Genomic DNA, 108175 nt, shown 5'->3' on the forward strand with positions numbered 1-108175 from the left:
ACGGTACGCCGAGTCGGACAAGGGCTGGGCGGACCGGTCGACGGACCGGTGGCCGGTGCCGTACTGGTACGTCGACACCGGGTTCGCCGCGTTGCTGATGATGCTGACCGCCGTGGACGAGGGGCTCGGTTCGTGCTTCTTCGGCATCCCGCCGCAGCGGTTGGCGTCCTACCGGGAGGCGTTCGGCGTGCCTGAGGCGTACCACCCGATCGGGGCGCTCACGATCGGTTACCGTGCCCCCGACCACCGGTCACCGTCACTGCGTCGAGGGCGTCGTCCGGTCGACGAGGTCGTCCGCCGGGGCCGGTGGAGCTGACCGAAACCAGAGGTTCGTCCGGTGCAGAACCGGACGACCGGTGGCGAAACTGGCAACAAGGAGCAGAACGTGGGGTGCGTGCTGCGGCTACGCTGGCACGGTCACGGGCGCCGCGGGTCGCGGCGTCCCGCCGCGACCCGGCCCGGCTCGGCGTCGTGGTTCGGCCCGACCAGGGGGAGGAGCGTGCCGTCGTGATCTTCAGAGCGGTCCGGGACGGGTGTCCCTACCCGCAACACAATCTGACCCTCAAGCAGTGGGCGGAGATCCCGCCCCGGCCGCTGCGGCTGGATCAGCTCATCACCACCAAGCGGGAGCTGGCGTTGGACAAGCTGCTCGCCGAGGACTCCACCTTCTACGGTGACCTGTTCCCGCACGTGGTGCAGTGGAACGGCGGCCTCTACCTGGAGGACGGCCTGCACCGCGCGCTGCGCGCCGCCCTGCAACAGCGCAACCAGATCCACGCCCGGGTGTTCGTGCTCGCCGAAGCGATCGAGTGACCCGACACCTCCTACTGAACCGTCGTTAGGGGGTGCGCGTGGACCTGCTCGACCTGGATTCGTCGCTGAACGAGGAGGAGCGGCAGATCCGCGCCGTCGTGCGCCGGGTGGTCGACGAGCGGGTACGCCCGCACGTCGCCGGCTGGTACGAGGCCGGTGAGGTGCCCGCCCGGGAACTGGCCCGTGAGTTCGGCGCCCTCGGTCTGCTCGGCATGCACCTGACCGGGTACGGCTGCGCCGGCTCGACGGCCGTCGCGTACGGGTTGGCCTGCCTGGAGTTGGAGGCCGGCGACTCCGGCGTCCGGTCCCTGGTCTCGGTGCAGGGTTCGCTGGCCATGTACGCCATCTGGCGCTACGGCAGCGAGGAGCAGAAGCAGCGCTGGCTGCCGGCGATGGCGACCGGCGAGGCGATCGGCTGTTTCGGGCTGACCGAGCCGGACCACGGCTCGGATCCGGGGTCGATGGCCACCCGGGCTCGCCGCGACGGCGACGACTGGATCCTCCACGGCACCAAGATGTGGATCACCAATGCTCCGATCGCCGACGTCGCGGTGATCTGGGCGCGCACCGACGACGGCGTGCGCGGTTTCGCCGTACCCATGGACACGCCGGGGGTGACGGCGCGCGAGATCGGCCGGAAGATGTCCCTGCGCGCCTCGGTGACCGGGGAGGTCGCGCTCGACGACGTCCGGCTGCCGGCGGACGCCCGGCTGCCCGAGGCGGTCGGGCTCAAGGCGCCGCTGAGCTGTCTGACCGAGGCCCGGCACGGCATCGTCTGGGGTGCGCTGGGCGCGGCCCGGGACTGCCTGGAGACCGCCCTGACGTACGCGACGACCCGCACCCAGTTCGGTCGCCCGCTGGCCGGCTTCCAGCTCACCCAGGCCAAGCTCGCCGACATGGCGGTCGAGTGGCACAAGGGCTACCTGCTGGCGCTGCACCTCGGCCGACTCGCCGACGCGGGCCGGTTGCGCCCCGAGCAGGTCAGCGTCGGCAAGCTCAACAACGTCCGCGAGGCGCTGACGATCGCCCGGCAGTGCCGCACGATCCTCGGCGCCAACGGCGTCTCCGGCGACTACCCCGTGATGCGGCACGCCAACAACCTGGAGAGCGTCCTGACGTACGAGGGCACCTCCGAGATCCATCAGTTGGTGATCGGGCAGCGGCTCACCGGCGTCTCCGCGTTCACCTGATTTTTCACGCCTCTGACCTGCGGAGATGCACGTTCGGGCGACTCGGCGAGCGGCTGTCGTACCGGGGGCTTACCGTCATCAACAGACAATGCGTCTGACGAGGACGGTGAGGGCGATGGCACGCGACAGCGACATCAACGAGCCCACCAGCACGTTTGCCGACTACCAGGCCGGCGAGGAGAGCACGGACCGGCCGGACGCCCCGCCGGTGCCACCGGGTGGCGGCGGTGGTGGTGCGGCGAGGGCCCTGCTCTGGGTGCTCGGCGCTGCGGCGATGGGGGTGGTGGTGCTGCTCGGCGTGCAGACCACCGGCATCCTGCCGGAGTTCCGCAACCCGTTCAGCAAGGAGCAGACCGACCGCACCCAGCCCGCGCTGCTGGAGTCGATGCAGGACCTCAGCCGCTACGTGGCCGCCGAGGGCAACTTCCAGGTCGTGGTCGACCTGGAGAACGACCGGCGCAACGTGCCGGACTGGCTGCTCAACCAGCGCACGCTGTTCGTCGGGTCCGGCAGCGTCGAGGCGTACGTGGACTTCGGTGCCCTCGGCGAAGGCGCGGTCGTGCAGTCCGGCGACGGCAAGTCCGTCGAGGTCAAGCTGCCCGCACCGCAGCTCGCCGAGACCAACCTCGACCTCGACAAGAGTTACGTCTTCGCGGAGGAGCGAGGGCTGCTCAACCGGGTGGGCGACCTGATCGGCGGCGACCCGAACCGGCAGCAGCAGGTCTACCGGCTCGCCGAGGACCGGATCACCGCCGCCGCCCGGGACAGCGGCCTGATCGCCCGCGCCGAGGAGAACACCCGCAAGATGCTGACCGGCCTGCTCGGGTCGCTCGGCTTCGAGCAGGTCACCATCACGTACACCGCTCCCTGACACCCGCACCTGCCCCGCCCCGCCGGCTGTCGTTCGACCTGCTGGCGGGGCGGTCGGTCGTGCACCCCGGCGGGGGCCGAGATTCGCGTCGCCTCTCCGGTGACCGGGGTGGCCTCGCGTGCGGAGGACGGACCGGTCAGCGGCCCGCGACGAGGTAGCGGTCCTCGTTGGGCATGATGATCCAGAGTGCCAGGTAGATGACGACCTGAGTGCCGGGCAGCAGCAGCGACAGCAGGAACAGCAGCCGGATGAGCCCGGCCGAGGTGCCGAAGCGCTGGGCCAGGCCGGCGCAGACTCCGGCGAACATGCGCCCCTGTCGGGGCCGGACCAGTTTGCGACTCATGGTGGTACTTCCCCTCTGCGGCGATCCGCCGCTCCATGTCGTCAACGCTAGGAGCGGATGGCCCCTGCGCCCTCGCCCGCGAGAACGAACCGCACCGCGCGTACCCGTAGGTACTTACCCGTGTCCTCACCGAGACACCCATCCCCGAGCAACCCCGACCCCACGCGTCGATCGAGGAGTCGTGGCTGGGGCTCGCCGATCATGGACCGTGGTGGGAGCCGCCGCCGTGGTGAGGACCCGCCGATCATGGAGTCGTGGTAGGCGCAAAAGGTTCATACTCGGCCGAAACCTCGACCACAAGTCCATGATCGCGCGGCCGGAGGCGGGTGGAGGCGGCCGGAGGTGGGTGGGCGGGGGTGGGCGGGGGTGCGGGGTAGGGTCGGTGGGCTGGGTGTCCTCACCGGGGCGTACGGCAGGCCGCGTCCGGATCGGGGGCGGCCGACCTCTTTCGGCGGGCCGCTGACCGGTGATCCCGGGGCAGGGCGAGGAAGTGCAGTCATGATCAGTGTGTTCGACCTCTTCAGCGTGGGCATCGGGCCGTCCAGCTCGCACACGGTGGGACCGATGCGGGCGGCGCGTACGTTCGTCGCGGGGCTCAAGGCCGACGGGTTGCTCACGGACGTGGTCCGGGTGCGCGCGGAGCTGTTCGGATCGCTCGGTGCCACGGGGCACGGGCACGGCAGTGATCGGGCGGTGCTGCTCGGGCTGGCCGGCGCGGCACCGGAGTCGGTCGACACCGACGGTGTGGACGCGCGGGTGGCCCGGATCCGGGAACAGGGTCGGCTGGCGCTGCTCGACACGCACGAGATCGACTTCGAGCCGGACCGGGATCTCACGTTGCACCGGCGGCGGTCGTTGCCGTACCACCCGAACGGCATGGTCTTCGCGGCCTTCGACGACGGTGGTGCCGAGATCCGGACGCGGACCTACTACTCGGTCGGCGGCGGGTTCGTGGTGGACGAGGCGGCGGCCGGGGCGGATCGGATCAAGCCCGACGTCACGCCGGTGCGGTATCCCTTCCTGACCGGCGCGCAACTGCTCGACGTGACCGCCACGACGGGCCTGTCGATCAGCGGGGTGATGCTCGCCAACGAGGTGTCCTGGCGGTCCGAGGCGGACGTACGGGCCGGGCTGCTGGACATCTGGCGGGTGATGCGCGAGTGCGTGGAGCGCGGCTGTTCCCGGGACGGCACGCTGCCGGGCGGATTGCAGGTGCGCCGCCGCGCGGCCGAGCTGCGCCGCAGCCTGGAGGCCGACACGGTGGTCCCGGACGGGGATCCGCTACACGTGATGGACTGGGTGACGCTGTTCGCCCTGGCGGTCAACGAGGAGAACGCGGCCGGTGGCCGGGTGGTGACCGCGCCGACCAACGGCGCGGCGGGGATCATCCCGGCGGTGTTGCACTACTACACGCGGTTCGTGCCGGGGGCCACCGACGAGGGGGTGCTGCGGTTCCTGCTGGCGGCCGGGGCGATCGGGGTGCTGTTCAAGGAGAACGCGTCGATCTCCGGGGCCGAGGTGGGCTGCCAGGGCGAGGTCGGCTCGGCGTGCTCGATGGCCGCCGCTGGGCTGGCCGAGGCGCTGGGCGGCACGCCGGCCCAGGTGGAGAACGCCGCGGAGATCGGCATGGAGCACAACCTCGGGTTGACCTGTGACCCGGTCGGGGGCCTGGTGCAGATACCGTGCATCGAGCGCAATGCGGTGGCTAGCATCAAGGCGATCACCGCCGCCCGGCTCGCGTTGCGCGGCGACGGGGTGCACGCCGTGTCGCTCGACAAGGTCATCAAGACCATGCGCGAGACCGGTGCCGACATGAAGGTCAAGTACAAGGAGACGGCGCGCGGCGGCCTCGCGGTCAACGTGATCGAGTGCTGAGCGGAGGACGTTCACCGGCTGCTAACCTGTCGTCCGTTCAGCAGGCGGGAGACGGCGGTGACCTCTGGCGTGGGGGCGTTGTGGTCGCACCGCAATTCGCTGCGCATCCTGGTCCGACGTGATCTCGCGGTCAAGTACCAGCAGTCCGTGCTGGGGTACCTCTGGTCGTTGATCGAGCCGCTGGGCATGGGGGCGATCTACTGGTTCGTCTTCGGCGTCCTGTACTCCCGGGACACCAACCGGCACCTCGGCGAGGCCGCCGGGTCGTACCCGCTGTTCCTGATCACCGGGATCTTCGCCTGGATGTGGACCAGTTCGGCGTTGAGCGAGGCGACCAACGCGCTGACCGGCCAGTCCCGGTTGATCACCACGATGAACGTACCCCGGCAGGTCTTCCCGATCGGCCGGGTCACCGGGCGCTTCGCCGAGTACGCCGCCGGCCTGCCGATCCTGGCGGCCATCGCGATCTGGTACGCCGCCGACGGCCGGATCGACCCGGGTTGGTCGCTGCTCGCCCTGCCGCTGGCGGTGCTGGTGCAGGCCACTCTGCTGGTCGGGTTGGCGCTGCTGCTGTCGGCGGCGAACGTGCTGATGCGCGACGTGGAGCGGTTCATGCGTCTGGTCATCCGGGTGTTGTTCTACGCCACGCCGATCATCTATCCACTGAGCCTGGTCCGGGACTCCGGCCTGCCCGGGTGGCTCAAGCTGGGCTACGAACTCAACCCGCTGGTCGGGATCTTCCAGCTCCACCACGCGGTCTGGTATCCGGACGAGTTCCCGGACGCCCGGATGCTCGCCACCACCGTCGGCATCAGCCTGCTGGTCCTGGTGGTCGGCTGGTGGACGTTCCGTCGGCTCGAACCCGCCGTGCTCAAGGAACTCTGATGACCGACGCGATCATCGAGGCGGAGGGGATCGGCATCCGGTTCGTCCGCAACCGCCGTCGGCAGTTGCGGCTGCGTGAGCTGTTCATCCACCGGGGTACGCGCGGCGCCTCCGACGGCCGGTTCTGGCCGCTGCGGGACGTCTCCTTCTCGGTCGCGCCGGGCGAGACGCTCGGCGTGATCGGCCGTAACGGCACCGGCAAGAGCACCCTGTTGCGTCTGATCGCCGGGGTGCTGATCCCGGACGAGGGGCGGATCCGGGTCCGGGGCGACGTCGCGCCGCTGCTGGAACTCTCCGCCGGCTTCTCCAACGACCTGACCGGGCGGGAGAACCTGTACCTGGTGGGCGGGTTGCACGGGTTGTCGTCGGGATACCTGAAGCGGCACTTCGACGACATCGTCTCGTTCGCCGGTGAGCAGGTGGAACGGGCCATCGACACCTCGGTACGGCACTACTCGTCCGGGATGAAGGTCCGGCTCGGGTTCGCGATCATCTCTCACCTGCCGCACCCCATCCTGCTGATGGACGAGGTGACGGCGGTGGGTGACGCCGAGTTCCGCAAGAAGTGCTACACGACCATCGATCGTCTGCTCGGGGAGGGGCGCACTCTGGTGCTGGTCTCACACAACGAAAAGGACCTGACCCGGTTCTGCCGTCGAGGACTCTTCCTCGACGGCGGCCGGTTGAGCGTCGACGGCACCATCGCCGAGGCGCTGGCCGCGTACCACGACGCGGTTCCCCGGTGACGCTCGCGATCGTGCTCGCCGCCGGGTCGCCGGCCGCGAGCCTGCCCACGGGTGCGGTGCCGGGCGGCTCCACGGCGGACCGGCTGGCCGAGCAGTGGCGGCGGGCCGGGGTGGCCGACGTGCGGTTCGCCGCGACCCTGGACGAGGTCGCGGACCTGGCCGCGACGGCGGGCGGCCCGGTGGTGCTCAGCGGTGCGGACCTGGTGGCGCACACCGCCGTGCTGCGGCATCTGGTGACCAGCCCGGTCGGTCCGACCGTGGCGTTGGTGCTCACCGACCCGCCCGGCGGTGGCCGGACCGTGGTGCGCGAGGAGCGCGGACAGGTGGTCGACGCCGGTCCGGTCGAGCGGCTCGACGGTGAGGCCACCGGCGTCTTCGGAGGTGCGGTGCGGGTCGGTCGGGACGACGTACCGGCGCTCGTGGCCGCCGCCCGCGCGGCCGGCACCGACGCGCAGGCCCCGGGCCCGGCGGTGGACCGGGTCTTGGCGGGCCTCGCCGGGCAGGGGACGCTGGTCTTCGCCCACCGGGTACGCCTGCTGGTGGCGCACCGGGTCGACGACGCGAGCGGGCTGGCCGCCGCCGAGGCGGCGGTGGCCGCCGTCGACGAGGACCGGGCCGAGTTGCGGCTCTCGGTGAAGGAGAAGGACGACTTCTTCACCACGTACTTCGTCAGCACCTGGTCGCCGCAGGTCACCAAGGTCTGCGCCCGGTTGGGGCTGAGCCCGACGGCGGTCACCATGATCTCGGTGGCCTTCGCGGTCGCCGCCGCCGCGTTGTTCGCCGCCGGTGGCCGACCGGCGCTGGTCGGCGGTGCGGTCCTGCTCTATCTCGGCTTCGTGCTCGACTGTGTGGACGGTCAGCTCGCCCGCTACACGCGCAACTTCAGCGCCTGGGGCGGCTGGCTGGACACGATGGCCGACCGGGCCAAGGAGTACCTGGTCTACGCGGGTCTCGGGTGGGGTGCCACGGCGGCCGGGTTCCGGTACGGATGGGCGTTGGCCATCGCCGCGATGACCCTCCAGACGGTGCGGCACATGACCGACGCCTGGTACGGCGTGTTGCACGACGAGGCGGCCCGTCGACCGAAGGCGGCGGGCAGCGGCGGCGGTGGCATCGGTGACCGGCTGAACGCCGCCTCGAACCGGGTGCAGGCCGACTCGGGGTCGCTGTCGTACTGGCTCAAGCGCACGGTGGTCTTCCCGATCGGGGAACGGTGGGCGCTGATCGCGCTGGCCGCCGCGCTGTTCGACCAGCGGATCGCCCTGTTCGCGGTGCTGACCTGGGGGGTGTTGGCGTTCGGGTACACCGGCGCGCTGCGTACCCTGCGGGCCCGCTGGATGTGGGTGCCGGTGCTGGACACGGTCGACGCGACCCTGCACCGCGACGACGGTCCGCTGGCCACCCGACTGCCGGTGCTGCGGCGGCCGGGGCCGCTGGTCCTCGCGGTGGTCGCGGCGCTGGCCGCGGCAGGGTTGGTGTTGGTGACGCTGCTGGGCGGCGTGGGTGACGGCGGCGATCCGGCTGCCTGGCTCCGCTGGGCGGCGGTGCCGGTGGTGCTGCTGGTGCTGCTGGCCGCTGCGGCGGGGACCGGGGCGGCGCACAACGGGCCGCTGGACTGGCTGGTGCCGGCCGCGCTGCGGGCCGCCGAGTTCCTCTTCGCCGTCGCGGTCGGGGTGATCGGCGGCGCGCCCGCGTGGCTGATCTTCGGGTACGTCTTCGTGCTCACCCTGCACCACTACGACCTGGTCGCCCGGCTGGAGAAGCGGCAACCCGCGCCGCCGCTGCACTCGGCCACGCTGGGCTGGGAGGGGCGGTCGGTACTGCTGGCGCTGACGGCGATCGCCGGAATCGTGAGTATTGGTCTGGCTACACTCGGTATCTACCTTCTGGTGCTGTTCGTGGCAAGTGTGGTGCTGGCCTGGTTCGTCCGGCCGAGCCGTCCCACCCGGGCACCGGCGGGTACGCGACAAGGCGCGACGCTCTGACGGGAGGCCGGGACGATGACGCTGATCAGCTTCGTCGTCCCGGCCTTCCGGGTGCAGGGCTACCTGCGGGAGTGCCTGGACTCGATCCTCGGTCAGCCGATCGCCGACATCGAGGTGATCGGGATCGACGACTGCTCGCCGGACGCGGTCGGGGAGATCCTCGACGAGTACGCCGCCCGCGACGACCGGGTCCGGGCGGTCCGGCTGGACCAGAACGTCGGGCTCGGCCCGGCCCGCAACGTCGGGCTGGACCTGGCCGTCGGAGAGTACGTCTGGTTCGTCGACGGTGACGACTGGCTCGCGCCCGGTTGCCTGGTCGAGGTGGCCGCCCGCCTGCGCGAGACCCGCCCCGACGTGCTGCTGGTCGACCACGTCCGCACGTACTGGGACGACCGGGTCAGCGCCAGCGCGATGGCGGAGGTCTTCCCGGAGCCACCGGGGTCGGAGACGTTCCGGCTGGCCGAGCGACCGGAGACGCTGGAACTGCTGCACACCGCCTGGAACCGGCTGCTGCGTCGGCGGTTCCTCGTCGACGCCGGGCTGCGTTTCGCCCCCGGCTGGTACGAGGACGTGTCGTTCAGCTATCCGGCGCTGCTGGCTGCGGACCGGATCGGCGTGCTCGACGTGGTCTGCGTCAACTACCGGCAGCGGCGGGCCGGGGCGATCACGAAGACCCAGGGTGAGCGGCACTTCGAGGTGTTCCGCCAGTGGCGACGCGTGTTCCGGGACCTGGACCGGCTCGGCGCCGAGGAACTCCGACCGGCGGTCTTCGCCCGGATGATGTGGCACTACCTGACCGTGCTCGGCACCGACGAGCGGATCCCGGCGGACCTGCGGCCGACCTTCTTCGCCCGGATCACCATCGACCACGCCCGCTTCCGTCCGCCCGGCGGCCATCGGATCCCGGACGGGATCGAAGGGCTCAAGCACCGGCTGGTCGCGGCCGGTCGGTGGCGGACGTTCAGCGCACTACGGGCGACCGGCCACGCGGGGGAGGCGGCCCGCCGGATCGCCCGCCGGGCCCGACGACGGGTGGGCCCACCGGCCCGTCGGGGCGTACGCCTGGCCCGTGACGTCGTGCTGCGCGAGTACCAGTGGGTCGAGCGCCGCCGCCCGGTGGACGAGAACCTGGCCGTGTACGCGGCGTACTGGTATCGCGGGTACGCCTGCAACCCGGCCGCCGTGTACGAGGCGGCGCGGCGGTTGGCGCCGCACGTACGGGGCGTCTGGATCGTCCGGCGGGACCGGGTGCACACGCTGCCCGACGGGGTCGAGTACGTGGTCGCCGGTACGCCCGCGTACCACCGGGTGCTGGCCCGTGCCCGGTGGCTGATCAACAACGTCAACTTCCCGGACTCGGTCCGCAAGCGCCCGGGCACTGTGCACGTGCAGACCCACCACGGCACCCCGGTCAAGGTGATGGGGCTGGACCAGCAGCGGTATCCGCTGGGCGCGACCGGCATGGACTTCGCCGGGCTGCTGCGTCGGGTGGACCGGTGGGACTTCTCGGTCAGCGCGAACAGCTTCTCCACGCAGATGTGGGAGCGGGCCTATCCGGCCGCGTACACGACCCTGGAGGTGGGTTATCCCCGCAACGACCGGTTGGTGACCGCGAGCGCCGAGGAGGTCCTGCGGCTGCGCGCGGAGTTGGGCGTCGGCCTCGGCGAGCGGGTGGTCCTGTACGCCCCGACGCACCGGGAACACCTGCCCGGCTACCGCCCACCGTTCGATCCGGAGCGGTTCCTCGATGCGCTCGGCCCGTCCGGCCTGCTGCTGATGCGCAGTCACTACTTCCACGACCGGGAGCGCCGGACGTCGGGCCCGAGCAGCCGGACCCGGGTCCTCGACGTCAGCGACCACCCCCGGGTCGAGGACCTCTATCTCGCAGCGGACGTGCTGGTCACCGACTACTCGTCCGCGATGTTCGACTACGCCGTCCTGGACCGGCCGATCGTCGTCTACGCGCCGGACTGGGACGCGTACCGGCTGACCCGGGGGGTCTACCTCGACGTCACCGCCGAGGCGCCCGGCGCGGTGGCGCGTACCTTCCCCGAACTGCTCGACGTGTTCCGGTCCGGCGCGCTGGAGACGCCGGAGGCCGACCTGGCGCGGGCGGCGTTCCGGGAACGCTTCTGCGCGCTGGAGGACGGGCACGCGGCCGAGCGGGTGGCGCGGCGGGTCTTCCTGGGCGAGACGGCCGCCTGAGTCCCTCTTTCCGGGCAATCGCCGTCATTCGATGGACCGTAATAGGTCTGTCACGATTCGAACATCGCACGTTTACCCGATGTGCTCGCCGCATGATCCTGGCCACAGTCATTTCGGGTTCGCCGACGAGCTGGGGGAGGAGACGGTGACAACCGTCGCGCTCAAGGATGTGACAAAGGTCTTCCGGGACGGCACCGTCGCTGTCGACACCATCAATCTCGACGTCAACGACGGCGAGTTCATGGTGCTGCTCGGGCCGTCCGGCTGTGGGAAGTCCACGGTGTTGCGGATGATCGCCGGGCTGGAGGAACCGTCCTCGGGTGCGGTGCTGCTCGACGGCGAGCTGGCGAACGACCTACCGCCCCGGGAACGGCGGATCGCGATGGTCTTCCAGGACTTCGCCCTCTATCCGCACATGAGCGTCAACGACAACATCGCCTTCCCGCTCAAGCTGGCCGGCGTCGAAGCGACCCCGCGTGGCGAGCGGGTCGGCGACGTGGCCAGCGCCCTCGGCATCGGCGACGTGCTGGCCCGACGTCCCGGCCAGCTCTCCGGCGGGCAGCGACAGCGCGTCGCGATGGGTCGGGCGATCGTCCGTCGCCCCGGTCTGTTCCTGATGGACGAACCGCTGTCCAACCTGGACAGTGGGCTGCGCGCGGAACTGCGCGCCGAGATCTCCGGCCTGACCCGGGAACTGGGCGTCACCACCGTCTACGTCACCCACGACCAGGCCGAGGCGCTGACCATGGCGGACCGGGTCGCCATCATGCGCAAGGGCGTCCTCCAGGACGTCGGCACCCCCACCAAGGTGTACGGCCGCCCGGCCACCCTCTACGTCGCCGCGTTCCTCGGCAGCCCCCGGATGAACCTGCTGGAGGCGTCGGTCTACGTCCACCTCGACCGGTACGTCACCCTGACCCTCGGCGAGCAGGCGCTCTATCTGCCCTGGAACGACATCCGCAGTCGGGCCGTGGCGCACTACCACGGTGAGCGGATCGTGGTCGGCATGCGCGCGGAGGCGCTCACCCCGGTCGCTCCGGACACCTCCGGAGACGTCCTCCAGGGCCGGATCCGCTATCTCGAACACCACGGTCACGAGTCCCTGGCCTTCCTCGACATCGGGGCCTCCGCGATCGTGGTCGACGAGGTCGGCGGTCCGATCGACGGTGACGCCCCGCTCGGTCAGCGTGGCCTGCGCCGGTTCGGCCAGATGATGCAGCGGTTCACCGGTCGGGTCGCCGTCGAGCAGGGCGGGCACGCGCCGACCGGCGGCACCAACACCAGCGTCCTGAACGATCCGGGCCGTCACCACCGCCGCCCGGCCGAGCTGGCCGTCCGACTGGCGCCGTACCCGGCGGTCTCCGCCGGTCATCGGCTCAGCGTCAAGGTCCGGATGGACGCCCTGCACTTCTTCGACGACCGGGGCGACCGCATCGACGTCGGCTGGCGCTGATGCGAGGAACCCGCCGCGCCGTCTGGCGCTGATGCAAGGAAGGGCACCTTATTAGCGCCTGCGGTATAGCACGGGTCCCCTGCTAACGCGCGCCTCCAGGAGCGGCTCGCGGATGATCGGGAGGCGATCCTCAAGGAGAGCCTGATGCCGTCAGACCGAGGGGTACGCCCGCGCGCTCTACGAGGGCGCGAGTCAGCTCGTCGGCGACCAGGTCGAGGCACCGCTGGCCGCCCGGCTCGCCCGGCAGAAGGTGCTCGCCCGGCCCAATCCGCCGCTGCTGGTGGCGGTGCTCGACCACACGGTGCTGGAGCGCCCGGTCGGCGGGCCGAAGGTGATGCGGGAGCAGTTGCTGCACCTGATGGAGGTGGGGCGTCGGATCAAGGTGCACCTGCACATCGTGCCGAAGGGGGTGGGCGCGTATCCGGGGCTGAACGGTGCCTTCGTGATCGCCACCCCGCCGGAGGGCGACGACATCGCCTACCTCGACAACCAGATGCGCGGCACCACCGTGGAACGCACTGTGGACGTAAACTCGCTTCGGCAGAACTGGGAGGCTGTTCGGGCCGAGGCGTTGCCCCACGGGGCCACCCTAAAGATGATCTCGGAGGCGGCGGAAGCATGGACCTGACCGGTGCGATCTGGCGCAAGAGCACCCGCAGCAGTGGCAACCAGGGCGACTGCGTGGAGGTGGCCGACAACCTGGCGCAGGTCGTCGGCGTGCGCGACAGCAAGGACCGGCAGGGGCCGGTGCTCACCTTCACGCCCGAGACCTGGCGAGCCTTCGTGCAGTCCATCAAGAGCCGCTGACCCCGCCCCGTCGCGCGGCCTTGCCGGTCAAGTTACCTGCCGGTAGCGTGCGGGCATGACCATCGACTCGCGTCAGGTGGCGGCTGCCATGCTCCAGGCGGTGCCCTTCGCCCGTACGCTCGGCTTCGAATTCGTCGAGGTGGCACCGGAGGCGCAAGGCTCGGTCCGGGCCGTGGTGCGCTTGCCCGACTCGCCGGCCACCCACAACCACGTCGGCGGTCCGCACGCCGGGGCCGTGTTCACGCTCGGCGAGACCGCCTCCGGCGCGGTGGTGATGGCCGCGTTCGGGCACCTGCTCGACCGGGCCACGCCGCTGGCGGTGCGCGCCGAGATCGCGTACCGCAAGCTCGCACTGGGCCCGGTGCTGGCGACGGCGCGGCTCGGTCGCCCGCCGGCCGAGGTGATCGCGGAGCTGGAGGCCGGTGAGCGGCCGGAGTTCCCGGTACGCGTGGAGATCGCCACCGCCGACGGCAGGCCGACCTCGGAGATGACCGTCATCTGGACGCTGCGCCCGAACTGACGAGGCCCGTGCCGGCCCACGTGGGAAAAGCGCAGCCGCCCGCCGTCGCCCTCCGGCGTGATGTCGAAGCGACTGCGCGCCGCGCCCAGGTCGGTCGAAGTGCGTTTGCGGGCTGGTGACCGTGGATAGATTGGTACGGTGCTCGGCCTGCCTGATCATGTGACCGCTTGTCTCTTCGACCTGGACGGTGTGCTGACGCAGACCGCCCGGCTGCACAACGCCGCCTGGACCGAGACCTTCGACGACTTCCTGCGGCGGCACGCGGCCACCACCGGTGAGCCCTTCCGGCCGTTCGATCCCGGTCCGGACTACCACCGCTACGTCGACGGGCGGCCCCGCCTGGACGGCGTCCGCACCTTCCTCGCCTCACGGGGCATCACGCTGCCGGAGGGTACGCCGGAGGACCCGCCGGGCGCGCAGACCGTGTACGGCCTGGGAAACCGCAAGAACACGCTGGTGCTGGAACGGATGCGCACCGCCGGAGTGGACGTCTACCCCGGCTCGGTGGCGTACCTCAGGGCGGTGCGGGACGCGGGGCTGCGTCGGGCGGTGGTCACCGCCAGCGCCAACGGCCGGGACGTACTGGCCGTCGCCGGGCTGGAGCCGTTGCTGGAAGCCCGGGTGGACGGGCTGACCGCACGGGCCGAAGGGCTGCGCGGCAAGCCTGCGCCGGACACCTTCCTCGCCGGGGCGAAGCTGCTCGGCGTCGAACCCGCGCACGCGGTGGTGTTCGAGGACGCGCTGGCCGGTGTCGCCGCCGGGAGGGCCGGCGGGTTCGGGTACGTGGTGGGGGTGGACCGGGCCGGTCAGGCCGACGAGTTGCGGAAGCACGGCGCAGACGTGGTGGTCGCCGACCTCGCCGACCTGCTCGCCGGACGGCACGAATGATCCGGGAGCGCGCGTACCCGGTCGAGCCGTGGCACGTGCGGGAGACCCGGCTCGACATGGACGTGCTCGCCCAGTCCGAGTCGGTGTTCGCCCTCTCCAACGGGCACGTCGGGCTACGCGGCAACCTGGACGAGGGTGAGCCGCACGGGTTGCCCGGCACGTACCTGAACTCGTTCTACGAGTTGCGCCCGCTGCCGTACGCGGAGGCGGGTTTCGGTTTTCCGGAGTCCGGTCAGACGATCGTCAACGTCACCAACGGCAAGCTGATCCGGCTGTTGGTCGACGACGAGCCGCTCGACGTGCGGTACGGCGAGGTGCTCGCCCACGAGCGGGTGCTCGACCTGCGGGCCGGGACGCTGCACCGCTCGCTGCACTGGCGCTCGCCCGCCGGACGCGAGGTGCGGGTGAACACGACCCGGCTGGTCTCGTTCCGGCAGCGTTCGGTCGCCGCCATCCGCTACGAGGTGGAAGTGGCCGACGGCAAGCCGTTGCGGCTGATCGTCCAGTCGGAACTGGTGGCCAACGAGACGCTGCCGCCGCAGAGCCGCGACCCCCGGGTGGCCGCGGTGCTGGAGTCGCCGCTGGAGGCCGAGGAGGAGTTGACCACCGAGGACGGTGGACTGCTGATCCACCGGACCAAGGTGTCCGGCCTGCGGGTCGCCGCCGCGATGGAGCACGAGGTCGACTCGCCCGCACGGACCACGGTGGAGTCCGAGGGGTACGAGGACTGGGTGCGGACCACCGTCGGTTGCGTGCTGGAGCCGGGCCAGACGCTCCGCGTGGTGAAGTACCTGACCTACGGCTGGTCCAGCCGCCGGTCGTTGCCCGCCCTGCGGGACCAGGTCGGTGCCGCGCTCGCCGCCGCGCGACTGGACGGCTGGGATGGTCTGGTCCGGGAGCAGCGGGAATACCTGGACGAGTTCTGGGACGCCGCCGACGTGGAGGTCGAGGGCGATCCGGAGGTGCAGCAGGCGGTCCGGTTCGGGCTGTTCCACGTGCTCCAGGCCGGTGCCCGCGCGGAACGGCGGCCGATCAGCGCCAAGGGGCTCACCGGTCCCGGGTACGACGGGCACGCGTTCTGGGACACCGAGATGTTCGTGCTGCCGGTGCTCACGTACACCCATCCGGCAGCGGTGCGGGACGCGCTGTACTGGCGGTTCTCCACACTGGAGCAGGCACACGAGCGGGCCCGGACGCTCAACCTCCAGGGTGCGGCCTTCCCCTGGCGCACCATCGGCGGGTCGGAGTCGTCCGGCTACTGGCCGGCGGGCACCGCCGCGTTCCACGTCGCCGCCGGTATCGCCGACGCGCTGCGGCGGTACGTGCTGGTCAGCGGCGACCGGCAACTGGAGCGGGAGATCGGGCTGACCCTGCTGGTGGAGACCGCCCGGCTGTGGCGTTCGCTCGGGCACCACGACCGCAACGGCCAGTTCCACATCGACGGGGTGACCGGCCCGGACGAGTACACCGCGGTGAAGAACGACAACATCTACACGAACCTGATGGCCCAGCGGAACCTACAGACCGCCGCCGAGGTGGCGATGCGCTACCGCGACGACGCGTTCCATCTCGGCGTCACCGACGAGGAGGCCGCCGCCTGGCGCGACGCCGCGTCGGCCATGCACATCCCGTACGACGACGAGATCGACGTGCACCAGCAGGTGGAGGGCTTCACCCGGCTCCAGGAGTGGGACTTCGTCGACACCCCGTCGGACAAGTACCCGCTGCTGCTGCACTACCCGTACTTCGACCTGTACCGCAAGCAGGTGGTCAAGCAGGCCGACCTGGTGCTGGCGATGCACTGGCGCGGGGACGCGTTCACGCCCGAGGAGAAGTTGCGCAACTTCCTCTACTACGAGCGGCGTACCGTCCGGGACTCCTCGCTCTCCGCCTGCACCCAGGCGGTGCTGGCGGCCGACGTCGGCTATCCCGAGCTGGCGCACAGCTATCTGCGTGAGGCCGCGCTGATGGACCTGCACGACCTGAACGAGAACACCCGCGACGGGGTGCACATGGCCTCGCTCGCCGGGGCGTGGATCGCACTCGTGGCCGGCTTCGGGGGCCTGCGGGACCATGACGGAGTGCCGTCGTTCGCGCCACGCCTGTCCAGCGGGTTGAGCCGGTTGTCGTTCTCGCTCCAGTGGTGCGGCATGCGGCTCCGCGTCGACGTGCATCCGCACGAGACGACGTACTCGCTGCACCACGCCGCGCACGACGCGGTGATGGAGGTCCGCCACTACGGCAAGTCGATCCGCGTCACCTGCGACGAGGCGGTCACCGTACCGATCCCGCCGGCTGCCGAGGACCTGCCGACGCCTGAGCAGGCCCCGGGTCGGGCACCGCTGCTCCGGCTCCCGGAGCCGCCCACCTGAGTCGCGTCGCGGCGGCCCGCCGATCCGTCGACGCGGTCAGCTCGACAGGGGCCGTCGACCTGCTCGACCCGTCGACCTGCTCGATCAGCGGTCCGCCGGTCTGCTCGACCGGCGGACCGTCGGTCGACGCCGCTCAGATCGGCTCGCCCTGGGACGGGCGGCCGGTGGCGTCGTGCGGCGTCCTCGCCCGGGGATCGTCGGCGTCACGTGCCTGGGCCGCCTCGTCCGCCCAGTCCCGTCCGCGTCGGGTGTCCTGTTCGCGCCGCTCGCGATCGGCGGCCTTCTGCACGGGCTCACGGTGATGCGGCATGACGGTCCTCGCGATCTGCTCGCCGACGCCACAGGCGTCGGTCCGTCTGCGGTCTCCCGTCGGCTACCCGCCGTCCCGAGCCACAAACGCGCGTGCGGTGCGCCGACCGGGGTATGCGAGGGGCCGGGAGGCGAGATGGACGTACGCGGTGGCGAGGTGACGATCCCGGCGGGTGCGGTGGACCTGACAGGCGACCTGCTGGTGCCGACCGGGGCGACCGGCGCGGTGTTGTTCGCGCACGGCAGCGGCAGTTCCCGGCACAGTCCCCGCAACGTCTCGGTGGCCCACCGGCTCACCTCGGACGGGCTCGGCACCGTGCTGGTCGACCTGCTCACCTCCGACGAGGACGAGGTGGACGCGGTCACCGCCGAGCTGCGCTTCGACATAGGACTGTTGGCCGACCGGCTGGCCGCGACCCTGGACTGGCTGGTCGCCGAGCGGCCCTTCGGCGCGGTGCCGATCGGCCTCTTCGGCGCCAGCACGGGTGCCGCCGCCGCCCTGATCGCGGCGACGCGGCGGCCCGACGTGGTCCGTGCCGTGGTGTCCCGAGGCGGTCGGCCCGATCTGGCCGGAGCCGCCCTGGGCGAGGTGCACGCCGCCACCCTGCTGCTCGTCGGCGGCCGGGACGAGCAGGTGATCACGCTCAACGAGCAGGCCCGGGACCGGATGACCGCGCCGACCGAGCTGCGGGTGGTGCCCGGTGCGACGCACCTCTTCGCCGAACCCGGGACGCTGGAACAGGTGGCCGACGCGGCGGCCGGCTGGTTCCGCGACCACCTGAATCCTCGGGTCTACGCGCGAAGCTGAGGTCAGACCTTGCGGACCGTCCGGCGGGCCCGGGACCGAGCCGTGCGCCCCCGGATGATCCTCGACCACCGTTGCTTCGCCGCAGCGGTCTGGCGCTGCTGTTGCACGCTGTCGACGACCCGCCAGACGACGGCGGCGATCGGGACCGCGACGAAGGCACCGGCGATGCCGGCGATGAGCGTGCCGGCGGTGACCGCGAGCAGGATCACCACCGGGTGCAACCGGACCTGCCGCTTCATGATCAGTGGTTCGAGCAGGTTGCCCTCGATCTGTTGCACGGCGATCACCGCGGCCAGGGTGAGCAGTGCGGTGGTGGGGCCGTTGGCGGCCAGCGCCACCAGCACCGCGACCGCACCGGCCACGGTGGCGCCGATGATCGGCACGAAGCCGCCGAAGAACGTGATCAGGGCCAGCGGGAAGGCCAACGGCACCCCGAGCAGCACCAGCGCCAGACCGATACCGATGGCGTCGATCGCCGCGATCAGCATCGTGCCCCGACTGTACGAGCCGAGCGTGCGCCAGCCGACGCGGCCCGCCTCGGCGGCGATCTCCCGGTTGGGTCCACCCGCCCGGCGCAGCGTCCAGTGCCACATCGACCGGCCGTCCTTGAGCAGGAAGAAGAGCAGCACCAGGGCGAGCAGGATGGAGCCGAAGACCTCGGCCACCGTCTGCGCGCTGGCGACCGGGTCGACCTCCTGCTGGCTGAGCGCCTGGCGGAGCTGGTCGACGAGGCCGTCGAGCTGCTCGTCGGTGACCGGCAGGGTGGAGGTGACGAAGTCGCGGCTGCGTTCCAGGCCCTCCCGCAGTTCGTCGCCCAGCTCGCTGAACTGGCCGGCGGTCATGTTCCAGACCAGCACGCCCACGCCGAACAGGACGCCGAGCAGGAGCAGGACGGTGAGCAGGGCGGCCAGCGCGGCGGGCAGTCGCAGGCGGCGCAACGCGAGTTGGAGCGGATCGAGCAGCGCGGCCAGGAAGAAGGTGGCGGCCAGCGCGATGGCCAGCGGCGTGACGAGCATGGTGATCCGGGCCAGCAGGTAGAGGCCGGCGGCGATGACCACCAGGCAGGCGCTCCAGACCACCGCCGTACGCACCAGCCAGGGCAGGGCCGCCCAGGTCTGTCTCGGCCCGGCACTGCGCCGCGTCGACTCCTCGGGCCTGAGCCCGTCACCCCGTGCGACCACGTCGGCCTCCTCTTCCCGGCGAGGTCGGTACCCGGACGGTGCCCGTCCGACACCGGTCCACGCTAGGTTCCCGCTCGACGCGCCGGAGGAGGTTCGCGCTATCTGCCTGTCACGGCAGAACCGGTCGGTACGCGGGTGCCGCCCGCCCACCGACCACGATGGGCATCTCGCGGGTCTGCTCGACGCCGCCGAGCGCGGTCAACGGCAGCACCGACTCGCGCTCATCGACCTGCGGCAGCAGTGCGGAGAGGGCCTCGTCGCGCAGGCTGCGTGCCGCTGCGGCGGCCAGCTCGGCGGCTCGCCAGCGCTCCTGCGCCTGCTCGTGGGCCGCCTGCTGGCGCGCGAAGAGGTGGTCGCGTACCGCCCGGCGCAGCGCCAGCTCCTGCTCGACCGGGTGCAGTCGCGGGTCCCAGCCCCGGTGGGCGAAGACGTCGCTGAGCTGTTCCACCGACAGCTCCCGCCGCCAGTACGCCTCCATGGCCGCCCGGTGCAGCCAGCGCTCCCGGTCGGCGTACTCGGCGGGGGTGCGCGGGGTCTGCGGCAGCGGCATCCCGGTCGCCGCGGTGAGCCGGCGGACGTCCGCCTCCGCCTTCTCGTACGTCTGCCACGCTCGTTCGGCCTCGTCCTGCGCGGTGAGCCACTCCTCGCGGCGGCGACGGGCCGTCGCGTCGGCCCGGTCGGCGGCGACGGCCACCTCCTCCGCCCAGCGATCCTGGTCCCGCTGTTCCTCGGTGTGCTCGGTGCGACTCGGCAGCGCCGCCTCGCGGATCCGGGCGCCCGCGTCGAACCGCAGGAGGTGGCGGGGGCGCAGCAGCAGGGCGGCGATGGCGAGGATCACCACGCCGAGCAGGCTCAGCCAGATCACGGCGGCCAGGGGGACGTCGGGCAGGACGTGGGAGAGAGCGGTTCGCATCATCAACACCTCTCGCGGTCGGATGAGGGTCGTCGACTGGGGGAAGGTCTGTGGTCGCCGAGGCGGCGACAGGACGGTGCGCGGGTCCGCGAGTGCCCGGGGCGGTCGGCGCCGGTGCGTCGGCCGGGTCCGGCGTTCGGGCCGGGTCGGCGGACGGTCGCGTGGGCCGGTGGGGCGTCCTGAGGCGGGCCGTCGGTCAGGCGGCCGGTGGGCCGCGCCGGGTCGGCTCGCCGTGGCCGACGGCGGGGCGTGGCGCGGCGAGCCGGTGGACCGTGGTGGTGGCGGCCGAGCCGGCCCCGGCGGAGGGCGCGGGCCGGGTCGGCGGCGCGGTCGGGGCCGTGTGCTGCGTCGGTGACGTCGACAGCGTGCCGGAGGCCCGCACCTGCTCGGTGACCGGTGCGACGGTGCCCGGCCAGGTCGGCAGGTCGGCGGTGACGGACCAGGCGTGATGACCGGCGACGGCGTGGGCCGTCTGGTCGCCGGCCGGGCGCAGCGGCAGGTCGGCGGCGGCGGTGCCGAGGCCGACCGCCAGCACGAGGGCGGCCAGCGCGAGTCGGGTCAGCTCCCGCAACGTGCGCAGCGTCGCCGGCCACAGGGGACGGGCGAGCGCGACGGACGACACGAGTCCAACCTATCGTCCCCGTGCCCAGAACGCATGGGCCCGAGCGGAATCCGGTCGGTGAACCACGCCACGTAGTCCACTGTGGATGGCAGGTCGGGTCAGTCGGTGAACAGGGCCAGCAGGTCGCCGACCTGGCGGTCGGCCTCGGCCGGGTGGCGGAACCGGCCGGCCGGGTTGAGGGTGTACTCGTTGCGGCGACCCACCCGGGTGCGGTGCAGATAGCCGCCCGCCTCCAGGTCGGCGACGATGGCCTGGGCGGCGCGTTCGGTGACGCCCACCTCGCTGGCGACGTCGCGCAGCCGGGCGGTCGGGTTGCGGGCGATGGCGAGCAGCACGTGTGCGTGGTTTGTCAAGAAAGTCCAGTTACGGGTGCTTTCTCGCTCGTCTGAGGTCGCCATGCCCGCCATCGTATGGCCTGCCCCCGTCACGCTCCGGGGCTGCGCTCGCGCCCGTACGCTGCGATTGGCAAGCGTTCTGGAATACATGAAATGCAGATCACGCATAGCTTGACGTGCCTTGCGCTGCGTGTGACGGTTGGTGGCGGTCCGTGGCCAGCGCCGGCCGGGATGACCAGGCATTCCACCGAGAGACGAGGTGACGCCGGATGAGTCGACCCGGAACGATCGGGGCCCAGCCCGGTCCCGAACGCGAGTACCTGACCGCAGACCTTCCCGGCTCGCGGGAGCGGGCCCTCGCCGAGTTGATCGCCGGTAACCGCCGGTTCGTCACCGACACGCTGCGGCACCCCAACCAGAACGCCAGCCACCGGGCCGCGGTCGCCGCCGAGCAGCACCCCTTCGCGGTGATCGTGGGCTGCTCCGACTCCCGGCTCGCTGCGGAGATCATCTTCGACCGTGGGCTGGGTGATCTCTTCGTGGTCCGGACCGCCGGACACACCATCGGCCCCGAGGTGCTGGGCAGCGTCGAGTACGCGGTGAGCGTGCTGCGTACGCCGCTGGTGGTGGTGCTCGGGCACGACTCGTGCGGTGCCGTCCAGGCGGCCCGGGCTGCGGCGGCCACCGGCACCGCGCCGTCGGGGCACCTGCGTGCCGTGGTGGACGCGGTGGTGCCCAGCCTGCGCCGGGCCGAGCAGGCGGGGATCGACGACCTGGACGCGATCGTCGACATCCACATCGCGCAGACCGTCGAGGCGATGCTGGAGTCGTCCGAGGCGCTGGCCGCCGAGGTGGCCGCGGGCGGGTGCGCGGTGGTGGGCATGTCGTACCGGCTGGCCGCCGGTGAGGTGCGGACCGTCGCGGCGGAGCCCGCCGAGATGGCGGGTGTGGTCACGCCCGTGGGCTGACCCGCCGGGCCACGCACCGACACGTACGACGAGGGCCGCTCCGCCGGACGGCGGAGCGGCCCTCGCGGGTCACCGGGACGCTGCTCAGAGCAGCGACACGTGCACGTGGTCCGTGTGGTTGGACGGGCCGCTGTAGGACCGCCACCGGTTCTCGGTCGGGAACCAGATCTGCCGGTTCCAGATCACGTAGTAGATGCCGAGCCGGTCGGCGTTGCGGACCAGGAAGGCCGCCAGGTTGTTGCCGTAGATCCGGGTGTCGTTGTTGTGCCAGGGGCTGAACCCGCTGTTCTGCAACGACCAGTCACACGCCCGGCCCTTGGGGTGCTCGAACTTGTCACCGGGCCGCCAGCAGCCGACGAAGCGGTTGAAGCCGGCGCGCTTGACCTCCTTGTACATGTGCAGCGTGCGCGGCGTGATGCAGCCCGACGTGGTTGGGTCGTTCTGGCTGCACGACTCCGGCTTCCAGCTCCCGTCCGAGGCACGGTTCGGCGCCACCCGGGCGACCGGCGAGGTCGCGGCCACCAGGCCGCCGGTCAGGCTCTCGCCACCGACCAGGCGGAGCGACTTCTCCGCCTCGGTCTTCTTGCGCGCCATGTCGTTGGTCAGCTTCTGCTGTTCGCGCACCTCGGCGTCGGACGCGAGCTTGGCCCGGTCGGCGCGCTCCCGGACCGTGTTGACCTCGCCCAACTTCTTGTCGTTGAACAGGTTCAACTCGTCGAGGGCGGAGGCCCGGTCCATGAACGAGTCCGGAGCGTTGCTCTGCAACAACATCGCTATCGCGCCCACCCGGCCGGTCCGGTACGACTGCGTCGCGATCTCGGCGACCTGTGGCCTGAGCGCTTCCAGGTCGGCCTCTGCGCGGCGCAGTTCGAGGTCGAGCTTGAGCTGTCGCTTCTTGGACTTGTCCAGTTGGTTCTTGGCCTTGGAGAAGTCGCGGTTCGCCGACTCGATCAGGTCGTTGAGCATCGGCGGGTCGTCGTCGTGCTCGGCCGGAGCGGGTGGGTTCGGCGCGGCCATGGCCGGCAGGGGGCCGGCGAACACGGCGAACGCGGCGAACACGGCCACCACGGGTGTCATCCAGCGGCGTAGGGGTGCCGTCACTTCTTTCCCTTCCATCGACCGCCGACCGGGTTAGCTGACGGGTTCGGAACGGAAGTGGCCCCTACCGCTGACGCGGATTCACCCCACCTACCTGGGTCCCCGGCTCGCCTCGCGGCGATTGGGCGGTGGCACCGCAGGCGCCGGTGCGCGCCTTCGGCGGTGACCGGCAGTGAGGTTACCCGACGGTCGATGTCGGTCTCTACGCCCCGAACCCGGCCAGATGCGTCATTTCGTAATCGCGATGAGTGACCAACGACACGGGCACGAACCGTGTCGGCAGGGGCGGTCACGCTGCGGGGTGTCACCATGTGGTGTCCGTGCTCCTGTCCGGGTCGGGCCACCGCGATCCGGTGGCGGGGGGTGTGTCACGCACACGCGCGGTGCTCAGCGCGTGCAGGGCCTCGGTCCGGTCGATGCCGGGCCGGGGAGTCGGGGGAGTGGGACCGTCGCCGTCCGGCCCGTCGTCGGGGCCGCCGGGTTCCGGCGTGTCCCGCCGCCCGGCGGTGACCACCAGCGCGGCCAGTGCGGTCGTCAGCGGTACGGCGGCGACCAGCCCCAGCGTGGCCACCACGCTGCGGACGATCTCCTGGGTGAGGAACTCGCTGGTGATGATCTGGCCGAGCGCGCGGCTGTCGGCGGTGAGCAGGAGCAGCAGCGGCAGCGACGCGCCCGCGTACGCCAGCACGATGGTGTTCACCACCGAGGCGATGTGGGCCCGGCCGACCCGGGTCGCCGACCGGTACAGCTCCCGGCGGGTGAAACCCGGATTGGCGTGCCGCAGCTCGGTCACCGCGGCGGCCTGGGTCACCGTGACGTCGTCGAGCACGCCGAGCGAGCCGATGATGATGCCGGCGAGCAGCAGGCCGTGCAGGTCGACGTCGCCCCGGAACATGGACAGCGTGGTGGCGTCCTCGCTGCCGAAGCCGGTCAGGTGGGTGGCCCGGGTGGCAGCCAGCCCGAGCAGGCCGGTGAGCACCAGGCTGCCGAGGGTGCCGAGGACGGCCACCGAGGTCTGTGCCGAGATGCCGTGCGTCAGGTACAGCACCACGAACATGATCAGTGCCGCGCCGACGATGGCCACCACCAGCGGCGGCTGACCGGCGCTGATGCCGGGCAGCACGAAGGTGATCAGGATGGCGAAACTGGCCGCCAGGCCGCCCAGCGCGGCCAGGCCGCGTAGCCGTCCGAAGGCCACGATGGCGGCGGCGAACAGCACCGCGAGCCAGATCAGCGGCTTGCCCCGCTGGTGCTCGGCGATGTTGTAGGAGCTGATCGAGGGGTCCTCGGGATCGATCAGGGAGACCAGGATGATCGCGTCGCCGACGCTGACCGAGGGCGCTCCCGGCCCGTCCGGCAGCGGCGTCTGCACGTCCTGACCTTCGTCCGGGCCGCTGTCGACCCGGACGGTCACCGTGCCGCACTGCCGCCCGGCCGTGGTCGGGGTGCCCTCGGGCACGACCGGGTTCGGTGGGCAGGGCTCGTTCACCACCCGGGTGACCGTGCCGTGATAGCGGGGCAGGTCGTCGGCGGCCTCGGGTCGGGGTGGGTCCGAGGGCCAGAGCACGAGCGCGGCGACCAGGGTGACGAGGAAGAGGGGGACCACCGTCACGATGAGGATCCGCCGCACCCGGGGTGGGGTGGGCGGAGCGGAACGGGTGTGGTCGGCGCCCATTCATTGTCTCCCAACGATTCCAAGGCGAACTACGTACCGGCGGTCGAGATGGTTCAGCGACGCCGACAGGCCGCCGCGGCGGGCATCCGGAATGGCCCGAGCGTGGCAGGATGGCTGCGTACCGTGCGGGCGGGTCCGGCTGGCCATCGTGGCGAATGGTAGCCAGATCGGCATCGGAACGCAGGTCGCGAGCGTGTGTCGCAAGCCGGGTGCCGGGGAGACGACACCCGGCCGGGCGTACGGGTGGGGCGGGTCAGCCGCGCTTCATCAGGCGACCGACGGCGGCCATCATCTCGGAGGCCATCTCGTCGGCGCGGCCCTCGGCGGCGCCCTCGTGCATGCAGTGCCGGGCGTGCCCGTCGAGCAGGCCGAGCGCGACCTTGTCCAGCGCGGCCTGGATCGCGGAGATCTGGGTGAGCACGTCGATGCAGTAGCGGTCCTCGTCGACCATCTTCTCCACGCCGCGTACCTGACCCTCGACACGACGCAGCCGGGCGAGCAGTTGGTCCTTGCTGGCGGTGTAGCCACGGATCGGCGCGGGTGTGCTCATGAACACGAGGATAACGTACCCCCTGGGGGTATGGTACGGTCACCGTCGTGGATACCCCCCGAGGGTATTTGACGGGGTGCCCGGCCCGCTGGACGGGCCCGGAGAGGAGAGTTGCCATGGTCACCACGACGTACCAGGTGCAGGGCATGACCTGCGGCCACTGCGTCAGCGCGGTCAGCGCCGAGGTCGGCGCGCTCCCCGGTGTCGCCGACGTCCGGGTCGACCTGGCCAGCGGCCAGGTCACCGTCACCAGCGAGCAGCCCCTGGACCCGGCCGCCGTCCGGGCCGCCGTCGACGAGGCCGGCTACGAGTTGGTCGCCGCCTGAGGCGACCGGAGACCGAGGTGACCCGATGAACACGGCGACGAAGGTGAGCGGCTTCGCGCTCGGCCTCGCGGCGGTGTTCGCCGCCGCGTACGGGGTGGGTCAGGTGACCGGCCCGACGGACCCGATCGCCGTGCCCGGCCACGTGGGCGCGGCCGGTCACGGCGACGGGCCGGACCAGGGCGGACACGACGAGGACGCCGGACACGACGCGGGCGCGGCCCGGCACCTGCCCGGCGGGCTGCTCGTCTCCGAGCGCGGCCACACCCTCGTGCCGGTCGACGCCCCGGCCGGGGAGTTCGCCTTCCGGATCACCGGGCCGGACAACCGGCCGGTGACCGGGTACGACGTGGTGCACGACAAGCCGATGCACCTGATCGTCGCCCGGCGTGACCTCTCCGGCTTCCGCCACGTGCACCCCGAGCTGACGCCGGACGGCACCTGGCGGGTCGCCACGCCGCTGACCGGGCCCGGGGTGTGGCGGGCGTTCGCCGACTTCACCCCGACCGGCGGCGAGCCGCTGACGCTCGGTGTCGACGTGACCGTCCCCGGCGCGCTGACCGAGCAGCCGTTGCCCGCCCCGGCCCGCACCGCCACGGTCGACGGCTACACGGTGACCCTGGACGGCACGCCGCAGCCGGGCCACCCGTCCACGCTGACGCTGACCGTCGCGCGCGACGGCGTACCCGTCACCGACCTGGAGCCGTACCTCGGGGCGTACGGGCACCTGGTCGCGCTGCGGCAGGGCGACCTGGCGTACCTGCACGTGCACCCGGAGGGGGTGCCGGGCGACGGGCACACCCCACCCGGGCCACGGGTGAGCTTCGCCACCGAGTTCCCGTCCGCCGGTGCCTACCGGCTCTATCTCGACTTCCGCCACGGCGGGGTGGTACGCACCGCCGAGTTCACCGTGCACGTCGGCGATCCGGTGCACGTCCCGGTCGGCCCCACCGCCGCACCGCACGACGGGCACGGTACGCCCGGACACGGGCACGACTGAGGGACCAGCCATGACCACGAGTCGACCCCTGCCCACCGCAGCGAACCTGATCGAGTTGTCCATCGGCGGCATGACCTGCGCGTCCTGCGCCGCCCGCATCGAGAAGAAGCTGAATCGCCTGGACGGCGTGCAGGCCAGCGTCAACTACGCCACCGAGAAGGCCACCGTCTCCTACGCCGACCCGGTCACCCCGCACGAGTTGATCGCCACGGTCGAGAAGACCGGCTACACGGCGGCGGTGCCGCCGCCCCGACAGGATCCGCCGCCGGCCGCCGAGCCGGTGGACGAGCTGCGGGTACTGCGTACCCGGCTCTGGGTGTCGGTGGTGTTGACCGTGCCGGTGATCGCGTTGGCCATGGTGCCGGCCTGGCAGTTCACCTACTGGCAGTGGCTGTCGCTGACGCTGGCCGCCCCGGTGGTGGTCTACGGCGGTCTGCCGTTCCACCGGGCCGCCCTGGTAAACCTGCGGCACGGCGCGGCGACCATGGACACGCTGGTCTCGGTGGGCACGCTCGCCGCGTTCGGCTGGTCGGTCTGGGCGCTGTTCCTGGGGACCGCCGGCACGCCCGGCATGACCCACCCGTTCAGCTTCGCGATCAGCCGGACCGACGGCACCGGCCACATCTATCTGGAGGCGGCGGCCGGAGTCACCGCGTTCATCCTCGCCGGTCGGTACTTCGAGGCTCGCGCGAAGCGCACCGCGGGCGCGGCGCTGCGGGCGTTGCTGGAGCTGGGCGCCAAGGACGTCGCCGTGCTGCGCGACGGGATGGAGATCCGGATCCCGGTCGACGAACTCGCGGTGGGGGACCGGTTCGTGGTGCGGCCCGGCGAGAAGATCGCCACCGACGGCACGGTGCACGAGGGCACCTCGGCGGTCGACGCCAGCATGGTCACCGGCGAGTCGGTACCGGTCGAGGTGGGGGTCGGCGACACCGTGGTCGGCGGCTGCGTCAACGCCGGTGGCCGCCTGGTGGTCACCGCCACCCGGGTCGGTGCCGACACCCAACTCGCCCAGATGGCCCGGCTGGTCGAGCAGGCACAGACCGGCAAGGCCGCCGCGCAGCGGCTCGCCGACCGCATCTCCGGGATCTTCGTCCCGATCGTGATCGCCCTGGCCGTCGGCACGCTGGGCTGGTGGCTGGGGTCCGGTGCCGGACCGACGGCGGCCTTCACCGCCGCCGTGGCGGTGCTGATCATCGCCTGCCCGTGCGCCCTGGGCCTGGCCACGCCGACCGCGCTGCTGGTCGGCACCGGGCGGGGCGCGCAGTTCGGCGTACTGATCAAGGGACCGGAGGCGCTGGAGTCCACCCGGCGGGTGGAGACCGTGGTGCTGGACAAGACCGGCACCGTCACCACCGGCCGGATGACCCTGCTCGACGTCCACCCGGGCGAGGGTGAGCAGCGGGCCGAGGTGCTGCGGCTGGCCGCCGCGCTGGAGTCCGGCTCCGAGCACCCGATCGCCCGGGCGATCGTGGCCGGCGCCGCCGAGTCGGGCGAACTGCCTCCGGTCACCGGGTTCGCCAACGCCGAGGGACTGGGCGTGACCGGCACGGTGGACGGCCGTGCGGTGCTGCTCGGCCGCTCCCGACTGCTGCGCGAGCGGGGGATGGACGTACCCGAGGACCTGGTGCGGGCGGCGACCGAGGCGGAGGCGGCCGGACGTACCGCCGTGCTGGTCGGCTGGGCGGGACGGGCGCGCGGCATGCTCGCGGTGGCCGACCAGGTCAAGCCCACCAGCCGGGAGGCGGTCCGTCGGCTCCGCGCCCTCGGCCTGACCCCGGTGCTGCTCACCGGCGACAACACCACCGTCGCGCGGGCGGTCGCCGCCGAGGTCGGCATCGACGAGGTGATCGCCGAGGTGCTGCCGACCGAGAAGGTCGAGGTGGTCGCGCGGTTGCAGGCCGACGGCCGGGCGGTGGCGATGGTCGGCGACGGGGTCAACGACGCCGCCGCGCTCGCCCAGGCCGACCTGGGGTTGGCCATGGGCAGCGGTACGGACGTGGCGATCGAGGCCTCCGACCTGACCCTGGTCCGTGACGACCTGCTGGCGGCGGTGGACGCCATCCGGCTCGCCCGCGGCACCCTCGGCACGATCAAGGGGAACCTGTTCTGGGCGTTCGCCTACAACGTGGCGGCCCTGCCGCTGGCCGCCGCCGGGCTGCTGAACCCGATGATCGCCGGTGCGGCGATGGCCTTCTCCTCGGTCTTCGTGGTGGCCAACAGTCTGCGGCTACGCCGCTTCCGACCGATTTCTTCGAACCGGGATGGTTCCGGTGCGGTTCGGCTGGGTACCTGACCCGTGTAGCAAGAGCTGAGCCGATACCCCGGGAGGCTGACATGGGCTTCGAGGACAAGTTCAACAACACCACCGAGAACACCACCGGCAAGGTGAAGGAAGGCGTCGGCCGGGCCACGGACAACGAGCAGTTGGAGGCCGAGGGCCGCGGCGACCAGATGCGCGCCAACATCAAGCAGGCGGGCGAGAAGATCAAGGACGCCTTCCGGAGCTGACCGGACCGCGCCACACGACACCGCCGGGCCGTATGTCGGCCCGGCGGTGTCGTGCGCGTCGATGATTTTCCGGATGTCGCCGGGAACCAACCCGGGCACCCGAGCGACCAATTCGGCGATGACTGCCGTGACCGACGAGATCAGCGGGTACGCGTTCGCCGCGGGGCGGGGCGACCAGGCCGCCGCCGCCGCGTTCGTGTGCGCCACGCAGCACGACGTACGGCGGTTCCTGGCGCACCTACCCGGGGTGCGGGAGGTCGACGACCTGGTCCAGGAGACGTACCTGCGGGCCTGGCGGGCGTTGCCCTCCTTCGCCGGCCGCTCCAGTGCCCGGACCTGGCTGCTCTCCATCGCCCGACGGGTCGCCGTCGACCAGGTGCGGGCGGCCGTGTCCCGGCCCCGCACCGCCAACCTCGCCGACTGGCAGTCCGCCGCCGAGGCGACCTCGGCCGGCGTCGAGGCCGCCGTGGACGAGCAGGTGGTGCTGCGCGGCCTGCTGGACGGGCTCGTGCACGAGCGGCGGGAGGCGTTCGTCGCCACCCAACTGCTGGGGCTCTCCTACGCCGAGGCGGCCCAGGTGTGTGACGTACCGGTCGGCACGATCCGGTCCCGGGTGGCCCGCGCCCGTGAGGACCTCGTCGCGGCGATGGACACCGCGACCCCGCTGCGACGTCGGGGCCGGGACGGCACCGCCGGCTGACGCGGTGCCGTACCGGCCCCCGCAGGGGCCGCGCCGTCAGGCAGCGCGGCGGTGGTCGCGGCCGTGCCGGGCCTGGGCCGAGTGCGGCGGGAGCAGCCGCAGCGGGGCGGGCTCGTCGACCTCGTCGAGGCGCAGCCGCCAGCGGGAGCGCTCGGGCCGCTGCCGGTCGGTCGGATCACCGGGGCGGCGCATACTGCGGGCCAGCAACACGGTGATCAGATAGCCGACCACCAGGAATCCGTGGCTGACCAGCCGTTCCACGGCGACCTGCGAGGCGACCAGATCGTTGACCGAGAGCAGGACCAGGGTGGCCACGAAGGCGCTGAGCATCGGCAGCAGCCCCGACGGTGCGGTCCGGCGCAACGCGACGAAGAGGAAACCGGCCCCGACCGCCACGTTCCAGGCGGCGGACTCGTGCCACAGGTGCTGGCCGGTGGCGTGCACGTGCTCAGCCACCTCGGCCCGGCCGACCTGCGCCAGCCCCAGCACCAGTTGCACGGCGCCCAGCAGGCCCAGTGACACGCGCAGCCCGGTGATCGTCCGAGCGCGTCCGGCCAGCGACGTGAACAGGGCACCGCGTGCCGTGACGGCGGCGAGCCGGACGCGCCAACCCGGACGCGGCGGCGGTGCGGCGGCCAGGATCGTCGCGGTCAGGTCCGGCAGCGCGGACACCACCTGGGTACGCGCCCGCCGGGTCACCGTCGCCGCCGTGTCCAGCCACGTCTGGCAGCCGGCGCACCTGCTCAGGTGCAGATCCACCCTGCGCTGCTCGTCTGCCGTCGCCTCGCCGTCCAACTGCGCCGAGAGAATCTCCCGCCACTGTTCACACCCCATGTATCCGTAGTCGCTCCCGGGCCCGGCATGGTTCCCGCCGGAACCGAAAGAGCCGAGGTCAGGACTTCGCCGGGGGGTGCGTATGTAAGGAGGGGTCCCCTGCTAACGCCTCGTGCATAGCAGGGGACCCCTCCTTACATACGGAACATCCGGATCAGGAGCCGCCCCGGGCGGCCCAGGCGTGCAGGGCGTCCCGGTCACCGGCCTCGTCGAGGTTGATCGCCGCCTCGATCAGAGCCAGGTGGGTGAACGCCTGCGGATAGTTGCCCAGCGCGGTCCCGTCGGCGTCGAGCTGTTCGGCGTACAGACCGAGCGGGCCCGCATAGCTGAGGAGCTGGTCGAACGCCTTGCGGGCCTCGTCCCGTCGACCGGCCAGCACCAGCGCCGAGACCAGCTCGAACGAGCAGAGCAGGAACGCGCCCTCCTCGCCGGGCAGCCCGTCGTCGGCCCGGTAGCGGCGCACCAGGGCGGGGCCGATCTCCAACTCCTGCCGGATCCGGTCGATGGTGGACTGCATCCGGGGGTCGTCGCCGGGCAGGAAACCGACCAGCGGGATGCGCAGCAGGGAGGCGTCCAGCTCGGTGGAGCCGTACGCCATCACGAAGCTGCCGACCTCCGGGTCGTACCCGCGTTCGAGCACCTCGGCGTGGACCGCGTCGCGAGCCGTACGCCAGTGTTCGACGTCCGCCGCCTCGTCGTCGAGCAGCTCGGCCAGCCGGATGCCCCGGTCCAGGCAGACCCAGGTCATCACCTTCGCGTTGACGTAGTGCTGGCGCGGCCCCCGGATCTCCCAGATGCCGTGGTCCGGCTCGTGCCACCGGTCGGCCATCACCTCGACGTGCTTGCGCAGCAACGCCCACTGCTCCCGGGTCAGCTCGCCGGTCAGCTCGTGGTACACCAGCGCAGCGTCCAGGATGTGCCCGTACGTATCGAACTGCACCTGCTCGACGGCCTCGTTGCCGACCCGGACCGGCCGGGAGCCGGCGTACCCCTCCAGATGCTCCAGCTCGCGTTCCTCGTCGATGTGGCCGTGGATGCCGATCAGCGGGGTGAGCAGGTCGCCGGTGCAGACGGAGATCAGGAAGTGCAGGTAGCGCCGACCCTCCTCGGCGTGCCCGAGGCGGAACAACGCGAGCAGCAGCAACGCCGAGTCCCGGTGCCAGGCGTACCGGTAGTCCCAGTTGCGGACCCCGCCGATGTGCTCGGGCAGGCTGGTGGTCGGCGCGGCGATCAACGCGCCGGTCTCGTCGAACGCGAGCCCGCGCAGCACCAGCGCGCTGTGCCGGACCTGGTCCGCGCCGAAGCCCGCGTAGTCGCTGCGGGTGGACCAGTCCTGCCAGGTCCGGCAGGTACGCGCCAGCAGCTCGTCGGCGTCGACGTCCCAGGTGGCGTCCTCGTCGTAGCCGACCAGCACGGCCGTCTGCTGACCGGCGGAGAGTTCCGCCTCGATCCGCAGCACCCCGCCGCCGCTCTCGGTGGGCAGGTCGGTGTGCACCCAGAGCGGGGTGTCGGCGGCCCGCCAGCGCCCGTCGACCTGTTCCCAGGTGGTGTCCCGGGCGCCGTGGTCGGGTCGGGGCCGGATCCGCAGGGCCAGCCGGACCGTGCCCTCCTCCACCGTCACCCGGCGTACCAGCACCTTGTCGGCGCGCAGCGGTTGGGCGGCGTCCCCCGGCGCCACCGCGAGGAAGTCCTTGACGACCGCGACCCCGTCGGGCGTCGACCACCGGCTCTCCAGCACCAGCGTGTCGGGCAGATACCGCCGGGTCGGGGTGTCGCAGCCGGCCACGGTGAGGTCGAGCGCGCCGCCGACCTCACGATCCAGCAGGCGGGCGAAGACGGCGTCACCGGCGAAGTGCGGCACGCAGAACCACTCGACCGCGCCGTCGGCGGCGACCAGCGCGGCGGTGTGGGTGTCGGAGAGGAAGGCGTACGAGTCGATCGGGGGATAGGTCATCGGCAGCTCCGCAGGACGTGGTTGTCGAATGGTCGGAAAAGACCGGTCCGGTGCCATGAATACCCAGCTCGCGGCGGGGGTAAGCGCCCGTCTTCGCCACCGAGAAGAGGACGTGATGCCCCGTTCGTTCGTGAACTGGTCCGGCAGCCTCTCCTTCACCCCCGGCGACGACGCCGAGCCGGCCGACGAGGACGAGGTCCGCGACCTGGTGCTGCGGGCCCGTGAGTCCGGCACCCACCTGCGGCCGGTCGGCTCGGGGCACTCGTCGAGCCCGCTGGTCCGCACCGACGGGACGCTGGTCAGCCTGGACCGGCTCGCCGGGGTCGTGCACCAGGACGGTGACCAGTTCACGGTCTGGGGCGGCACGCGGCTCAAGGCGCTCGGCGAGAGCCTCTACGACGCCGGCCTGGCGATGGAGAACCTCGGCGACGTCGACTACCAGTCGATCGCGGGTGCCACCGCCACCGGTACCCACGGCACCGGCGTCCGGTTCGGCAACCTCTCCACCCAGGTCGCCGGGGTGCGGCTGGTGACCGGCACCGGGGAGATCCTGGACATCTCGCCGACCAGCAACGCCGACCTGCTGCCCGCCGCGCGGCTCTCGCTCGGTGCCCTGGGCGTGGTCACCAGGATCACCATCGACGCGCAGCCCCGCTACGAACTGCGCCGACGGGCCTGGTGCGCGCCGGTCGACTGGACCCTGGACCACCTGGCCGAGTTACAGCACACCAACCGCAACATGGACTTCTACTGGTATCCGCGCAGCGACCTGACCCAGGTACGCACCATGAACCGCGCCGACGACCTGCCCGAGGGGCAGATGTGGGTGGCCCGCCAGGCGCTGGAGTCGACCCCGTGGACCGAACCCCGCGAGCTGGAGATCGGCCCGACCCACCGGACCATCCCCCAGGACCGGGACCTGCGCTTCGAGGAGATCGAGTACATGCTGCCGGCCGAGGCGTTCGCGGCCTGCTTCGCCGAGGTCCGCAAGCGGATCCTGGGCCGGCACCGGCGCGTCGTGGGCTGGCGGGTGCTGGTCCGCACCATCGCCGCCGACGACATCTGGCTCAGCAACGCGTACGACCGACCCACCACCACCATCGCCTGCCTCCAGAACACCTCGCTGCCGTACGAGGAGTACTTCCGCGACATGGAGGCGATCTTCCGGCAGTACGGCGGTCGACCGCACTGGGGCAAGAAGCACTGGCTGACCGCGCGGGAACTGCGTCCGATCTTCCCGCACTGGGACGACTTCCGGCAGGCGCGGCGTCGACTCGACCCGGACGGGGTGTTCCTCACCCCCGATCTGGCCCGACTGCTGGAGGAGACGTGATGGGACAGCTCGGCGGGCGCGTCTGGGTGGTGCCGGGCGGACACATCCCGCTCGACAGCAACGGACCGGAGCCGGAGTTCACCAGCTACGACAAGATCTGTGTGCTCAACACCGGCGACGCCGAGGCCCGGCTCACGCTCACCTTCTACTACGAGGACGCCGAGCCGGTCGGCCCGTACCGCTTCGTGGTGGCCGCCCGGCGGATCCGGCACGTACGCGTCAACGACCTGATCGATCCGGAGGCCGTGCGCCTGGACCGCCCGTACGGCTGCGTGGTGCACGCCTCGGAGCCGGTGGTGGTGCAGTTCCTGCGGCAGGACTCCCGGCTCCCGGGCACCGTCACGCTCACCGGCACCATGGCTCATCCGGCCGGGTAGGCCGGCGGTGAAAGGAAGGGTCCCCTGCTATACGCCAGGCGATAGCAGGGGACCCTTCCTTTCACCGCGGGTAGGGTGCGGGCCGTGACCGTGCTGCGTTCCGTGCTGCTGTTCGTGCTCGCCGCCGTCGCCGAGATCGGCGGGGCCTGGTTGGTGTGGCAGGGCTGGCGGGAGCATCGCGGACTCTGGTTCGTCGCCGCCGGAGTACTCGCCCTCGGGGCGTACGGCTTCGTCGCCACGTTCCAACCGGACCCGAACTTCGGGCGCATCCTGGCCGCGTACGGCGGGGTCTTCGTCGCCGGTTCACTGGCCTGGGGCATGATCTTCGATGGGTTCCGGCCGGATCGCTGGGACGTCACCGGCGCGGCGATCTGCCTGCTCGGCGTGGCCGTGATCATGTACGCGCCACGCGGCGCCTGACGGGTAGGAGACCTCGATGCGCCTGATCTTCGCCAGCCTGGCCTCGATCGGTCACGCCTATCCGATGATCCCGCTGGCCGTCGCCGCCCGCGAGGCCGGGCACGAGGTGCACTTCGCCGCCGGGGAGGCGGTACACGGCCCGCTGGCCGCGAACGGGCTGCGGCCGTTCCGCCCCGCCGACACGTTCTACGAGATGTACGCCGAGGACCTGGCGCCGGACCTGGAGCGGCTGGCACCGGACCTGGTGGTGCACGGCTGGGGCGTACCCGGGGCGGCCATCGCCGCCGCGCGGGCCGGCGTTCCCGGGCTCTGGCACGGCTTCGGCCGGATGTTTCCGCCGCACATCGGCCTGGAGTCGCCGACCGCGATCGCCGACGCACCCGGACGGCCGCACCTGGACATCTGCCCACCGTCGTTGCAGGACGCGACGTTCGCCGCGACGGCCGAGCGGATCGCGCTGCGGCCGGTGCCGTTCTCGGCGCCGGGGCCGACGCCGACCTGGGAGGACGACAGGTCGCTGCCGCTGGTCTATCTGACCTTCGGGACCGCCTTCGGTAACGCTGACCTGGTGACCACCGCCGTGGCCGGACTGGCCCGGCTGGGGACCCGGGTGGTGGTGGCCGCCGGACGGGTGCCGGTGGAGGAGATCGGCGTCGTACCAGCCGGCGTGGTGGTGTCGGCGTGGGTGCCGCAGGCGGAGGTGCTGCCCCGGGTGGACCTGGTGGTGCACCACGGCGGCAGCGGCACCACGCTCGGCGCACTCGCCGCCGGCGTGCCGCAACTGATCCTCCCGCAGGGCGCCGACCAGTTCGCCAACGCCGAGGCCGTGACCGCTGCCGGGGCGGGGCTGCGGTTGCGGCCCGACGAGGTGACCGCCGAGGCGGTCGCCGAGCAGGCCGCGCGCCTGCTGCCGCACGACACGGCGTATCGGGACGCGGCCACCGCGCTGGCGCGGGAGATCGCCGCGATGCCGGGGCCGGACGAGGTGGCGGGTCGGCTGTCGGAGTACGCCGGCTCCTGACGCGGTCGGGCCGCGCCGATCTCGGCCGTACGCCGGGTCGTCGTGGTCACGGCTGGGTCGGTACGCCGACAGGGGCTGGACCGGCGACACCTCCGCAGTGACCATAGGTAGCGGTCCGAACGCCTTCAGCGACGAAGCTGGTGGCCCTCGTCCGGTGCGTCTGACACCGGGCGTCGCGCCGTCCACCCGCCCCAGGAGGTACGCCCATGGCTGTCACCCCGACCCGACGTCGGGTCCGCGCCCCGCGCTCGGAGCCGACGGTCACCGAGTCGGTGCTGCCCGAGCTGCGGACCATGTGGTGGGAGACCGGGATGCGGGCCCGGACGGAGGCCGGTCTGTTCGCCGTCTTCGCCGAACTCCCCAAGCTGGTCTGGGCGGCGCTGCGGATCAGTTGGCGGGCCGATCGGCTGCGTACCTCGGTGGTGGCCGTGGCGACGGTCGGCGGGGGAGTGATGTCGGCGTTCGGGCTGCTGGCGACGCAGCGGGTGCTGGTCGAGTTGTTCGCCGGCGGGCCGACCGGGGACAAGGTGGTGGCGGCGCTGCCGGCGCTCGCGGTGCTGGCGGCGGCGACTGCGGTGCGGTCCGGCATGGCGATCGCCACCGGGTACGCGGTGAACGGCCTGACGCCCCGGGTCAGCCGGGAGGTGGAGCGGGGCCTGTTCGAGGTGACCACGGCGGTGCGGTTGGAGGCGTTCGACGCCGACGCGTTCGCCGACGACATGGAACGCGCGTCCCGGGGCACCGAGTCGGCGGTCAGCCTGGTGCCGGCCTCGATGAACCTGCTCGCGGGGCTGGTCGGGGTGGCGGCGGTGGCGGTGGCCGTGGTGGTGATCCACCCGTTGTTGCTGCTGGCGTTGCTGGTCGCCACGGTGCCGAACACCTGGGCGTCGCTGCGCGCCGGCCACCTGCACTACCGGACCTACATCGCCGGGTCGGTGCGGCGACGGCGGATGTGGTTGTTGCACCGGCTGATGGCCGAGCGGGACTCGGCACCGGAACTGCGCTCGTACGGGCTGCGCCGGTTCCTGCTCGACCAGCACGACCGGGTGATGGCGGTGGAGACCGACATCCAGCTCGCGTTGGCCCGTCAGGTCACCACGACCACCACGGTGGGCTCGGTGATCGGCGGTGTCGCCACCGGCCTGGTCTACGTCCTGCTCGGCCTGCTGCTCATCGACGGGCAGATCCCGCTCGCCGCCGCGGCGACCTGCGTGATCGCGGTGCAGGCGGCCCAGCGTTCGCTCTCGGTGATCACCTACCAGATCGACCGGGTCTACACCGAGGGGCAGCACTTCCGCGACTACACCGGCTTCATGACCCGGGCGGCCGGATACCTGCCGGAGCCGGTGGACGCCGTGCCGCCGGAGCGGTTGCGGGAGTTGACCGTCGACGGGGTGAGCCTGCGCTATCCGGACCGGGACGACCTGGCCGTCGACCGCGTGACGCTGACCGTCCAGGCGGGGCAGACCGTGGCGTTCGTCGGCGAGAACGGTTCCGGCAAGAGCACGCTCGCCGCGCTGATCGCCTCCCTGCGCAACCCCACCGAGGGGATGATCCGGTGGAACGGGCGGGTCCTGACCGAGTGGGACCGCGACGGCCTGCGCGATCGCATCGCCGTGGTCACGCAGGAGTACCACAAGTGGCCGTTCACCGCCGCCACGAACATCGCCATCGGTGACATCGAGGGCGAGGTGCGGCAGGACCGGATCGAGGCGGCGGCGGCCCGCGCGGTGGCCGACGAGATGATCCGCGAGTTGCCGTACGGATACGAGACGCTGCTCGACCGGACCTTCGCCAACGGGCAGGATCTCTCCGGCGGCCAGTGGCAGCGGATCACCGCCGCCCGGGGGTTTCTCCGCGACGCGGAACTGCTGGTGATGGACGAGCCCTCCTCGGCGCTCGATCCGAGGGCGGAGGATGCGCTGTTCCAGGCGATCCGCGACCGGCAGGGGCGGGCGACCACGATCCTCATCACGCACCGGCTGGCCAACGTCCGGCACGCCGACCGGATCTTCGTGCTGCACCACGGTCGCCTGGTCGAGTCCGGTACCCACGACGAACTGATGGCCGCCGCCGGTCGCTACGCCGAGCTGTTCACCCTCCAGGCCGCCGGGTACGCCCCGGCCGATCGGGTGCCCGGCCCGCGCCAGCACGGTACGTCGACTCCGAACGACGCCGGTGCCTGACCCTCGGATGTCTGGTTTAGCCATCTTTGCACCTTTAGGCACCGTAGGGTCCCTGTGAGGTTGGCGAGGTGGATGAGTCCGGAGGGGTGCATGTCGTTCGCGCGCTGGGGTCGCCCCACCGCCGCCACGGCGATGGCGGTCGTACTGACCGTGGGGCTGCTGGTCGCCCTGCCCGGCGCGGCGACGGCGGACGGCACCGTCCTGTTCGACCAGCCCTTCCGCAACAACACGGCGAACGGCGTCGGCGCGGTGGCGGTGCCGGGGGTGCCCTCGGGCACCAGCAGCAACAGCGCCTGCCTCAGCGCGTCCGGCAACAGCACCACCGGTCCGCTGCTGAGCTGCCCGACCAGCACCGACCCGCCGGGCAGCGGCAAGCTCCGGCTGACACCGGCCTCGTTGACCCGCCAGGGCGGCGTGTTCGGCGCGGTGAGCGTGCCCACGTCGCAGGGGCTGCACGTCACCTTCAACTCCTACCAGTACGGCGGCACCAGCCCGGGAGCCGACGGACTGGCCTTCGTGCTCGCCGCCGTGGACCCGGCCGACCCGCGCTCGCCGTCGATCATCGGCCAGCCGGGCGGGTCCTTGGGCTACTCGGCCGCCTTCAACGGCGGCTCGGTCGGCCTCTCCAACGGCTACCTGGGCATCGGCTTCGACGTCTACGGCAACTACAGCAACAGCGTCTACCAGGGCACCGGTTGCACCAACCCGCCGTACATCTCCACCACCGGCGGTCGGGTGCCGGGCCAGGTGGTGATCCGTGGGCCGGGCCGCAACGGCGTCGGCTACTGCGCGATCAACAGCACCGCCACCAGCACCTCCTCGTCGGCCATCGCGCTGCGGGCGAGCACCCGCACGGCCTCGGTGGTGCCGGTCGAGGTGGTCGCCAACACCACCGGGTCGGCGTACACCACCAGCACCGGGATCACCGTGCCGGCCGGGCAGTACGCGGTCCGGTTCACCCCGGTCGGCGGTACGGCCCGGACGCTGTCCGGCGCGCTACCGATGGTGTCGTCGAGCCTGTACCCGTCGCCGAACTGGCTGAACGCCAACGGCATCCCCCGGCAGCTCGCCTTCGGGTGGGTCGGCTCCACCGGCTCGGTCACCGACTTCCACGAGATCGACAACGCCCGGGCGGTCAGCTTCAACCAGGTGCCCGACCTGACCGTTACGCAGACCAGTTCGGTCGGGGCCAACCCGCAGCCCGGTGACCCGGTGACATACACGATCACGCCGCAGGTGCAGAGCGGCACCAGCGAACCGGCACCCGTCCTGGTCACCCAGACCACGCCGACCGGCGTGGTGCCGCGCGGCGCCTACGGCACCGGATGGTCCTGTGCCACACCCTCCGGGCAGAGCGTCACCTGCACGAACTCCAACGTGCCGTTCCCCGGCGGCAGTAATCTCCCGCCGATCACCGTGGTCGCCACCGTGACCGGGACCGCCGTGACACCGGCGCTGATCCAGACCGGCACGGTGGCCACCGCGTCGTCGATCGACGCGAGCCCCGGCTACACCTCGACCACCACCGCGGTCACCCCGCTGACCGCGCCGACCGGCCTGACCGTCAGCCCGGCGATCAGCCCCATCGCGGGCGGCGTCGCGGTCACCGTACGCGGCAGCAACCTCGCCGGTGCCACCGCGATCACCATCGGCACCGCCGACGAGCAGCGCACCGGTGCCTCGGTGGTGCTGCTGCCCTGCACCTCCGGCCCGGCCGCCGGCTGCTTCACCACCAACAGCGACGGCAGCCTGGCCATCTCCTCGCTGCCCGCCCGCAGCAGCGCCGCACCGGTGACCATCTCCGTGGCCACCCGAGGGGTCGCTGGCGCGGTCACCTTCGTCTACGCCTCCGCGCCGGCCACCCCGGCCACCCCCACGGCGGTCGCCGGCATCAGCAGCGCCACCGTGTCGTGGACCGTCCCGGCCGACAACGGCAGCCCGATCACCGGGTACGTGCTCACCCCGACCCGGGACGGCGTGACACAGCCGACGATCACCTTCGACGCCTCCACCACCACCCGTACGCTGACCGGGCTGACCACCTCGGCCCAGTACACCTTCCGGGTCGCGGCGATCAACGCCTACGGCACCGGTACGGCCAGCGCACCCTCGGCGCCGGTGGTGCCGTACACGCTGCCCGGCGTGCCCACCATCACCTCGGTCGCCGCCGGCACCAACGCCGCCGCGATCACCTGGACCGCGCCGGCCAACGGCGGTGCGGAGATCACCGGCTACCGGCTGACCCCGTACGTCGGCGGGGTGGCCCAGACACCGATCACCCTGCCGGCGTCGCCGACCTCCCGGACGGTGACCGGGCTGACCGCCGGCACCACGTACACCTTCCGGGTCGCGGCGATCAACGCCGCCGGCACCGGCCCCGACTCGGCGCAGTCGGCAGCGGTGACGGTCAACGCCTCGCCGACCCTGACCTTTCCGGCCCCGCCGAGCGGCAAGGTGTCCGAGCCGTACTCACAGCAGTTGACCGTGAACGGCGGGACCGCGCCGTTCACCTGGTCGCTGAGCAGCGGCTCGCTGCCGCCCGGACTGACCCTCGCCCCCGCCACCGGGCTGCTCTCCGGTACGCCGACCCAGGCGGGCACGTTCTCGTTCACGGTCCGGGTGACCGACTCGTACGACCAGTCCGCCACCCGGCCGGTGAGCCTGGTCATCGTCGCGCTGGCCGGGCTGCGGATCAGCGTGCCGTCTGCCGCGTCGATCGGTCGGGGCGTACCCGGCGCGTCGCTCGCGAACCGGCTCGGCCTGGTCACGGTCGTCGACGACCGGGGATCGAGCGCCGGCTCCTGGACCGCGACGGTGTCGGTCACGGCCTTCACCACCGGATCCGGCACACCCGGTGAGACCATCCCGCGCTCCGCCGTCCGGTACGCGTCGGGCACGGCGGTGAGCACCACCGGCTCCGGCGTCTTCCTGCCGCAGCCCGGTGCGGTGCTGGACGTGCCGCGTACCGCCGCGGCCTGGTCCGGCCTGACCGGCGCCAACTCGGCGAGCTGGAATCCCACCCTGTCGGTGACGCTGCCGACAAGCGCGGTGACCGGCGGCTACCGCGCCACCGTGACCCACTCGGTCATCTGACCCGCCGCCGCCCGAGGACGCCGAGGATCCCGCCGACGGCGATCAGCAGGGCGGCCAGCGCCAGCATCGGCCCCGGGCCGGAGTCCGAACCGGTGACCGGTAGTGGCTGCCGAGACGGGTGCGGCGTCGGCTGCCAGGTCGGGTGCGGCGGCTCGGTCGGGTGCGGTGTCGGCTGTGGGTCGGGCGTCGGGCTGCCGGTCGGCGAGGGCAGCACCTCGAAGTAGACGCCGGTCGAGCCCGGGGGCGGGGTGGCGGCCGAGGACCCTGCCGCAGCGGCCAGCGCGGCTCGTCCCGCGACAGTCGACGCGGTCGGTTGGGCCGAGGCCGCCGGTGCGGGCGTGGCCACGGCGATCGCGACCAGGCCCGCGGCGACCATCAGGCCGGAACGTGTCGAGCGGGCAGTGCGGCCCCGGACCATCATCACGACCTCCTGCGGCGTACGCGCCGGTCCCCGAGAGCAGAGGCCGGGATACGTACATCGTCGGTAATGTGAATCTGATCCTATATGACTGTTTATGGAGTATTCTCGGTTTCCTGACGGTGGCACGACGAGGTCCGGCCGCCCGATCGGACGGCCGGACCCCGTTGCCGCTCACCAACCCCGCACCCCACCCCACCCCACCCCACCCCACCCCGCCCCGCCCCGTCGCGTCGCGTCGCGTCGATCATGGAGTTGTGGCGCTTGTCTTGTCATCTTTCGCGACTTATGTGAGTGCCACAGCTCCATGATCGACGGTCAGAACCGAGGATGCGGAGGGTCGGGCCAGTGGTGTCGCGGCGGATTACGGCGTCGCGGTGGGCGGGGGGTGCGGGGCGGGGCGGTGGGGGCCTGCGCCGGTGGGCTCAGCCGAAGGGGCCGCGCCGATGCGTCGGGATCGCGAGGGCGCGGCGGCGGGCGAGGTGCCGGGCGGCGAGTGTGCCGACGGCGGCCACCGCGACCAGCGTGCCGAGCGTGTAGGGCAGCCAGCCCGGCATCGAGCTGTCCATCGTGGCGCGGGTGCCGACCGGCAGCGAGATCCGCCCGTCGGCGGTCCGTTCCACCACACCGCTGGACAGTGCCAGCCGCGCGTTCCAGACGCCGGCCGGTAGGGACTCGTTGACCTCGATGCGGACCTGTCCGCTCTGTCCGGGCAGGATGGTCACCCCGTTGGTCACCTTGAACGGTCCCGCCCGGATCGAGTCCTTGGTCAGGCGCAGGGTGCCGGTCATGTCCAACGCTCGACCGCCGGTGTTGGTCACCCGCGCGGTCACCACCGGGAACTCGCCGGTGCCGGGCTCGGCGGCCACCTCGTCGATGCGGAAGTCGGTCGGCGGTTCGCCGCCCGGGCCGACGTCGAGATAGAGCCGGATGCCCACCCGGTGCACCTGGATGACGTTGTCGCCCTGCCGCGGTTCGCTGGACACCTGGGCCCAGATGGCCGCGTACCGCTCGCCCTCGGACGCGGTCCGGGGCACCTCGACGTCGACCTCGACCGGCGCGCGTTCGCCCGGAGCGAGGTCGAGAACGGTTGCGCCGAGGCTGATCCAGTCGCTCAGCTCGTTGCTCTCGCGCCCCTCCGGGATGGTGAAGGCGTTGTTCTCGATGGCGGCGGCCCCGGCGTACAGCTCGATCTGCTGTCGCTCGGACGATTCGTTGCTGACCTCGACCCGGCGGGTGATCGTGGCTCCGGGCTTGAGGTGGTCGATGATGTAGACCCGGGCCCGGGGGTCGTCGGCCCGTTTGACCGGGATGTCCATCAGGCGGATGCCGATGCCGTCCCGCGAGGCGGCCTGCGCGTGCTGCGGCAGGGGAAGGGCCTGCGTGCGCTCCTGCGCGGCAACGGCCGGAGCCGCCGGCACTCCGAGCGCCACGAGGGCGACGGAGGCCAGCGGCACCAGCCGGCCGAGGAGCCTAGGCCACCGAATGTGTCACCGTCCCGCGGTAGCTGCCCTGCACCGTGCCGGGCGGGATGTTCACCACCAGGGTGGGATTCCAGGTGGCGAAGTTGTTGCCGGTGCCGCCGGTTTTGGTGAACGCGGCACGCGGCACGTTGATGATCTGCGCGGCGCCCGCGTTCGGCTGGCCGGGCGTGAAGGTGCCGCTGCCGGCCGTGGCAGTGGCCGGGCCCGACCAGTAGCTGACGTTGATGTTCGGGATCGTCTCGCCGGAGCTGCCGCCGCCGGTGGTGAAGTCGGTCGAGATGACGGAGGCGGTCCAGTTCGGGGTGAGTGAGCCGCGCTGGTCGAGCACCGTGACCGGACCGAGCAGGCCGGAGACCGAGCTGCCCTCGACACCGTGGCCGATGTTCGCCGTCGCGGGGACGGTGATCGACAGGCCGCCAGCGGCGTCGACGGTCAGCGTGACGATGGTGTCCTCCGCGAGGGCGGGGGCGGCGAACGCGGTGGACGCGGCCACACCCGCCAGGGCGGCGGCGAGGAATCTCTTTCGCATCAAGGCTCCTTCGGTACTGCGGTGACTGGTGGAGGCGGCATGTGAAGGCTATGAGGCGAATGATCCCGTAAAGCGCAGGTTGAGGAGTCAGAACTCTAATGGGTTATAAGTCCGGTTAGCGGGGAGAGTTTGTCCGCTCCGGGCGCGGGAACGTGGAGCGGTACCGACAGTCAGGAGCAGGGCATGAGTCAACCGGTGCGCGGCGAGCCCGTCGGCGAACTGGAACTCGTCCACACCTTCACCGGGCCGATGCCGACCGGGGTGAGCGTCTCGCACACCGGTCGGATCTTCGTGAACTTCCCTCGCTGGGGCGACGAGGTCCCGGCCACCGTGGTCGAGTTGCGCGACGGTGCCGAGGTGCCGTACCCGGACCCGGAGTGGAACCAGCCGGGTGCCGACGACGACGCGGGGGCGTTCGTCTCGGTGCAGAGCATCGTGGTCGATCCGGCCGACCGGCTCTGGGTGCTCGACACCGGCAGCCCGATGTTCCAGCCCACCCGGCCCGGCGGCCCCAAACTCGTCCGCGTCGACCTGGCCACCGACACGGTCGCCCAGGTGATCACGTTTCCGCCGGACGTGGCACTGCCCACCAGCTACCTCAACGACGTACGGTTCGACCTGCGGCGCGGGGCCGCCGGGATCGCGTACGTCACCGACTCGGCGGTGACTGGGGCGAACGGGATCATCGTGGTGGACCTCGACACCGGGGCCTCGTGGCGGCGGCTGCACGAGCACCCGTCCACCAAGCCGGAGCCGCTGTCCCGCTTCCGGCCGGTGGTGGAGGGGCGGCCGTTCCTGGAGCGGCCGGCGGACGGGCCGCCGAAGCCGGTCACCGTCGGCTCGGACGGCATCGCCATCTCCGCCGACGGGACCCGGCTCCACTACTGCGCCCTCGCCTCACGCCAGTGGTACAGCGTGGCCACCGACGCGCTGGTGGACGTCTCCCTCGGTGAGGACGAGGTGGCCGCCACGGTGCGGCACGAGGGCGACAAGGGCACCGGGTCGGACGGCCTGGAGAGCGACGACGCCGGCCGGCTCTACCTGACCTCGTACGAGCACAACGCGGTGCTGCGCCGTCGGACCGACGGCGACTACGAGACGGTGGTGCACGATCCGCGCCTGCTCTGGCCCGACACCCTGTCGGTGGCCGTGGACGGCTACCTCTACGTGACCGCCAACCAACTCCACCGGCAGGCCACCTACCAGCGCGGCGAGGACCTGCGCCGCAAGCCGTACGCGCTGTTCCGGACCCGGATCGACGCCGGACCGGTGCTGTTGCGCTGAGCCGGACCGAACTACCCGGCGGCGCGGCGACGGCGCAGCAGGAACACCGCCGCACCGACGGCCAGGAGGGCCAGCACCCCGGCGCCGACCAGCAGCCCGACCGGGGCCGAGTCGTCGTCGGTGCCGCTCGCGGCGGGGCTGGCGGAGACGGTCGGTGCGGCCGACGGCGTCGTCTCGGTCGGCTCCGGGCTGGGAGTGGGGCTCGGGGTCGGGGTCGGCTCGGCGGTGGCGGTCGGGTCGGCCACGGTGAACTCGTACGACCCCTGCACCGGGTGCCCGTCGGCGGAGACGATCCGGTACGCCACCGTGTAGACGCCGTTGACCAGCGGCTCGTCGATGGTGACCGTGCCCTTGGTGCCGTCCACCTCCGGTTCGCTGGTGGCCACCTTCTTCTTGTCCGCGTCACTGAGCGTGATCGTGGTGTAGTCGGGGTTCAGCCTCTGGAGGAACTGGAGGGTGACCTTGGTCGGCGCCTTGGTGACCTCGGCGTCCTGCGCCGGGGTGGCCTTGGTCAGCACGTTGTGCGCGTACGCGGGTGAGGCGGGCGTGGCCATCAGCGTGGTGGCGGCCAGCAACGAGGCGGCCAGTGCGGCGGTGACCCGGTGGCGCAGGCGGGTGGACATGCGGGTGATTCTCCTCGTCAGTCGAGCAGTTGCCGGCCGATCCAGCCGCCCTCCGGGCACCCGGGCGGGACGGCGAAGACGGCGGAACCGATCGGGGTGACCCACTCGTTGAGCAGGTCCCGTTCGGCGAGCCGCCGCTGGATGGGCAGGAACTGGCGGTCGATGTCGGCCTGGTAGGAGGCGAAGATCAGTCCGCTGTCGGCGGTGCCGTCGGCGGCCGGTGTTCCATCGTAGTTGTAGGGGCGGCGGAGGATCCGGAACCGGTCGTCGGTGACGTGGGCCCGGGTGACGTGCGAGTAGTCCGGCATCACGGTCAGCCCGTCCGGGCCGAGGGCGGCGAAGTCCGGCTCGTCGTGCTCGTCCGCCCCGGTCAGCGGGGCGCCGTCGCCCAGTCGCCGGCCGACGGCCAGTTCCCGGTCGTTTCGCCCGAGCAGGTCCCAGGTCTCCAGGTCCATGCGGATCCGCCGCACCACCAGGGTGCTGCCGTGCCGCAGCCAGTCCGGGCCGTCCGGCACCCAGACCGCAGTCTCCACCGGGGCGCCCGGCTTCGGGTTGGCGGTGCCGTCGAGCTGGCCGAACAGGTTGCGTTGGGTCCGGCCCGGCTCGGCACCGGCGGCCCGTCGGAAGCCCTGCTGGACCCACCGGACGGTGGCGAACGGGCGGCTGTCCTTGACCAGCACCCGCTGCGCGTGCGCGACCGTGATCGGGTCGTCGGCGCACACCTGGATCAGCAGGTCCCCGCCGGACCAGCGGGGTTGCAGCCGGTCGACCCGGAACGCGGGCAGGTCGGCCACCGAGGACGGGCGGCGGTCGTCGAGACCGGCGGCGGTGAACAGACCCGGGCCGAAGCCGAAGGTGACGGTGAGCCGGGCGGGCAGCAGGCCCAGTTCCGGCTCGGTGTCGGCCAACGCCGGTCGCCCCTGGGTGAGTCGGGCGGCGTCGTCGGAGAGCAGCCGCAGCATCCGGCCGAGGGCGGCCCGGTCGGTGCCGGGGCGCAGGGTGAAGGCGACGAACGCCGCGTGCGCCTGGGGCTCGGTGGTGATCCCGGACTGGTGTACGCCGTGGAAGGGCTCGACCGCCGCGCCGACGGTGACCGCCACCGGCTCGGGGCGTACCGGTGCCGGGTCGTCCCGGCCGGCGGCGACCGCGGCGGCACCGGCCAGCGTGCCCCCGGCGGCCAGCGCGCCACCGGTGAGCAGGCCGCGCCGGCTCACCGGCCGACGGGTCGGGGTCACGACGCCGGGCTGGGGGAGGTGTGCGGCATCGGCTCGCCGTGGCCCGGGGTGTAGCTCTCCTGTGCGCCGGTGAACGGCTTGGCCACGGCGGTGAACGTCTGGGTCCGGCCGTCGGCGAAGGTGAGCGTGATCGCCAACTCGTCACCGGCCTTGACCGGTGCGGTCAGGTTCATCAGCATCAGGTGGTCGCCGCCGGGCTCCAGCTTGTGCTCGCCACCGGCCCTGATCACCACACCGCCGGTCTTGGCCTGCATGACCATCGTGCCGTCCCGCATGGCCATCTCGTGCACCTCCATCGGGGAGACCTCGGTGCTGGCGCCGGTCAGCGTGACGTCGGTGGTGCCGTCGTTGACCAACGTGGCGAACGCGGCGGTCATGCCGTCGTCGGCGGCCTTCACCCACGGGTCGCGTACGCCCAGCACCCGGGCGGCCTCGCTCGACGCGGTGGCGGCCGGGGTGGCCGACGGGCCGGGAGCGGCGGTCGACGTCCCGTCGGACGAGCCGCAGCCCGCGACGGCGGCGGCCAGGACGACGCCGGTGAGCAGGAGTGCCGGGCGGACGAGCCGGCGGGAGGCGGTGCTGGGCATGGGCTTCCCCTCGATGAGTGATCTCGTGAGCTTGGTCGGCTCCGACGCGTCGGAAGTTCCGGCCCGCGAGGTAACCCGGATCACCGTCGCCCCACAGGACCGGCAGGTTCGGCGAAGAACGGGCGACAGTCATCGTGGATGCGGCCATGTCTCGGTCTTCCAGGCCGCATCTGCGGCCGTTACGATCCGTCCGTGACGATGTTCCGGATGGGTGAGGCGGCCGAGTTGCTCGGGGTCAGCGTCGACACCATGCGTCGCTGGGTGGATGCCGGTCGGCTCACCGCCGACCGTGACGAGCACGGCCACCGGGTGATCGACGGGGTCGAGTTGGCCGCGTTCGTCCGCGCCCAGGCCGCCGATCCCGGTGGGCGGGCCGACGAGTCCTCGGCACGCAACCGGCTGCGCGGCATCGTCACCGCCGTGGTCAAGGACGCGGTGATGGCCCAGGTCGACATCCAGGCCGGTCCGTTCCGGCTGGTCTCGTTGATGAGCCGGGAAGCCGTCGACCACCTCGGCCTTGAGGTCGGGTCGGTGGCGGAAGCAGTGATCAAGTCGACCACCGTCGTGGTGGAGAAACCCGCCGTGCCGGCCGGCAGCAGAGGAAGGGCCCACTCGTGAAGGCAGTACGTCTCCTGGCCGCGGTCGCCGCACTCGCATTGCTCGGCGGATGTGCCGAGGACGCCGCCGACCCGCCGACCGGCGGGAACGGGATCGGCGGTGAACTGACCGTCTTCGCCGCCGCCTCGCTGACCGAGTCGTTCAGCCGCATCGGCAAGGACTTCGAGGCGGCCCACCCGGGCGTGCGGGTCACGATCAGCTTCGCCGGCAGCTCCGCGCTGGCCACCCAGATCAACCAGGGCGCACCCGCCGACGTGTTCGCCTCCGCCGCTCCCGCCCCGATGGCCACCGTCACCGAGGCGGGCAACGGCGACGGTGAGCCCGTCACCTTCGTGCGCAACCAGCTCGTCATCGCCGTACCCCAGGGCAACCCCGACCGGGTGACCGGGCTGAGTGATCTGACCCGGCCCGGCGCGAAGGTGGCGCTCTGCGCCGAGCAGGTGCCGTGCGGGGCGGCGGCGCGGACGGCGCTGGACGCGGCCGGGGTGGCGCTCACCCCGGTCACTCTGGAGCAGGACGTGAAGGCCGCGCTGTCCAAGGTGCGCCTGGGTGAGGTGGACGCCGCGCTGGTGTACCGGACCGACGCGCGGGCCGCCGACGCGGACGTCGACGGCGTCGAGTTCCCCGAGTCGGCCGGGGCGATCAACGACTACCCGATCCTGGTGCTCAAGGACGCCCGCAACGCGACGACCGCGCGGGCCTTCGTGGAGTACGTGCGCTCCGACACCGGGCAGGCCGTGCTCACCGAGGCCGGATTCCAGGCGCCGTAGCCGGTGATCCGCGTCCCCACCCGTACCCGGCGCACCGGGCGGGTCCCGATCGCCCTGCTGGTGCCCGCGACGCTCGGCCTGGTCTTCCTGGTGCTGCCGCTGGCCGGGCTGCTGGTCCGAACGCCGTGGAGCACGCTGCCGCAGCGACTCACCGAACCGGGCGTGCTGACCGCGTTGCGGCTGTCGGTGCAGACCGCCTCGCTGGCCACCCTGCTCTGCCTGGTCCTCGGCATCCCGTTGGCCTGGCTGCTGGCCCGGGTGTCGTTCCCCGGCCGCCGGGTGGTGCGTGCCCTGATCACCGTGCCGCTGGTGCTGCCGCCGGTGGTCGGCGGCGTGGCGCTGCTCCTGGTCTTCGGGCGGCGGGGGCTGGTCGGGTCCTGGCTGGACAGTACGTTCGGCATCACGCTGCCGTTCACCACCACGGCGGTGGTGCTCGCCGAGGCGTTCGTCGCGATGCCCTTCCTGATCATCGCGGTGGAGGGGGCGCTGCGTGGCGCGGACACCCGGTACGAGGAGGCAGCCGCCACGCTCGGTGCCGGTCGGTGGACCACCTTCACCCACGTCACGCTGCCGCTCGTGGCGCCCGGCATCGCGGCCGGGGCGGTGCTCTGCTGGGCCCGTGCGCTCGGCGAGTTCGGCGCCACCATCACCTTCGCCGGCAACTATCCCGGCCGGACACAGACCATGCCGCTGGCCGTCTATCTCGCGCTGGAGACCGACCTGGAGGCCGCGATCGTGCTGAGCCTCATCCTGTTGACCGTCTCCGTGGTGATCCTCGCCTGCCTTCGTGATCGGTGGATCACCTCGTCATGACCGTCCCGCCACCGACCGCCGGGTCGCCGCTGCTCGACGCCCGTCTGGGCGTGACGCGGGGTGAGTTCCGGCTGGACCTGCCGCTGACCATCGGGCCCGGCGAGGTGGTCGCACTGCTCGGGCCCAACGGGGCCGGCAAGACCACCGCCCTGCGTACGCTCGCGGGGCTGCTCCCGCTCTCGACCGGGCACCTCACCCTGGACGACCGTGTCCTCGACCACCCGCAGCGGCGGATCTGGACCCCGCCCGAGCGGCGGTCCGTCGGTGTGGTCTTCCAGGACTACCTGCTCTTTCCGCACCTCACCGCGTTGGACAACGTCGCGTTCGGCCCGCGCCGGCAGGGCCTGAACCGCCGGCAGGCCCGAGGCCGGGCCGCCGACTGGTTGGCGCGGATGGGACTGGGCGCACACGCCGGACACAAGCCCCGACAACTCTCCGGCGGGCAGGCCCAACGGGTCGCCCTCGCCCGCGCGTTGGCCGTCGAACCGGCGTTGCTGCTGCTCGACGAGCCGTTGGCCGCGCTCGACGCGGGGACCCGGCTCGACACCCGGGCCCAGTTGCAGCGGCATCTCGCCGCGCACACCGGTGCCACCCTGTTGGTGACGCACGACCCGCTCGACGCCCTGGTGCTCGCCGACCGGCTGGTCATCGTCGAACACGGCGCGGTCGTCCAGGAGGGCAGCGCCGCCACCATCACCGCCCAGCCCCGCACCGACTACGTGGCCCGCCTGGTCGGCCTCAACCTGTACCGGGGGTGGGCCGACGGGCATCACGTCCGGCTCGCCGACGGGTTCCGGCTGACCGCCGGGGATCCGCAGCACGGCGACGTGTTCGTGGCGTTCCCGCCGTCGGCGGTGGCGCTGCACCCCCGACAGCCCGACGGCAGTCCACGCAACACCTGGCCGGCCACCATCACCGGGGTCCAGCGGCACGGCGACAACCTGCGCATCCAGCTCAGCGGCCCGATCGAGGTCGCCGCCGACGTCACGCCGGCCGCTGCCGCGCAGCTCGCGCTCACCCCTGGCCAACCGGTCTGGGCCGCGGTCAAGGCCGCCGAGACCCGCGCCTACCCCGCCGCGCCGGTCTGATCCTGCGGCCGGAGCCGCGCACCCGTCTGGTCCTGCGGCCGGAGCCGGACCCGGCGCAGCAGTTGGGCGTTGAGCGCGACCACGATGGTGGAGGCGGACATCAGCACCGCCGCGACCGCCGGGCTCAGCGCCACTCCGGCCCAGGCCAGCACTCCGGCGGCGAGCGGCAGCGCGACCACGTTGTAGCCGGCGGCCCAGACCAGGTTCTGGACCATCTTCCGGTACGCGGCGCGGGACAGCCGGATCACCCCGGTCACGCCGCGCGGGTCGGAGGAGGCGAGCACCACCCCGGCGGACTCGATCGCCACGTCGGTACCCGCGCCGATCGCGATGCCCACGGTCGCGCGGGCCAGCGCCGGGGCGTCGTTCACCCCGTCACCGACCATCGCCACCCGCAGTCCGCGTCGGTGCAGGTCCGCCACCGCGTCGTCCTTGTCCGCCGGGAGCACCTCGGCGAAGACCTCGTCCTCACCGGGGCGGAACCCGAGGTCGGCGGCGACCGCCTCGGCCACCGGACGGGCGTCACCCGTGATCATCACGATCTTCCGGATGCCCTGGGCGCGCAGGTCGGCGACCGCCTGCCGGGCCTCCGGGCGCACCTCGTCCTCCAGGGCCAGCGCGCCCAGCACCGTCGCCCCACCGTCGTCCGACATCCGCAGCAGGTGCAGCACCGCCGCGCCCCGCGCGGACCAGTCCCGCTGCCGTCGGGCGAGGTCGTCGGGCACGGTGACGCCGAACTCCCGCAGCAGCGCCGGTCCGCCGACCGCGTAGGTCACGCCGTCGACCTCGGCGCGGACGCCCCGACCGGTCAGCGGCCGGAATCCGGTCGCCGTCCGCCGGTCCGCCTGCCGGTCGGCGGCGGCCACGATGGCTCGGGCCAGGGGATGCTCGCTGTCCGCCTCCACCGCCGCCGCGATGGCGAGTACGTCCCGTTCACCGTCGCCGGTCCCGTCCGACCGGCCGCCATCCGCCGCGCGGTACCCGCTCGTGGCAGCGACGTCGCTGACCACGTGTTCGCCCCGGGTCAACGTGCCGGTCTTGTCGAACAACACGGTGTCCACTGTGCGCATCCGTTCCAGCGCCAACCGGTCCTTGACCAGGATGCCGCCCTTCGCGGCGACCGCCGTGGAGAGGGCGATCACCAGCGGGATGGCCAGGCCGAGCGCGTGCGGGCAGGCGATGACCAGCACCGTCACCGTACGGACGACCGCCTCGTCGAGGTTGCCGAGGAGCGTCCACACCAGCAGGGTGACCAGGGCCGTGGCGGTGGCGACGTAGAACAACCAGGCGGCGAACCGGTCGGCCAGCACCTGCGCCCGTCCGCTGGACTGCTGTGCCTGCGCCACCAGCCGTTGGATGCCGGCCAGCGCGGTGTCGTCGCCGACCGCGTCGACCCGTACCCGTAGTGCCGCGTCGGTGGCGACCGTGCCGGCCACCACCCGGTCGCCGGGCGAGCGGGACACCGGCCGCGACTCCCCGGTGATCATCGACTCGTCCAGTTCGGCAGTGCCGTCGACGATCTGCCCGTCCGCCGGCACCCGGCCGCCCGGCCGGACCAGGACCAGGTCGCCGACGCGCAGGTCGGCCACGGTGACCGCCTGCGGTCGGCCGTCCGGGTCGAGGCGTTCCGCGTCGTCGGGCAGCAACGCGGCCAGCGCCGAGAGGGCGCCCCGGGCCTGGCCGATGGCCTTCATCTCCTGCCAGTGCCCGAGCAGCATGATGGTGACCAGGGCGGCCAGTTCCCACCAGAAGTCCAGGTCGAACGCGCCGAACGCGGTGGCCAGTGACGCCACGTACGCGACCGTGATCGCCATGGCGATCAGCAGCATCATCCCGGGGGCGCGGTCGCGGACCTCGCGTACCGCGCCCTGGAGGAAGGGCCAGCCGCCGTAGCCGAAGACCACCGTGCCGAGGACCGGCCCCACCAGGTCGACGCCGGGGAGGTCCAGCCGGTAGCCGAACCAGTCCATCACCATGTGGCTGGTGAGCACGACGGGCACGGTCAGCGCCAGGCTCAGCCAGAACTTGCGGCGGAAGACCTCCGGGTCGTGCCCGGCGTGCTTGTCGTGGTGATGGCCGGCGGGAGACATCCTCAGTGGGAGGCGTCGGGGTGTCCGGGCATGCTGGAGCCGCCGCCACTGCTGCCCGAGGAGCCGCCGGTCATCCCCGACCCGTCGTCCTCGGTCACCAGGTCCGGCCGTACGTCGGTGTCGTCCGGCGCGGGCACGTCGGTGTCCGCCTCGACCTGGACGAGCGGAACCTGACCGGCCTCGTCCTCGGCGTGGTCCGGATCGACCGGCTGCTCGCCGTCCCGCGCTCTGAAGCTCACGGTCGCCTCCTGCCCTGTTTGAACCGCCACGCCGCTTTCCGGGTGGCGAGGCCGTCAGCCCTGCCGGGCCTTCTGGCGCGGGTCCTTCTTGTTGACCACGAAGACCTTGCCCCGACGGCGGACCACGATCGAGTTCATCTTCCGCGTCAACGCCCGCAACGAACTCCTGACCTTCATCGCGCCTCCCGTTGCCGGTCGGTGTCCGCACGCCGTGTCGCGTGCCGTACGACTCGTCTACCCGTACCGGCGCATGCCACACGCGGCACGTGAGCCCGGCGGGCGCGACCCCCATCGGTACGGCCGGACTCCGGTGGACGGCGCGACGGCGGCGCGGGCCGCGCGATCCTCGCCCACGGTGACCGGTTCACAGGCCCTCCTTGCCGGTGGCCCAGTACGGCTTGGTGACGATGGCCTTCCGTGGGAGTACCCGGTGCTGGTGGAGGTGCCGGCGCTGTCGTTGCAGGGATTGGGCATGTCCGAGCAGCAGGGCGCCGTCGATGCCGTCGAGGGCGCCGGTGTCGGTCATGCTCTCCAGCCAGCGCTGGAGTGCGTCACCCGGCAGTGGGGTGGCGGCGACGAAGTGGTGTCGTGGCCAGCGCTGGGCGAGTGCCGCGACGGCGGCCGGCGGGACCTCGACGGCCACGAGGTGAGCGGTGTCGCGGGTGTGGGCGTCGATCGTGCCGAGGGCGGAGCTGTCGCCGAGGTGGAGCCGTCGGGTCCCGGCCAGCCGCAAGGGCATGTGCCGACCCGCCAGGATCGTGGTCTCGGCTCCGGCGCGCAGTTGTCTCGCCCAGGTCGTGCCCGGTCCGGTGGCGCGGGTGGCGATGAGCAGACCGATGCGGTCGGCATGATCCGGGTCGACGGTGCGGATGTTGTACCGGCGGCTGCGGGTGGGGGTGACGCGGAACTGGAGTTCCTGGGTGGGGTGCCAACCACCGGATGGTGGGTCAGCACGCAGGCGTACGTCGAGGAAGCCGGGGAAGGGCTCGGTGACGGCCTCGACGTGTCCGGTACGCCCGAGTAGAGCTTCGGCGATGGTTCCCAGCACCGCTGGTGCTTTGGGCACGGGTCTCTCCTGAACCTCTCGGTGGAGTGGCGTCGTCGTGCCGGCGCCACAACTAAACTAAACGGTTCAGTCTGGCCTGGCAAGACTGAACGGTATAGTTCAGCGCGCGGGACGGACGGGGCACGACGATCACGAGGAGCGCGGTCAGTGGGTGCAGGCCAGGCGGCGAAGCCGGTGCGGGAGAGGTCGGCGGCGAAGCGGAAGGCGGTCCTCGCGGCGGCGCGTGAGCTGTTCGTCCGGCAGGGCGTCGACCGGGTGAGCATGGACGCCGTCGCCGCCGAGGCGAAGGTCTCCAAGGCCACCGTCTACGACTACTTCGGCGACAAGCGGCGGCTGTTCCTCGCCATCCTCACGGACGCCTCCGAATCGCTGCTGGCCTCCGCGCGGCGCGCCTTCGACGAGCACCTCTCGGCCGAGGTGCCGATCACCACGGTCGCCCACCTCGAACAGGCCATGACCGCACTACTCGTCGACTTCGGCACGACGATGGTCGGCTCCGCCGACTACGCCGCGGCGTTCGCGCTCGCCGCCCAGGAACGCCTACGTACCCCCAGCACCGGCGACGACGTGTCCACCGACGGCGCCGAGGAGTTGATGGCCGAGTACGTCGCCGGCTTCGCCGAGGCCGGCCTGCTGGAGACCGACGATCCGCGCCTGGCCACCGAGCACCTCTTCGCCCTGACCGTCCTGCTGGCCTACAACCAGCAGCCCGACCCGACCGGCGTCGATCCCGACCGGGTCAGGAAGACCATGATCGACGGCGTGCGCGTCTTCATCCGCGCCTACGGTGCGCGTTGATCGTCGCCGAGCCGTCGCGCCCGACTCAGGCGGCGCGGCGCTCGCCGACCGGTCGGCGGCGCAGCGCGGGCTCCGTCAGGGCCGGCGGCAGGTATGCCTGATCGAGCCGGGTGACGTCGGTGCCGGGCGGGACGATCTCATCGATCCGGTCGAGGACGTCGTCGGAGAGCGCGACGTCGAGGCCGTCGAGCAGGCCGTCGAGCTGGTCCAGGGTGCGGGCACCCAGCAGCGCGCTGGTCACGCCCGGGTGTGCGATGGCGAAGGCCATGGCGAGATGGGTCAGCGGCAGACCGGCCTCCTCGGCGAGCGGGGCGAGCCGCTCGACGACGTCGATCCGGCGCTCGTCGGTGAGGTGGCGGAAGATGTGGGCCCGTCGCAGGTCGTTCTGCCGGCCCTTGCGGACCCGGCCGGTGAGCATCCCCTGACCGAGCGGGCCCCAGACCAGCGTGCCCATCCCGTAGCGCTGCGCCGTCGGCAGCACCTCGTTCTCGATGCCGCGGTTGAGGATCGAGTAGGGCGCCTGTTCGGCGCGGAAACGTGCCAGCCCGCGTCGTTCGGCGACCGACTGCGCCTCGACGATGTCGCCGGCCGGGGTGTTGGACGACCCGATCGCCCGTACCTTCCCGGTGCGGATCAGGTCGGTGAGTGCGGAGAGCGTCTCCTCGATGTCGGTGTCCGGGTCCAGCCGGTGCACCTGGTACAGGTCGATGTGGTCGGTGCGCAGGCGGCGCAGGGAGTCCTCGACCGCAGTGGTGATCCAGCGTCGGGAGGTGCCCTGCTGGTTGGGGTCGGTGCCGGTCGGGCGGCTGAACTTGGTGGCCAGGACGACGGTGTCCCGCCGACCCACGAGTGCCCGGCCGACGACCTCCTCCGAGTCGCCGTACGCGTCGGAGGTGTCGACGAGGTTGATGCCGACGTCGAGCGCCTTGTGGATCACCCGGACCGAGTCCTGCGGGTCGGGGTTGCCCACCTGGGTGGCGAACATCAGCGCGCCGAGCGCGTACGGGCTGACCTTGATGCCGGTCCGGCCCAGAGGGCGGTACTGCATGATCGTCTCCTCGGGGTATCGTCAGGTTAAGCGGAATGACTTTCCGGAACTATACGGAACGGCTTTCCGGAACAGCAAGGGGGTTGACGTGTCGGAGACCGGTCCACCGGCGGTCGGGCGGGTGCCGCGCCGGAAGCGCACCGATGCGCAGCGCAACGTCGACTCGCTGCTCGACGCGGCGAAGACGGTCTTCGGCACCTCGGGTGTGGACGCGCCCGCCAAACAGATCACCGACCTGGCCGGTGTCGGGGTCGGCACGCTCTACCGGCACTTTCCCCAGCGCTCAGACCTGATCAAGGCGGTGATCGAGCGAGAGATCGACGCCTGCGCCGAGGCGGCTCCGGTGCTGGCCGCCGCGCACGAGCCGATGGCCGCACTCGCCGGGTGGCTCGACCGGTTCGCCGCACTCGTCGCGACCAAACGGGGCTTCGCCGTGGCCCTGCACTCCGGCAATCCCGCGTACGACGGCCTCTCCGGCTACCTGATGGAGAAGCTGGGGCCGCCCCTCGGAGCCCTGCTCGACAGCGCGACGGCGGCCGGCGAGATCCGAGCCGAGATCAGCCCACAGGATCTGCTCTACGCGGTCGCGAAGCTGTGCGCGCCCATGCCGGACGAGGAGCCCGACTACGCGCGCCGCATGGTCGCGCTCCTGGTCAACGGAGTACGGTCCGGCGACGTCCCGCGCTGACCGGCACGGGAACGGGCGCACGTCGAGTGCGCGGGGAGGGAGCGGTCCCACCCGGCCCGGACTCGTCCGGCGACGGTCGACGTTCCCGGTCAGGCCAACAGCACGACGATCGCCCCGACCAGCCCCGCGAGGGCGGTCATCGCGGCCACCAGGGCGAGCAGCACGGGTGCCGGTGCGGTCGGCGGTGCGGCACCGGCCGGGCGGGCGGCCGGTGCTCGGCGGGTGACCCGGGCTGCGGAGGCTCGGCGCGGCAGCGGTCCGATCATCACCAGCAGCGCCACGGCGGCGAACGGAGCCGCGACCGCCAACGCGGCGTGCCCCAGGTCGAACGCCAGGATCCGACCGATCACGAGCGCGGCCAACGCGTAGGCGGCGGCGGTGCGACGCCACGCCAGTCTGGTCCGCTCGACGTGCAGGCCCGCCGTGCTCACCGCAGCAGACCGAGGGTGAGCAGGATCCCGACGGTCAGCAGCCCGGTGGCGAGCGGCACCGCCATGCTGGTCGGCGGCGGCAGTCCCCGGCTCAGTCGCAGCGCCCGCTCGGTGCGCAGCCAGCCGAGCCAGGCGTGGGCCGGGGTGAGCGTGCCGAGTGCGATCAGGAGCACGGCGGCGGCGAGCCGATAGCCCGGATGGATGGGCAGGTTGAGGCCCTCCAGGGCGATGCCGGCCGCGAAGAGCGCCAGTGAGGTACGGATCCAGGCGAGGAAGGTGCGCTCGTTGGCCAGCGTGAACCGGGGATCGGGGTCGGTGCCGACGGCGAAGAGTCGCCCGGGTCGGCGGACCGGGCCGGCACGGGGTACGTCGTCCGGGTCGGCGGGTGCGGGGTTGGATTCGTAGCCCTGACGTCCGGTCACAGCGAGGTCACCCCCTTGCCGACGGCGAGCAGACTGCCGCCGAGGGCCAGCAGGAGCATCGCCCGGCGTGCGTGGGCCTCACTGACCCGCCGGGTGAGGAACTGCCCGCCGAGTAGCCCGGCCGCCATCGCCACCCCACAGAAGGCGACGAAGGGCAGGGAGACCGCCGGAGGTCCCTTCGCGGCCACCGAGAGTCCGTTGCTCACCAGTCCGACGAGCTGCACGCTGGGCACGAAGGCGCGTTGCGACCAACTGGTGCTGGCCGCGTAGACCGCCAACGGCGGGCCGCCGGTGGCGGCGGTGGTGTTGCAGAAGCCCGAGGCCAGGCCGGCGACGACGGCTCCACCCCGACGGCGGAGTAGCCGCAGTTCCCGCCCGGCGACCACCCAGAGCACCGAGGCGGCGGTCAGCGTGCCCACTCCGATCAGCAACGCCGGGGTGGGCAGGGTGCGGACCACCAGCGCGCCCAGCGGTACGGCGACGACGGCGCCGACGGCCAGGGTCGCAGCGAGCCGTCGTTGCAGGTGCCGGAAGGTCCCGGCGAGCACGATCAGGCAGATCGCGATGGAGAGGACGTTGGCGAGGGTGACGCCGGTGCGGGGCCCGAGCAGCACCACCAGGAACGGGGCCGCCACCAGGGCGAATCCCAGACCGGTGAGGCGCTGCGCCGTGGCGCCGAGCGCCACGGCGGCCACCGCGAGCAGATCGCCGACCGGCACGGCTCAGCGGGTGACGGCGTCGTCGACGAGGTCGGCGAGTCGGCGCAGCCGGTCGGCGGAGACGGTGGAGAGGTCCGCCTCCAGGGTGGGGCTGCCGATCACCGAGGCCCAGACGGCACGTCCGGCCAGGAAGCCGGAGGCCCCGCCCCGGCAGGCGGTCCGGACGGCCGTGCCGAAGCGCTCCGCCGGTACGCCGGACGACAGGACGACCCAGGGGCTGTCGATGACCTCGGTGAGCTGTTGCGAGCCGGCGAGGATCTCCGCCTCGGTGCCCTTGCCGTGGGTGGGGACCTCGGCCTTGTACAGGTCGGCCCCGAGAGCCCCGAGTTCCCGGGCGGCGGCGTGGATGCCGGCCTCGTGGTCGTACTCGCCGCCGTCGCGCGGGCCTCGGCTGACCGGCTCGATGATGCTGACCAGACCGTGCTTGCGGCACCGCTCGATGAAGTCGGTGGCGAGCGCGATCCGGCCCTCGGGGTCCTCGTCCGGACGCCAGAGCAGGAGCAGCTTGAGTGCCTTCGCGCCCTCGGCGCGGACGGTGGCCGGGACGACGGCGGGGTCGATCGCCACGTCGGCGACGAACTCGGTGGCGCTGCCGGTGAAGGCGTCCGCAGCGGCGATCAGGGCGCAGTCGGAGGCGACGGCGCCGCTGGCCACCACGGCGTCCCAGCCGAACTGCTTGTCCACCAGCAGGGCCGAGGCGTACGGGCTGAGCACCCGGGCGACGGTCACCTTGAAGTCGGTCAGTTGTCGGTCGGTGACGGGGGCGGACTGGTGGGCGGCGAACATGGCCCGCAGAGCCTCGCGCTGGTCGACGGCGAGCATCGCGTAACCACCGGAGGGGCGGGCCAGGCTCGAGGCGGGGAAGTCGGTCACAGCTCATCCTCCAGGAAGGCAGAACAACGGATGGTAAAACTAACATCCGTTGTTAGAAATCAACCAGATGGGTTGGTGCTCTAGACTTCATCCATCCCGAGAGGAAGGCGCCCGGCGTGACCTTGGAGTCCCTGCGCTACGACGGCGCGCCGCAGCGCCGGACCCAGATCATGGCGGCGCTGCGCCGGTCGGGCTTCCTCTCCGTGACCGACCTCGCCGAGCAGCTCGGCGTCTCCCCGATGACCGTCCGTCGTGACCTGCGCCGGCTCGCCGAGCGGGGCGAGGCGGTGCTGGTCCACGGTGGGGTCAGCCTGCCCCCCGGTGGTGCCGCCGGCCCCAGCTACCTGCACCGCGCGCAGGTCAACCCCGAGGCCAAGCTCGTCGTCGGCCGCGCCGCCGCAGCGCTGGTCACTCCCGGCGACACGATCGGCGTGGACAGCGGTACGACCGCAGCCGCCGTGGCGCACTGCCTTCCCGACGACTTCGACGGCTGCCTGGTCACCCACTCGGTTCCGGTGCTGGCGCAGATGCTGGGTCGACCTCGGGTCCGGGTGATCGGCCTCGGCGGCGAGGTGCTGCACGAGAACCAGGCGATGGTCGGCTTCGCCGCCCTGGACCTGTTGCAGCGGATGCGGGTACGGATGCTCTTCCTGGGCGCCAGCGCGGTGGACGCCCGGGGTGTCTACGTGCGGTCCGAGGTGGAACTGACCGCGAAGCACGCGGTGATGGAGATCGCCGACGAGGTGGTCCTGGTCGCCGACGGCAGCAAGTTCGACGCCAGCGCCCCGGTCCGGGTCTGCGCCTTCGACCGGATCGACACCCTGGTCACCGATGTCGACCTGCCGCCGGCCGTGGCCGATGCCGCCCGGCGAGCCGGGACCCGGTTCGTCCGCGCCTGACCGCCACCGCCCCGACCCGCGCCGCCCCGACCCGCGCCGCCCCGACCCGCGCCGCCCCGACCCGCGCCGCCCCGACCCGCGCCGCCCCGACCTGCGCCGCCCCGACCTGCGCCGCCCCGACCTGCGCCGCCCTGACCTGCGCCGACCCGCGCTGACCCACGCTGCCCCCGACCCGGCTCCGGCCTGCGCCGCGCCGACTCGCGCTCGGGTCCGCTTCGCACCGTCCCGCGTTGACTCGCGGCCGGTGACCTGCCCCGGACGGTGACCACCGACTGCACCCGACCGGCGGGTTGGTGACCGCAGGCCGCACTCGACCGCCGTCTGCCGCGCCGGGTCGTCGCGTGCGCCGAATCCCGGCTCCGCCCGCTCAGCAGGCAACACATTTGTTACGGGCCCTTGACGTGGACTTCACGTGCCCCCAAGATTGCATGCACCTTGGTGCGAGTTGTGAGAGAGGGAACAATGCTCCGAACGTCCGCAGCCGTGGGGCAGCCCACCTCCGAACCGTCGGCCGCCGCGCCCTCACCGGCGGCGCTGCCGGACGTCGCCGTGGCCGCCGTGCGCTGCCGGGTGCTGCGGGCCCGTCCCGACGAGAAGATCGCCATGTCGTTCGCCCCGCTGACCCACCGGGTGATGATCCTGGTCGAGGTCGAGCTCGCGGACGGTTCGGTGGGCGTGGGCGAGACCTGGGCCAACTATCCCTCCTGGGCCTGGCGGGAGCGGATCGCCACGATCCGCGAAGGAGTCGCCCCGCTCCTGGTCGGCCGGCGCTTCACCGACACCGCCGAGGCCCACCGGACGCTGCTGCGGCGGCTGCGACCGCTGGGCCGGCAGTGGGGCGCGCCGGGCCCGATCCACCAGGCCGTCAGCGGTGTCGACCTGGCCCTGTGGGATCTTGCCGCCCGGCATGCCGGGGTGAGTCTGACCCGGCTGCTCGCCGACCACCCCGAGCCGCCCACCGAGGTGCCGGTCTACGGCTCCAGCCTCGGCCCGACCGGGGTCGCCGAGACCGCCGAACGCTGCGCCGCGCTCGGCCTGACCGCCGTGAAGATCAAGGTCGGCTTCGGTGCCGAGACCGACCTGGCCAACGTCCGCGCCGCCCGGCGGGTCCTCGGCGACGACGCGCAGCTCTTCGCCGACGCCAACCAGGCGTGGTCGCTCGACGAGGCGCTGGCCGTCACGCCCGCCCTGGCCGAGCTGGGAGTGGCCTGGCTGGAGGAGCCGCTCGCCGGTGACCGTCCGGAGCAGTTGGCCGAGCTGGCCCGCCGTACCGGGATGCCCCTGGCCACCGGGGAGAACCTCTACGGCGCGACGGCCTTCACGCCGTACCTGCGTGCCGACGCGGTCCGCATCGTCCAACCCGACCTGAGCAAGGTCGGCGGAATCACCGAGTTCCTCGCCGTCCGTACGGCCGCCGCCGCCACCGGGCACACCGTCAATCCGCACCTGTACAACGGCGCCGTCGCCACTGCGGCGACGGTCTGCGCCGCCGCCGCAAGCCGGGCCACCCGACTCGTCGAGTGGGACATCCGCTCCAACCCGCTGCGCGCTGCCGCCGACGCGCTGCTCACCGATCACGGCACCGTCCGGGTGCCGGACCAGCCCGGCCTCGGCATCGACCTCGACCCTGACCAGCTCGACCGCTACGAGGAGCAGCTACCGTGACCGACCGCATCGTCTCGCAGGTTCTCGCCGCCGACACCGCCGTGCGGGTCGCCGGCCACCCCGATGCCGGTGGCGCGCGGTTGGCCGTGCACGATCCGGCCAACGGCGTCGCCTTCGCCGAGGTGACCCTCGGTGCGGCGGCCGAGGCCGCTGCCGCCCTCGATGCCGCGAAGAAGTCGGTCGGCTGGGTGGACAGTCCGGTCGCCGAGCGGACCGCCGCGCTGCGGTCCATCGCCGACGCCGTCGAGCAGCTCGCCGGCCAGGACGAGTGGCCGGCCCTGATCACCCGGGAGACCGGCAAACGACTCGCCGAGGCCCGGGCCGAGCTGGGGCTCACGGTGGCGTACTTCCGGATCACCGCCGAGCTGCTGGAAAGGCAGTCGACCGAGCGGTTCGACGTGGTGCCGGGGATCCGGCACGAGGTGCGGACGCGGCCGATCGGGGTGGCCGCCGTACTCACCCCGTGGAACTTCCCGGTCTCCATTCCGGCCCGCAAGATCGCCCCGGCGGTGGCGGCCGGAGCACCGGTGCTGTTCAAGCCGAGCGAAATCGCCCCGTTGTCGTCGTTGGTGCTGGCCGAGGTCTGTGCCCGGCACCTGCCGGAGGGGTGGCTCTCCACCGTCCTCGGCACTCCGGAGGACGTGGTGAACCCCTGGCTCGCCGACCCGGCGGTGCGCGTGGTGTCGTTCACCGGCTCCACCCGGGTCGGGAAGCTGGTCGCCGCCCAGGCCGCCCCGCACTTCCTGCGTACCGTGCTGGAGCTGGGCGGATGCGCGCCGTTCGTGGTGCTTCCCGACGCCGATCCGGCGGCGGCGGCCGAGAACCTGGTGGTGGCCAAGTACCGCAACAACGGCCAGTCCTGCATCGCCGCCAACCAGGTCTTCGTCGCCGCCGAGGTGGCCGAGGAGTTCACCGGGGCGTTCGTCGCCGCCACCCGGGCGCTGCGCGTCGGTGACCCCACCGATCCGGCCACCGACCTGGGGCCGCTCGCCCCGGCCGGCGACCCCGCCCGAATGGCCGAGATCGTCGCCGACGCCGTCGCCCGGGGCGCCCGTGCGGTGACCACCGACGCCGGTCTGCCCACGACGGGACACTTCGCCGCCCCGACCGTGCTGCTGGACGCACCGGACGACTGCCGTGCGATGACCGAGGAGATCTTCGGACCGGTCGCGCCGGTGCGTGTCTACCGGGATCTCGACGAGGTGCTGCGTCTGCACCACGCCACCGGGTACGGACTGGCCGGCTACGTCTGCGGCACCGACCTCGACGCCGCCCGTGCGGTGGCCGGTCGGTTGCGGGCCGGGATCGTCGGTGTCAACACCGGTACGCCGAACACCCCGTGGGTGCCCTTCGGCGGGCTCGGCCACTCCGGCCTCGGCTACGAGGGCGGACGTCCCGGTCTGGAGGCGTTCCAGAGCTTCCAGAGCGTGGCGACCCGGCCGGTCGAGGGCTGACCATGCGCCTGCTGATCGGACAGACCGGAGCGCCGACCGCCGTGGTCAACGCCAGCCTCCACGGCTTCCTGGAAGCCGCCGACGGGCACCCGGTGCTGGCCCTGCGCGGTGGGCCGGACGCCCTGGTGAGCGGGGCGTTCACCGAGGTGACCCGGGCTGACGTGCCGGTGGCGGTGACCCGCCGGGGTGGGTCCTGGCTCGGCGCGGGCCGCCGGGCGGTGACCGTCGCCGACCTCGACGCCGCACTGGACTCGCTCGACCGGCACCAGGTCGACGGCGTGTCGCTGATCGGCGGCAACGGCACCATGGCCCTGCTGCACGCCCTCGGCGAGCGGGCCGCCGAGCGGGGACGGCCGCTGCTCACCGTCGGCATCCCGAAGACGGTCGACAACGACCTGGTCGGCGTCGACCACAGTCCCGGGTACGCCTCGGCCGCCCGGTACCTGACCCGCATCGTCCCGGACCTGGCCCGCGACCACGCGGCGATGGCCGGCGTGGAACCGGTCCGGATCGTGGAGACCCTCGGTCGCTCGGTGGGCTGGCTGGCGCTGGCCGCGACCTGGCACGGCGACGACCCGGCGCACGCACCCCACCTGGTGCTGCTGCCGGAGGTCCCGTTCGACACGACCGTCTTCCTGGACCGGGTCGCCGACGCCCTGGCCGCCCACGGTCGGGCCTTCGTGGTGGTCAGCGAGGGCGCCGCGCCGGAACTGACCGACGAGCCGTTCGAGGCGGCCAACCACACCCGCATCCTGCTCGGCGGCGTCTGTCGGGTACTCGCCCGCACCGTCGGCGCGCGGCTCGGCGTCGCCGCTCGGGGCGAGGTGCTCGGGATGGCGCAGCGCAGTGCCGCCTCCCTCGCCTCCGAGACCGACCGACGCGAGGCCGCCGAGGTCGGGCGGCGCGCGGCCCGGCTGCTGGTGGAGGGCGTCGGCGGGGTCATGGTCGGGCTGCACCGCCGGCCCGGCGATTCGTACGACGTCGGGTACGACCCGGTGCCGCTGGCCGAGGTGGCCGGGCGGACCCGGGCCGTGCCCGAGCAGTGGCGCACCACCCACCCCACCGAGCTCGACTCCTTCCACCGCTGGCTGGAACCCCTGCTCGGCTGACACGAGAACACGGAAGGGCAAGACATGCGCAGATATCTCACCGCCGGGATCGCTCTGGCCATGACCGGCGGGCTCCTCGTCGGCTGCGGCGGAGGCGACTCCGCCGGATCGTCCGACGAGATCAACCTCATCATGTCCAACCACCCCTGGCAGCGGGCGATCGAGCCGCTGATCGGCGACTTCGAGCGCGAGTCGGGGCTGAAGGTGCGGGTGCAGACCTTCGCCGAGCAGCAGATGCGCGACAAGGTGCAACTCAACCTGCAGTCGCGCAGCTCCGCCATGGACGTGTTCATGGCGCTGCCCTCCCGCGAGGGGCCGCAGTTCGCCCGGTCGAACTACTACGAGCCGCTGGACTCGTACGTCTCCGGTGCCGCCGACTACAACGTCGAGGACTTCCCCGAGGCGGTACGGGCCGGCATGACCGTCGACGGCAAGCAGATCGCCGCGCCGATCAACGTCGAAGCCGTGGTCCTCTACTACCGCAAGGACCTGTTCCAGCAGTACAACCTCACTCCGCCGACGACGTTGGCGGAGCTGACCAGTACCGCGGCGGCGATCAAGGACCGCTCGAACGGTGCGGTCACGCCGATCGCGTTGCGGGGGCAGTCGACGGCGCTGCCGTTCACCTTCGGTCCGTTCCTGCACGCGCGCGGGGTGGAGTGGACGAAGGAGGACAAGGTCACGCCCAACTTCGACGACCCGCGTGCGGTCGAGGCGATCGACCAGTACGCCACCCTGGCCCGCGAGTACGGCCCGGACGGCGTGGTCAACAACACCTTCACCCAGTCCTCGGCGCTGATGGCCGCCGGCAACGCGGCGATGATGCTGGAGTCGAGCAACGAGGTCAGCAGTATCACCGACCCGGGTAGCTCGAAGGTGGCCGACGACCTGGGCGTGGTGGCGTTCCCCGCCGGAGAGGCCGGTTCCCGCACCACGATCCTGTCCTGGGGGCTGGCGGTCTCGTCGTTCTCCCAGAAGAAGGACGCTGCCTGGAAGTTCGTCGAGTGGGCGACCAGCGCCGAGGTCCAGCAGAAGCTGACCGAGTCGGGCATCGCCCCGCCGCGTACCTCGGTGGCCGGTTCGGAGGCGTACACCTCCTCGCTCGACACCGACCTGCTCAAGGAGTGGAACGAGGTGCTGACCTCGGCGCAGACCACCGGCTCCACCGAGGTCGGTCCGGTCGGTGTGGCGGCGCCGGAGATGCGCAAGATCATCGGCGACGCGGTCGGCCTGGCGATCCTGGGCCGGGCCTCGGCCGCCGAGGCGGCCAAGCAGATCCAGGACGGTCTCGCCCCGCAGTTGGCCAAGAACGAGGGATGACGTAGTGGTCACCACGAGTCCGTCGGACGTCTCCCGCTCCGGTAAGCCGGAGCGGGGGGCGTCGCCCCCCGCACCACGGCAGCGCCGCCGACGGCGGGTCGATCCGACCGCGCGGGGCATCATGCCGTTCGTCCTGCCGGCGCTGCTCGCCACCGGCGCCCTGGTGCTGGTGCCGATCGTCTACACCCTGTGGTTGTCGATCACCGATCGGCGGCCCGACGGCACCAACGCCGGTCTGCTCGGCTTCGGCAACTACCGGGAGATGCTGGCCACCCCCGAGTTCTGGAACTCGCTGCGGGTGACGATCTTCCTCTTCGTCGTCTGTCTCCTCGTCGAGACGCTGCTCGGCCTGGTGCTCGGGTACGTGATGAGCCTCGACGTGCCCGGCCGGCGGATCTTCCAGGGGATGATGCTCATCCCGGCGATAACCGCGAGCGTGGCGGTCGGTCTGCTGTGGCTGCTGATCATGGATCCCACGCTCGGCGCGGCCAATCAGATCCTCGGCGCGGTCGGCATCGACCCGGTGATCTGGCTCGGCGACCCGAGCATCGCGCCGTGGTCCATCGCGCTGGTCGACATCTGGCAGTGGACGCCGTTCATGGCGCTGATCATCTCGGCGGGTATCCGGGCGCTGCCCGAGGAGCCGTTCGAGGCCGCCGCGATCGACGGGGCGAGCGCGTGGCGGACCGCCTGGCACATCGGCCTGCCGCTGCTGCGCCCGGTGCTGACCGTGGCGATCCTGCTGCGCACCGTGGACCTGGTCCGGTTCTTCGACACCGTCTACATCATGACCCAGGGGGGTCCGGTGAATTCGACGAACACCCTGAACGTCTACGGCTACCGGGCCGCCTTCATCGACCAGGCCCCCAGCTACGCGGCGGCGTTGCAGATCACGCTGCTCGTCCTGGTGATCGGCATCGCCGGCCTCTTCACCTGGCTGCGTTCCCGGGAGGCGAAGTGAGCACCGTGACCAGCGCCGACACCGCCCGTCAGCCCCGCCGCCGTCGCCTCGGCGTCTATGCGGCGTACGCCGTCTTCACCGTGATCTTCTTCGGCCCGGTGCTGTTCATGCTCTGGTCCTCGCTGCGGCGCAACGTCGACATCACCGGCTCGATCTTCGCCGTGACGTCGGCGCTGACCCTGGAGAACTACACCGCCCTGTTCGAGCGGTTCGACTTCGGTCGCTACATCGTCAACAGCTTCATCGTCGCCGGTGGCTCGACCCTGCTCGGCCTGCTGCTGGGGGTGCCCGCGGCGTACGTCGTGGTCCGCCGCAACCTGCCCGGTCTGGGATTCCTCACCCTGCTGGCCCGGATGGCCCCCGGCGTGCTGTTCGTGTTGCCGCTCTTCGTCCTGTCGGTACGCATCGACGCGCCCTCGAACACCATGCTGAACTACGGGCTGCTGATCGTCGCGCACCTGATCATCACGATGCCGCTCTGCATCTGGCTGCTGATCCCCTTCTTCGAGGAGATCCCGATCAGCATCGAGGAGTCGACGCTGATCGACGGCGCGAACGCCTGGCAGCGGTTCACCCGGATCGCCCTGCCGCTGGCCCTGCCGGGGCTGTCGGTGGCACTGACGCTCAGCTTCGTCTTCTCCTGGAACTACTTCCTGTTCGCGCTCGCCCTGGCGAACAACGAGACGCTGCCGCTGACCGTCATCGCGTTCAACTTCATCGGCCAGGGATCGAACGACTTCGGTGGCCTGATGGCCGCCAGCACACTGATCTCGGCCCCCGCGCTGCTGCTCACCATCTTCGCGCAGCGCTGGCTGGTCCGGGGCATCACCGGAGGTGCGGTCAAGTGAGCACGACCAGTTCCCGGGCCCGGTTCACCGGCGACGGGCGGATCGACTTCGAGCAGGTGTCGCTCGGCCCGGTGGCACCGGGCGAGGTGCGGCTGCGGGTCGACGTCTGCGCGCTCTGCGGGTCGGACAAGCGGCTGCTCGCCGCGGGTTCGCCGGTGGTGCCCGGCCACGAGATCGGTGGCACGGTCGTCGAGGTGGGCGAGGGCGTGGACGTGCCGAGCGGCACCCGGGCCATCGTCTACATCCCCGTCTACTGCGGCGAGTGCGTCCGCTGCCGGGCCGGGATGACCAACCAGTGCCTGGCCCTGGGGGAGCTGATCGGGTGGCAACGCGACGGCGGGTTCGCCGAGCACGTGGACGTGCCGGCCCGGTGCGTGCTGCCGGTCCCCGACGACGTCGCGTTGGACGTCGCCGTGCTCGGTCTGGACACCGTCGGCACCGCCGCGCACGCGTTGCGGTTGGCGCGGCGTACCCGGGTCGGCGACGTCGACCGGACGCTGGTGGTGGGCGCCGGACCGCTGGGACTGGGTGTGGTGGCCGTGGCGCCGCTGCTGGGCGTCGGCGAGGTGCACGCGTACGACCCGCACCCCGGCCGGTCGGCCACCGCCGAGCGGCTCGGTGCCGTCCCCACCACCGCCGAGGCACTGACCCGGGAGAACCAGTACGACCTGGTGGTCGAGGTGTCCGGGGCGGCTGCCGCCCGGGAGACCGCCCAGCGGGTGGTCACCCCCGGCGGGACGGTGGTGGCGCTCGGCGAGTCGAATGAGCCGTACACCATGCCGGCGACACCGCGCTGGCGGCGCACGGACTGCTTCACGGTGCGCTCGTTCTACTTCCCGACCAGCGAGGTCGAGGAGAACTGGGCGCTGCTGCGGGCGGTCGGCGGCACCCTGCGCGACACCCTGACCCACCCGCTGCCCCTCGCCGAGCTGCCCGGAGCGTTCGCCCGGTTCGTCGCCGGTGACTACGTCAAGCCCTGCATCGTCACGGAGGAAGCCCGATGAGTCTGCTGATCCTCGCCATGGACCAGCGCCCCTGGTTGACCAAGGCCCTCTACGGGCACACCGGCACGGCCGCCGTCACCGAGCGGGCCGCCATCGCCGACGGCAAGCACATGGTCCTCGACGGACTGCTCGCCGCCCTGGCCGCTGCGCCCGAGCTGCGGGAACACGCTGCGGTGCTGGTCGACGACCTGCTCGGGCCGGGCGTGCCGGAACGGGCCCACGCCCACCGGGTCGCCCTGAGCATGCCGTTGGAGCGCGGTGGCCTCGACGTCTACGAGACCGAGCCGGCGGACCTGCCCGGGTTCCTGCGTCACCACACGCCGACGCTGCCGAAGGTGCTGATCCGCTACAACGTGGACGGCGACCGCGAGGGCAACGCCGTGCAGCGGGACCGGCTGGCCGAGGTGGCCACGGCGGTACGCGACGCGGGCGGCCGGTTCCTGGTCGAACTCCTGGTGCCGCCGACGCCCGGACAGCTCGCCGCAGTCGACGGCGACACCGCCGCCTTCGACCGCAAGCTGCGCCCCGAGCTGATCCTGCGCGGGATGACGGAACTGTCGCAGGCGTTCCCGGTCGACGTGTGGAAGTTGGAGCATCTCGCCGAGGTCGGCCACTACCGGGCCGCCGCCGACCTGGCCGCCGCCACCGGCGGCGAGTGCATCCTGTTGGGTGCCAATGCTCCGGTGGAGACGGTGGACGGGTGGCTGCGCGAGGCGGCGGCCGGCGGCTTCACCGGCTTCGCCATCGGCCGTAGCATCTGGTGGGACGCGCTGCGCGGACTGCTCTCCGGCGCGGTCGCCCGCCCGGACGCCGTCGCCGCGGTGGCGGCGACATACCACCGGTTCGCCACGGGTTTCCTGGCCGCCGCGTCCACCGCCGCGGCCGGCACCGGGTCGGCCGGGACGTCCACCGAGTGAGGTCACCTGTGCCGTCCACGTCGATCCCTCCGCAGCAGCGCACCGCCGCCGAGACCTCGGCCCGACCGCCTGCCGAGGAGGCGGTGCGGGCCGGGGAGGTCATCTATCGGACGGTCCGTGACCGGATCATCTCCGGTGAGCTGCGGCCCGGGACCCGGCTCAGCGTTCCGGCGTTGGCCGAGGAGTTCTCGGTCAGCCGCAGCCCGGTGCGCGATGCCGTCGTCCGGCTGGTCCAGGAGGGCCTCGCCAGCGAGACCATGAACCGGGGCGCGGTCGTGGCCCGGATCGGCGGGGCCGAGTTGGTCAGCCTCTACGAGGCGCGGGAGGCGCTGGAGTGGGCAGCCGCCCGGCTCGCCGCCGAGCGGTACACTCCGGCACTGCGGCGTACGCTGCTCGGTCTGTTGACCGCGCACCGGGCTGCCGCCGAGGCCGGCGACCTGGCCCAGCACCTGGAACTGGACGCGGCGTTCCACCGGGAGATCCGGCTGGCGGCCCAGAGCCCGGTGCTCGCCCAGATGCTCGACGGGGTGCAGGGCCGGGTCCGGATGGCGATGCGGTCCACCAGCGTCCAGGGCGGCATGCTGCTCGCCGTCGACGAGCACCAGGCGATCTTCGAGGCGATCTGCGCCGGTGACGCGGACGGCGCGGCGGAGGCCGCGTTGGCGCACATCCGCCGGCTCAAGGAGCTGTTGCATGACAGTCTCTGACACCGTGTCGACGACCGGTCGCGGCAGCACGACGGCGGTGCGGTTCCACGGTCCGGGTGACGTCCGGCTGGATCGGGTACCCGCCCGTGACCTGCTGCCGGACGAGGTGGCGCTCGCCCCGCTGGCGGTCGGGGTCTGCGGCACCGACGGTCACATCGTGGCGGGCTCCTTCCCCGCCGCCCGGCCGGTCGTGCTCGGGCACGAGGTCTGCGGTCGGGTCACCGAGGTCGGGGCCGACGTCGACGGGCTCGACGTCGGTGACCTGGTGACCGTCGAGCCGCACCGCTACTGCACCGCCTGCGCGTACTGCCGACTCGGCCAGGAGCACCTCTGCGACCACCGGCGCGGCTACGGGGTACGACTGGACGGCGGGATGACCCGACGGCAGGTCGTGCCGGCGCGCATCGCCTACCGGCTGCCGGCGGGAACGCTGCCGTGGATCGGGGCGCTGACCGAGCCGCTGGCCTGCTGCGTACACGGGATGGACCGGCTGGCGCCGGTCTCCGGCCTACCGGCGCTGGTCTACGGCGCCGGTCCGGCCGGGGCGATGATGGTGGCGCTGGCCCGGTCCGCCGGCTGTGCCCCGGTGGTGGCGATGGACCCGCGTGCGGACCGGCGCAGGCTGGCCCTGGCGATGGGGGCGCACGCGGCGTTCGACCCGACCGACCCGGGGACGCAGGCGGCGGCCCGGGCGCTGACCGGCGGCTTCGGATTCCCGTACGTCGTCGACGCCGTCGGGTCGTCGCGGATCCTGCGCGACGCGATGGCGATGGCGTCGCGGGGCGGGCGGATCCTGGTCTTCGGAGTCGCCCACCCCGAGGACGAGGCGGGCATCCGGCCGAACGAGATCTTCTCCCGCGAGCTGACGATCATCGGCGCGTTGATCAACCCGTACACCCACCAGCGGGCGGTGGGGCTGCTCTCCGCACTGCCGCTGGAGCGCCTGACCCCGGCCTTCTTCGGGCTCGACGAGTTACCGGCGGCCCTGGCCGAGCAGCGGTCCGGCACCGCCGACAAGGTCTTCCTCGCACCGTACGGCCGGCAGGCCGCCACCAGCGCGGTCGGCTGACCGGACGTTCGCCCGGTCGGTGCGGACGATCCGCCGCACCGACGTCAGGGGATGGACGTGGGCGTGGTCAGGGCGGGGAGCAGACGCCGTTGCGCCATGCCCAGGCGGCGATCTCGACCCGGTTGCGGGCGGCGAGTTTGCGCTGCACGTTGGCCAGGTGTGTCTTGACCGTCGAGAGCGTCACGAAGAGCCGTCCGGCGATCTCGTCGTTGGTGTGCCCGTGCGCCACGAGCCGGACCACGGCGAGTTCGCGTTCGGTGAGCGGCTCGACGGGCGGTGCCTCCGGTGTCCCGGGTTCGTCGACCCGGCGGGGAGCCAGGTGCGACAGCAGCCGCACGGTCACCGCCGGGGAGATCAGCGAGGTCCCGGCGGCAGCGGCGCGTACCGCCTCCACCAGCAGGTTGGGTGAGGTGTCCTTGAGCAGGAAGCCGCACGCGCCGTTGCGCAGCGCCCGGTAGACGTACTCGTCGAGGTCGAAGGTGGTGACGATGAGGACGTTGAGCGGGTCCCGGACGGCCGGACCGGCCAGCAGCCGGGTCGCTTCGAGGCCGTCGAGCTTCGGCATCCGGATGTCGAGCAGGCACACGTCGGGGCGGAGTCGGCGGGCCTGGTCCACGGCGGCCTCGCCGTCCGCCGCCTCGGCCACCACCTCGATGTCCGGCTGGGTGGTCAGGATCATGCGGAACGCCGTACGGATCATGTCCTGGTCGTCGGCGAGCAGGAGCCGGATGGTCATGCGTCGTCCTTCGGTGCGGCCCCGGCCCCGCGCCCGAGCGGACGGAACCGGCGTCGACCACCCGGAGGGCGGTCGTCGATCGGCAGGGTCGCGGTGACCTGCCATCCTGACTCGTCGGGCCCGGCCGAGAGTTCGCCTCCCGCAGCCCGTACCCGCTCGCCGAGGCCGGTCAGGCCGAAGCCGCCGGCCGGCAGCGGCGACCCGGAGGGCTTTCCGTCGTTGCGGATCGACACCTCGGCGAGATCGGGCCGATCGGTCCGGATCCGGATCCCGATGTCGATCCGCGTCACCTCGGTGGTGTGGCGCAGCACGTTGGTCAGCGCTTCCAGCACGGTGTGATGTGCCGCGTCGAGGGTGGCGTCGGGCATGGGCCGGTGCGCCAGCGCCTCGTCGACGGAGACGGTCGGCGTGGGATGTCCGGGGGGCAGGGTGCCGGTGACCGCGGTGAGCATCTCGTCCAGTGTGCCGTGGGCGGGCGCGGGCGTGGCCGTCTCGTCGCGCAGGAGGCCGACGAGCGTACGCATCGAGGTGAGCGCCTGACCGCCGGCCTGTTCGACACCGGCCAGCAACTCGTCCAGGTCCTCGGCGGACGGCGCCGCACCAGAACTCGTGACGAATCGGATGGCGCGCGTCTGCGCCACGATCGCGGTCACGTGGTGTGCGACGTAGTCGTGCAGGTCGCGGGCGTGGTCCATGCGTTCCGCCTGTCGGGCCAGCCGGTCGAGGTCGACCCGGCGGCGCTCCAGCAGGCGCAGGTAGAGGCCGAGCAGCGCCAGGAACAGCACCCAGGCGGTCAGCGCGACGACGACCAGGTCGCCGTACTGCGCCATGGTCCCCGCGTTGACCGGATGCAGCAGGACCCGGGACGGCAGCACGGCGATGGCGAGGATCGCCAGGGCGGCCGGACCTGCCGCGTGCCGGATCGGATGCTGCATGACCAGGCGGATCACCGCCACCGAGAGCACGGCGAGTTCCACGACGCCGAACGTGTGCTCCGGGCGCAGCGTCGGGATGAGCCCGAACGCGATCGAGACCGCGAGCGACACCGCCGCCGCGACGGCGAGTGCGATCGGGCGGGCCTCGGCCAGCAGCACCACGGCGACCGCGAGCAGCCCGCTGACGATCAGGCCGAGCGTGGCGGGCAGGGTGGGGCCGTCGAGCCCTTCGAGGACGACGAGGGCCGCCGCCACGACCGCGAGCAGACCCGCCGTCACCCGCTGTGACCTGCGAGGACCCGGAAAGATGACCAGCACGGAAGGCCACGGTACGACACCGGCGTCCGGTCGGCGTAGTTCTTTCGGCCGACTCCCCGCAGCGCCGGTCGGTAACACGGTTGAGGTGCGTCCCCGCCCCGCCGTCGCACGATCGAACCCGCACCGAACGACGAGCGGAGGAAATCGTGGCAACGACAGTGCAGGCCGAGGGTCTGCGAGTGAGGACCGGCCGGTACGTGGCCGTCGACGGCGTCGACCTGGATCTGGGCGCCGGCGTCCACGGGCTGCTCGGCCCGAACGGCGCCGGCAAGACCACCCTGATCCGGGCGCTGGCGACCGTACTGCCCCCGCACCACGGTCGACTCCGTCTGCTGGGACAGCCGATGGAGGGGCGGCCCGACCTGCGCGCAGTACGGCGAGCCCTGGGCTACCTACCCCAGGAGTTCGGCTACTACCCGCGCTTCACGGTGGCCGAGTTCGTCGAGTACATGGCGTGGATCAAGGACGTGCCGCGCGGCAGGCGACGCCGGGCCGTGCGGAACGCGGTCGAGCGGGTGGGTCTGGCCGACCGGGCGGACTCCCGGCTGAAGGCGCTCTCCGGCGGCATGCTGCGCCGGGCCGGGATCGCGCAGGCGATCGTGAACGAACCGGAGTTGCTGCTGCTCGACGAGCCGACCGTGGGCCTCGACCCGCAGCAGCGGCTCGACTTCCGGGCACTGCTGCGTGACCTCGGCGAACGCTCCTGTGTCGTCGTCTCGACGCACCTCGTCGAGGACGTGGCCGCCGCCTGCACCAGCGTGGTGCTGGCCGACGCCGGCCGGATCGTGTTCCATGGCACGCCGGACGACATCGCGGCAGCCGGCGGTCCCGACGACGCCGGGGACAGCCCGATCGAACGCGGGTACTCGGCGCTGATCACGCGGCACCGCGCCGGACTGGTGGTGGCGCCGTGAACCGGATCGTCGGGATCGAACTACGCCGCTCCGACGCGCTTCTCGCGGGGGCCGCGACCGCCGCGCTCGGTGTGGCGGGACTCTATGTGCTCGCGCTCACCGGGCAGACCGCCCTCTGGGACCAGCAGTGGACCATCCTCGCCGTCTTCCAGCGCATCATGCTGGTGATCCTCTGGCCGCTGGCGCTGGCGGCCGGTGCCTGGCAGGCGGGCCGGGACCGGCGCAACCGGATCGAGGAACTGCTGGGCACCACCCCGGTCTCCCGATGGCGGCGGACGGGACCGTTCGCCCTGGTCACCGCAGCCTGCCTGGCGGCCGGCTACCTTCTCGTGCTGGCCGCCGGGGCACCGAAGGTCGCCGCCGCCGCCGGCCACCCGGGCACCGGCTGGCCGGCGGTGACACTGGTCGGCGTACTGGCCCTGGTCGCCGCCGGCTGGCTCGGCCTCGGCGTGGGCCGGCTGCTGCCGTACGCGTACACCCCTGCGGTCCTGGGTGTGGGCGGCCTGGCCGCACTTCTCGCGGCGATCGAGCTGACCAGGCCCAGCGAGGCCACCGACCCCGGGGCGGCCCTGCTGCTGCCCTTCTTCACCACCACGATCTCCGAGTTCGAGATGGTCGCCGGTTCGGTGAGCGCGGGGCAGGCGGGGTGGTTCGGGGGGTTGGCCGCCGGGGGACTGGTGCTGTTCCTCGCGCGGAACCCGGTGCTACGACTGCTCGCCGTCGTCCCGCCGGCACTCGGGCTGGCACTCGCCGCGCCGATGCTGACCGTGCCGCTGGAGGAGGCTTTCCCGATCGACCCGGCCGCAGTCGCCGAGGTGTGCACCACCGACGACGGGCCGAAGGTCTGCGTCAGCGCGGCCCACAGCCGGGAGTTGCCCGCGCTCGTCGCACCGGCCCGGGAGGCGTTGCGTCTGCTCGCCGAACTGCCGGACGCGCCGACCTCGGTCCACGAGGCGGCACCCGGACTCGGCCGTCCACAGCCGGCCACCGAGGCGTGGCTGGACACCGGCAACCTCACCGCGACCGACGATCCCGCCGAGTTGACCGCCCGCATCCTGGCCGGGGCCGGTACGCCGCTCTGCGTCCGCGCCGACGACGACTCCTACCTCGACGCGCTGCGTGCCCGGTCCGTGACGGCCGCCTGGCTGCACGGCGGTCATCCGGCGCCCGGCCAGAACGTCTTCGGGGACGAGCAGGCCGTCCGGGACGAGATGTGGACGACGTTCACCGCGCTGCCGGACGACGAGCAGGTCCGCCGGGTCGCCGCCGTACGCGCTGCCGGTCTGACCTGCGGTGACCAGGCTGCCGCCCTCGGCATCGGAGGCGGCCGGTGACCTCGGCGCTGCTGTTCCTCCGTTCCCGTGAGGTGCCAGGAGGATTGCTGTGCGCGGTGCCGGCCATGGGCCTGCTGGCCTGGATCGGCGCCGCACAGGCCGACGGACGACATGCCGTGACGACCGCCGCGCTGGCCCTGGCGCTGGGCGTGGGTGTCCTCGGGTACGGCCTGGGCGGGCCGGACGGCACCCTGGACGCGACCGCGGCGATCCGGTGGGTACCGCGCCGCGCGGTGCACCTGGCGGCGATCCTCGTGGTCGGATCCGCTGTGGTGACGGCCGTGACGACGGCGCCGGTCGGCATCGTGCTCAGGGACGCGGCCGGTTTCGTCGGGCTCGCCGCGCTGGCGGCGGTGGTGTTCGGTCGGCGGCTGGCCTGGACACTGCCGGTCGTGGCGGGCTGCGTCTCGGCGGGCATCCCCGCCGTACCGGAGCCGATGGCGCTGCACCTGCTCACCTGGGCGGGCCAGCCGGCGGACAGCGTGGCGGCCCTGACGACCGCCGGGGTCCTCGCGGTCACCGGTGCGGCCGGCTACGTGATCCGTGGCCCCCGCCGGATCAGCCCGGTCAGCTGATCCTGTTCCGCCCGTCGCCTCGTCGTCTCGTCGTCTCGTCGCCCGTCGTCTCGTCGCCCGTCGTCCGCCGATCGATGGGCTGTTCGCCGGGGGGGCTCGCGATGCAGCGCATACTCGGCGGGTGTCCTCCCAGCACCACCAGAAGATGCGGCCGCGGTATGTGAGTCTCGGCAGCGGTGAGCTCCTCTCCGTCGTGGTCTTCGCCGTGGTGGCATGGCGGGTCACACCACGATTTGCAGACCCGACGGATGTACGCGCTCTGTGGTCCGCGCTCGTTCCGCTCCTGCTGATCCTGACGCAAGGCGGGGCGTACTGGCTGCTCGCGCGTCGCTGGATCGGGACGGGCCACATGCCGCGCGGACTGGCGGCGTCGTACCACGTGTTTCGCGTGGTCGACGTTGCCGTCCTCGCGGGCGGCCTGGTCGGGGTGCTCGTCTGGTTCCCGGACTCCCTCGCCACAGGCGCCCTGGTGGTCGGAATCTGGCTGTTCGGCGTGCTCGAGTATGTGAACTACTTCGTGGTGAGGCTGAGCTACCCACCGCGCACCTGGTTCTCACAGGTGACTCGGGGACGGTCGCCACGGCTCGTCCAGGACCTGCGCCGCAGCCGGCAGCGGCCGCCGACCGCGCATCATCACCATCGAGGCAGCACTGAGTGAGGACGCACCCTGCGGCGGTGGTCCCCGTCGGCCCGTCTCGACTTCCCGACGCCAACCGGCCGCCGAGCGGCGTCGATCGTCCGGCCCTCGTAGCTCAGGGGATAGAGCATCGGTTTTCCTAACCCCGACGCTCCGCCGCTGTCCGTAGGCCGATGACCTGCGGTTCTTGGCTTCTTGGCCTCGTGTGCCGGTCGCTGCGCGGTCCAGTTGCGATCGCTTGCTGAAGATCAGCAGACCACGCCCTTTCGGTCCTCTGTGACCCTGGCCGGCTGAGGAGCGACCTGCGGGCGAGTTCAGTCTGCTGTCGGGGCGGGAGCCTGCCACAGGGTACTGACCGGCATGGCGCGGAGTCTGTCGCCGAACGGCAGCGTGGAGGTTCCGGTGTAGAGGACGATGCCGGCGACGAAGTCATTGCCGAGGCGCTCGGCGAGCCGGCGTAGCCCGCGGAAGTCGTCGGGTCCGACGGTGGTGGCTGCTTTGACTTCGATCCCGACCACCTGACCAGCTCGGTTCTCGAGCACCGCGTCGACTTCGTACCTGCTCTGGTCCCGGTAGTGGGACAGATCGACGAACTGCTCGGACCAGGTGAGCTGCCGGGACAACTCGGACAGGACAAATGATTCGAGCAACGGGCCGAACGGTGCGCCCGGCCGGAGCAGTGCCCGGGCGTCAGTCGCGATCTCGTTGGCGGCGATGCCCGAGTCGACGAAGATCAGTTTCGATGCGGCGGTGGTCCGGGTGCCCAGATTGCGGGACCAGCCCGGGATCCGCTTGATCAGGAAGATCTCTTCCAGGGCCTGGAGGTAGCGGGCGATCGTCGGTCGACTGAGCCCGAGGGAGGATTCGAGGGAATTGGCGGCGATGATGGTCGCGGACCTGGCCGCAAGCAGGCGTACCAGTTTGCGTAGCTCGCCCTTGTGCTGGATGTCGGACAACTGCCGGACATCGCGGTCGATGAGCGCCTGGACGTAGGCGTCGAGGAACCGTTGGCGGCGGCGCGGGTCGGTACGGGTGGTGGCCTCGGGTAGGCCGCCGCGCACTATCCTGGCCGCATAGTCGGCGCGGGTCACCTCCGACTCGTGTCGCAGGTCAGGACCGAGGGTGAAGACGGCGTCGATGAATCCGTCCGGCTCAGCGTCGAGTTCTCCTTGGGAGAACGGCCAGAGTTCCACGGTCTCCATCCGGCCGGGCAACGCGTCCGGGGCGGCCACCATGCCGAACAACCGTGACGATCCGGTGAGCAGATACCGGCCCGGACGAGGGTCCTCGTCGACTGCTGCCTTGATGGCCAGTAGTAGTTCCGGAGCGCGCTGGATCTCGTCGACGACCAGGAGTTCGGAGGAGTCCACGAACCCGACCGGATCGGCGATCGCCGCCGCCCGGTCCTGAGCCCGATCAAGATCGCGGCGCTCGGCTAGACGATCGCCGGCAACGAGGCGAACCAGGGTGCTCTTGCCTGCTTGGCGTGCTCCGCTGATCAGGACAACGCGGGTGTCCGCCAGAGCAGCATTGACCTGCGCGGCGGCGCGGCGGGGGATTAGGTGCGGTGTGGGCACGGCGTCATCGTAACGCCCGCATTATCGATCTGCGGGGACCTTGGCTTTCGATCTGCGGCACGAGGTGTGTTCGGTACGCGGTCATTTGGTGTTCGATCTGCGGGCCACGCGGGCGAGCCGGTTCGTGGAAGGGGTCCACCGCTATGCCGCGTTGCTGCGGGTGGCGGCGAGTTCGGGGGAAGGCGTTCTCCCAGCGCTGGCGGGCTGGGGCGGCAGCCAGAGGTACCTGCGCCAGCACGCGTGCGGGCCGCCAAGGCGCTGACCGTCAAAGTCCTCACTGCCGCGCGGACGCAGACCGTCGCCGTCGCGGGGGAGGCCACTGCGGCCGGGATCGTGGCGCAGATGGCGACCGATCTGGAAGCGGTCAACGACCGCATCGTCGCCATCGAGAAAACCATCACCGCGGTGGGCGCCGAGCACGAACTGGGAGAGATCGTCACCGGCCTGCCCGGCATCGGCACCACCCTCGCCGCCGAGTTCCTCGCCCACGCCGGCACCCTCACCACCTACCCCAGCGCCGCAGCGCTCGCCGCCCACGCCGGGCTCGCCCCGATCTCCCGCGACTCCGGACGCCGGCAAGGTCATCAGATCCGGCCGCACCGATACCACCGGGGTCTACGCCGGGTGTTCCGCATGTCCAGCTTCACCGCCTTGACCCACTGCCCACGATCACGCGCCTACTACGACAAGAAGCGAGCCGAAGGGAAAACCCACCGCAACCCCTACCAGCCCAAACAGTCAAGATCAGCAGAGGTGGCGCTGTGCGAACTCGCGTAGGGACTCCCGCTGGTGGCGGTGCCAGCGCTGATCACCCCGGGAGCTTCCTGCGGTACGCTGACAGCCGCCGCCGAGCGGCGTTGATCGTCCGGCCCTCGTAGCTCAGGGGATAGAGCATCGGTTTCCTAAACCGTGTGTCGCAGGTTCGAATCCTGCCGGGGGCACCTCGAAGATCAGCCTAAACGCCATCTGGCCTGCGGATACGCTTTACTCTCCGTGGGTTAGGGCGTCGCTGGCGGCGCGCAGCTCACCAGCCTTTCGATCAGCAGGTTCAGCAGTCTTTCGTGCTCGGGTGCCGGGGTCCCGCTGCGCTCAGGGTGGCCGGGAATGCCGAAGCTGCGCACCTGACGACGTAGCTCGTCCATCCGCGGAATCCAGAACGACTTGTCGAGCGGATCGAGCACGCATGCGTCCACCGCATCGATCTCCGGCCAGCTTCCGGTCGGCCCGGGAGTGCGTGCCCTCGTCACCGACATCCTGAGCACGTGGTGGACGGCGGCGAAGGCCATCGCGTTGCCCTGTCCGTAGTCGAGACCGACGCGCCGGCTCTGCGTGGGGCTTTCCTCGCGTTCGACGACGCCCCACGCCAGCATCACTGCCAGTTCCCGGAACGACGCTCGTTCGTACATCATCTGGAGGAGTTGGTCGTTCCACGGTTTCCGGGCCTTCCGGTCGGGTTTCGCCTGCAGGTAGTCGAAGGCGAATGCCGTCGGCACCGGGCCCGGCGGGACGATCCATGGTTGCGCAACGTCAGCAGCCGCCACCGGTCCGGCGACGCCTCCGGCTAGGTCCACCAGGTCGAGGACGGCGCGGTAGGGAGCCGCTACCCGGTTGTCCGGATCGAGTGTGGTGAGGGCGCGCATCGCCTCGATGCTGTCCCGCTGCGACAACTCGGTGATGTGCTGGTGCAGGTAGTGCTGGGCATCCGACCAGTCTGCCTGCCTGAGCCAACCGGTCAGTACCTCCGGCAGGGCGGGCGGGGCGGTGGTCGGCCCCGGCGTCTCGGCCATGCTGAAGATGCCCGGTGTGCCGCGAATCGACCACAGCTCGTCTGCGAATCGCTGTGCCGCGCGCCGATCGGTTTCGGGATGACCCGTGACCGCTGGCGGGGAGAGGGCCAACGACAGTTTCGCGTCGACCGGTACGCCTGCGGCGGTGAGTTCCTGGTGGAACCTTTCCGGTCCGTATCGGCGGGTGCCGGCGACAAGTTCTGTCGTGGCGGGGTCCAGGGTCGCGAAGGCCGAGACGTAGCTCTGGTAACGGGGCACGTTGTCGATCACGGGCGGGTGGGCGATGTCGTGGTCGGCAGGTGGCAGGTACACCCCGGCCCGGACCGGCAACAGCGCCGGCTGCCGGGTCTGCGCAGTTCCGGTACGACCTGGTCGGCCGTCGTCGTGGGCCGCTGGGCGTCCGGTGTCTGCCGGGTCTGGGTCGGGTGCTCGCACCACGACCGGTGCCTCGGCCGGTTCGGGAGGGCTGGCGGTGTGCTCCACGACGTCAGGTGGTGGGGGGATCTCGGCCAGCAACCCGGCGACGCCGGCCTCGGTGAGCCTGTCCCGGGCCCGCTTCAGCAACGCATACCGTGCGCGTTGCGCGCCGTTCGGCGTCGTGTCGTCCCGCGGGATGTTCTGCTGCTCTGCCAACTGGTCCAACCGGCCGAGCAGAACCTGGATGTCGCTTTCGGCGGGATCGGCCCCGGCGAGGTCCAACAGGATGTCGGCCACATGGCCGAGGGTCAGGGTCTCCTGGGGGGCTTCGGGACCGGCGCCCACCGGCACGACGAATTCGTTACTCGGGTGGTGGCGGCCGAAGGCCTGCTGGTGAAGCCGCCGGTCCTGGTCGTCGACGGGGTTGATGACACTCCGGTTGAGGCGTGGTGGCTGCCGCGGCATCGGATCGGTCCGTCCGAGTGTATGGACGAAACCCTGGAGTGCGAGATCGGCCGCGATGGTGACGGCCGATGCGATCTTCTGGCTGAACTGCTCCACGATCCATGGTGTCGGTTGGCCTGGTGCACCGATGACGATCCGGGCGGCACCGGAGTAGGGCAGTTCCTCCCGGTAGTCGGTCGGTCGGATCCAGAGGCGATCCCCAACGGTGACGATGTCCCACCCGGCCAGGAATTGGTACCTGCCGGCGCCGATGTATGGCAGACCTAGACCTGCGATCTTGACTACATGAGCGCGTTGTGTGGGATTGACGGTGTAGTACGCCGCGAGCGGGCCGAAGGTCGGTATGAGCGAGTGTGAGTAAGCGTCGAAGTGCTCGGAGAGGTCACCGGGAACGACCAGATTCGAGGGCAGCACCAGTGTTCGGTTGTCGCCGATCAGCCGGGCGAGCTCTATGGCCTGCGGTGCGCTCACCGGGCCGGACATCATCAGTTCTATGAATGCCGTGTCGGGCAGGTAGTCAAGGATCTGCGTCAACACGTGAGGTGCTGCGGCCGCCTCACCAATCTCCACCACGACGAGTCGGCCGATCTCGCTCGACATCCGCGCGGGCGGTGCGGTGTGCGAACCTGCCGGGCGTAGGAACGTCCCTGCCGGCCCCAGGTCAACCGACTCGTAGCCGCCGATCTCCCGCATCTGCGTGTGCGGTGTCATCCGCCAGTCTCGCGTCGAACCGATCTTCCGGAGTTGCTGCCGAAGATCGAACTGCGTCTCGGCTACCGATTCCTGGTACTCGGTTCTGGTCAGCGCGTTGGCGTACTCCCATCGCGCAGCCTCCCGGCCCCGCTCGATTCGACGTCGCAGCCGGGTCAGCCCGCTGAAGGGGGCAGTGATCGAATAGCGTCTTCTTGCCTCCCAGAGCAGATCTCCCGCGCGCTTGACGTCGTGCCGCCGCAACCGCGCCTGGGTGTAGTGTCGGGGCCACTCCTCATGCCGTTCGTCGCCCGGATCGCGGGTGTTCCACATGTGCTCCACGGCGTTCTCATCCGCCGTGTGGCGCAACGCCTGCGACTTGTGGGTCTCTGCCTGAGCCTGCATCGTGACCACCTCTGCCACGAGCAGTTGCGCCAACAGTTCGACGAGGGCCTCGTCGACCGATCTGACGGTGAGGTCCATCCTCCACGGCATCGGGTCGAAGGTGACCTCGGACTGGACGCCGTCGGTGGCGATGAACGTCGCCATCATCGGCACGTCGATCCACTGGGCGAGCAGTTCCACCAGCCGGAACCACGCCATCTGCTGCTCGTTCCAGCCTTCACTACCGTCGAGGAGCGGGTAGCGTTCGCGCACCCAGTCCTGGGCGAAGCGCCACAGTCGCGGGTTTAGGGTGTCGGCGAGCCGCCCCGTCGACGAGGGGGCCGGCCCCGCGCTGACTGCGGACGTGTATGGCTCGTACCTGTCGAACACCTCGGCCGAGCCGCGATCGACGCGGGACAGGTGCAGCACCGGACGGGGGCCGGGGTGCGTCTGCACTGTCGGGCTCTGGTCGCTGTGTACGACGATGTTGACGTCCAGCGCCCTGGCGATGGCCTCGGGAAGGTGTCGGCCCAGCGCCGTCGCGTGCAGGTCGACCTGTGCCAAGCCCTCCTGCAGATGACGCGTGCTGGTCGCGGTGGCTTCGATGACCAGTTGCACCAGCCGTACGCGGTGCTGATCGATGCCGGTCAGGGCCCGCGTGAGCTGTGCTTTGAACCGGGGAGTCGGCCGTTCCACCCGTCGGGCGAACTCCGCCCGCCACTGGCTACGCCGGTGTTCTCGTACCCGTGCTCCGGTCGCGGCCCGTACTGCCTCGCGGATCGTGTGGCCGTCCGCGCCGGGCAGCCGACGTCGTACCGCGGCTGATGCCTCGGCCTGCCACCGACCGAGTTGCTCGGGCGTCGGCTCGGGAGCGCGGAAACCGGCCAGGAGAGCGGCCACCGTGCTGAACGGCAACTCCTCGGCCAGCAGAGCGCCCCGCCCACCGCCCACGTCGGCGAACCGTGCCGGCTCGGCCGCCACCAGCGATGTCACGAAGTCCCGCAGATGGCGGGGGGTGTGGATCTCGGGGGGGAGCGGGACACCCTGCCACGCCGCAGCGTCGAGGACCGCCCCCAGCAACCCCCGGTGGGCCCACTGCCTTTCGTTGGCCGAGGTCGGGGAGGCAAGGAGAGGTGCGGGCGTACCCGCGTGCAGCCGGTCCGCGATCTCGCGACGCAGCAGATCCGCCTCGCTCTCGCCCGCCACATCCATCCTGGGCCTTGTCGGCGACGTCAGCCAGGAGGCCACCGCGCCCAGCACGGCCGCGTCCTCGACGGTGGCGCCACTGGTGGGAACGGTGTCCACAACGCTCCGGGCCTCTGCCGTGAGGCTCGGGATCGGGCCGGGCGGCGACTCGCCGTCTCCGGCCAGATCGCCCAGCCCGACCTGCTCACGCTGGAACCGTTCGTGCCAGGCGCCGATCGTCGCGCCGCTGCGCCCCAGTTCCTCCCAGAGTCCCGCCACGCTGGCCGCTCGCAGCGTCAACGCGGTGGCCGCATCGGTGACCGGTGGGGCCGAGCGCAGGTACGCCTCGGTCCGCCGCTGGACACCCCGCAGATAGTCCAGCGGAAGGCGGAGCGTCTCGAGGCTGGTGACGGCGTCTCGAGCTGCCATCGCCGGGGTCGTCCCGGCGACTGCGGCGACGAACGCGGCGGGATGCTCCGATCTGGTGGATACCGGCCACACGGCGCGGTCGCCCATGCCCCGCACCCTTGCGGGCGGAGAGTCCGGCGGCGGATACCACGAGTTGAGGTGGAACAGGGCGGCGACCTGTGCGCGTCCGGCCTGGTCCAACCCCAGGGCGGCCAGCAATGCCGTTATCTGCGGTCCCCCCGATGGGTCGAGGAACCACCCGTCCACCTGCTGCGGCTCAGACCTGGTCGTGGCGAAGTTCGTGCCGACCGGATCAGCATCGGAGTCGGGCAGGTCCGAGGCGGCCACGGCGGCGCGGGCCGTGGCGGCCAGGAGCGCCAACACCACGAGTACCCCGCCCTGCAATCCGCCCAGGCCGGTCGCGAGGATGCCGGGATAGGTGACGCCGACCTCGACCGCGTGGGGTCCCGATCCGGCCGCGCCCACCGCCGGCGGGTCGACGGGATTCAGCCACGGCAGTTCCGGTGAACCGAACAGCCGGGTCAGCGCGTCCTCGTGGGCACGAACGAGACGGTCCAGCGCCGCCGTACGGTCGACCGACTGCCCGGTCCTCGCGGTCGGCAGCGGCGCGTGGTCTGCCGTGATCGCCATCCGCTGGACGATCACGCCGTACCGTCGCATGGCCTCGATTACGGCGCCGAGTGCGCGCCACACCGGTGGGCTGTCCACGAGTTCCGTGGCGTGGATGACGAACTGGTCGACTTCTTCCGGGTCCGACTCGATCCACAGCCGGGACCTGGGGCTGTCCGGAGAGGTCGCGAACTGCGCCATGGCCAGCACGGACTGTGCGGCGGCCAGCGCGTCGGCGAACGGGTCCCGACGGTCCTCGGCGGCCACCCACGTCCACGGCTCACCTGGTACGTCGTCACTCCACGTGCCGTCGATGGTGAGAGTGAACGTCCGGCCGGACCCGGGATCGCCCAGGCGGCCCCACGCGTTCGCCAGGAAGTACGGCACCGGTGGTCGTCCGGCGCCGATCCGATGCCGGAGCCAGTCCACGGTCTGCGACGGATCGGGCCATCTCCCGCGTCTGTCCGAGGCGTTCGCCTCGAACGTCGCCGGCAGCGTGTCGCGCCACACCCGGGGCCGATTCAGGCGCGCATCGACGGTGGTCGGGTCGAGGATCAGTACGTCCCAACCGTCCCGGTGCAGGAGATCACGCAGAGCTTCGGTGTCGGGCGCCTGCGACACCGCATGGTACGCCGCCCGTACCGCCTCGTCCGGCAACCTGAGCTGCCCGCTGATCAACTGTCGGAGCACATCCGAGACGGGCTGATCTCCCGGCACCCGACCGGGTGCGAACAGCGGACGGCCACCGGCTGCCCGCACCACCGCAGCCCGATAGGACATCCCCAGTTCCGGATCGGTCAACCGGGCCGTAACCGCGGCAGCGGCGGCCAATCCCGCCGTCGACCGGCCGGCCGGCAGGATCTCGGCCAGCAGGCCGGCGTCGGGCACCTCGTGCGTCTGCGGCAGCGTCTCCGAGATCGTCGGATCGTCCCGGACCGGACCCAGTCCCCGCGCCATCGGGTGATTCGGGGCCTTCCATTGCGGGCGGAAGATCGTCAACATCGCGGCGGCCTGGGCGCGGGTCGACTCGTCGGCGAGCAACCCCACCAGCCGCCACCCGTCGAGGCCCAGTTCGAAGGCGTCGTCCGCGTGATCGCCGGGTGGCCGGAACGTCCAGTCCCACCATTGCGGATCGGGGAACGGTCGGCGGGCCAGCTCCACCATCTCCGCGATGATCCGGAGCCCGGCCTGGGGTATGCCGGGCAACAGGAGCTCCTTCCGGGCATCCAGGCGAAGCCTGACGACGTCGTCGGAGCTCCAGGCCACCCGGACGGAGAGGCCATCGGCCTCGCGGTGCGCTCGGAGGAACCCGGCGAAGCTCGAATAGCCGTACCGCGGCGGCGGGTCTTTCCTGTTCGCGAGGCCGATCTGGCTCAACGCGTTGAGATGTGCGTAGTAGAGGTGGGCCAACCGGAGGTAGGCGGCGGCGTCCGCGCCGTACCCCGTCCTGACCTCGACCGTTGCCTCGTTGATCGTGAACTTCAGGTCTTTGAGCGTGTCGAGCACGTCCGCAAGACCGGCCCAACCGCCCCACCCCGAGCCGAACGTGAACTGCAACGAGTACCGGCCGTCCGTGGGACGCCCGACACGCACACCGGCTATGTCCGAGAGGTTGGCGAACGCGCTTTTCGCCTGGTCCGAAGCGCCGTGGAGAGACGACAGGAGGCTGATCGACATGCCGTCCGGCACGGGTGCGTCCCGGAGCAGCGGGCTCAACCATTCGTGCGGTGCGGAGTCGGGTCCCGCAGCCGCGCCCATCGCCCGGATCAGCCCGGCGACGCTCTGCGGGGCGTCCTGCCGACTGGCATGGGCGGTGATCCGGCCGAACACCTCGGCGCGCTGATACGGCTCGGCGTATCGCAGGGCTGCGGCGCTGACCTCGGCGACGTCGCCTCGGGTGAGGGTCGCCGAACCGTCGTGGTTCCACACCGGCCACAGGTCCGACGTGTCGAGTCCGTACGTCTCCTCGTCGGACCGCTGCCGTCTCTGATACGCCTCGATCACCCGGCTCGGCCCGGCTGTGCCGCCACCGGCACCCTTCGGCGGCCGACTCAGGTTGGCGTACACCGCCAGCGACTCCGCCGGGACGTCCGCCCTCGCGGCGCCTTCCAACAGACCGCGGAGACCGAGCCAACTGCCGTCGTCGTTGAGCTGGTGGACGAGTTTCGGTGGCACGCTGTTCTGATTGAACACGATGGCGTACAGGTGGTCGGTGAGCGTGTCCGTCACCTGCCGTGATCGCCAGTCCGGGCGGCTTCGGATCGAGTCGGCGACCGCGCCCACCGCGGCGAACCTCGCCGCTCCGGCTTCGTCGGCGTCGTTGAGCCGGGTGAGGTCGTCCTGTGGGCCGAGGACTGCCGGATCGACACCCAGGACGGAGGCCAGCGCGAACAGTTTGTCCGAGGGGACGCCCAGCCGTGACGCGTGGTGTTCGATGTCGGGCACCTGCCCGATCCGGACGCTGAAACCGGTTACCCACCAGACGCTGACCCGTAGCGCTGTGGACAACTCGTAGCGCCGGTGCAGGTCGAGGCCGAGCTGCTCGGCCATCTCCGACAGCGTCGTCAGGTACCGCGCACGGTGGTGATCGGTCAACTCGTCCCACAGGTGCTCGACGAGACTCTCGATCGGATCGACATGCGACACGCTGGACGTCTCGTCATCCGACTCGTCCGCCATCTCGACATCCGACTCACTGGCCGTGCCGGCGTCCGAGTCGACGTCCATCGCCGAGCCAGGGGCGCCGGTGTTCGTCGCGGACGGCAGACCCAGCACGCTGGTCAGCCACCACCCGAGATCGACCTGGTCACCCGTCCAGTCGGTCGGAGCCAGCCTCCAGTCGGTGAGGAACGCCAGCGGCACCTGCGCGGCCCAGAACGTGTCCGTCTCACCGAAGTTGACGGTGTCGGGCCACAGCCGTCGCAGCACGTCGTCGGCGAGCGCCGGGATCTCCGTGGGCGGCTCGTGTCGACGCGGCAACGCCGCCGCGATCGGCCCGAGCTGGACCAGCGGCACGTCCCATCGTGCGGCCATGCCGAACAGCCACGTCACGGTCTCGGGATGTGCGTCCGGCGGCAGCGGCGGGACGTCGGAGGCCGTCAGTCCGCCCCATCGGCGGGCGTAGGTCAGGGCCGTCGGCACCGGCACCGCCAGATCACGGGCGGCGTCGAGTACGGCGACATGGTCCAGCCACGGACGGTCGATCAGGTCGCTCTCGACCTCGTGGCGCGGAATGCCCACCTCCTCGGCGAGCCACTGGGCCAGCCACAGGTCCGCGTCGCGTGTTGCCGGTAGCTGCGGGCGGACCGGCGGAGGCTCGTCCTCGTCGAACCGGCGCGCCGAGTCGTCCATCGCCTGCTCCAGCAGCCCGATCCAGTCCAGGCCCGCGAGACGCCGGTGATACTCCGCGACGCTGGCGTGGCCCACCCGGAACGTGCTGTACATCAGGTCGTGCAACTCGTTCGGGGTCAGCCCGTCGGCCCCTGACCCGGTGGGCAGGCGTGCCCCGAGCCAGAAGGTCCACGACGGAAATGGCACCTGGTCACCGTTCGGCCCCTGCGTGAGCAGGCGAGCCAGGTGTTCGACGGTCAGTCGGTCGTCCGACCGCTCGGGCGCGTGGACCGCCAGCCGGTTCAGGACTGACCGCATCGGCAGGAGATCCAGGATGTTCGTCTGCAACCGCCAGGACAGCTCCAGCGCGACCTCCGGCTCGACCCCGGCCCGATAGGCGAACCAGTCCAGGCGGTCCGGCACTCGGCCGGTCGTCGCGATCACGTCGAGCAGTTGTGCGATCTGCTCCTTCGGCAGGTGCATTTTGTCGATCATCCGGGCCACGCGCGGCAGGTCGACCAAGGGGAGCTTGACCACGGCCCGGACCTGCTCCTCGGGCACCTCCCACCGGTCGGCCCAGCCGGCGGCCTCCCGCACGCTCCACCTCGTCGACGTCGGCACCGGCTCAGGTTCCAGATCGGCCGATCGCCCAATCGGCCGGGCGGGAGCCACTTCGTCCAGGAACCGCGTGACCTCAGGCGCCGGCACGTTGCCGACCAGTTGGAATACGAGCGAGGGCAGGTGGCCGGACGGCAGAAGGTCGCTCAACTCGGTGACCGGGAATCCGAGCCCGCCGCTCACCTCCGCATACCGCGTGACGTGCTGCAGCGACTTGAACCCGAGTTCCTCAGCGACGAGTCGGACCTGATCCACCACCCGCTCGACCAGCGTCCCGACCTCAGTGGGCCGCACACGGTCCACCCTCATGTCGATCATCCGCGCCGCGGTCCGGATCATCTCTCGGATGGCCAGCAGGCCGGCGAGATCGATCTTGCCTGCCGTCTGTAGTCGTTCGGACGGCCGCCCGCCCGGCGGATCCCCCGCTCCGGCGACGGGAGGGACGTCCGGCGCCGCCGCCGGGCGCTCGCTCTCCGTGCCAGACACGGCGCTCGGCCCGAGGCCGAGCTGCCCGGCCAGCGCGGTGAGCGCCAGCAATCGCAGCGTGCGCCGGACTTTCCGCGCCGACTCGTCCGGCCCGACCGAGTCGAGGAACAGGCCCAGGTCCGCCGCCACACCGGCGAGGTCGTCGCTTCGGTGGACCTGCTCGGCGGCCCAGGCCACCGACCGTCCGGCCAACCTGTCCGGAAGGGTGTGCACCAGTTCCAGCGGCACCCCCCGCTCGCTCAGCCAGCGGAACGACGGAAGATCATCCGGGCCCAGTCCGAGTCGGGCGCTGAGCTCGGCCAGGTACACCACCTCGACATCGGTCGACACCCCGAACGGCCCCAACCGCTCGCGCAACCCGGTCAGCAGCTCGTCAGCCCTGGCCCTGGTGCCGGTGGTACGCGTCCGCACCACGGTGACCAGTTCCGCGCCGACGATCCGCAGGGCGCCCGGCGGCAGACCGAGATCCTGGGCGACCGCGTACCACGCCCGTCGGACCGGCTCCACGAGATCCGCCGAGGCGTGCACCTGCGCGTCGGTCGGGAGCGGCCCCTGCACCGCCGAGATCGCCTCGACCGTCAGATCGGTGACCTCGTCCGGGTCCGGCACGCTCTCGATCAGACGTACCCACTGCCGGGTCCTGGCCTCGTCCGGGCCCGTCACACCCAGGTCGGTGACCAGCCGGGTCCACTCGTCGCCGTGGAAGAGGTCGTCGGTCTGCGGCTGTTGACCCACCCTCGGGGTGACCGCCGGCCCTGGCGGGGACGCCTCCGACACCGGCTCGTCCGGTTCCCACACCCGCTGGTACGCCGGTGGTGGCGTCTCCTGCCTGAACCGATCCGCGGTGGGGGTGTCCAGCGCCAGCTCCAGTGCGCCGTCGAGCCGGAAGACGAGCTGCGGCAGGCCACGCACTTCTGCCGGCTCCACCTGCACCAGCAGCCCGACCCGGACCCGTTGGTAGACCACGTCGTCGCTGCTGAGCGTGCCCAGGGGCAGCGCGTCGACCAACGCCATCCGGAACCTCAGCGGACCCGCCGTTGCGCCCTGGGGCCGCAGGGCAACGCCGAGCATTCCGGACAGCCCTGGCCCGGAAATCACCTGGTGCAGCGTGTCGGCCCGCATCAACTGCCGTCCAGCCGCTCGCCAGCGAGCCACCTCGACCTCCGCGACGACTGCGTCGTGCAGTGTCCGTACCGACAACGGATCGATGGCGACCACTCGCGCCAGGCCCCGCCGCAGCGTCTCCGGTGGAAGATCCAGCACTGCGGGCTTGAGCCGGTCCACCGTCGCGGCCAACTTCTCATCCGCACCGACCAGTTCGGCCCCGCGCCGCGCCACCCGCGACCGTGGCCCGGACAACACCTCGTCCGACACCAACGCCCGCAACCGCACCAGCGCCGCGCGGACCACCGGCAGATCGACCGTCGGCGGATGCCCCGGGTGCTCCCACCGCACCGTCACCAGCAACGGGGCGACATACCACTGTGCGGACTCCGCCGCACCCACATGCTGGTACGCGCCGACCGGCTCCGCGCGCACCACCAGCCGGATCCCCCTGTCCTCCGGTCTGTTGCCGCGCGCCGGGTGCAGCGCCACACCGCTGTCGAACAGACCGGACTTCCACCAGGCCGTCAGTTGCTCGGCACTCAACAGGTCACGCAGCACGACGCGCTGGCTGGTGACTGCGGTGTCATACGTGACCGCCCGCCAGTCGGCGTCCTGCAGATGCTTCGCGTGATCCTTCACCAGACTCGCCGCCAGCCCCTCGACCCGCTCCGTCGGCGCCTCGTCGGGTTCGGACAGCGCGTCGACGGCCATGGGGTCCGACGCGGTCTCGTCGGCTTCGGGCGACGTGTCGATGTCCATCGGGTCCGACGGCGCTTCGTCGGCGGCGTCCTCGGCATCGGGTTCGGAGACGATCACCACCTTCTCGACGACCAGGGGGAACTCGTCCGGTGTCAGCACGGCCGGCGGCCACGAACCGACCGCGACCGGATCCTCGGCGGGTGAGGGCGGGCTGGCGTCCAGTTCCACATGTTCGTCCGGACCCGGGGCGGTGGTGGCTCCCGGCGGCGTGGTTCCGGCCAGCAGTCCGGCGATACCCGCCTCGCTGGCCCTGAGGTGTGCCCAGATCAGCAACCGTTGCCGGGCGGCCAGGACCGCGTCGGGGACCGTGCCGTCCCTCAGCATCCCCCGGCGCGCGGCCAACTGGTCCAGCTTGCCGACGAGGACCGATGGGTCGTTCACTGTGGGATCGGCCCCGGCAAGGTCCAGCAGCACGTCGACCAGGTGCGCGAAGGTCAGGGCCTTCTCGGGGGGCGCCGAGCCGTGCGGTGTCGTCAGGTCGATTCTGATCCTCGGATCGGGAACTCCGAAAGCGCGCCAGAGCAGTTGCCGGTCTTTGGCACTGCTGGGATTGAGCACGTGTTCGGTGGGGTGTGGCTCGCGCGGCATCGGGCCGATTCGTCCAAGCAGGTGGACGAATCCCTCGGGATCAGTGCCGGCGTCGAGGGCGATCGCCGTGCCGATTCGTCGAGCCAGCCGCTCCACCGTCCACGGTGTCGCCCGTCCTGGTACACCGACGATCATCCGGGCGTCGCCGGAGTAGGGCAGTGCCTCCCGGTGGGCGGAGGGCCGGATCCAGAGTCGGTCCGCCCCCACCGCGACGTGCCACCCGGGCAGCAGCTCGTACGTCCCGGCCCCGAGATCATGCAGATCCACATCGGCGATCCGTACGGTGTCACGTCGTGGAGCGGGATGCACGGTGTAGTACGCCGCGAACGGCCGGAGCGTCGGCCGGTGCGAGCGGGAGAACGCGACGAAGTGCTCGGACAGATCGGCGGGATCGACCAGATCCGCGGCCAGCGCGAGTGTCCGGCCGCCGCCCACCAGTCGAGCGAGGTCCACGGCTTGCCGAGCAGTCACCGGACCGCTCGTGATCAGTTCGACAAGCGCCTGGTCCGGCAACCCGTCACGGATCTGCGTCAGCACGTGCGGGGCGGAGACCGGATCACCCGCCTCCACCACTTCGAGTCGCCGGAGCTGATGGGTCAATCGTGTCGGTGGGGTCGTCCGGGATCCCGTCGGCCGCCTGAAGTGCCCCGCCGAACCCAGCTCGACGAGCTCGAATCCCGGAGTCTCCGATCCTCGCGTGTACGGCACGTTCCGCCAGTCTCGCGTCGATCCGGCCTTGGCGAGCTGCTGCCGGAGAAGGAACTGCGTCCACACCACCGGATCGCGGTGATCGGTGTAGGTCATGGCACTGGCGTACTGCCATCGCGCGGCATTCAGGCCCTGCACCAGCCGACGACGAAGTCGAGGCGACTGCTTGAGAGGCCCGAGGATCGCAGACCGGCGACTCGCCTTCAGCAGCAACTCCCGGGCGGCGGGCTCGACCCTGGCCCACTCCGCCCGTGCGCTGTGGTAGTCATCCGGCCAGGAGCCACGTCGACTGTCCTGCATGCTGCGCCTGCGTGAGATGTGGGCCCGGGCCGCGGCGTTCGACGTGTAATCGGCCAGGCGCGAAGTCGGCTTCGACTGGGCCTGCATCGTGACTACTTCGGCGAGAAGCAGTTGTTGCATCAGTTCGCTCAGGGCGCCGTCGACGGATGTGACCGTCAACTGCATCGCCCAGGGCGCTGGTCCGAAAACCGCCCAATCGCCGTCTGGTGAGATGACGACCTTGGTCTTCAGCGGTGGCATGTCGATCCACCTGGCGAGCACCTCCACCAACTGGACCCACGTCGCTTCCTGTTCGGCCGGGCCGTGGCCACCGGCGAGAGACAGATGACGTTCATGCGCCCAGGCATGCGCGAACGCCCACAGGTTGGGGTCCATCGTGTCGGCGGTACGCGCCTGTGTCGACGAGGCGGCCTCCGCGCTGACAAGGGGTCCATAGGGCCGGTACTTGTCGAGCTGGCTGCTCCATTTTCTGTCGATTCGGGACAGGTGTAGCACCGGACGGTCCCCAGGGTGTGTCTGCTCCACCGGGATCTGGTCGCTGTGGATGACGATGTTGATGTTCAGCGCTCGCGCGACAACTGTGGGAACGTGTCGGGCCAGTGCCGTCATCTGAAGGTCGTCCTGCTCCACGCCCTGGATCAGGTGGCGTACGCCGGTCGTCGAACCGTCCATGATCAATTGGGTCAGCTGGTGGCCGCCCGTCCCGCCGCGGACCTGAGTGGTACGCAGGAGGAGGCTCTTGAACGCGGTGGTCGGCTGTTCCGCCCGCCGGGCGAACTCCTCCCGCCAGCGGCTCCGCAGGTGTTCGCGCCTGCGGGCACCGCTCGCGGCCAGCGCCGCCGCCTGGATCGTGTGCTCGTCGGCGTCGGGCAGCCGACGCCGTGCCGCGACCACGGCTGCGGCGTGCCACCGATCGAGTTGCTCCGGCGTCGGTTCCGCAGCCCGGAAGCCGGCCAGTAGAGCGGTCAGAATGTTGAACGGCATCTCGTCGGCCAGCAGGGCGCCACGTCCTCCCGCCACGTCGGTGAACCGCTCCGGATAGGTCGTGACCTGGCCGACAACGAAGTCACGCAGATGACCGGGTGTGTGGATCTCGGGCGGGAAAGGGACCCCCTGCCAGGTGGCCGCCTCCAGGACCGCTCCCAGCAGCCCTCGATGTGCCCACTGCCCCTGCCACGCGGCCATCGACACCGGGGCCGCGCGGAACAGGTCGGGAGCGACGGCGACCAGTCGGTCCGAGACCTCCTGCCGGAGCAGGTCGAGCTGCCGTCTGCTGGCCGGCTCGACCGGCAGGTATTCCGGTGACGTCAGCCAGGACGTCGCGACCCGGAGCGTGGCCACGTCCTCGGCGACGGCACTCCCGGCGGTGGGGATGGTGTCGAGTAACCCGCGTATCTCCTCCAGCAGGCCCGGTACCGGACCGCTCTGCGACTCGTCCACACTCAGGTCGCCAGATCCGTGCTGCTCGCGCTGGTATCGCTCGTGCCAGGCGCCGATCGTCGCACCGCTACGCTCCAGATCGGCCCAGAGCACCACGACGCTGTTGTAGCGCAACTCCAATTTGTTGGTGACGTCGGAGGTCGGCGGCGCCAAGCGGAGGTACTCATCGGCCCGTCGCCGTATTCCGTGCAGGTAGTCCAGTGGAAGGTCGAGCGCACGCCGGTCGCTGACGGCATCGCGGGCGGCCATCTGCGGGTCGATTCGGGCGACGGCCGCCACGAACGCAGCCGGATGTTCCCCTCGAATGCTGTTTGGCCGGTCGGCGAGATGCGCTGTGCCTCGCGGGGGATGCAGGCTGTGATCGGGCGGCGGGGGCCACGAGTTGAGGTGGAACAGCGCGGCGACCTGTGCGCGTCCGGCTCGGTCCAACTCCAGGTCCGCAAGTAGCGACGCCAGTTGCGGCCCGCCCGACGGGTCAAGGTACCAACTGCCCATCGGATACAGCTCCGACGTGGTGGCGAAGCTCGTGCCGACCGGCGCGGCAGCGCGCGTCGGAACGGCACGTTCCGCGGCGGCGACCAACGCCCACACGACGCGCACCCCGGCCTGCAGTCCGCCCAGGCCGGCCGAGAGGACGCCCGGGCGGTCGAAGCGGACCTCGGCTGCGGGGCGTTCCGCTTCGACCGCCGTGACCTCGGGCGGTCCGGTGGGAGTCAGGGTCGGTGAATCCGGCTCACCGAACAGCCGGACCAGAACGTCTTCGTGGGTCCGGACGAGGCGATCCAGCACTGCTGTACGGTCCTCGACGGACGTGGAGATCCCTGAGGTCGCCGGTGGTGAGTAGTCGACCACGATCGCCGCGCCACCGACGTGGACGCCGTAGCGTCGCATGGCCTCCACCACCGCCCCGAGTGCGCGCCACACCGCCGGGCTGTCCACGAGATCTGTCGCCCGGATCGTGAGCCACTCGGGATAGTCCGGATCGATCTCGGTCCGCAGGTGGGTCCGGCGGCCGTCCGCAGGCAGCGCGGACTCTGCTGCGGCCAGCGCATCGTCGAACGCGTCTCGACGCTCATCGAAGGAGACCCAGGTCCATGGCTTACCCGGCAGATCGTCATCCCAGGCGGCCTCGATGGTGAGGGCGAACGTGCGTGCCGACCCGGGCGCCGCAGGGCCACCCAGGACATTCGAACTGAGGTCGGGGACGGGCGGTACGCCTGCGTCGATCCGACGGCGTAGCCAGTTCACGACCTCCGAGGGTTCCGGCCAGTCGTCGTGCGCGTCGGAGGCGTTCGTCTCGGATGTCACCGCGAGGGTGTCGCGCCATACCCGGGGCCGATTCATGAAGGCGTCGACCGTGGTCCAGTTCAACGCCAGGTCGTCCCATCTGTCCCGCTGGAGTAGCTTGCGGAGGTCGTCTGTGCCGTCGGGTGCCTGTGACACCGTGTGGTAGGCCGCTCGGATGACGTCGTCCGGCAGTCTCAGTTGTCCGGCGATCAATTGGCGGATCACGTCGGAGACGCGTTGGTCTCCTGGCACCCGGCCGGCGGCGAACACTTCGTGGACACCGGCTGCCCGCAGTACCGCGGCCCGGTAGTTCATCCCGAGAATCGGGTCGGTCAGGCGGGCGGTGACCGCTGTCGGGTCCAGCTCTCTCGTCGAGTCACCGGCGGCCAGGATCTCGACGAGCAGGGAAGTCTCCGGCACCTCTCGCACCGGCGGCAGTACGTCGGGGATCGTGGGATCGTCCAGAACGGGACCGAGTCCCCGCGCTATCACTTCGTCGGCATCGATCCGCTTTGCAGGGAAGATGGTCAGCATCGCGGCGGCCTGCGCGCGGGTCGTGTCGTCGGCGAGGAGCCCCACCAGCCGCCATCCGTCGAGGCCCAGCTCGAAGGCGTCATCCGCGTGATCGCCGGGCAGCCGGAACCGCCAGTCCCACCACTGCGGATGCGGGAACGGTCGGCGGGCGATCTCCACCAACTCCGCGATGATCCGCAGTCTGGCCTGCGCGGTACCCGGCCGCAGGAGATCCGCGTCGTTGGCCATGCGGAGCTGCACGACGTCGTCGGACTTCCAGGTCACCCGGATGCGCAGGTCGCTGCCCCGGCTGTGGGCCCGGAGGAACCCGGCGAAGCTCGCGAAGCCGTGACGCGCTTCCCGGCCAATCCCGCCCGCGACGCCGATCTGGCTCAACGCATTGAGATGGGCGTAGTAGAGGTGGGCCAGGCGGAGGTACGCACCGGCGTCGCTGCCGTACCCAGGGGTGACATCGACCGTCGCCAGAACGAGATCGAGGTTCGGTTCCCTCAGCACCGCGAGTAGCCGGGCAAGGCCGGTCCAGGTGCCTCGCCGGGGCCCGAAGGTGAGCCTCGCTGCGTTCCTCCGAGGTGCGACCTGTACACCGGGGATTGCGCCGAGTCGCGCAAAGGTGGCGTCGGACAGCGCCGAGCCGGCGCGCGGACGCCACTGGAGCCGCAGCGATATGCCGTCGATCGGGGGTGCGTCCGCCAGGAACGGGTTCAGCCATTCGCGCAGCGAGGAATGAGGTCCCGCAGTCGTGCTCATCGCCCGGATCACACCGGCGACATTCTGCGGGGTGTCCTGTCGGCCGGCGTGGGCGCTGATCCGGCGGAACACCTCGGCACGCCGAGCCGGCTCAGCGTGCCGCAGGGCCATGGCCCTGACCTGGTCGACGTCGCCCCGGGTCAGCGGTGCCGAGCCCACGTGGTTCCACACCGTCCACAAGTCCGACGCGTCGAGTCCGTACGTCTCCTCGGTGGCCCGCCGCCACTGCTGGTACGCGTCGACCAACTGGCGCGCATCGGCCTGGCCGGTCTCGGTTCTCCCTGGCGGTCGACTCAGGTTGGCCCAGAGTGCTACCGACTGCGGAGGGACGCGTTCGGATGCGGCGATCTCCAGTTGGCTGCGGAGGCCGAGCCACCTGCCGTCGTCGTTGAGTTGTCGGGTGAGCCGGGGTGGGAGGTGGCCGAGGCGTCGGACGATGTCGAACAGATGGTCGGTGGGCGTGCCGGTCAGCCGCCGTGTCGGCCAGTCAGGGCGGTTCCTGATCGCGTTCGCGACCTCGCGTACGGCGGCGAATCGCGGGGTGGTGTCGGTGCGGAGGCGGTCGAGGTCGTCCGGTGGGTGGATCGTGGCGGGGTCGATGCCGAGGTCGGAGGCGAGTGCGAACAGTTCGTCGGGTGGGACGCCCAGGCGTACGGCGTGGTCGTCGATGTCGTCGGGTATGCGTTCGATGCGGACGCTGAACGCGGTGATCCACCAGAGGCTGATGCGCAGCCGGGTGGACAGGGCGCGTCGCCGGTGCAGGTCGAGACCGAGCTGATCCGCTACTTTCGACAGCATTCGAAGGTAGGTCTCGCGCCCGGGGCCTTTCAGGCTCTGCCACAGGTGGTGGACTGCGGCCCCCTGGTCGATTCCCGAGCTACTGAGCCTGCCCACGGTCGAACCGAGTTCGATGCCGTGGGGCTGCGGCAGACCGAGCACACTGGTCAACCAGAGCCCGAATTCGTACTCGTCCTCGTCGGCCTGGCGGTCGGTTGGAGTCAGCCCCCGGTCGGTCAGGAATGCCAGCGACAGCCGGGCATCCCCGAACACCGTGCTGTGTGCGCCGACGTCTCTGGTGCGGCCCCCCCAGAGCTGTCTCAGGGCATTGTCCGCGAGCGTCTGGGCGTACGCGCCCGGGGCCTGCTGACCCGGTAGCGCTGCCACGACCGGCCCAAGCTGGAACAGTGGCACCTTCCACCGCACCGCCGTGCTGAGCAGCCACGGCAGGACGGCGGGGTGCGTGTTCGGCGGGAGCCTCGGAGCGTCCGACACGCGCAGTCCACCCCACCGGCGGGCGTACTCCATGGCTGTCGGCACCGGCACCGCCAGGTCCCCGGCGGCGTCGAGCACGGCGACGTGGTCCAGCCACGGGCGTTTGAGCAGGTCGCTGACGACCCCTTCGCGCGAACTGCCCACCATGTCGGCAAGCCACGAGGCCAGCCACAGGTCCGCCTCCCGTCCGGCCGGCAGCACAGGGCGGTCCGACGAGCCTCCGTTGCCGTCGAGCGGGCGGGCCGAGTCGTCTGCCAGCTCCGTCAACCCGATCCAGTCCTGATGCTGGAGTCTCCCGTGATGCTGCCTCAGGTTGGCGTGGCCGGCGTGGGGCGGGCCGTACAGCAGGCTGTAGAGCTCGTTCGGTGTCAGCCCGTCGGAGCCCGACCCACCCGGTAGATGTGCCCCCACCCAGAAGAAGAACCACGCCGGCTTCGGCAGATCCTTGTCGCCCGGCTTCCTCATCAGGTCGACCAGGCGTTCGACGGTGAGCCGGTTGGCGGCGCGTGCGGGTGGTGCGAGCTCTCCCAGGCGGTGCAGTGTCGCGCGTAGGGGAAGGAGGTCTGACGGGTCGGTGTCGAGTCGCCAGGCCCATTCGAGGGCGGTGTGTGGTGTGACTCCGGCTCGGTAGGCGACCCATTCGAGGCGGTCCTGGGTGCGGCCGGTCCGGTGGGTGAGGTGGAGAAGTCGGGTGATCTGTTCTGCGGGCAGTCGTAGTTTGTCGATCGTCGCGGCGGTGCGGGGGAGGTCGACCAGGGGGAGGTCGGCGATCCGGCGCACCTGTGCTTCGGGCACTCCCCAGCGGTGGGCCCAGTCGGTGGATCTCCGGGTGCTGGTGTCGATCGTCCGGGGTGCGTGGTCGGCTCGGATGTCGGTCGGGTCGTCCATCGGTTGTCCGGGTGCCGCCTCTGCCAGAAAGCGGTTGATCAGGAGGTAGGGCACGTTGCCGACGAACTGGTAGGCGAGAGATGCGAGGTGCCGGGACGGCATGCGGATGCTGAGTTCGGTGATGGGGAAGCCGAGCCGTCCGCTGAGTTCTGCGTAGCGGGTGAGGTGTTGCAGGTCCTTGAATCCGTGTGGTGCGGCGATCCGTTCGATTTCATCGGCGACGCGATCGCCGAAGGTCGTCGCCTCGGCTGGTCCGATGGCGCCCCGCCACGTCTCGGCCACGGCGCGGATGGCGGTCCGGATCAACTCACGGACGGCCAGCAGCCCGGCCAGATCGACCTGGCCCTTCGCCGGTAGGCGATCCGGCGTCAGGAGCGATGGTCGTTCAGGTTCGTCGCTGGGCGGGGCGGCGGGTGGTTCGTCCTCGCTGTCGCTGTCGCTGTCGCTGTCGGTGGCCGGTCCGAGATCGAGGCGATCGGCCAACGTTCTCAGTGTCGATACGCGCAGCTCCTGCACGGTCGTTCGTGATCCGCCCAGGCCCGGCAGGAGGCCGAGTTCCGCAGCCACGGCGGCGAGGTCGTGGCCGCGTCGGACCTGGTCGGCGGCCCAGGTGACGGTCCGTGTCGCCAGGCTGTCAGGCAGGGTGTGGATCAGTTCCAGGGCCACTGCCCGTTCGTTGAGCCAGCGGAACGACGGGAGGTCCTGCGGCCCGAGTCGGAGGCGGGCGCCGAGTTCGGCCAGGTACACCACGTCGGTGTCGGTGAAGGCCCCGAACGGTCTCAACCGGGGGCGCAACCCGGTCAGCACCCCGTCTACCCCGGCGTCGGCGCCACGCGTACGCACCACCGCCGCCAACTCCGGACCGACGATCCGCAGGGAACGAGGCGGCACACCGAGGTCCACCGCGACCGCGTACCACGCCCGCCGCACCTGGCTGACGAGACCGCGCTGCGCGACTCCGGCCGGATCTTCGGACACCCTGCGTAGTTCGCCGTCCAGCCGGGCGACCTCGATCTTGAGTGATTCGATCCGCTCCTGGGTGGCGTGCTCCCGTGCCTTGGCGGCCTCAGCCGCTCGGCGCAGCTCGGCAACCCGCGTGGACCGGGCCGTCACCTCCGCCGCAGACTCCTGAACGTTCTCCGGCGCGCGGTGGGCCTCGATCTCCGCCTGCTTCAGACCGGCGTGTGTCGCCCGCACCGATGTCAGCACGGCATCCGTCTGCGTCAACGCCGTGCGCGCCGCCGTCAGATCCGCTTCCATGTGCGCCGTGAGTGCCTCGGTCGCAAGCGCGGGGACCTCGTCCAGGTCCGGCACGCCGTCGATCAGCCGGATCCACTGGCGTATCCGGGCCTCGTCGACTCCGGCCGTGCCCATGTCGTCGAGTAGGCGCAGCCACCGTGCTCCGTCAGTCGGCTCGCCGCTGGCCGGTGGGGACGCCGCCGCCTGCGCCATCGGCTCGTAGTCCGGCGGCGGCTGATAGTCGGGCGGCTCGCCCTGCGGTGGCGACACCGCGCGCAGGAGCTGGTTCGCGGTGGCCTCGTCCAGTACCAGTTCCAGGGCACCGTCGAGTCGGAAGACCAGGTGCGGCAGGTAGCGCTGTTGCATCAGCTTCACCTGCACCAGCAGTCCGACCCGTACCCGCCGGTTGGTGGTGTCGTCGCCGCCGATGTCGCCCAGGGGCACCGCGTGGAACATCGCCATCCGGACCCGCACGGGGCCCACCGTTGCGCCCTGGCTGTCCAGGGCGTCGGGGAGCAGACCGATCATTCCCGGCCCGGACAGGACCTGGTGCAGCGCATCGGCACGGTTCCCCGTCGGGTCGGGGCCGGCGGAGTGCCAGCGACCCGCCGCGACCTGGGCGACGACCGCGTCGTGCAGCGTTCGCACCGACACGGGATCGATGGCACGCACTCGTGCCTGTCTGCCACGTATCGCCGCGGCGGGAAGCGCCAACACGGTCAGACCCAGCCGGGCCGCAGTCTTGGCCAATCCCTGGCTCGCCGCGACGAGTTCGGCTCTGCCCCGGGCCACCCGCAACCCTGGCCCCGACAACACGTCGTCGGACACCAACGTACGCAGTCGCATCAGCGCGGCGCGGACTGCCGGCCGTGCAGCCGTCGCCTCCTGCCCAGCGTGCCTCCACGAGACGGTCACCAGCAGCGGGGCCTGGTACCACTGCGCGGATCCCTGCGCCTTCTCGTGCCGGTACACGTCGGCGGGCTCCGCCCGCACCACCAACCGGATCCCGCTCTCCGGCAGCTCGGTCGCTCCGGCCGGGCGCAGTGACACTCCGCTGTCGAGCAAGCCCGACCGAGCCCACCTCGACAGTGCCCCTACGTCCAACAGGGCACGCAGACTGCCACGCTGAGCCATGGCCCGCCCGGCCGGAGCCACTACCTCCCAGTCGGTGTTCCGTAGGTTCGGGGCGTGCACGTCGACCAGATCCGCAGCCGACGCCGCGAGGCGGTCCGGCGGCCCGGCGAGCCGTTCCGAGGCGTCCGGTGCGGCCGTTCCGGCGGTGTCGGTCTCCTCCTCGATGGCGGGCGGCGCCTCGATGGCCACCCTGTCGACCAGAAGCGGAAACTCGCCCGGCATCAGCACGGCCGGCGGCCCGGAATCGACCGCGACGGGTTCCTCGGCGGGGTCGGGTGGACTGGCGTCGAGTGCCAGATGTTCGTCGGGATGTGCAGCGGTGCTGCCCGGCGGAGTCTGCGGGTCGAACTCGGTGAGGATCCGGTAGTACATGCCCGAGTCGCGCCACAGTCGCCGGAGCAACTCGCGCCGGGCCGCCACCGGGCTCGCCGTCGCATGTGGCAGGCGCAACCGCTCGGCATACCGGTCGAGATGGGCCACCAGCGCTGCCGGGTCCCGCTCGGCCGGATCGGCACCGGCCTCGTCCAGCAACGCGTCCAGCAGATAGTGACCGACCCGCGCCGGGACGCTCCCGGACGTGAACAGGGCCTCCTGCCACTGCGCACCGAACGCCAGGTCGAGTAGCCGCCGATCGTGCGCGGTCTCCGCGTGCAGCGACGCGGTCGACGGCCACGGGCGCGGCGACACCGGAGGCTCGGGCCGGTGCACCCGGACGAAGTCCGCGTCGGCGACGACCCCGGTGTGGCTGGCCAGCACCCGGGCGACCCACATGCCGTACTGCCAGACCGTCCAGGGGATCGGGCGGTCAGGGGTGCCGATCACCACGCGCGGGTCGCCCACGTCGACCCGTGGTGACACGTCTGCCGGACCGATCCACACCCGATCACCGACCGTGACGACATGCCAGCCCGGCAGCATCTCGTACCTGCCGTCGTCGCGCGCGCTCAGCGTGAACATGCCACCGACAGGAACATCCCGCTGCGAGGCGGGATGCACGGTGTAGTAGGTGGCGAACGGTGTCATCGTCCGTTGATGTGCCCCGCTGCGCGCGACGAGACGGTCGGCGCCGGCACCGCTGGGATCCACCAGGTCCCGACCGACCGCCAGGACGTGCTCGTCGCCCAGCACCTCGGCCAACGACACGACGTGGGCTGCCGAGAGTCGAGCGGCGGGCAGCAACTCCACGAGCGCGTCGGTCGGAAGCACCGTCCGCAGGTCGGTGAGCCGTCGACGCGCGTCCGCCATGTCCCCGACCTCGACGACCACCAGCGGCCGGTCCGGATGAGGCAGTCGCTGCGGCGGTGACGCCGTCGGTGCCATCGGCAGGAAGACGCCTGCCGGGCCCAGACTCGAAGCCCCCAGCTCCGCGAGTACGGCCACCAACCCGTCGATCTCCACGTGCCAGTCCCGCACCGAACCGTCGGCGGCGAGGGACAACTCCAGGCGAAAAGCCTGTCCCTCGGTCGGGTTGGCCTGGTAGACGGCGCGTACGTCGGCCCTGGCCAGCAGAGCCCGATCGTGGCCGGTCGCCAGCCGCCGCAGCACCCGTGGACCGAACCGGCCGAGTCTGCGGGCTGAGTCGAGCCGCATCTGCGTCCAATCCACCAGATCCACCACGGCGGGATGGGCGGCTCCCACCCACTGCCGGTGGTCCCGGCTGGGGCCGGCCCGCCACATCCGATCGGCCGCCGGATACCTCGGGTCGTCGTCGGCGGGCCGCCCGCCGGCGAGGATCGCCTGGACGTCGGGGCTGGTGGTGGCCTGGGCGTACACCCCCGGCCCGTCCCGACCGGCCCGCCACCAGGCGATCATGGCCGCGTGCTCGACGTGGAGCATCTCGTGGGCGAGGGTCAGCAGGGCCCGGTCGAGTGGCAGACCGAGGTCGAGATGGACGTTCCACACGTCGGAGGAGAACGATCCGTGGCTCAACGCCGACGGCTGGCCCAACTGCTCCCGTCCGACCAGAGCGGGCGAGCCGGTCTGCCGGCCGATGACCCGGGCCACGCCCTTCCATGCCTGCCACTGGCTCTCGTCACCGAACCGCCCGATCAACCGTGGATACACCTGTCGGACCCGAGCACGCACCGCCTCGCGCACCCCGGGATCCGCCGAACGGAACAACCGGAAGTCCTCCACGTCGGTGGTGCCGAGCAGCGTCCGGTGCGCCTGCTGCACCGGGCCGAACACCACCACGGCGGTCGCGGGATCCCGCAGCGCCGCCGACACCCAGCCCTCGCTCACCGGCACGATGACCGGCCCCGGACCACCACCCGGGGCCGGCGATGCCCCGAACCACCACACCACATCGTCGTGCGTGACCAGCCAGCCCAGCTCACCCGCGCCCAGACCGGGCCGCAACCGCACCAGCGCCGACGAGTCGGGGACCCGCAGGAGGCCGTCGAGCAGCGCGTCGACGTCCGCCGTCGGCGCCGGTTCGCCACCCGCCACCGACAGCACGTCGGCCATCGAGACCGGCATCACCTTCCGCATCAGCTCGGCCGCGTCCAGTCCGGGCGGGAGGCCGTGCCGTACCAGGCGGAACGCCATCGCGACGGCCGCCGGGGGCACCGGGACCCGCAACCGCTGCTGGGATTCCGCCAACCGGCCGGCCAACGTCTCGATCCGGGCCCAGGGCGGCCCGGTCAGGTCCGACGCGACCTCTATCGCCGCGCTCATCGCCTCTCTCGCGGCGACGTGCGACCACGGCAGGCTCCGCACCGCCGCGGCGTCGTCCCACGACGTCTCTCGACCCTGCTGGTCCACTGGCACCAAGCGTTCGGAGCGCGCCGACCCGACCGGCACCTGCACCTGCACCCGGTACAGGTCCGCGAGCTTCTCCACCGCTTCCGCGTCGTTCACCAGGCGACGCCCGTCGACCCCCCAGCGCTCGACCTCCCACGGCACCAGCACCATCTGGTCGGAGAACGGCTGCCCGTGGAGGAAGGCCGCGCCGACCGCCGAACGGGGCTTCTCCTCCGCCAGGAAGACCAGGGCCGCGTCGACCGGTCGCACCGCGGCGAGCGAGGCCGCCATCGCCGCCGAATGCCCGGTCTGGGTCAGCTCACCGGTGAGTATCAGCCGGCCCGCCACCACGAGGATCTCTCGGCACCCATGAGCGACCGGCACTCCATCACCCCCCGGTCGTTTCTCCGGCACCAACAGCTTCGGACGGTTTCCGCCGTTCAGTGCGCTGAGTCGGCCGCCGTGCCCAAGACATCCCCGCCGCACGGTGGCACGACTCGCCGGATTCCCGGTAGTCCCTTTATGTCCTGGCCGGGCGTCCTCACCGTCCGGTGCGGGGGTTGTCCCTGGAACTGGTGACTGTGCCGGTCCCGCGTCGAGCGGGCAGGCTGACACGGGACCGCCGTCCGGACGGCCAGGAGGCCGATCGGCATCGACCGGGAGGGCCTATGAAGCTAGTCGACATCACTCCGCAGATGCTGCTGGACGGGTCACAGTCCTGCACCGACACGGCTGCGCAGCTACAGGCGCGCCTCGCGACACTGCGGCGGGACGTGGACGACCTGGCGTCGTACTGGTTGGGGCCGGGTTCCAAGGCCTACAAGCAGACGATGGAGGAGTACGACACCTGCGGCCGGATGCTCAACGACGCCCTGAACGGCATCTCCCGGGGCCTGCAGCGCAACGCCGGTAACTACGCCACCGCCGACGAGGCGACGGTGCGCACCATGCCCGAGATCAACGGTATTCCGGCGGCCCGTCTCGGGCCTGAGCCCGGCGCCTGACCGGAATCGTCAGCCCGCCCGAGTAGAGGAGTTCGCGTGACCGACAGTATGGGTAGTCGCATCCGGGTCCCCCCGGAGCTGGAGTTCGCCGGTGCCAGGCTCAAGAGCACCGCCGACGAGCTGGTCGACATGCTCGCCACCCTGAAGGCCAAGCTCGTTCCGTTGGAGGAGAGCTGGGTCGGCGAGGCGCGCGAGGAGTACGTCGGCCTCCAGGGGCAGTGGAACGCCGGGGCGAACGGCCTGTTCGGCGTCGACGGCGCGCTCGGCGACATCGCGAACGCCGCCAACCTCGCCTGGAACAACTACTCGGAAGCGGAGTTCTCGAACCTGCGCACCTGGCGCGGCTGACGATTCACCGCAGGCCGGGGGTCTTGAACAACCAGGACCTCCGGCTCGTAGTATTCGGCATGATCCGTGATCAGCGAGGCCGTACCTCCGACGTGCAGTCGCCGCCGGAACCGGCCGGGCCGGGTGTCGAGTCGAACCCGGAGTCGCTCGCGGACAGCAGCCGGTTCCGCAAGCTCGGCTCGGCCCTGAACTGGGTCGGTGACCGGGTGGCCGTGGTCGGTGCCGATCCGGCGGGCGTGCTCACGGCGGCGGCGACCGGGCTGGTGGCGGAGCCCGATGTCGTGACGGTCATCGGACCGCTCGACAGTGCCGAGGACTGGTCGTTCGTCGAGACGGTGCTGCCGATCGCGGTGCCGCCCGGTGGCCGGGGTCGCATCGCGGTGGCGGGGGCGGCCGGTCGTGGACCGGTCGGTCGGTTGGCCCGTGAGCTGACCGCGACGCTCGACGTGCCCCGGGCCGAGGTGCTGCTGGTGCCCGGCGGATCGCTGTTCGCAGTGGACGGATGGGTACGACACACCCCGGACGGCGTCACCTCCCCGGCCGGTCATCGCAGTCCGCAGCCGTCCTGGGAGGACGACGTCGACGAACTGTGCGCCGCGACGTACCCGGGCGAGCTGGTGCTGCTGCCCGTACCGGCTGGCATGTGGCTGTTCCGTCGGCTGCCGGGCACGCCGATGCCGGACTACGACGATCCGGCGTACGGGGTACCGATGGACGCTGACCGGCCGGTGCTGCTGGTCGGACGGCCCGGACAACCGGAGCCGGAGGCCGACGCCGTCGTGGAGTTCCTCGACCGGCTCCCGTCGCCGCTGCGGCAGCACCTCGTGCTGGCCTCCTACGGGGCGGTGACCACGACGGCCACGGCGGCGACGAGTCTGGCCCGCGAGTCGGGTGCCCCGGTCCGGGTGCACACCGGCCTGCCGTCGCTCACGCCCGACGGTCGACCGACCAGCCTCGCCGTCGACCACTCGGGAGCCACCTGGGAACCGGTCGCGACCGTCCTCGGCTTCCCGCCCGAGGGCCCGGCCCGGCCCGTCGGACCGGTACGCGGACTCGACGGCTACCCGGAGCTGGGCGAGAACGTCTTCCGGCTCGCCGAACGGTGGGTGGCCGAGGTGACGCAGTCCGGCCTGTGGGTGCGGCCACCCGAGCAGGAACACGGCGCGCGCCTGGTGCGGGCGCACCCGTGGACCTCCGGCAAGGTGCGGATCTTCGTCGGCGTACCCGGCAAGCCGCCGCGATACCACGTGTTGCCGGTGCTCGGCGCGCTGCTGGCCCGAATGCCCGTCGAGACCCGGCAGCGGGTGGAACTGTCACCGGCGCGGTTCGCGGTGGCGGCCGGCGACGACGCGCTGCCGACGTCGGACCTGGAGTCGGGTGTGCCGACGGCCCCGATGGTGCAATACGCCGTCGTGCTGCGCGCCCCCGGCGCAGGCGGCACGAGTCCGGTCGCACCGAGGGCGTCGGCCGCGCCACCGGCCGTGCCGACCTCCGTCCCGGCCGCTGCGCTCGCCGCCCTGGTCGCGCCAGCCGTCGCCCCGGTCACGCCGGTCGCCGGCCCGATCACGTCGCGGCCCGAGCAGGTCACGACGGCCGGTCAGCGGACGCCTGGAAGCGGGCGGACGCCTGGGGGCGGGCGGACGACCGAGGCGCGATCTGCGTCGGACGAGACGACCGCCGCGCTCGCGGGCGAGCGGGCCGACGGAAACGCCGCGACCGGGCCGGACCCGGTGGCCGAGCCGACGGTGCAGTATCCGATCCGTCCGGTGGCACGGCACGAGGCCGTCCGTCCGGTCCGCCGCGACGAGTCGGGGCCGAAGCAGCGGGCGCAGGCCGAGCGCCCGCCGCGCGCCGAGGCGGCAGCGCCAGCGCCGCCGACCGGTCCGGACGACCAGCGGCGGCACCCCGCCGGGCCGGACATCCGGCGGCGGCGTCGGCTGTCGGCCCAGATCCTCACCGCGGTGGCGGTCCTGACGGTGGCGGTCGCCAGCGGGTACGTGCTGAACCCGAACGGGCGACCGTCCGGTGCCGACACACCGGGGTACGCCGTACCGCCGCCGTCGGGTCTGCCGGAGTTCCCCGCGCGGCTACCGGCCGGTGTACAGCCCTCCGACACCCCGGCCGACGATCCGTCCACCTCGGTCAGTCCCGCGTCGGGGACCAGTGGTCAGAGCAGCGCGGCGACGCCCGGCCCGAGCGCTCCCGGGCGGAGCCCGGAGGCGTCGCGTGGCCCCGACCGGGTGCCCGCACCGGTGGCCCCGCCCCGGCCCACCGGGTCTCCGTCGTCCGCACCGAGTGCCACCCCCCAGCCGGCGGCGTCGTCGGCGATGCCCGGCCGGGTGAACAGCTCGGGACGGAACCTGGCGCTCTCCGGGACCGCCAGCGCGTCGAGCTTCGAGACGATCTACCGGCCGTCGAGTGCGATCGACGGGGACCGGGAATCCCGGTGGGGCAGCGCGTTCACCCCGGACACCCAGTGGCTCGCCGTCGACCTGGGCGAACTCTGGCAGGTCACCGAGGTTCGCCTGCGGTGGGAGCGGGCTTACGCGACCGCGTACCGGGTCGAGGTGTCCGCCGACGGTGGGACGTGGCGGACGGTCTACCAGACCGGGAGCGGCGCGGGCGGGACCGTCGACATCGCCGTCACCCGCACTCCGGTCCGGTACGTACGCATGGTCGGCACGGCCAAGGCGATGCCCGGGTACGGGTACTCGATCCACGAGTTCGAGGTGCGGTGAGGACGGCGGCTCACCGGTTGTTGCTGGTGAGGTTCTTGGTGTTCTGCTCTTCCACGTCGGTGTACATCGTGTGGGTGTGCTTCATCCGCCGGATCGCCTCGTTGAGGACGTCGCGCACCTGCCCGCTCAGACCGTCGACCTGATCGAGCAACAGCGCGAAGTTCTTGCCGGCGGGGCTCATCCAGTAGTCGCGCAGCGTGCGGAACTCCTTGTTGATCTCGTTCAGCTTGCCTTCCAGCGCGTCCCGTTCGGTGGCGATCTTCTTGGCGGCATCGGCCAGCTTGTCGAGCTCGACGGCGAAGGTGAACTGGGAGCCGTCCGGGTTGATCTGGGTGATCGGCGTACCGTCCGCGTTGGTGATCACGGTGATCGAGGGCTTGCCGTTATCGGTGTAGGCCCACTTGATGTCGCTGCCGCTGCTGCCGTACTCGATGGTGACCGTCTTGGTGCCCTGGGTGCCGAACGTCGGTCGGCCCTCGGAGTCGAAGGTGGTGAACGTCCAGCCGTTCTGCTCCATGCTGGTGACCGCGCCGTCCGAGTTCCGGAAGATGGTCGTGCCACCGGAGTAGGTCCACTGGAAACCACCGCCGGCCGTCGGCGTGATGGTCACCGTCTCCCGGGTCTCCGAGTTGACGCCGGACGTCGGCACCCCGTCCTTGTACGTGATGACCCACCCGTCGCCACGGTCCTCGGTGAGGATCTGGCCCTCCGAGTCGTACGTCACGACGCTCTCGTCGTCGTACGTGTAGACGGTGTTGCCGTCCCGGTAGCTGATGGTGGCGGTGACGCCGGGGCGTTCCTCGGTGGCGGGGATGTCGACGTAGTGCGGGCGGTTGTCGGCGTCGAACTGGCTGTAGGTGGTGCCGTCGGCACGTTCCTCGGTCAGGATCTTGCCGTCGGCGTTGTAGGTGACGATGGTGTCGTCGGGGTAGGTGTAGCGGGTGTTGCCGCCTTCGTAGCTGATGTCGGCGCTG

84 protein-coding genes, 1 tRNA gene, 1 pseudogene and 1 riboswitch (1 of these 87 running past the window's edge) are annotated in these 108175 nt (G+C 71.7%); of the genes and pseudogenes, 55 read left to right on the top strand and 31 right to left on the bottom strand.

The window, feature by feature from the left end; genetic code table 11:
* The 4 genes from ACIBMZ_RS09880 to ACIBMZ_RS09895 form a co-directional block, all read left to right on the top strand.
* Positions 1–316: the 3' portion of a nitroreductase family protein gene (locus tag ACIBMZ_RS09880; protein WP_396692186.1), read on the top strand. It extends 287 nt beyond the left edge of the window; only the last 316 of its 603 coding nucleotides appear in the window; its start codon lies off the left edge, out of view; it ends in the stop codon at positions 314–316.
* 191 nt (positions 317–507) lie between these two features.
* A complete protein-coding gene (locus ACIBMZ_RS09885; protein ID WP_131055140.1) occupies positions 508–813 on the top strand; it encodes a type II toxin-antitoxin system VapB family antitoxin in 306 nt (101 codons plus the stop codon).
* A gap of 38 nt (positions 814–851) precedes the next feature.
* On the top strand, positions 852–2003 hold the full coding sequence (locus ACIBMZ_RS09890) for an acyl-CoA dehydrogenase family protein (RefSeq protein WP_396692187.1): 1152 nt from the start codon (positions 852–854) through the stop codon (positions 2001–2003).
* A gap of 115 nt (positions 2004–2118) precedes the next feature.
* On the top strand, positions 2119–2874 hold the full coding sequence (locus ACIBMZ_RS09895; protein ID WP_396692188.1) for a DUF4230 domain-containing protein: 756 nt from the start codon (positions 2119–2121) through the stop codon (positions 2872–2874).
* A gap of 136 nt (positions 2875–3010) precedes the next feature.
* Here the strand turns inward: ACIBMZ_RS09895 and ACIBMZ_RS09900 are convergent, their stop codons facing one another.
* Positions 3011–3217: a PspC domain-containing protein gene (locus ACIBMZ_RS09900; RefSeq protein ID WP_396692189.1), complete on the bottom strand. Its 207-nt coding sequence runs from the start codon at positions 3215–3217 to the stop codon at positions 3011–3013.
* Between the two features lie 498 nt (positions 3218–3715).
* Here ACIBMZ_RS09900 and ACIBMZ_RS09905 point away from each other — a divergent pair, with 498 nt between their 5' ends.
* The 11 genes and pseudogenes from ACIBMZ_RS09905 to ACIBMZ_RS09955 all read left to right on the top strand — a co-directional run bounded on the left by ACIBMZ_RS09905 (position 3716) and on the right by ACIBMZ_RS09955 (position 16953).
* Positions 3716–5092, top strand: a complete 1377-nt coding sequence (locus ACIBMZ_RS09905) for an L-serine ammonia-lyase (RefSeq protein ID WP_396692190.1) — start codon at positions 3716–3718, stop codon at positions 5090–5092.
* Between the two features lie 57 nt (positions 5093–5149).
* A complete protein-coding gene (locus ACIBMZ_RS09910) occupies positions 5150–5977 on the top strand; it encodes an ABC transporter permease (protein WP_396692191.1) in 828 nt (275 codons plus the stop codon).
* The gene (locus ACIBMZ_RS09915; protein ID WP_396692192.1) at positions 5977–6723 is read left to right on the top strand and encodes an ABC transporter ATP-binding protein; all 747 of its coding nucleotides are present in this window, start codon (positions 5977–5979) and stop codon (positions 6721–6723) included. The genes ACIBMZ_RS09910 and ACIBMZ_RS09915 overlap by 1 nt, the downstream gene beginning before the upstream one ends.
* Positions 6720–8708 (top strand): DUF5941 domain-containing protein, encoded by a 1989-nt coding sequence (locus ACIBMZ_RS09920; RefSeq protein ID WP_396692193.1) that lies wholly within the window; start codon positions 6720–6722, stop codon positions 8706–8708. The genes ACIBMZ_RS09915 and ACIBMZ_RS09920 overlap by 4 nt, the downstream gene beginning before the upstream one ends.
* 15 nt (positions 8709–8723) lie before the next feature.
* Positions 8724–10913 carry a CDP-glycerol glycerophosphotransferase family protein gene (locus ACIBMZ_RS09925; RefSeq protein WP_396692194.1) on the top strand — a complete coding sequence of 730 codons (2190 nt, stop codon included), beginning with the start codon at positions 8724–8726 and terminating at the stop codon, positions 10911–10913.
* Between the two features lie 145 nt (positions 10914–11058).
* Positions 11059–12366, top strand: a complete 1308-nt coding sequence (locus tag ACIBMZ_RS09930) for an ABC transporter ATP-binding protein (protein WP_396692195.1) — start codon at positions 11059–11061, stop codon at positions 12364–12366.
* 163 nt (positions 12367–12529) lie between these two features.
* A pseudogene (locus ACIBMZ_RS09935) lies at positions 12530–12994 on the top strand (DUF5753 domain-containing protein); the annotation flags it as partial.
* The gene (locus ACIBMZ_RS09940) at positions 12985–13173 is read left to right on the top strand and encodes a DUF397 domain-containing protein (protein WP_396692196.1); all 189 of its coding nucleotides are present in this window, start codon (positions 12985–12987) and stop codon (positions 13171–13173) included. The pseudogene ACIBMZ_RS09935 and the gene ACIBMZ_RS09940, both read left to right, overlap by 10 nt.
* A 55-nt stretch (positions 13174–13228) precedes the next feature.
* Positions 13229–13693, top strand: a complete 465-nt coding sequence (locus tag ACIBMZ_RS09945; protein ID WP_396692197.1) for a DUF4442 domain-containing protein — start codon at positions 13229–13231, stop codon at positions 13691–13693.
* 138 nt (positions 13694–13831) lie between these two features.
* Positions 13832–14581, top strand: coding sequence for a beta-phosphoglucomutase family hydrolase (locus ACIBMZ_RS09950; protein WP_396692198.1), 750 nt, complete (start codon positions 13832–13834; stop codon positions 14579–14581).
* Positions 14578–16953: a glycoside hydrolase family 65 protein gene (locus ACIBMZ_RS09955; RefSeq protein ID WP_396692199.1), complete on the top strand. Its 2376-nt coding sequence runs from the start codon at positions 14578–14580 to the stop codon at positions 16951–16953. The genes ACIBMZ_RS09950 and ACIBMZ_RS09955 overlap by 4 nt, the downstream gene beginning before the upstream one ends.
* A gap of 133 nt (positions 16954–17086) precedes the next feature.
* Here ACIBMZ_RS09955 and ACIBMZ_RS09960 read toward each other — a convergent pair whose 3' ends face one another.
* The gene (locus ACIBMZ_RS09960) at positions 17087–17263 is read right to left on the bottom strand and encodes a hypothetical protein (RefSeq protein WP_396692200.1); all 177 of its coding nucleotides are present in this window, start codon (positions 17261–17263) and stop codon (positions 17087–17089) included.
* A 135-nt stretch (positions 17264–17398) separates the two neighbouring features.
* Here ACIBMZ_RS09960 and ACIBMZ_RS09965 point away from each other — a divergent pair, with 135 nt between their 5' ends.
* Positions 17399–18070, top strand: a complete 672-nt coding sequence (locus tag ACIBMZ_RS09965) for a dienelactone hydrolase family protein (RefSeq protein ID WP_396692201.1) — start codon at positions 17399–17401, stop codon at positions 18068–18070.
* Between the two features lie 2 nt (positions 18071–18072).
* Here the strand turns inward: ACIBMZ_RS09965 and ACIBMZ_RS09970 are convergent, their stop codons facing one another.
* The 4 genes from ACIBMZ_RS09970 to ACIBMZ_RS09985 all read right to left on the bottom strand — a co-directional run bounded on the left by ACIBMZ_RS09970 (position 18073) and on the right by ACIBMZ_RS09985 (position 21193).
* On the bottom strand, positions 18073–19251 hold the full coding sequence (locus tag ACIBMZ_RS09970) for an AI-2E family transporter (protein ID WP_396692202.1): 1179 nt from the start codon (positions 19249–19251) through the stop codon (positions 18073–18075).
* A 109-nt stretch (positions 19252–19360) separates the two neighbouring features.
* The gene (locus ACIBMZ_RS09975) at positions 19361–20164 is read right to left on the bottom strand and encodes a hypothetical protein (protein ID WP_396692203.1); all 804 of its coding nucleotides are present in this window, start codon (positions 20162–20164) and stop codon (positions 19361–19363) included.
* 196 nt (positions 20165–20360) lie between these two features.
* On the bottom strand, positions 20361–20786 hold the full coding sequence (locus ACIBMZ_RS09980; protein WP_396692204.1) for a hypothetical protein: 426 nt from the start codon (positions 20784–20786) through the stop codon (positions 20361–20363).
* Positions 20787–20884: 98 nt separating this feature from the next.
* Entirely contained in the window at positions 20885–21193 is a 309-nt protein-coding gene (locus ACIBMZ_RS09985; protein WP_350696112.1) for a helix-turn-helix domain-containing protein, read from the bottom strand.
* A gap of 197 nt (positions 21194–21390) precedes the next feature.
* Here ACIBMZ_RS09985 and ACIBMZ_RS09990 point away from each other — a divergent pair, with 197 nt between their 5' ends.
* Positions 21391–22089 (top strand): carbonic anhydrase, encoded by a 699-nt coding sequence (locus ACIBMZ_RS09990; protein ID WP_396692205.1) that lies wholly within the window; start codon positions 21391–21393, stop codon positions 22087–22089.
* Positions 22090–22173: 84 nt separating this feature from the next.
* On the opposite strand, the gene ACIBMZ_RS09995 is transcribed toward ACIBMZ_RS09990, so the two are convergent.
* From ACIBMZ_RS09995 to ACIBMZ_RS10005, 3 genes are all read right to left on the bottom strand, one after another.
* A complete protein-coding gene (locus ACIBMZ_RS09995; protein ID WP_396692206.1) occupies positions 22174–23190 on the bottom strand; it encodes a coiled-coil domain-containing protein in 1017 nt (338 codons plus the stop codon).
* 3 nt (positions 23191–23193) lie between these two features.
* A riboswitch (cyclic di-AMP (ydaO/yuaA leader) is annotated at positions 23194–23325 on the bottom strand.
* A gap of 166 nt (positions 23326–23491) precedes the next feature.
* On the bottom strand, positions 23492–24862 hold the full coding sequence (locus tag ACIBMZ_RS10000) for a YibE/F family protein (protein ID WP_396692207.1): 1371 nt from the start codon (positions 24860–24862) through the stop codon (positions 23492–23494).
* 253 nt (positions 24863–25115) lie between these two features.
* Positions 25116–25412: a metal-sensitive transcriptional regulator gene (locus ACIBMZ_RS10005; RefSeq protein ID WP_117230386.1), complete on the bottom strand. Its 297-nt coding sequence runs from the start codon at positions 25410–25412 to the stop codon at positions 25116–25118.
* 116 nt (positions 25413–25528) lie between these two features.
* Here ACIBMZ_RS10005 and ACIBMZ_RS10010 point away from each other — a divergent pair, with 116 nt between their 5' ends.
* From ACIBMZ_RS10010 to ACIBMZ_RS10030, 5 genes are all read left to right on the top strand, one after another.
* Entirely contained in the window at positions 25529–25738 is a 210-nt protein-coding gene (locus ACIBMZ_RS10010; protein WP_396692208.1) for a heavy-metal-associated domain-containing protein, read from the top strand.
* 25 nt (positions 25739–25763) lie between these two features.
* Entirely contained in the window at positions 25764–26735 is a 972-nt protein-coding gene (locus tag ACIBMZ_RS10015; RefSeq protein WP_396692209.1) for a hypothetical protein, read from the top strand.
* Positions 26736–26745: 10 nt separating this feature from the next.
* Positions 26746–29031, top strand: coding sequence for a heavy metal translocating P-type ATPase (locus ACIBMZ_RS10020; RefSeq protein WP_396692210.1), 2286 nt, complete (start codon positions 26746–26748; stop codon positions 29029–29031).
* Between the two features lie 41 nt (positions 29032–29072).
* Positions 29073–29246 (top strand): CsbD family protein, encoded by a 174-nt coding sequence (locus ACIBMZ_RS10025; RefSeq protein ID WP_396692211.1) that lies wholly within the window; start codon positions 29073–29075, stop codon positions 29244–29246.
* A 118-nt stretch (positions 29247–29364) separates the two neighbouring features.
* Positions 29365–29946 (top strand): sigma-70 family RNA polymerase sigma factor, encoded by a 582-nt coding sequence (locus tag ACIBMZ_RS10030; RefSeq protein ID WP_396692212.1) that lies wholly within the window; start codon positions 29365–29367, stop codon positions 29944–29946.
* Positions 29947–29982: 36 nt separating this feature from the next.
* Here the strand turns inward: ACIBMZ_RS10030 and ACIBMZ_RS10035 are convergent, their stop codons facing one another.
* Both ACIBMZ_RS10035 and ACIBMZ_RS10040 read right to left on the bottom strand, forming a co-directional pair.
* The gene (locus ACIBMZ_RS10035; protein ID WP_396692213.1) at positions 29983–30780 is read right to left on the bottom strand and encodes a zf-HC2 domain-containing protein; all 798 of its coding nucleotides are present in this window, start codon (positions 30778–30780) and stop codon (positions 29983–29985) included.
* Positions 30781–30934: 154 nt separating this feature from the next.
* Entirely contained in the window at positions 30935–32734 is a 1800-nt protein-coding gene (locus tag ACIBMZ_RS10040; protein WP_396692214.1) for a glycoside hydrolase family 15 protein, read from the bottom strand.
* Positions 32735–32849: 115 nt separating this feature from the next.
* On the opposite strand from ACIBMZ_RS10040, the gene ACIBMZ_RS10045 reads away from it, so the two are divergent.
* The 6 genes from ACIBMZ_RS10045 to ACIBMZ_RS10070 all read left to right on the top strand — a co-directional run bounded on the left by ACIBMZ_RS10045 (position 32850) and on the right by ACIBMZ_RS10070 (position 41164).
* Entirely contained in the window at positions 32850–34067 is a 1218-nt protein-coding gene (locus ACIBMZ_RS10045) for a D-arabinono-1,4-lactone oxidase (RefSeq protein WP_396692215.1), read from the top strand.
* Positions 34067–34444: a sensory rhodopsin transducer gene (locus tag ACIBMZ_RS10050; protein WP_396692216.1), complete on the top strand. Its 378-nt coding sequence runs from the start codon at positions 34067–34069 to the stop codon at positions 34442–34444. The genes ACIBMZ_RS10045 and ACIBMZ_RS10050 overlap by 1 nt, the downstream gene beginning before the upstream one ends.
* A gap of 84 nt (positions 34445–34528) precedes the next feature.
* The gene (locus ACIBMZ_RS10055) at positions 34529–34864 is read left to right on the top strand and encodes a YnfA family protein (protein WP_350696092.1); all 336 of its coding nucleotides are present in this window, start codon (positions 34529–34531) and stop codon (positions 34862–34864) included.
* Positions 34865–34880: 16 nt separating this feature from the next.
* Positions 34881–35885 (top strand): glycosyltransferase, encoded by a 1005-nt coding sequence (locus ACIBMZ_RS10060; RefSeq protein WP_396692217.1) that lies wholly within the window; start codon positions 34881–34883, stop codon positions 35883–35885.
* 206 nt (positions 35886–36091) lie between these two features.
* Positions 36092–38071, top strand: a complete 1980-nt coding sequence (locus ACIBMZ_RS10065) for an ABC transporter ATP-binding protein (RefSeq protein ID WP_396692218.1) — start codon at positions 36092–36094, stop codon at positions 38069–38071.
* A 90-nt stretch (positions 38072–38161) separates the two neighbouring features.
* Positions 38162–41164, top strand: coding sequence for a fibronectin type III domain-containing protein (locus ACIBMZ_RS10070; protein ID WP_396692219.1), 3003 nt, complete (start codon positions 38162–38164; stop codon positions 41162–41164).
* Here ACIBMZ_RS10070 and ACIBMZ_RS10075 read toward each other — a convergent pair.
* The 3 genes from ACIBMZ_RS10075 to ACIBMZ_RS10085 form a co-directional block, all read right to left on the bottom strand.
* Complete coding sequence (locus ACIBMZ_RS10075; RefSeq protein ID WP_396692220.1) at positions 41157–41540, bottom strand: hypothetical protein; 384 nt, start codon at positions 41538–41540, stop codon at positions 41157–41159. The genes ACIBMZ_RS10070 and ACIBMZ_RS10075 overlap by 8 nt on opposite strands.
* 467 nt (positions 41541–42007) lie before the next feature.
* The gene (locus ACIBMZ_RS10080; protein WP_396692221.1) at positions 42008–43039 is read right to left on the bottom strand and encodes a hypothetical protein; all 1032 of its coding nucleotides are present in this window, start codon (positions 43037–43039) and stop codon (positions 42008–42010) included.
* A gap of 16 nt (positions 43040–43055) precedes the next feature.
* Positions 43056–43595, bottom strand: a complete 540-nt coding sequence (locus ACIBMZ_RS10085; RefSeq protein ID WP_396692222.1) for a hypothetical protein — start codon at positions 43593–43595, stop codon at positions 43056–43058.
* A 183-nt stretch (positions 43596–43778) separates the two neighbouring features.
* Between ACIBMZ_RS10085 and ACIBMZ_RS10090 the strand changes: the two genes are divergently transcribed.
* The gene (locus ACIBMZ_RS10090; RefSeq protein ID WP_396692223.1) at positions 43779–44879 is read left to right on the top strand and encodes an L-dopachrome tautomerase-related protein; all 1101 of its coding nucleotides are present in this window, start codon (positions 43779–43781) and stop codon (positions 44877–44879) included.
* A gap of 11 nt (positions 44880–44890) precedes the next feature.
* Here ACIBMZ_RS10090 and ACIBMZ_RS10095 read toward each other — a convergent pair whose 3' ends face one another.
* The 3 genes from ACIBMZ_RS10095 to ACIBMZ_RS10105 are packed head-to-tail and all read right to left on the bottom strand — an operon-like array spanning position 44891 to position 47324.
* On the bottom strand, positions 44891–45502 hold the full coding sequence (locus ACIBMZ_RS10095; protein ID WP_396692224.1) for a copper resistance protein CopC: 612 nt from the start codon (positions 45500–45502) through the stop codon (positions 44891–44893).
* 17 nt (positions 45503–45519) lie between these two features.
* Complete coding sequence (locus ACIBMZ_RS10100; protein ID WP_396692225.1) at positions 45520–46737, bottom strand: Dyp-type peroxidase; 1218 nt, start codon at positions 46735–46737, stop codon at positions 45520–45522.
* Positions 46734–47324: a copper chaperone PCu(A)C gene (locus tag ACIBMZ_RS10105; protein WP_396692226.1), complete on the bottom strand. Its 591-nt coding sequence runs from the start codon at positions 47322–47324 to the stop codon at positions 46734–46736. The genes ACIBMZ_RS10100 and ACIBMZ_RS10105 overlap by 4 nt, the downstream gene beginning before the upstream one ends.
* Positions 47325–47516: 192 nt before the next feature.
* Here ACIBMZ_RS10105 and ACIBMZ_RS10110 point away from each other — a divergent pair, with 192 nt between their 5' ends.
* The 4 genes from ACIBMZ_RS10110 to ACIBMZ_RS10125 are packed head-to-tail and all read left to right on the top strand — an operon-like array spanning position 47517 to position 50613.
* Complete coding sequence (locus tag ACIBMZ_RS10110; protein WP_396692227.1) at positions 47517–47942, top strand: molybdopterin-binding protein; 426 nt, start codon at positions 47517–47519, stop codon at positions 47940–47942.
* Positions 47939–48712: a molybdate ABC transporter substrate-binding protein gene (modA, locus tag ACIBMZ_RS10115; RefSeq protein ID WP_396692228.1), complete on the top strand. Its 774-nt coding sequence runs from the start codon at positions 47939–47941 to the stop codon at positions 48710–48712. Before ACIBMZ_RS10110 ends, modA begins: the two co-directional genes overlap by 4 nt.
* Positions 48713–48715: 3 nt before the next feature.
* The gene (locus tag ACIBMZ_RS10120) at positions 48716–49525 is read left to right on the top strand and encodes an ABC transporter permease (RefSeq protein ID WP_396692229.1); all 810 of its coding nucleotides are present in this window, start codon (positions 48716–48718) and stop codon (positions 49523–49525) included.
* Positions 49522–50613: an ABC transporter ATP-binding protein gene (locus ACIBMZ_RS10125; RefSeq protein WP_396692230.1), complete on the top strand. Its 1092-nt coding sequence runs from the start codon at positions 49522–49524 to the stop codon at positions 50611–50613. The genes ACIBMZ_RS10120 and ACIBMZ_RS10125 overlap by 4 nt, the downstream gene beginning before the upstream one ends.
* On the opposite strand, the gene ACIBMZ_RS10130 is transcribed toward ACIBMZ_RS10125, so the two are convergent.
* From ACIBMZ_RS10130 to ACIBMZ_RS10145, 4 genes are all read right to left on the bottom strand, one after another.
* The gene (locus ACIBMZ_RS10130; protein WP_396692231.1) at positions 50592–52703 is read right to left on the bottom strand and encodes a heavy metal translocating P-type ATPase; all 2112 of its coding nucleotides are present in this window, start codon (positions 52701–52703) and stop codon (positions 50592–50594) included. The genes ACIBMZ_RS10125 and ACIBMZ_RS10130 overlap by 22 nt on opposite strands.
* A gap of 2 nt (positions 52704–52705) precedes the next feature.
* Entirely contained in the window at positions 52706–52942 is a 237-nt protein-coding gene (locus ACIBMZ_RS10135; protein WP_396692232.1) for a preprotein translocase YidC, read from the bottom strand.
* 54 nt (positions 52943–52996) lie between these two features.
* Positions 52997–53119 carry a 50S ribosomal protein L36 gene (locus tag ACIBMZ_RS10140; RefSeq protein WP_396692233.1) on the bottom strand — a complete coding sequence of 41 codons (123 nt, stop codon included), beginning with the start codon at positions 53117–53119 and terminating at the stop codon, positions 52997–52999.
* Between the two features lie 187 nt (positions 53120–53306).
* The gene (locus tag ACIBMZ_RS10145) at positions 53307–54008 is read right to left on the bottom strand and encodes a hypothetical protein (protein WP_396692234.1); all 702 of its coding nucleotides are present in this window, start codon (positions 54006–54008) and stop codon (positions 53307–53309) included.
* 147 nt (positions 54009–54155) lie between these two features.
* On the opposite strand from ACIBMZ_RS10145, the gene ACIBMZ_RS10150 reads away from it, so the two are divergent.
* Positions 54156–54806, top strand: coding sequence for a TetR/AcrR family transcriptional regulator (locus tag ACIBMZ_RS10150; protein WP_396692235.1), 651 nt, complete (start codon positions 54156–54158; stop codon positions 54804–54806).
* A gap of 25 nt (positions 54807–54831) precedes the next feature.
* On the opposite strand, the gene ACIBMZ_RS10155 is transcribed toward ACIBMZ_RS10150, so the two are convergent.
* A complete protein-coding gene (locus tag ACIBMZ_RS10155) occupies positions 54832–55854 on the bottom strand; it encodes an aldo/keto reductase (RefSeq protein WP_396692236.1) in 1023 nt (340 codons plus the stop codon).
* 88 nt (positions 55855–55942) lie between these two features.
* On the opposite strand from ACIBMZ_RS10155, the gene ACIBMZ_RS10160 reads away from it, so the two are divergent.
* Positions 55943–56542: a TetR/AcrR family transcriptional regulator gene (locus tag ACIBMZ_RS10160; protein ID WP_396692237.1), complete on the top strand. Its 600-nt coding sequence runs from the start codon at positions 55943–55945 to the stop codon at positions 56540–56542.
* A gap of 89 nt (positions 56543–56631) precedes the next feature.
* Here ACIBMZ_RS10160 and ACIBMZ_RS10165 read toward each other — a convergent pair whose 3' ends face one another.
* From ACIBMZ_RS10165 to ACIBMZ_RS10180, 4 genes are read right to left on the bottom strand one after another with little or no spacing between them, the layout of a single operon-like run.
* Entirely contained in the window at positions 56632–56973 is a 342-nt protein-coding gene (locus ACIBMZ_RS10165; RefSeq protein ID WP_396692238.1) for a hypothetical protein, read from the bottom strand.
* Positions 56970–57395, bottom strand: coding sequence for a YidH family protein (locus ACIBMZ_RS10170; RefSeq protein ID WP_396692239.1), 426 nt, complete (start codon positions 57393–57395; stop codon positions 56970–56972). The genes ACIBMZ_RS10165 and ACIBMZ_RS10170 overlap by 4 nt, the downstream gene beginning before the upstream one ends.
* Positions 57392–58114: a TSUP family transporter gene (locus tag ACIBMZ_RS10175; protein WP_396692240.1), complete on the bottom strand. Its 723-nt coding sequence runs from the start codon at positions 58112–58114 to the stop codon at positions 57392–57394. Before ACIBMZ_RS10175 ends, ACIBMZ_RS10170 begins: the two co-directional genes overlap by 4 nt.
* 3 nt (positions 58115–58117) lie before the next feature.
* Positions 58118–58987: a hypothetical protein gene (locus ACIBMZ_RS10180; protein WP_396692241.1), complete on the bottom strand. Its 870-nt coding sequence runs from the start codon at positions 58985–58987 to the stop codon at positions 58118–58120.
* Between the two features lie 116 nt (positions 58988–59103).
* Between ACIBMZ_RS10180 and ACIBMZ_RS10185 the strand changes: the two genes are divergently transcribed.
* From ACIBMZ_RS10185 to ACIBMZ_RS10235, 11 genes are all read left to right on the top strand, one after another.
* On the top strand, positions 59104–59886 hold the full coding sequence (locus ACIBMZ_RS10185) for a DeoR/GlpR family DNA-binding transcription regulator (protein WP_396692242.1): 783 nt from the start codon (positions 59104–59106) through the stop codon (positions 59884–59886).
* 462 nt (positions 59887–60348) lie between these two features.
* Positions 60349–61551: a mandelate racemase/muconate lactonizing enzyme family protein gene (locus ACIBMZ_RS10190; RefSeq protein ID WP_396692243.1), complete on the top strand. Its 1203-nt coding sequence runs from the start codon at positions 60349–60351 to the stop codon at positions 61549–61551.
* Positions 61548–63005 (top strand): aldehyde dehydrogenase family protein, encoded by a 1458-nt coding sequence (locus ACIBMZ_RS10195; RefSeq protein ID WP_396692244.1) that lies wholly within the window; start codon positions 61548–61550, stop codon positions 63003–63005. Before ACIBMZ_RS10190 ends, ACIBMZ_RS10195 begins: the two co-directional genes overlap by 4 nt.
* Before the next feature lie 2 nt (positions 63006–63007).
* A complete protein-coding gene (locus ACIBMZ_RS10200) occupies positions 63008–64114 on the top strand; it encodes a 6-phosphofructokinase (protein WP_396692245.1) in 1107 nt (368 codons plus the stop codon).
* A gap of 24 nt (positions 64115–64138) precedes the next feature.
* Complete coding sequence (locus ACIBMZ_RS10205; RefSeq protein WP_396692246.1) at positions 64139–65434, top strand: ABC transporter substrate-binding protein; 1296 nt, start codon at positions 64139–64141, stop codon at positions 65432–65434.
* Between the two features lie 4 nt (positions 65435–65438).
* Positions 65439–66395, top strand: a complete 957-nt coding sequence (locus ACIBMZ_RS10210) for a carbohydrate ABC transporter permease (RefSeq protein WP_396692247.1) — start codon at positions 65439–65441, stop codon at positions 66393–66395.
* On the top strand, positions 66392–67243 hold the full coding sequence (locus tag ACIBMZ_RS10215) for a carbohydrate ABC transporter permease (protein ID WP_396692248.1): 852 nt from the start codon (positions 66392–66394) through the stop codon (positions 67241–67243). The genes ACIBMZ_RS10210 and ACIBMZ_RS10215 overlap by 4 nt, the downstream gene beginning before the upstream one ends.
* Positions 67240–68247: an alcohol dehydrogenase catalytic domain-containing protein gene (locus ACIBMZ_RS10220; RefSeq protein ID WP_396692249.1), complete on the top strand. Its 1008-nt coding sequence runs from the start codon at positions 67240–67242 to the stop codon at positions 68245–68247. Before ACIBMZ_RS10215 ends, ACIBMZ_RS10220 begins: the two co-directional genes overlap by 4 nt.
* Positions 68244–69164: a 2-deoxy-5-keto-D-gluconate 6-phosphate aldolase domain-containing protein gene (locus ACIBMZ_RS10225; RefSeq protein WP_396692250.1), complete on the top strand. Its 921-nt coding sequence runs from the start codon at positions 68244–68246 to the stop codon at positions 69162–69164. Before ACIBMZ_RS10220 ends, ACIBMZ_RS10225 begins: the two co-directional genes overlap by 4 nt.
* Before the next feature lie 8 nt (positions 69165–69172).
* Entirely contained in the window at positions 69173–69871 is a 699-nt protein-coding gene (locus ACIBMZ_RS10230) for a GntR family transcriptional regulator (protein ID WP_396692251.1), read from the top strand.
* Positions 69858–70940: an alcohol dehydrogenase catalytic domain-containing protein gene (locus tag ACIBMZ_RS10235; protein ID WP_396692252.1), complete on the top strand. Its 1083-nt coding sequence runs from the start codon at positions 69858–69860 to the stop codon at positions 70938–70940. The genes ACIBMZ_RS10230 and ACIBMZ_RS10235 overlap by 14 nt, the downstream gene beginning before the upstream one ends.
* 67 nt (positions 70941–71007) lie before the next feature.
* On the opposite strand, the gene ACIBMZ_RS10240 is transcribed toward ACIBMZ_RS10235, so the two are convergent.
* Together ACIBMZ_RS10240 and ACIBMZ_RS10245 are read right to left on the bottom strand one after the other, a co-directional pair.
* Positions 71008–71676 (bottom strand): response regulator, encoded by a 669-nt coding sequence (locus ACIBMZ_RS10240; protein WP_396692253.1) that lies wholly within the window; start codon positions 71674–71676, stop codon positions 71008–71010.
* Positions 71673–72929: a sensor histidine kinase gene (locus tag ACIBMZ_RS10245; protein ID WP_396692254.1), complete on the bottom strand. Its 1257-nt coding sequence runs from the start codon at positions 72927–72929 to the stop codon at positions 71673–71675. The genes ACIBMZ_RS10240 and ACIBMZ_RS10245 overlap by 4 nt, the downstream gene beginning before the upstream one ends.
* 146 nt (positions 72930–73075) lie before the next feature.
* On the opposite strand from ACIBMZ_RS10245, the gene ACIBMZ_RS10250 reads away from it, so the two are divergent.
* The 4 genes from ACIBMZ_RS10250 to ACIBMZ_RS10265 all read left to right on the top strand — a co-directional run bounded on the left by ACIBMZ_RS10250 (position 73076) and on the right by ACIBMZ_RS10265 (position 76410).
* A complete protein-coding gene (locus ACIBMZ_RS10250; protein ID WP_396692255.1) occupies positions 73076–73843 on the top strand; it encodes an ATP-binding cassette domain-containing protein in 768 nt (255 codons plus the stop codon).
* Positions 73840–75177, top strand: a complete 1338-nt coding sequence (locus tag ACIBMZ_RS10255; RefSeq protein ID WP_396692256.1) for a hypothetical protein — start codon at positions 73840–73842, stop codon at positions 75175–75177. The genes ACIBMZ_RS10250 and ACIBMZ_RS10255 overlap by 4 nt, the downstream gene beginning before the upstream one ends.
* Positions 75174–75752 (top strand): hypothetical protein, encoded by a 579-nt coding sequence (locus ACIBMZ_RS10260; protein WP_396692257.1) that lies wholly within the window; start codon positions 75174–75176, stop codon positions 75750–75752. The genes ACIBMZ_RS10255 and ACIBMZ_RS10260 overlap by 4 nt, the downstream gene beginning before the upstream one ends.
* A gap of 121 nt (positions 75753–75873) precedes the next feature.
* A complete protein-coding gene (locus tag ACIBMZ_RS10265) occupies positions 75874–76410 on the top strand; it encodes a hypothetical protein (RefSeq protein ID WP_396692258.1) in 537 nt (178 codons plus the stop codon).
* 293 nt (positions 76411–76703) lie between these two features.
* Here ACIBMZ_RS10265 and ACIBMZ_RS10270 read toward each other — a convergent pair whose 3' ends face one another.
* Positions 76704–77966, bottom strand: a complete 1263-nt coding sequence (locus ACIBMZ_RS10270) for an ATP-binding protein (RefSeq protein WP_396692259.1) — start codon at positions 77964–77966, stop codon at positions 76704–76706.
* Between the two features lie 240 nt (positions 77967–78206).
* On the opposite strand from ACIBMZ_RS10270, the gene ACIBMZ_RS10275 reads away from it, so the two are divergent.
* The gene (locus ACIBMZ_RS10275; RefSeq protein WP_396692260.1) at positions 78207–78743 is read left to right on the top strand and encodes a transposase; all 537 of its coding nucleotides are present in this window, start codon (positions 78207–78209) and stop codon (positions 78741–78743) included.
* A 91-nt stretch (positions 78744–78834) separates the two neighbouring features.
* Positions 78835–78907: transfer RNA gene (locus ACIBMZ_RS10280), tRNA-Arg, on the top strand.
* Positions 78908–78964: 57 nt separating this feature from the next.
* Here the strand turns inward: ACIBMZ_RS10280 and ACIBMZ_RS10285 are convergent.
* Positions 78965–103459 (bottom strand): hypothetical protein, encoded by a 24495-nt coding sequence (locus tag ACIBMZ_RS10285; protein ID WP_396692261.1) that lies wholly within the window; start codon positions 103457–103459, stop codon positions 78965–78967.
* Positions 103460–103779: 320 nt separating this feature from the next.
* Between ACIBMZ_RS10285 and ACIBMZ_RS10290 the strand changes: the two genes are divergently transcribed.
* Genes ACIBMZ_RS10290 through ACIBMZ_RS10300 form a run of 3 tightly spaced genes read left to right on the top strand, consistent with a single transcriptional unit; the run spans position 103780 to position 107201 of the window.
* Positions 103780–104115 (top strand): WXG100 family type VII secretion target, encoded by a 336-nt coding sequence (locus tag ACIBMZ_RS10290; protein WP_131051368.1) that lies wholly within the window; start codon positions 103780–103782, stop codon positions 104113–104115.
* 36 nt (positions 104116–104151) lie between these two features.
* Positions 104152–104463 carry a WXG100 family type VII secretion target gene (locus ACIBMZ_RS10295; RefSeq protein WP_131051369.1) on the top strand — a complete coding sequence of 104 codons (312 nt, stop codon included), beginning with the start codon at positions 104152–104154 and terminating at the stop codon, positions 104461–104463.
* Between the two features lie 59 nt (positions 104464–104522).
* Positions 104523–107201: a discoidin domain-containing protein gene (locus ACIBMZ_RS10300; RefSeq protein WP_396692262.1), complete on the top strand. Its 2679-nt coding sequence runs from the start codon at positions 104523–104525 to the stop codon at positions 107199–107201.
* 10 nt (positions 107202–107211) lie between these two features.
* Here the strand turns inward: ACIBMZ_RS10300 and ACIBMZ_RS10305 are convergent.
* Positions 107212–108175: WXG100 family type VII secretion target (locus ACIBMZ_RS10305; protein ID WP_396692263.1), on the bottom strand; the 964-nt coding region annotated here is incomplete at its 5' end.

The organism is Micromonospora sp. NPDC049900, assembly GCF_044461025.1.
GTDB lineage: Bacteria > Actinomycetota > Actinomycetes > Mycobacteriales > Micromonosporaceae > Micromonospora.

What these genes read in the sequence shown, in the direction of transcription:
- ACIBMZ_RS09895 (WP_396692188.1), top strand. Translation starts at nt 2,119, where the DNA reads ATGGCACGCGACAGCGACATCAACGAGCCCACCAGCACGTTTGCCGAC.
- ACIBMZ_RS09900 (WP_396692189.1), bottom strand. Translation starts at nt 3,217, where the DNA reads ATGAGTCGCAAACTGGTCCGGCCCCGACAGGGGCGCATGTTCGCCGGA.
- ACIBMZ_RS09905 (WP_396692190.1), top strand. Translation starts at nt 3,716, where the DNA reads ATGATCAGTGTGTTCGACCTCTTCAGCGTGGGCATCGGGCCGTCCAGC.
- ACIBMZ_RS09915 (WP_396692192.1), top strand. Translation starts at nt 5,977, where the DNA reads ATGACCGACGCGATCATCGAGGCGGAGGGGATCGGCATCCGGTTCGTC.
- ACIBMZ_RS09925 (WP_396692194.1), top strand. Translation starts at nt 8,724, where the DNA reads ATGACGCTGATCAGCTTCGTCGTCCCGGCCTTCCGGGTGCAGGGCTAC.
- ACIBMZ_RS09940 (WP_396692196.1), top strand. Translation starts at nt 12,985, where the DNA reads ATGGACCTGACCGGTGCGATCTGGCGCAAGAGCACCCGCAGCAGTGGC.
- ACIBMZ_RS09945 (WP_396692197.1), top strand. Translation starts at nt 13,229, where the DNA reads ATGACCATCGACTCGCGTCAGGTGGCGGCTGCCATGCTCCAGGCGGTG.
- ACIBMZ_RS09955 (WP_396692199.1), top strand. Translation starts at nt 14,578, where the DNA reads ATGATCCGGGAGCGCGCGTACCCGGTCGAGCCGTGGCACGTGCGGGAG.
- ACIBMZ_RS09960 (WP_396692200.1), bottom strand. Translation starts at nt 17,263, where the DNA reads ATGCCGCATCACCGTGAGCCCGTGCAGAAGGCCGCCGATCGCGAGCGG.
- ACIBMZ_RS09965 (WP_396692201.1), top strand. Translation starts at nt 17,399, where the DNA reads ATGGACGTACGCGGTGGCGAGGTGACGATCCCGGCGGGTGCGGTGGAC.
- ACIBMZ_RS09975 (WP_396692203.1), bottom strand. Translation starts at nt 20,164, where the DNA reads ATGCGAACCGCTCTCTCCCACGTCCTGCCCGACGTCCCCCTGGCCGCC.
- ACIBMZ_RS09985 (WP_350696112.1), bottom strand. Translation starts at nt 21,193, where the DNA reads ATGGCGGGCATGGCGACCTCAGACGAGCGAGAAAGCACCCGTAACTGG.
- ACIBMZ_RS09990 (WP_396692205.1), top strand. Translation starts at nt 21,391, where the DNA reads ATGAGTCGACCCGGAACGATCGGGGCCCAGCCCGGTCCCGAACGCGAG.
- ACIBMZ_RS10000 (WP_396692207.1), bottom strand. Translation starts at nt 24,862, where the DNA reads ATGGGCGCCGACCACACCCGTTCCGCTCCGCCCACCCCACCCCGGGTG.
- ACIBMZ_RS10005 (WP_117230386.1), bottom strand. Translation starts at nt 25,412, where the DNA reads ATGAGCACACCCGCGCCGATCCGTGGCTACACCGCCAGCAAGGACCAA.
- ACIBMZ_RS10010 (WP_396692208.1), top strand. Translation starts at nt 25,529, where the DNA reads ATGGTCACCACGACGTACCAGGTGCAGGGCATGACCTGCGGCCACTGC.
- ACIBMZ_RS10015 (WP_396692209.1), top strand. Translation starts at nt 25,764, where the DNA reads ATGAACACGGCGACGAAGGTGAGCGGCTTCGCGCTCGGCCTCGCGGCG.
- ACIBMZ_RS10020 (WP_396692210.1), top strand. Translation starts at nt 26,746, where the DNA reads ATGACCACGAGTCGACCCCTGCCCACCGCAGCGAACCTGATCGAGTTG.
- ACIBMZ_RS10025 (WP_396692211.1), top strand. Translation starts at nt 29,073, where the DNA reads ATGGGCTTCGAGGACAAGTTCAACAACACCACCGAGAACACCACCGGC.
- ACIBMZ_RS10030 (WP_396692212.1), top strand. Translation starts at nt 29,365, where the DNA reads ATGACTGCCGTGACCGACGAGATCAGCGGGTACGCGTTCGCCGCGGGG.
- ACIBMZ_RS10035 (WP_396692213.1), bottom strand. Translation starts at nt 30,780, where the DNA reads ATGGGGTGTGAACAGTGGCGGGAGATTCTCTCGGCGCAGTTGGACGGC.
- ACIBMZ_RS10040 (WP_396692214.1), bottom strand. Translation starts at nt 32,734, where the DNA reads ATGACCTATCCCCCGATCGACTCGTACGCCTTCCTCTCCGACACCCAC.
- ACIBMZ_RS10045 (WP_396692215.1), top strand. Translation starts at nt 32,850, where the DNA reads ATGCCCCGTTCGTTCGTGAACTGGTCCGGCAGCCTCTCCTTCACCCCC.
- ACIBMZ_RS10050 (WP_396692216.1), top strand. Translation starts at nt 34,067, where the DNA reads ATGGGACAGCTCGGCGGGCGCGTCTGGGTGGTGCCGGGCGGACACATC.
- ACIBMZ_RS10060 (WP_396692217.1), top strand. Translation starts at nt 34,881, where the DNA reads ATGCGCCTGATCTTCGCCAGCCTGGCCTCGATCGGTCACGCCTATCCG.
- ACIBMZ_RS10065 (WP_396692218.1), top strand. Translation starts at nt 36,092, where the DNA reads ATGGCTGTCACCCCGACCCGACGTCGGGTCCGCGCCCCGCGCTCGGAG.
- ACIBMZ_RS10070 (WP_396692219.1), top strand. Translation starts at nt 38,162, where the DNA reads ATGTCGTTCGCGCGCTGGGGTCGCCCCACCGCCGCCACGGCGATGGCG.
- ACIBMZ_RS10075 (WP_396692220.1), bottom strand. Translation starts at nt 41,540, where the DNA reads ATGGTCGCCGCGGGCCTGGTCGCGATCGCCGTGGCCACGCCCGCACCG.
- ACIBMZ_RS10085 (WP_396692222.1), bottom strand. Translation starts at nt 43,595, where the DNA reads ATGCGAAAGAGATTCCTCGCCGCCGCCCTGGCGGGTGTGGCCGCGTCC.
- ACIBMZ_RS10090 (WP_396692223.1), top strand. Translation starts at nt 43,779, where the DNA reads ATGAGTCAACCGGTGCGCGGCGAGCCCGTCGGCGAACTGGAACTCGTC.
- ACIBMZ_RS10095 (WP_396692224.1), bottom strand. Translation starts at nt 45,502, where the DNA reads ATGTCCACCCGCCTGCGCCACCGGGTCACCGCCGCACTGGCCGCCTCG.
- ACIBMZ_RS10105 (WP_396692226.1), bottom strand. Translation starts at nt 47,324, where the DNA reads ATGCCCAGCACCGCCTCCCGCCGGCTCGTCCGCCCGGCACTCCTGCTC.
- ACIBMZ_RS10125 (WP_396692230.1), top strand. Translation starts at nt 49,522, where the DNA reads ATGACCGTCCCGCCACCGACCGCCGGGTCGCCGCTGCTCGACGCCCGT.
- ACIBMZ_RS10130 (WP_396692231.1), bottom strand. Translation starts at nt 52,703, where the DNA reads ATGTCTCCCGCCGGCCATCACCACGACAAGCACGCCGGGCACGACCCG.
- ACIBMZ_RS10140 (WP_396692233.1), bottom strand. Translation starts at nt 53,119, where the DNA reads ATGAAGGTCAGGAGTTCGTTGCGGGCGTTGACGCGGAAGATGAACTCG.
- ACIBMZ_RS10155 (WP_396692236.1), bottom strand. Translation starts at nt 55,854, where the DNA reads ATGCAGTACCGCCCTCTGGGCCGGACCGGCATCAAGGTCAGCCCGTAC.
- ACIBMZ_RS10190 (WP_396692243.1), top strand. Translation starts at nt 60,349, where the DNA reads ATGCTCCGAACGTCCGCAGCCGTGGGGCAGCCCACCTCCGAACCGTCG.
- ACIBMZ_RS10200 (WP_396692245.1), top strand. Translation starts at nt 63,008, where the DNA reads ATGCGCCTGCTGATCGGACAGACCGGAGCGCCGACCGCCGTGGTCAAC.
- ACIBMZ_RS10205 (WP_396692246.1), top strand. Translation starts at nt 64,139, where the DNA reads ATGCGCAGATATCTCACCGCCGGGATCGCTCTGGCCATGACCGGCGGG.
- ACIBMZ_RS10225 (WP_396692250.1), top strand. Translation starts at nt 68,244, where the DNA reads ATGAGTCTGCTGATCCTCGCCATGGACCAGCGCCCCTGGTTGACCAAG.
- ACIBMZ_RS10235 (WP_396692252.1), top strand. Translation starts at nt 69,858, where the DNA reads ATGACAGTCTCTGACACCGTGTCGACGACCGGTCGCGGCAGCACGACG.
- ACIBMZ_RS10240 (WP_396692253.1), bottom strand. Translation starts at nt 71,676, where the DNA reads ATGACCATCCGGCTCCTGCTCGCCGACGACCAGGACATGATCCGTACG.
- ACIBMZ_RS10290 (WP_131051368.1), top strand. Translation starts at nt 103,780, where the DNA reads ATGAAGCTAGTCGACATCACTCCGCAGATGCTGCTGGACGGGTCACAG.
- ACIBMZ_RS10300 (WP_396692262.1), top strand. Translation starts at nt 104,523, where the DNA reads ATGATCCGTGATCAGCGAGGCCGTACCTCCGACGTGCAGTCGCCGCCG.